Genomic DNA, 115,343 nt, shown 5'->3' with positions numbered 1-115,343 from the left:
GGCGGTACATCAGCGCGGTCAGCAGCGCCAGTTCGCGCGGAGTCAGGGCAAGGCGGGCATCGGCCAGCAGAAAATAGCCGTCGGGGTGCAGGGTCAGACGACCCAGCCGCAGCTCGGCACCGCCACTTTCGCTGCGCCGCAACAGGGCTCGCAGCCGGGCATCCAGCTCCCCCAGATCGAACGGCTTGGCCAGATAGTCATCGGCCCCGGCATTGAGGCCGCAGATCCGCTCCTCCACCGCGCCGCGGGCGGTGAGCAGCAGTACCGGCACCCCCTGCCCCCGGCTGCGCAACCGGCCGAGTACCGCCAGTCCGTCGAGCTTGGGCATCTCGATATCGAGCACCGCCAGCGCGTACTGTTCGTGGCGCAGCAGGTGGTCAGCCTGAGCCCCGTCAGCCACCCAATCCACCGCGAAACCGGCGCTGGTGAGTGCCCGCGACAGCCAGTGGGCCAGTTCGTGATTATCTTCTGCCAACAGCAAGCGCATCCCTATCCCCTTGTTCTTAACGACGGCGTGCAACCACAGTGCTGCAACTGCATCCATTCACTCTGCCTGAGCGGAACAAGGTGCGATCACGGTCACACTCCCGCCAATTGGTCAGTGATTGAAAGGTGAATGAAAGGTTGTTGTTTTAACAATTTCGCATCACTTCGTCTATCGACGGAGTCACACCCAGGAAAAACAACGACAAGATGGAGCACACAACCATGAAGCAACGCACACGTCATGCCCTCGCCCTGCTGACCCTGCTCGGCGCCCTGCCACTGCAGGCAGCCGAGAGTGCCACGACCCCGAGCCGTACCGAATGTATCGCACCGGCCAAACCGGGCGGTGGTTTCGATCTCACCTGCAAGTTGCTGCAGGTGAGCCTGCAGGAGACCGGCACCATCGACAAGCCGATGCGGGTCACCTATATGCCGGGCGGGGTCGGCGCCGTGGCCTACAACGCCATCGTGGCCCAGCGCCCCGCCGAGGCGGGGACTGTGGTCGCCTTCTCCGGTGGCTCCCTGCTCAACCTCTCACAGGGCAAATTTGGCCGTTACGGGGTGGACGATGTGCGCTGGCTGGCGGCAGTGGGTACTGATTACGGCATGATCGCGGTGCGCCACGATGCCCCCTATCAAAATCTCAAGGAGCTGGTGAGCGCCATGGAACGCGATCCCAACAGCGTGGTGATCGGCGCGGGTGCCTCCATCGGCAGTCAGGACTGGATGAAGACGGCGCTGCTGGCCAAACAGGCCGGGGTTGACCCTCACAAGATGCGCTACGTCGCCTTTGAAGGGGGTGGCGAGCCGGTCACCGCGCTACTGGGCAACCATGTGCAGGCGGTCTCCGGCGATTTGAGCGAGATGGTGCCCTATATCGGCGGCGACAAGCTGCGGGTGCTGGCAGTGTTCTCTGCCGAGCGGCTGCCCGGCAAGCTGGCCACCATCCCCACCGCCAAGGAGCAGGGTTATGATCTGGTGTGGCCGGTGATCCGCGGCTTCTATGTCGGCCCCAAGGTAAGCGACAGCGAATATCAGTGGTGGAAGCAGACCTTCGATCAGCTGGTGAAGACCGACACCTTCAAGGCGCAGCGGGATCTGCGCGGCCTGTTCGAGTTTGACCTCACCGGCGAGGCGCTCGACAGCTACGTCAAGGAGCAGGTGGCGCAATATCGCGAGCAGGCCAAAGCCTTCGGTCTGGCCAAATAGGAGCCGCAGCCATGAGCGATCGCATCTTCGCCGCCATCTGGCTGCTGCTCTGTCTGGCAGGCGCCGCTATCGCCTGGCAGATCCAGAGCGAATACAGCTATGAGCCGCTGGGGCCGCGCCCCTTCCCGCTCGGCATCATCGGCCTGATGGCGCTCTGCGCCCTGTTGCTGCTGCGCCGCCAGCCGGACACCGTCAGCTGGCCGCCGCTGCGTACCCTGCGCCACCTCGCCATCATGGTGGTGGCGCTGGCCGGGTACGGTGCCAGCTTCGAGTGGCTGGGCTTTCCGCTGGCCACCACCCTGCTCACCTTTGTTCTGGGGCGCCTGTTTGGCGCCTCTGCCAAAGCCGCCCTGCTCTCCGGCGTCGTCGGCGGTCTGGTGCTCTATCTCGCCTTCGACCGGCTGCTGGATGTCACCCTGCCCCTCGGCGTCTGGTTCTCTTAAGGAGTCAATATGGATACCTGGATGTACCTATCCCAGGGCTTTGCGGTGGCACTCACCCCGGAGAATCTGGTGATTGCCCTGATCGGCTGCTTTGTCGGCACCGTAGTCGGCCTGCTGCCGGGCCTTGGCCCCATCAACGGGGTCGCCATCCTGTTGCCGCTGGCTTTTGCCCTGAAACTGCCCCCCGAATCGGCGCTCATTCTGCTCGCCACCGTCTATATCGGTTGCGAGTATGGCGGGCGGATCTCCTCGATCCTGCTCAACGTGCCGGGGGATGCCGCCGCCATCATGACCGCGCTGGATGGCTACCCCATGGCCCAGCAGGGCAAGGCGGGAGTGGCCCTCTCCATCTCGGCGGTCAGCTCCTTTGTCGGCTCCATGCTCGCCATCGGGGGCATCATCCTGTTCGCCCCGGCGCTGGCGCGCTGGTCCCTCGCCTTCGGCCCGGCGGAGTATTTCGCCCTGATGGTGTTCGCCATCGCCTGCCTCGGCAGCATGATGAGCCAGAACCCGCTCAAATCCTTTATGGCGGCGCTGATTGGGCTGGGGCTCGCCACCGTCGGGGTGGATGCCAACACTGGCGTCTATCGCTTCACCTTCGACAGCGTTCACCTCTCGGACGGGGTGCAGTTTATCGTGGTGGTGATCGGCCTCTTCTCGGTGAGCGAGATCCTGCTGATGCTGGAGCACACCAGTGGCGGCGGCAAGCTGGTGCGCACCACCGGGCGGATGCTGTTCAACTTCAAGGAGCTGGTCCATTGCACCGGCACCATGTTGCGCTCATCCACCATCGGCTTCTTCGTCGGCATTCTGCCCGGCGCCGGTGCCACCATCGCCAGTGCCATCACCTACATGACCGAGAAGCGACTGGCGGGGCCCAATGCCAAATTCGGCGAGGGGGACATTCGCGGCGTGGCCGCGCCGGAGGCGGCCAACAACGCATCGGCCTGCGGCTCCTTTATCCCCATGCTGACCCTGGGAGTGCCGGGTTCGGGCACCACAGCGGTGATGATGGGGGCGCTGACCCTCTATAACATCACTCCGGGCCCCACCATGTTCACCGAACAGCCCGATGTGGTGTGGGGATTGATCGCCGCCCTCTTGCTGGCCAACGTCATGCTGCTGGTGATGAACATCCCCATGGTGGGGCTCTTTACCCGCATGCTCTCCATCCCGCTCTGGTTTTTGGTGCCCGCCATCGCCAGCGTCTCGGCAGTGGGAGTCTATGCGGTGCACAGCACCACCTTCGACCTGTTGCTGATGGTGGCCCTCGGGGTCTTTGGCTACCTGCTGCGCAAGATGCACTTCCCCATGTCACCGCTCATTCTGGGCTTCGTGCTGGGTGAAATGCTGGAGCAGAACCTGCGCCGCGCCCTCTCCATCAGCAATGGCGACACCGCCATCCTGTGGAGCAGCGGCATCAGCCAGACCCTGCTGGTACTGGCCATCGTAGTGATCACCCTGCCCCCGCTGGTACGCCTGCTGCGCCGCCGCAAAGCCGATCCGCTGATCCCGGACGCCCGCCCGGAGCAGGGAGCCTGATCCCCTCTGAACAGAAAGAGGGTCGCCAGCAAACTGGAGTGCCGTTAACGAACAAGGGCCCCACACAGTGGGGCCCTTGTTTATGAATGACGTGTTGATGCCATCCCGCGATTCAAGTCAGTAGGTCACTGCGCGTCCGGCTGGTTGGCTGGTGCCGCCTTGATAAAGGCTTGCAACTGTTCACAGTTGGCGACGATGCGGCGGATGGTGGGGTAATCGTCAAGGGTCATGTCGTAGCGGCGGGCGTTGTAGACCTGGGGCACCAGCATGCAGTCGGCCAGGGTCACTTCGTTGCCGACGCAGTAGACACCGGCGGTGGTCATCAACAGCTGTTCGAGGGCGGTGAAGGTCTCGTCAATCCAGTGGCGATACCAGCGAGCCTCCTGCTCGTTGTTAGCCCTGAAGTGCTCTTCCAGATAGTTGAGCACCCGCAGATTGTTGAGCGGGTGAATATCGCAGGCGATCATGTTGACGATCTGGCGCACTCGGGCCCGCGCGTCGGGGGAAGAGGGCATCAGGGAGTAGGCGGGATAGGTCTCGTCAAGGTACTCCATGATGGCGACCGACTGACCGATCTGCACATCGCCATCCACCAGAAACGGCACCAGCCCTTGGGGGTTTATCCGGCGATAGGCCTTCTCGCTCTGCTCGCCTTGCCGCAAATTGATGGGATGCTGCTCGTAGGCGAGTCCCTTAAGCTGCAACACGATCCGTACCCGAAAACTTGCCGACGAACGCCAATAGCCAAACAACTGCAACATAATCTGTCCCTGCATCTTATCTGGGCCCGAAGCCCGGCAGGTGCTCACCACCTGCCTCCTTGTGTATCCGGCACCGGTTGAGGGCTCGTCGTGATCCGGACATATCCCGAATATCCTGCCGCCAACCGGCGCTGGTCATCAACCTCCCTGACCGCTCGCTGGCACCACCTGTTGAGAGATGGTGCCAAACAGGTTTTGGCCAGAGCGATCTTCCATCGCGATCGACACTCTATCACCAAACTGCAAATAGGGGGTTATAGCTTGATCACAATCAAGAATTTCCAGCATGCGGCGCTCGGCGATGCAGGATGAACCGGCGCTGCGATCGTAGTTGGAGACAGTGCCCGAGCCGATGATGCAGCCAGCGCCAAGGGGACGGGTCTTGGCGGCATGGGCAATCAGATCGAAGAAGCTGAAGGTCATGTCCACCCCGGCATCAGGTGCGCCAAACAGGGCACCATTCAGATGGGTGTGCAGGGGCAGCAGCACCTTGCCATCGCGCCAGTCATCGCCCAGCTCGTCCGGGGTGATGGCCACCGGCGAGAAGGCGCTGGACGGTTTGGACTGGAAGAAACCAAAGCCCTTGGCGAGCTCCCCCGGAATGAGGTTACGCAGGCTCACATCGTTAACCAGCATCAGCAGCTTGACGTGACTGACAGCCCCCTGCGGGCTTACTCCCATCGGCACGTCGTCGGTGATGATGGCTACCTCCGACTCGAAATCGATCCCCCACTCCTCAGAACCCATCACAATCGGCCCGCGGGGGGCGAGAAAACTGTCGGAGCCCCCCTGATAGATCAACGGATCGTGCCAGAAGCTCTCCGGCATCTCGGCGCCGCGGGCCTTGCGCACCAGCTCCACATGGTTGACGTAGGCGCTGCCATCGGCCCACTGGTAGGCGCGCGGCAGCGGAGAGAGGCAAGACGCTTCGTCAAAGGGGAACGCCTCGGTCACACGGCCCTCGTTAAGCTGCTGATAGACAGCCTCCAGCCTGGGAGCAACCTCGGCCCACTCATCGAGGGCGGCCTGCAGGGTGGAAGCAATCTCGCTCACCCGCACCGCCCGGGCCAGATCCCGGCTCACCACCACCAAAGCGCCATCGCGCTTACCATTGTTCAATGTTGCCAATTTCATAAGCGATTCCTTATTTGCCGGCAGCAGCGTCCGGGCGCTGCCAGCTGGAGACATACCGGGTGTTCTCGATCCCTTCGCACAGACTGCCGACGTTCAGCGCATCGCGGGTGTCGAGCATGACCGCTACCTCGTCGGTGAACTTCTTGGCATAGGCCTGCCCCGCCGCAAACGCCTTGGGATGGGGGCCGTGGGTGAATCCGGCAGGGTGGAAGGTGACCATGCCCCGCTCGATATTGTCCCGGCTGAAGAAGTCCCCGGCGTGGTAGAAGAGCACTTCATCGTAATCGTCATTGCTGTGATAAAAGGGCACCTTGAGGGCCCCGGGATCGCTTTCGATGGGGCGCGGCACAAAGGTGCAGATGACAAAGCGGCTTGCCACAAAGGTCGAATGAGCCGACGGCGGCAGATGGTAGCGGTGGCTCATCAGCGGGCGGATATCCCGCCAGTTGAGGCGCACCACGCACAAATCCCCGTGCCACCCTTGTGCATCCAGCGGGTTGAAGGGCCAGGTGATGACGCTAATCTCGTCGTGGCGCTTCACCTGCAGCGACCAGGGATTCTCATCCTGCTGGGCCAAAAAGCGCTCGTTGATGGCGGGCACATCCAGCGCCGCCGGGTCGAAGATGGCGTGATTGCCCACCAGCCCCTTGTCCGGCAGCTGATAGCTGTCGTTGGTCGCCTCGATCATCAGGATGAACATGGGCGCCGTCGGCTCGATGCGCCACATGGTGCCGCGGGGGATCACCACGTAGTCGCCGTCCCGCAGGCTCAGGTGGCCGTAGTCGCAGAAGAACTCGCCGCTCCCCTCGTGGATAAAGAGCAGCTCGTCGCCGTCGGCGTTACGCACCAGAAACGGCATCGCCTCGGATAGCCGCCAGATGCGATAGCGGCAGTGGGGGTTGCTGAGAATGTCGGGAGCCCCCCAAGGGGAGAGGGAACTCACCTCATCCTGCAGGGCATTGAGGTCAAACAGCCGTGGCCGCAGCGGTCCCTCCCAACTGCTCCAGTCGGTGGGGGCATGCTTGTGATGCATGTGGGTAGCCGGGCCGAAAAAGCCGCTGCGCCCCAGTTCGCGCTCATAGATGGCCTGCTCCGGCAGGTCGGCATGGGCCTGCCGGGAGTGGGTCCCCTCCCGATGGGGGAAGTTAATCCAGTTACGCATCGCTCGCTCCCTCTTTGCGGGCACCCTTCTCATCCTCGCCGCCATCCAGCACGCCGCGGCGGATCTGGTCCAGCTCTATCGATTCAAACAGCGCCTTGAAATTGCCCTCGCCAAACCCTTCGTTGCCCTTGCGCTGGATGATCTCGAAGAAGACCGGGCCTATCACGGTATCGGTGAAGATCTGCAACAGGATGCCATCCTTGGTGGGGGAGCCGTCGATGAGGATGCGCAACTCTTTGAGGGCCGCCAGATCCTCCTGATGCCCCTCGACCCGGTTGTTCACCTTCTCGTAGTAGGTATCCGGGGTCGGCATAAAGCCGGTGCCGCGGCTGCGCAGGGTGCGGATGGTGTGGTAGATATCGCTGGAGGCCATGGCGATGTGCTGGATCCCCTCCCCCTTGTACTGACGCAGGTACTCCTCAATCTGGGACTTGTCATCAGCCGACTCGTTGATGGGGATACGGATCTTGCCGCAGGGGGCAGTCATGGCGCGAGAGTGCAGCCCGGTCAGCTTGCCCTCGATATCGAAGTAGCGAATTTCACGGAAGTTGCCGATCCGCTCGTAGAAGTTGGACCAGACATCCATATTGCCGCGATGGACGTTGTGAGTCAGGTGATCGATCTCCATAAGACCGGCATCTACCTCTGCCATCCGGGACTGCCAGTCGGGGTAGAAGACAAAATCCACGTCATAGATGGAGCCCTTGTCGCCGTAGCGGTCGACAAAGGAGAGCGTGCTCTCGCCGATACCGTAGATGGCGGGAATATTGAGCTCCATCGGGCCAATCTTGCCGATAAAGGGCTTGGCCCCCTTGGCGATGGCGAACTGCTGGGCCTTGCCCGCATCACTCACCCGAAACGCCATGCCGCAAACGCTCGGCCCGTGCAGGCTGGCAAACTGCTCCGCCTGGGAGTGAGGCTCGGCATTGACCACAAAGTTGATATCCCCCTGCCGGTAGAGCCAGCACTGCTTGTGTTTGTGCTTGGCGACCTCGGCAAACCCGAGCGAAACAAACAGGCTCTTGAGGGCGGCAATCCCCTTGGCATCGGGGGCCGTGTACTCGACAAACTCGAAACCGTCTGTGCCTAACGGATTGATGGTATGGGTGGCGGAAGAGGTGGCATTCATCGGGCGCTCCTTGCTCTTGATTCGGTTAAAACGGATTGCGGCACCCAGCGGCGCGGCAAGTGTTAACAACTTGTTTCATTAGAAGCAGGGCGTAGCAGGAAGAGAAGAGGCGGGTTGCAGATAGTTTTTCGCAGCTGGCAGCAAAAGATGTAAATGAATTGTGACATTCAAGCTGCAGCCCTGCGGATCAAACGGTGACGACCAGTATGGCTGTCAGCTTTGCATTACAGTTGCCAGTTTTTGACCAGCAGATGGGGCAAGCAGGCCCGGGCCTTTTGCAGTCGCACAGGCGTCGGATTGATCAACCACGCCTCTTTCCCCAACCCCAGCAGCGGCAGATCGTGCAGGCTGTCGCTCAAGGCCAGCTCGGCATCGAGGGCGCAAATCTCCGGCAGCAGCTTGTGATGGCCGTGGCAATAGAAGCGCGGCATCAGGCCGCCAAAACGGTAGTGCATCTGCGAGCCAATGATCCGGTGGGGCAACTGGCCGGGCAGTTGCTGATAGAGCTGGGCTCGCACCAGCGCGCAGGGACTGGCGGAGATCACCCAGCAGCGCGCCCCCTCGCTTTGCAGCAATTCGCGAGCCTGACGATACAACCCCGGCCTGGTGCGGCAGTAGGCACGCACCAGCTTGCGCCAGCCCAAAGGGGAAAGCCCCAACGTGATGGCCCACCAGATAAGGGAGATACCGCGCCGCCGCTGGCTGGGCAGCAAATAGACCACCCCACCCAGCGCAATCACCGGCAACAGCAGCAGCGGCCAGATCCGGCGGCGCAGGATATAGCGCAGCAGACCGGCGTGGCTGTCGCCGGGAGCCAGGGTGTCGTCAAAGTCGGCCAGGATCCAGCGCGGTGCACGTCCGTCAGGATCACGCGCTTTCGCTGAATGGATCATGGTGTCAGGTGCTGGGCGCATAAGCATCAGGGCGCAAGGGCTGCGATGGCTGCCGTGAGCTCGGGGGTGACAAATTCACTCCCCACATCGGGCGGGCAGACAAAGTCGAACGGCTCGCCCGCCAGCTTAAAACTCAGTCGCCAGGCGTGCAGATAGCCGCGATCGGCTGGCGTACCGCCATAGCGCTCATCCCCGAGAATGGGGGCGCCAATACTTTTGAGGGCAACCCGGATCTGGTGGGTCTTGCCGGTCTGGGGCTTGATGCGATAGAGCCGCAGCCCCTCGCGCACCGACACTGAATCGAACCAGCTGATGGCAGGATTATCCAGAGTACGCACTAGCATCCAGCTACCACCGCGCCCCTTTTGCATATCCCCTTTCACCCAGCCCTGCTTCTTCTTGGGTTTGCGATCGGAGAGCGCCAGATATTGTTTGCTCACCTCGCGGGCCGCAAAGGCCATACTCAGCTCGCGGTTCGCCTCTGTGGTGCGGGCTAGCAGCACCAGCCCGGAGGTCATCTTGTCGAGCCGGTGCACCGGATAGAGGGTGAGCCCGGTATCGGCCTTCACGCGATTGACCAGCCCCGGATTGACCGACTCCCCGTCGCCCTTCTCGTCGTGCATGCCGATGCCGGGCTGCTTGTCGATAACCAGGAAAGCGGGATGCTCAAACAATATCCGGTACATAAAACCTCGGGACTCGGGAACTGGGAGATAAGGCACGCAGCCAACGGCTGGCGGCGCTCGGGAGTGCTGCATTCTCCCTGCTCGTCCGCCATTTGGCAAACCGGACAGGCGGAGGATAAAGATAAAAAATGGCCCCGCCTGCAACAGGCGGGGCCATTTTCGCTCATCTTGGCAGATCACACCTTACACATTGCGCGGGCGCAGGTGGGCGTGCCAGCGCGCTTCCCACTTCTTGAACAGCCAGACGATGACAAAGGTGAGCAGCATATAGAGCAGCCCTGCGGTCAAAAACGCCTCGAACGGACTGTAGTAGCGAGAGTTGATGATCCGCGCCGCGCCGGTCAGATCGACGATGGTGATGATGCCCGCCACCGCCGAGCCTTGCAGCATGAAGATCACCTCGTTGCTGTAAGCCGGCAGTGCCCGACGAAACGAGTTGGGCAAAATGATCCGGGTCAGAGTCTGCCAGCGGGTCATGCCAAAGGCGTTGGCTGCCTCAATCTGGCCACGCGGCATATTGTGTACCGCCCCGCGCACGATCTCGGCGGTATAGGCGGCGGTATTGAGGGTGAAGGCCAGCAGCGCACAGAACCAAGCTTCGGAGAAGAGCGACCAGGCGGCACTGTTCTTCAGCCACTCCCACTGGGCGGCGCCGTAGTAGATGATAAAGAGCTGCACCAGCAGCGGGGTGCCGCGAAAGAAGTAGATATAGGCCCAGATCGGCCCCTTGATCAGCCAGTTGCGGCTATTGCGCAGGATGCCCATGGGCACAGCCAGCATCAACCCAAGGATCAGAGAGAGAGCCACCAGCCAGACGGTGGTATAGAGCCCCTCCCAATAGGTGGGCCACTCTTTGATAATGATTGAGAAATCCATGGCTTACCTCGTCTTGATGGCATAGTGACGCTCGGCCCACTTGAGCGCCGAGGTGGAGACTGCGGTGAAGATCAGGAAGATCAGCGCCACCGCCATGTAGAAGGTGAAGGGTTGCTGGGTCGAGCCCGCCGCCAACGAGGCTTTGCGCACCATGTCATCGAGGCCGATGATGGAGACCAGCGCGGTGGTTTTCAGCAGCACCAGCCAGTTGTTGCCAAACCCCGGCAGAGCGTGGCGCATCATCTGGGGGAAGAGGATCCGCACAAACACCTGGGTTGCCCGCATGCCAAAGGCCCGTGCTGCCTCCAGCTCGCCTTTGTCCACCGCCAGAATGGCGCCACGAAAGGTCTCGGTCATGTAGGCGCCGAAGATAAAACCGATGGTCGCGACACCGGCCACAAAGGGGCTGATGTCGATATAGTCTGGGAGCAGGGAGACCCACTCCTGATTGGGATTACTCTCCAGTAACCAGCTGTTGTAAGTCTCGTTGACCCAGGTGCAGATGCCGTTGATCAGCACCTGGCCGCCAAAGAAGAGCAGCATCATCAGCACCAGATCGGGGATGCCGCGAATGATGGTGGTGTAGCCAGTGGCGATGGCCCTGGCCCACTTGTAGGGAGAGAGTTTGGCCAGCGCCCCCAGCATCCCCAGCAGCAACGCCAGCAGCAGGGAGGCCAGCGCCACTTCCAGGGTGACCCAGGCGCCCTCCAGCAGCGAGGCTTCGTATCCTTTCAAATCAAACATATGCAGCTCCATCGCCACTGAATCTTCACGCACCTGCTAACCAGAAGGCTCCATAGCAGTCCGAATGAAATATGTGCAGCTCCATTGCAATCAATGCGGGCCCGTAAACTCCCTCAGGGAGGTGACGGGCCCGATGACTACTGACGGGATCAACCTGTCGTTACTTGCCGTAGACGTCTTTGGACTTACTCGCCGTAAACGTCTCTTTGTTTTACTCTCCGTAAACGTCGAACTCGAAGTACTTGTCGTTGATTTCCTTGTACTTGCCGTTGGCACGCAGCGCCAGAATGGCGGCGTTGAATTTCTCTTTCAGATCCTTGTCAGCCTTGCGCACCGCAATACCGGCACCCTCGCCAAACCACTTGGGATCGGTCAGTTTCGGGCCGACGAATTCGAAGGCATCACCGCCCTCTTTCTTCAGCAGACCGTCGGTGATGGCGGCAGAGTCGGCCAGCACATAGTCCACACGACCGGATTTCAGATCGAGATAGGCTTCATCGGCGGTGCCGTAACGCTTGATGGTGGCATTGGGGAAGTTGTCGGTAATAAAGGTATCCATGGAGGTCGCACGCTGCACCGCGACGGACTTGCCTTCCATAAAGGCTTTGTCGAGCTGCACGTCAGTGCCCTTCTTGGCGGCGAAGCGGGCCGGAATGTGCTGGTACTTCTGGGTGAAGTCCACCTTCTTCTTGCGCTCTTCTGTGATGTCCATGGTGGCGATGATGGCGTCAAACTTGCGCGACAACAGCGCCGGAATGATGCCGTCCCAGTCCTGCTTGACCAGGGTGCACTTCACTTTCATCTCTTCGCACAGGGCGTTGGCGATGTCGATATCAAAACCTTTCACCTCGCCACTGGGCTCGGTCCAGGAGAAGGGGGGATAGGCACCCTCAACCCCGATCCGGACCTCTTTCCACTCCTTGGCCATCAGGCTACCGGACGCGAGGGCAGTAACTACGGCTGTCGCCAGCATCAGCTTGTTCATGTATCTCTCCTTGATAAAACAGTTGATTGGGTAACCAGGCATCCCGCCATCAGTAGATGGAGGAGATGAATTGCTTGAACCGCTCGGATTTGGGATGGGCGAAAATCTCCTTGGGGTTGCCCTCCTCTTCCACCCGCCCCTGATGCAGAAACATCACCTTGTTAGATACATCCCGGGCAAACGACATCTCGTGGGTCACCACCAGCATGGTGCGCCCCTCTTCAGCCAGCTCGCGCATCAGGCCGAGCACCTCCCCCACCAGCTCGGGATCCAGCGCCGAGGTGGGTTCGTCAAACAGCATCACCTCGGGCTCTACCGCCAGCGCACGGGCAATGGCGGCCCGCTGCTGCTGACCACCGGAGAGGTGGCCAGGATAGTAGTCACGCCGCTCCCAGAGTCCAACCCGGTTGAGCAGTTGCTCTGCCTTGGCCAGAGCTTCGGCGCGAGGCACCTTGAGCACCTGGATCGGCACTTCGATGATGTTCTGCATGATGGTCATGTGTGACCAGAGATTGAAACTTTGAAACACCATGGCCAGCCGGCTGCGGATCCGCTCCACCTGACGCATATCCTCGGGCAACCGCTCGCCAGCGCGGCTGGTTTTCATCCGGATCAGCTCGCCATGGAGCGAGACGGTGCCGGATGAGGGGGTTTCGAGCAGATTGATACAGCGAAGAAAGGTCGACTTCCCCGAGCCGGAGGAGCCGATAAGGGAGATCACATCCCCCTTGTGGGCGGTCATGTCGATGCCCTTGAGCACTTCGTGGGTGCCAAAATATTTGTGCAGATCACGTACTTCCAGTGCGGCAACGTCGCTCATCCATTACAACCTTGTCTGTCCCTAGACGCCGCAGGGGCGTGACTCAACCATCGTCCATTTAACAAAAAGTTAACCGATGGCAACCTTCAGCGAAAATATCACCCGGATAGTGAAAAAACAATACAGAACGAGGGTCTTCAGGGGATTCGCTCTATTTTTATTCGCTCTTTGCGTATTTTTCAGCACTTTGTTTGCATAAACAGCCGTTTCAATGGCTATTCCGATACCGCCTTTTTATACCCCAATCATATCAGTGGCAAGAGAAAAGCGTGATGTGTGCCAAACCGGCACCAAAATGGCTTTATGCACCCCCTTGCCGAGCGAAATATCGGCCCTCCGATCGGATCGACTTGATTTCATTGGTGCACTCGGGCTCGCACAGAACCTTATCAAACCGAGAGGTTGTGGCAAAAAAGTAACAATCTGCCCCCAAAAGGGCTGTTTTCGGCCATGAAAGCGATAGATATGTGACACAGAGCCAATAAGTAATGATAAGGTGGTATTTTTATCAGTTTTTGTGATCGAGGCCTCGATGCTGTTCAATGTGTTGCTGATCCTGTTGCCACTGGCAATCGGCTATCTGATTCCCCTCTCCTCTGCCCGGCTGATCAAGCTGGTCAACCAGAGTCTGGGCAAGATGGTCTACCTCATTCTGTTTCTGATGGGGCTCGGGCTTGCCTATGTGGAAAACCTGGGCAGCAATCTGGCGGTGATCTTCAAAGTCGCCGGGGTGATGCTGACCGCGATCACGATCTGCAACCTGCTGGCCCTCTGGTGGCTCGACAAGCGCACGCCGCCGACCCACGAGGCGAGCGATAGCAAAATGCCGAGCAAGCTGCACCTGTTGTGGGAATCCCTGCAGCTCTGCTTTGTGGTGCTCGGCGGTGTGCTGCTCGGGTTGCTGGTGGATCTGCGCGCCCTGCCCATCGACAAGTGGAGCGAGTGGGCCCTGATGCTGCTGCTGTTTCTCATCGGGGTGCAGATGCGCAACTCCGGCATGCGGCTGCGCCAGATCCTGCTCAACCCCTGGGGAATGAAAATCGCCGCCACCGTCATCCTCAGCAGCTGGCTGGGCAGCCTGCTGGCGGCCCAGTTGCTGGGCATGCCCTTTGCCCATGGTCTGGCGATGAGCTCGAGCTTCGGCTGGTATTCGCTCTCCGGCATTCTGGTGGCCGACAAACTGGGGCCGGTGCTCGGTTCTGCTGCCTTTATCAACGATCTTGGGCGTGAGCTTATCGCCATTCTGATCATCCCGGTCCTGATGCGACGCCACCCCTCGGCGGCCATCGGTTACGGCGGCGCCACGGCGCTGGACTTCACCCTGCCGGTTATCCAGAAATCAGGGGGCATTCAGGTGGTGCCGGTGGCCATTGTCTCCGGCTTTATCCTGAGCCTGCTCGGCCCCATCCTGATCCTCGGGTTTCTGGCGATCTAAGCCTTATTCCCACATTGCAGATAAAAAAGCCCGACCTTGTTGTCGGGCTTTTGCTGTTTGGAGCAACCACGCACTCGCACTGGCTGCGATATTGCCCGCAGCCTTATTCGCGCCACTGGCCGCCACTCATCACTCGCTCGATAGCAAACGTCCGGTCGTGCACCAGCAGCAGATCCGCATCCTGCCCGACCCCGATACGCCCCTTGCTGCCAAGCCCCAGCGCCTGTGCCGGATTGCTCGTCACCGCGGCCAACGCCCTCTCCAGCGAGACACCGAGCCGGGTCGCGCGCACACACTGCAGCCACAGGCTGGCAATCTGACCACAGCGCATCTCGATTAGCCGCCCTTCGCCATCAAAGCGCGGCAGGCTGGCGTTGGCATCCGAGCTGAAGGTGATGCGATCGGCAGGCACGTTGGCAGCCAGCAGCTCGAGGAGCGCATCGGCGGCCAGCCGCTCGCCATCCTCCAGCAGATCGGGAAAGCTCGAGGTGGTGAGGTCGACCCAACCTCCCGCCTTGCCCCACTCGATGACCTCGGCAAAGAGCCAGGGATTGCGATTGCAGTGGGTGGGATAGAGCTGGCGCAGCGGAATGTCGGTCTTATCGCGCAGGGCCCGCAGGGGCGCCAATGCCCCCTTGCCATCCCCGACATGGAAGAAGCTGATCCCGCTCTTGCCCGCAAGCAGCCCGGCCACTCGCGCCTCGCTGGCAAGCCTGGCCAGCTCATCGTGGGTCGGCGCACTGGATCTGTGGTCACTGATGGCCACCTCCCCCACCCCCAATACCTCGGGGATCAGGATGATGTCCGACTCCACCGTGCCGGTCAGGGTCTTGACCGGCAGATGGTAGGAGCCGGTATACATAAAGGCGCTCACCCCGGCGGCGCGAAACTCGCGCACCTTGCCGAGCACCTGCGCGGGAGTGCGGGTCAGGCTGTCGGTGCCAAGCGCCGCCACCAGGGTAGTGACGCCGGCCTTGAGCGCCTCGCTCGCCGCCAGTTCCGGGGTGCGAAAGGCAAAGCCCCCCTCCCCGCCGCCGCCGGTGATATGGGCCAGCGGATCCACCAGCCCGGGCACCAGATAGCGGCCACGACCATCGACCCGATGCAGCGGCCAGTTTGTGGGCACCGTCAACCCCTTGCCCATCCAGGCGATACGGCCATCGGCCACCAGCAGATCCTGCTGGCCAAGGTGGGTGGGGCTGAAGATCTCGGCCCCCTCGATCAGGGTCAACATGGCGATCCTCCTTGCACGATTGTCGCTTACCCAATGAAAAGAGAGGGAGCAAGCTCCCTCCCCCGTCAACCACCATATATATCGTACTTGAAGTACTTCTGGTTGATCTGCTGATAGGTGCCGTTGGCACGCAAGGCCTTGATCGCCTCGTCCAGCTTGCCCTTGAGCTCCTTATCGCTCTTGCGCACGGCGATCCCCATACCATCACCAAACCACTGGCGATCGGTCAGGGCGGGCCCCACATAGTCGAACTTGTCGCCCCCCTCTTTGCCAAGCAGTCCCTGCTCGATGGCAGAGGCATCGGCCAACAGGGCCAGCACCCGACCCGCCTTCAGATCGAGATAAGCCTCATCGGCATTGCCGTAGCGGACTATGGTGACATTCGAGCCAAAATTGTCGGTCAGGTACTTGTCGTGGGTGGTGGCCCGCTGCACCCCGATGCGCTTGCCCGCCATGCCTTCCGGGGTCAGCGTCAGCTCGGTCCCCTTGGCCGCCACAAAGCGATTGGGAATATGTGCATATTTCTCGGTGAAGTCGACCTTCTGGCGCCGCTCGTCGGTGATCGACATGGCAGCGATGATGGCGTCGTATTTGCGCGACAGCAGGGCCGGGATCATGCCGTCCCAATCCTGTGCCACCAGCTCGCACTTGACCGCCATCTGCTGACACAGGGCGTTGGCGAGATCGATATCAAACCCCTTGATCTCGCCCGACGCATCGGTCCAGGAGAAGGGCGGGTAGGCCCCCTCCACCCCGAAACGCACGGTTTTCCACTCCTTGGCCATGGCGGGGGTGGCCAGCAGGCTGGCAACAAACAGGGCTGAGAGGGTCAGTCTGATCTTCATCATGAGTACTCCATTACATAAAAAGCGCACAGGCGCGGACAAGGCATCGCAGGCGAATACATGCGATGACCAAAAGCGGCAAAATCTGGATGAGCGAGATCACGCCCGAGCGGGCGTCAGTGAACTGCTCCAGGGGTTCGATCTATTCGTCGAACCACTCGGAGAGATAGAAAGGCTTGAAGTAGAAGGCCAGAAAAAAGCCTCTGGCTTTGCGCATCATGGTGGTTTGTCGCGTCCTGTGACAAAGATGGCAATCACCTTAGCACGCCCGAATTTTGCCCGGCAAGAGGCAGCCGCCAGGCAGTAGCAAAATCCCGATCATGGTCAAGGCAGGCGGGATCCGTTAGGCTCGAAGCACCTTGCCATCCCATAACAGACACACAGCGACCGATGAATTTTCTGGCCCATCTCCATCTGGCTGCCCACACCCGAAGCTCCCTCACCGGCAATCTGCTTGGCGATTTCGTCAAAGGCACGCTGCCCACGGGGCTTGCCGCCCACTTCGATGAGGGGATCTGGCTGCACCGCAAAATTGATGCCTTCACCGACAGCCACCCCGAGCACAAGGCGGCCGTCGCCTGTTTCGAGGCCCCCTGGCGCCGCTTTGGCGGCATAGTGGTGGATATGATCTACGACCACTGGCTGAGCCTGCACTGGGGACTGTTCAGCACCGAGCCCCTGCCCCGCTTCCTGCAACGCAGTTATGAGCGGCTATTGGCGGATCACCCACGCCTGCCGGATGGACTGCCACTCCCCCTCAAACGGATGGCCGAGCAGAACTGGCTCGCCTCCTACCGCCACAGGGAGGGGCTGGGGCAAGCGCTGAATGGCATCGGCCGCCGACTGCGCCGCCCGGTACAACTGGGAGAGGCGCTGCTGACCCTCGATGAATCTCAGTGGCAAACATGCGAGGCGGGATTTCTGCGCTTCTATCCCGCGCTGATGGACTTTAGCCAGCAGCAACTTGCCCAATATCGGGCAGCCCAAGGGGCACAGTGATCCCTCTGGATAGAGCCGCTTCCCCATAAAAAACGCCCCTTGCGGGGCGTTTGTCATCAGTTGGCTTCATCTTTCTTTTTGCGAATGCTTAAGCCAAGTTCCCGACCACGCAGTCGGGCGTAATAGATGGTGCCGACAAAGGCGATAGTGGTGAAGACCAGCTCCACCACCGCCAGCCACCGCTCCCCCTCATCCGTGGTGATCAGGGTGAGGGCGTGGAGGAAATAGGGCATCAACACGAAGTTGCCCCAGGCGTGGGTGTAGGGGTTGCCCTGCACTATCCCCTTGAGAGGGAAGAGCAGCGGCACCGTCCAGATCACCGGCAGCAGCCAGGGGTTGAGGTCCGGATGGGGCGACAGCCACAGATGCCAGAGGATGACCCAGCCCAGCAGACCAAAGAAGCCGACCAGAGTCAGCCAACGTGCGAAGCGGGTGCTCACTTGAGGATCTCCAGCACCTGCTCCGGCGGGCGACCAATACGGGCCTGACCATTCTTGATGACGATGGGGCGGTCGATCAGCTTGGGATGCTGGTGCATGGCGCGGATGAGGGCATCACCGCTGACATCGGCCAATCCCAGCTCCTTGTAGAGATCCTCCTTGGTGCGCATCAGCTGGCGGGGATCGTTAAAACCAAGCAGAGAGAGCAGGTTGCGGATCTCATCTTCGCTCGGGGCCTGCTCCAGATAGAGCACCACATCAGGGGCGATCCCGTGCTGTTCCAGCAGGGCCAGGGTTTCGCGACTCTTGGAGCAGCGCGGATTGTGGTAGATTTGGGTCTCGCTCATGGTAACTCCCTGATTAATCGCAAGATGGGATTAGAAACGGCGCTATTGTAGGGGAAAGTGATGGTCAGGGTAAGCAGCAGTGGAAAGGAATTGAAACGAATTTGTTGGCTGATTGTGGTGGGCCTGCTGGGCGCCTGCACACCCGCCCCCGAATTTACCGATGCAACAGGGCAGCCGGTTAGCCTGCGCCACTTTGCCGGCAAGCCGCTGCTGATCAACTACTTCGCCCCCTGGTGCGCCCCCTGCCTGCGGGAGATGCCGCACCTCAACGCGCTGGCGGCAGAAGGCCAGATCACAGTGGTGGCCATCAACTACGACCCGACCACGCCAGCAGAGCTGGACAAGCTGGCTGCGCAGTACCACATCAAGGTGCCGCTCCTTATTGCCAATGAAGATGCCAGGCTCCCCTTCCCTCGCCCAAGCGGCCTGCCCACCAGCTACCTGCTCGATAGCGAGGGCAAGCTCAAGCAGACGCTGGTCGGCGAGCTCGACCAGCAGCAGATCGAGATGCTCAAGGCGACCGCCAGCGGCATGAGTCACTAGCCCATCGCTGCTATCACCGTCCCCCACATCAACGCCACCGCCATAAACAACAAGGGCGCACCATAGTGCGCCCTTGTTTGATAGGTTTCGTTAGCCCTTGAGGCTGTCGAGATCCTTCTTGGCCCGCTCCAGCTCGGTGATGCGCGCCTCCAGACGAGCCAGGGTCATCCGGTCGCTGGTGGTACCGCGCGCCACGATCAGCTCGTCGATGGCCGCCTGATAATCCCCGCGCAGCGCGAGCATTTCGGCCCGCGCCATATGCAGCTCGGTCATTCTACCCGCCTTGCGATAGGCATCGGCCAGCAGGTTCCAGGCCAGATTGTTCTCCTCATGGGCACGGGCATAGGGGTCAAGGATGGCGATGGACTTCTTGTAGTTGCCGCTCTCGAGATAGGCGTTGCCGAGGTTGACCACCACCACTTCGTTGTCCGGCATCCGGCTGCGGAACTTCTCGAGGCGCGCGATGGCCTGGGCACTGCGCCCCTTGGCCAGATCGATGTCGGTCTGGGCATCGACGATAAAGAGATCTTCCGGATGACGGGCCGCCAGCTCCTGCATCAGGGTATCAGCCTCGTCGGTGCGCTTGAGCTGGATCAGCGCCAGCGCCTTGCCATAGATGGCGGCATCCTTGAGCGGATAATCCCCCTTCTGGATCCGGCTATCGAAGTAGCTCAGCAGCCCCTGCGGGGTATCGGTACCAAAACGCACCTGAATCCGCACCTTGGCCAGCCAGAAGTCGAGACTGGGCGGCAAGTCGCGGCGACCATAGCTACCCGCCCGAGCGCGGGCCTCGCTGATCCGGGTCTCCGGCAGCGGGTGAGTGAGCAGCATCTCCGGCGGCTTGCTGGCGTAACGGTATTCGGCAGCCAGTTTCTGGAAGAAGTTGGCCATCCCCATGGGATCGAAACCGGCATCATAGAGGGTCTTCATGCCGATGCGATCCGCTTCATATTCGTTGTCGCGGGTGTAGTTGATGGCCGACTGCATGGAGAGACCCAGCGTGGTCTGCAACGCAGCGATACCGGCAGTCGGGTTGATCACCGCCAGCGCGATGGAGCCCACCAGACCGGCCAGGGTCACCGCCGAGCTGCTCGCCTGCGCTTCCATATAACGGGCGATATGGCGCTGGGTCACGTGAGTGATTTCGTGGGCCAGTACCGAGGCCAGCTCGCTCTCGCTGTCGGCGTAGAGGAAGAGGCCGGTGTGCACCTTGACTCGCCCGCCGAGGAAGGCGGCCGCGTTGATGCTGGGATCATTGATGAGGAAGAAGGTAAACGGGAAACGCACCCCATCGGCGTTGGTCAGCAGTCGCTGACCCAGATCGTCAATGTATTGGCTCAGCACTGGATCATCGATGATCGGCAGACCCGCACGGGCAAAGCGCATAAAAGCGTTGCCGTAACGCACTTCCTGCTCGATGGGCAGGGCAGCAACCCCGGCCGTGCCGATGTCGGGAAGCTGATTGTTGGCCTCGGCATGAAACGTGGCGCCCATCAGGGAAGCCAGCAGGGGAAGCGATGCCATCAGGGGGGAAAAACGTGCCACGTTATCTCTATCTCCATCAGAAAGGGCCTCGGCAGAATACCCTTGCCCATCAAGGGCTACAAGCGTTGTTTCATGCTCTTATCACGGCCATAATAGCGGCCACCTGCATGATGGAGCCCCCATGGAAATTCTCGACCTAACCCCCTGGCGTTGCCCCGAGCCGCTGATCCGGCTCAAGCTCTGGTTAAGGGGGGCCAAAAGCGGTCAAACCGTCACCATCCGGCTGGCCGATGCGGGCTCCCGGCAGGATATTCCGGCCTATCTGCACCGTCAGGGCCACCATGTCGAGATGCAGCAACAACCGGACAATACCCTCTCTTTGCAGTTGGTTGTCGGGGCGAAACAGCCATCTTGAGCCCCAGTGATGTAAGGATGCCGTCATGTTAGAAGTATTGAAGCGCTGGTATCAGACCCGTTTTTCCGATCCCGATGCCGTTACCCTTTTCCTGTTGCTGGTGTTCTGCTTCACCATCATCTGGCTGTTTGGCGATCTGCTGGCCCCCCTGCTGGTGGCGCTGGTAATGGCCTATCTGCTGGAGTGGCCGGTCGCCCGGCTGCAAAAAGCGGGGCTGTCGCGCACCCTGGCCACCAGCGTCATTCTGATCCTCTTTATTGCGGTAGCAGTCGCCTCCTTGCTGGGTCTTATCCCGACGCTGGTCAGTCAGGGGATCAATCTGGCCAAAGAGGCGCCGGCCATGCTGACCCACGCTCAGGATTATGTCCGCACCCTGCCTGACAAATACCCCGAGCTCATCGACGTCAGTCTGGTGGAGACCGTCATAGACAATATTCGCCAGCGCATCCTCAGTGGCGGCGAGCATCTGGTAAGCGCCTCCCTCAGTTCGCTGGTCAACGTAGTCGCCATCATGATCTACCTCATTCTGGTGCCGCTGATGGTCTTCTTTATGCTCAAGGACAAGCGGGTCTTGATGGGCAGCCTGCGCCGCTTCCTGCCGCGCAACCGCACCCTGGTCAACCGGGTGTGGGTCGAGATGAACAACCAGATCATCAACTACATCCGCGGCAAGGTGATCGAGATCCTCATCGTCGGCATCGCCACCTATGTCCCCTTCGCCCTGATGGGATTGCGCTACTCGGTGCTGCTGGCGGTCGCGGTCGGCTTCTCGGTGCTGATCCCCTATATCGGCGCTGCCGTGGTGACGGTTCCGGTCGCCATGGTGGCCCTGTTCCAGTGGGGGCTCACCCCCGAGTTCGCCTGGCTGATGGTAGCTTATCTGGTCATTCAGGCCCTCGATGGCAACCTGCTGGTGCCGGTGCTCTTCTCGGAAGCGGTCAACCTCCATCCGGTGGCCATCATCATCGCCGTGCTGGTCTTCGGCGGCTTGTGGGGATTCTGGGGAGTCTTCTTCGCCATTCCCCTCGCCACCCTGGTCAAGGCGGTGATCAATGCCTGGCCAAAACGCGAAGAGATGCCCGGTGCCGCAAAATAACCTGCTTCCCCTGCAATCGTGACAACGGAGTGTCCATGACCTTTTTTCGTCAAATCAGAGCGGCAGGGCTGACGGCCCTGCTCCTCGCTGCCGCCATGCCAGCGCGTGCCGATATCGATCTTGGCGCCATGGATCTGCTCACCAGCGACAGCCCTACCAGCCCGGTGCCACAGGGCTTTGTCGCCGGAGCGGCGCTCATCGGGGGACAGGCCCGTTATGAAGCGCAGGACAACGCCCTCTACGCCATCCCCGGCTTTATCTATTTTGGCGACCAGTTCATGTTTCTGGGGGATCGGGCCCGCTACTACTTCCACAAGGATGAGAACGTCGCCCTCTACGGCTATGGCCGGGTCCGTTTTGGCAATCTGGATCCCGAGGATTCTCCAGCCTTTACTGGCATGGAGCAGCGAAAATGGCAGCTGGAAGGCGGGATCGGTGGCAACATCATCACCCCCTACGCCCTGCTGACCGTGCGTGCCAACAGCGATGTCACCGGCCGCAGCAAGGGACAGGAGCTGCTGCTGTGGGCCGACTTCCCCATCCTGCGCGACAACCTGCTGATCATGCCGGGGATGGGGCTGATGCTGCGCAGCGACAAGATGGCCAACTACTACTTCGGCGGCATCTCCGAGAGCGAGGCGACTGCCCAGCGGCCTGCTTGGGATACCGGTACCACCCTCTCCCCGATGACGGCCCTCATCACCAGTTACCGCTTCAGCCCCAACTGGATTGGCATGTTTGCCATGAACTACGAATGGTATGATCGGGACATCAAAAACAGCCCCATCGTCCAGCACGATGGCGAACTTTATGCGGGTTTTGCGCTGGGCTATATCTGGTAACAGTTATGAGTCTTGAACCGTGAGACACGACCAAACAAAAGGGAGCCCTTGGCTCCCTTTTTCACGGCCATCATCAGGCTGGTAGTACAGCCTGCTCAGGCCACCAATTCAGGCTTACAGCGCCGCCAGAAACCCGGCCAGCTGCTGATTGACGAAGGCCGGATTTTCCAGCGATGAGATATGGCCAGCCATCGGGATCTCCTTGAACGGGCAACCCAGCACCTCGGCCATCAGATAGCCCTCCAGCACCGGACGGGCCTTGTCTTCGCAGCCGGTCATCACCAGTGCGGGAGTGGTGATCTCCTCCAGCCACTCGATACGATCTTCGCGGGTCACAAAGCTGCGGCCCACCGCCACCATGGCGGCAATCTTCTCGTTTGGCCAGGCGGCCAGACGCGCCTTGAAATCGGCCAGCAAGTCGGCATCGGGCTGGTTGGCAAAGAAGATAGGCGCCACCTGTTCGATGATGGGTGCAGGAATTGAACCAAGCTGCTCGATCGCAGCGAGCATGCCGAGGTAGCGCTCGCAGGTGATCTGCGGTTCCAGGCCGACAAAACTGTCCATCAGCACCAGACCCTTGAGGCGGTTTGGCACCATGCGCGCCAGCTCAACCCCCCACATGCCGCCGATGGAGAGGCCCACCAACACGAACTCGTCAACCCCGAGGGCATCGAGCAGAGCCAGGTGATCCCGCGCCAGAGTCGCCAGGGTGCAGCCACCTTCGGGGAGCAGGTCGGAATCACCGTGGCCCCACAGCTCGGGAACGATGCAGCGATAGCTGCCCTTGAGCGCCTCGATTTGCGGCGCCCACATGGCGCTGTCCCACAGATAGCTGTGACCAAACAGCAGTACCGGCCCTTGCCCTTCGTCCAGATAGGCCATCCGGCGGCCCGCTATCTCCATAAAATGCTTCATATTATCTCCTGTTGCCAGCGATGGGCGGGCAGTGTATCACGTCCCCCTTGGCAGGTGACGCCTCCCTGGTGCAAGCTGACAGTGACTCAAAGAAGTCACCCATGAAAGGATGCCAAAAGGAGAAGCCCATGGCGAAGGAGAAGAGCAAGAAGCGGCCACGTCTGGACAAGAAGTGCTACGAGCACCACCTTGCCCATCTGCAGGAGGAGCTGGTCAAACTGCAGGAGTGGGTCAAGCAGGAGGGGTTAAAGGTAGTGGTACTGTTCGAGGGACGGGACGCCGCCGGTAAAGGAGGCGTCATCAAGGCGATCACCGAGCCGCTCAACCCCCGGGTCTGCCGGGTCACGGCGCTGCCCGCCCCCTCCGATCGGGAGCGCTCCCAGTGGTACTTTCAGCGTTATGTGGCCCACCTGCCCGCCGCTGGCGAGATGGTGCTGTTTGACCGCTCCTGGTACAACCGGGCCGGAGTCGAGCGGGTGATGGGATTTTGCAGCGACGCCGAGTATCGCGAGTTTCTGCGCGCCTGCCCCGAGTTTGAGCGGATGCTGATCCGCTCCGGCATCACCCTGATCAAATACTGGTTCTCGGTCAGTGACGAGGAGCAGGAGAAGCGCTTTAAAGAGCGGATCAACACCCCCATCAAGCGCTGGAAATTCAGCCCGATGGATTTGCAATCCCGCTCGCGCTGGGTGGAGTACTCCCGCGCCAAGGATGACATGTTCACCTACACCGACACCGAGGATTGCCCCTGGTTCGTGGTAGAGGCGGACGACAAACGCCGTGCCCGCCTCAACTGCATCGCCCATCTGCTGAGCAAGGTGCCCTACGAGGCGATCCACTACGAGCCTATCAAGCTCCCCCCCATCAAGACCGAAGGGTATGAGCGCCCGCCGCTGGCCAGCCAGACCTTTGTGCCCGATATTACCGCCGAACTCGAGGCTTGAACCGGGTTACCTTGCCTATCTGCATGTTCAAATCGCAGGCAATAAAAAGCCGGTCTGACGACCGGCAAAAAGGCATTGATTATTAAGAAAGGAAAACCGGCACAACAAAAAATCAGGTACGGATATATTTGGCGGTACGGGGGAACGCCTGCTCCTTGGCATCGAACAGGTAGCAGGCTTCGGCCGGGATACCCACGCTGTAGGTCTGACCGGTCGCCACATCCACATCCGAGGTAGCCTTGACGGTAAAGTCGTGACCATCCACATCCATATAAACGAAAGACTCGGCGCCCAGGTGCTCGGCCACCTGCACGATCCCGCTCACCTTGCTGTGCGCATGGGGGTGATCCAGCGGCATCAGGTGCTCGGGGCGAATGCCCAGCTCCACCTTGTCACCCACAGCGCCACTGCGGGCATCGACCCGGGCACGCACGGTATCGCCAGAGGTCAACTTGACCAGGCACTCCTGCTCGCCAATCTCCAGCAACTCGCCCGCCAGGAAGTTCATCTTGGGAGAGCCGATAAAGCCCGCCACGAACTTGTTGTCCGGGTTGTGGTAGAGATCCAGCGGTGAACCGAACTGTTCCAGGTTGGTGGCAGCTTCGGCCTTGAGCGGGCTCAGCACCACAATCTTGTCGGCCAGGGTCATCGCTTCCACCTGATCGTGGGTCACGTAGATGATGGTGGAGTTAAGCTCCTTGTGCAGCTTGGCGATCTCGATCCGCATCTTGACCCGCAGCGCCGCATCCAGGTTGGAGAGCGGTTCGTCAAACAGAAACACCTGCGGCTGCTGCACGATGGAGCGACCGATGGCGACCCGCTGACGCTGACCACCGGAGAGCGCCTTGGGCTTTCTGTCCAGCAGCGGCTCAAGACCCAGGATCTCGGCGGCACGCATCACCCGCTTGTGGATGTTCTCCTTGTCCATTTTCTTGAGCTTCAGACCAAAGGCCATGTTCTCGTAGATGTTCATATGCGGATAAAGGGCGTAGGACTGGAACACCATACCGACGTTGCGCTCTACCGGCGGCACGTCGTTCATGTAGCGACCGCCGATGGTCAGCTCACCGCTGGTGATGTCTTCCAGACCCGCGATCATCCGCAGCAGGGTGGATTTACCGCAGCCGGACGGGCCGACGAAGACAATGAACTCCCCTTCCTTGATGGAGAGGTTGATGTTGCGCAGGGTGTCCTTGTGAACAGCCGGATCGTAATTTTTGCGAACGTTGTTGAGTACTACTTCAGCCATGACGAGCTCCGCTCTTGAATCTTTGCAAATCGTGATAGCGGGGGGAGTCAGCTCCCCCGGCCATAAACTTAACCTTTCACACCACCAGCAGTCAGACCGCCAACCAACCAGCGCTGTGCCAGCAGGAACACCACAGTGATGGGGAAACCGGAGAGCACTGCGGCCGCCGCGAAATCACCCCACAGATAGTTCTGCGGATAGAGGTACTGCTGGGCCCCGACCGCCAGGGTCAGATTGTTCACATCCTGCAGCAGGATGGAGGCCATGGGCACCTCGGTAATGGAACCGATAAAGGCCAGAATAAACACTACCGCCAGGATGGGCACCGACAGAGGCAACAGGATCAGACGGAATGCCTGCCACGGGGTCGCCCCGTCGATGGCCGCCGCCTCCTCCAGGGAGGAGTCGATGGTCTCGAAGTAGCCCTTGATGGTCCAGACGTGGAGGGCAATCCCCCCCATGTACGCCAGGATCAGGCCACCGTGGGTGTTGAGACCCAGCCAGGGGATGTAGTCACCAATCTTGTTAAAGAGCGCGTAGATGGCTACCAGTGCCAGCACCGCCGGGAACATCTGGAAAATCAGCATGCCCTGCAGGATGGTGGACTTGCCACGAAAACGCAGGCGGGCAAAGGCGTAAGCACAGGTGGTGGAGAGCGTCACGATCATCAGGGCAGTGATGCCGGCGATCTTGATGGAGTTCCACAACCAGGTCAGCACCGGGAACGGCGGCGGCGTGATGCTGCCGTCGGCGTTGGTGATGGACATGCCCAGCGCCAGCTTCCAGTGATCCAGCGTCGGATTGGAGGGGATGATCTCCCCTACCGCGAAGTTACCGTTACGGAACGAGATGGCGATAACCATGATCAACGGGAAGATGATCAGCGCCAGGAAGCCCCACATGACCAGGTGGGTTGCCCACACCCGGTATTTGACTGATTTGGGTTGTACGATTGCCATGTTGAAGCCTCCTTACAGCTGCTTGTCGGCTTTGGACAATTTCAGGTTGAGCAGCGCCAGCGCACCTACGATGAGGAAGATAGCTGTGGCGATGGCACTGGCCAGACCGTAGTCCTGACCACCCGATCCCTGGAACGCAATCCGGTAGGTATAACTCACCAGCAAGTCGGTGGTACCGGCCGGAGTGCTGGCGCCGATGATGTCGGGCGCACCGTTGGTCAACAACTGGATAAGCACGAAGTTGTTGAAGTTGAAGGCGAACGAGGCAATCAACAGCGGTGTCAGCGGCTTCATCAGCAGCGGCACGGTGATCTTGAAGAAGTTCTGTACCGGACCGGCACCATCCATGGCGGACGCTTCATAGAGATCTTCCGGAATGGCTTTGAGCAGGCCCATGCAGAGGATCATCATGTAGGGGTAGCCGAGCCAGGTGTTGACAATCAGGATCATCACCTTGGCCAGGAAGGGGTTGGTATACCAGTCCGGCTTGATGCCAAACGCCGCTTCCAGGAACATGTTGATCTCACCGAAGTTCTGGTTGAACAACCCCTTGAACACCAGGATGGAGATAAACGCCGGGATCGCGTAGGGCAGGATCAGCATGACCCGATAGAAACCGCGCCCCTTGAGCTCTTCCCACTGCACCAGACAGGCCAGCACCATGCCGATAGCCAGGGTGAAGGCGACAGAACAGGTTGAGAAGATCACAGTCCAGATGAAGATCTGCAGGAAGGGTGACTGGATGCCCGGATCGGTGACGATGCGCGCGAAGTTCTTCCAACCGACGCTCACCACAAAGCCCGGAGCAATCCCCTTGCCGACAAACTGACCCTGTTCGTCGATGTACTGATAGAAGCCGGTCTCGCCATTGGGCAGCATCAGCTCGCCATTCTGGGTATCACGCAGCAGGTTGCTGTCTTTGATCACCACGCCGGACTTGAGCACGGCACCATCCATCAAACGGGTGTAGTGCTGCTTCTGGGCGGCAAACTTGCGCAGGCTGCTCAGGGTCAGGTGGGTACCGCCATCCGGCAGCACCAGATCAAGGTCACTCAGGTGAGTACGATGCTCAACAATGGCGCGGATCGGTGCGACCTTGCTGTCCGCTTCGCCAGTGAAGGGCTGCAGCTCGACCACTTGCTGGGTGTTCTGCACACGGCCCTCGCGGGACGCCAGCTCACGGGCCTTATTGGTCATCAGGGAAACAGGTTGGCTGATAAAGGATTGATCATCCTGTGTCAGCAGCAGCTGGAACTGGCCGTTGTCGCCACCCAGCAGGGTAAAATCGAATTCACCGCCCGCCACCTTGTAGGTTTTCTTCAGGTGGTAGTCCCGCGCCTGCTCCACGGAGAGCAAGTTGGACCCCGAATAGTTGGTGAAGGCAATGCCAATGGTGTAGGCAAGAGGGAAGATGATAAACACAACCATGCCCGCAACACCCGGAAAGATGTAGCGATGGGCATAGGTCTTCTTGTTCATGAAGACATACAGACCGACGGAAACCACCACCAGATCCAGCAGCGCGAATACCCACTCGCCACTGGCGTACATCATCACGGCTGCGTAGCCGTTGAGGATGGCAACCAGGGCCGCTATGGTCCACTTAAGCCAGGTGTGCTTATCCTTCGGACCGGCATAGGACTCAACAGAAGGTACTACTTCCATGCCAATTAACCTTTATAACGCCAAGAGAGATTTGAGAGAGTGGGAGGCCATGACGGCCTCCCGGGTAGTGCGTGCTTACTGAACGATACGCTTGGCAGCGGTATCCAGTGCTTCGTCAACACCCTGACGACCGGAGGTCACGTTCTTGAGGGCAGTTTCGAAGGAAGACCAGAAACGGCTCATCTCGGGAACGGATGGCATCGGCTCGCCAGCCTGGGCGTTCAGCATGGTGGCCTTGATGTGCGGATCGGATTCCAGGGTCTTCTGGAAGGATTTCAGCGCAACGGCACCCAGCGGCTTGTCGGCGTTAACCGGCGCCAGACCGGCATCGGTCAGCAGGTAGTTTTCCAGGAACTCGATAGCCAGATCCTTGTTCGGGCTGGCAGCGTTGATGGTGGCACCCAGTACGCCAACGAAGGCTTTGGCTGGCTTGCCGTTCAGGGTCGGCAGCGGCGCTACGCCGTACTTGATGCCGCTCTTGTCCAGGTTGCTCCAGGCCCAGGGACCGTTGATCATCATGGCCACTTCGCCCTTGTTGAACTTGGCGTCCATCACACCGTAGTCGATGCCTTTTTCCAGGTGACCGGACTTGATCATCTCGGAGATGTAGCCCACGCCCATCTTGGCACCTGCGTTGTTCACGCCAGTATCTTTGACGTCATAACCGGTAGCGGTTTTCTTGAAGGCGTAACCACCGTTGGCAGCCACCAGCGGATAGCTGAAGTACGGGGTGTCATAAGCCCACATGATGGCGCGCTTGCCGTTTTTCTTCAGAGTCTCGTCAATCTTGGCGATCTCTTCGAAGGTTTTCGGCGGCTCGGGCAGCAGGTCTTTGTTATAGATCAGGCTGACCGCTTCCATGGCAACCGGGTAGCCATAGGTTTTGCCATCAACAGTCATGGCATCCCATGCCAGCTGTTCAAATTTGCCTTTGGTGGCAGCGTTCGGCGTTACCGGAACCAGCAAACCGGCTTTGACCCACTCACCGTAACGGTCGTGAGCCCAGAAGAAGATGTCCGGGCCGTTGCCAGTGGCGGCGGCTTGCTGGAATTTCACTTCAACCTGATCCGGGTGAGCCACAGTAACCTTGATGCCGGTTTCTGCTTCAAACTTCTTACCCACTTCAGCCAGACCGTTGTATCCCTTGTCACCGTTGATCCAGATGGTCAGCTGGCCTTCATCGATGGCAGCAGTAGCAGAGCAAGCGACGCCAAGAGTGGCCAGACCGATCAGGGATGACAGCAATTTCTTTTTCATGAGCCTTTCCTTGTATTAGTTCCGCGCTGTAAGAGCATTGTGTGCGAGATGAATATTATCCCAAGCGGCAAACGGCTCACATGACGCAACTCGCATTTTTGAAATGCAATTACGTATTTCCTTCCAGAAAGTTTTGAAAACATTTTCTTATTTCAGGGAATTACGGCCATTTATCGGCTTAATTCCAGACAACCACAGAATAATAATTACCAAAATGAAATAAAATTTCATGAATGAAAGGGTTTTCACCTCAATGAAAACCCTTTCAGGTGGTTTATTTTGTTTGATTTGTTAACAAAGTACCGCGCCAGTTTCGAGGTCTGCCCAGGCGCGATAAAAAAAGAGACCCCGCCGGGGCGGAGTCTCTTTTTGCCAGAAATGACGAGTTGATCACACTCGGGAGCATGACTACGACTGGCGCAGCAGCTGATCCTTGAGATTGGGCGGCACACCCTTGATGGTCAGGGTGTCGGTCTGAGGGTCGTAAAAGATCCGGCTGTTCAACAGCTTCTGCTCAAAGCTCAGAGTCAGACCGCCGCCGGAGCCGACAAACTTGGTCAAACCACGCAGGGTAGATCGATCCGCCGGGAAACGCTCTTCCAGCTCATACTCCTGACCGATAAAGCTGTAAAAATCGAGATCACCGTCGCCGGGCAATTCTGCAGACAGCTCCTTGATTTCGATCTCTTCACCGGCGCTCGCCTGTTCGGTGCAATATTTGAAGACCTGCTTTTTATAGTCATTGCGCTCGGTCGGTTCGAGCTGACGACTGTCGCAATAATCTTCGACCGCCTGAAGCAAGCCTTTATTTTGTACCTTGGCATCCATGCCCTCGCGGGCACCCAGCAGATCCATAAAGAAGTCGCCCAGTTTGCGACCAATGCGCCCCTTGCTGAAGGTGATATAGCGGCGCGAATCAGGTTGGGTTTTCCATTCGGTCAAATCAATGCGGGCCACCAGATTGAGTTTGCCGATATCCAGATACTGGATATGGCGTAATTCCAGCGCTTCGCTGACGGTGACGCTCTCCTTGCCCTCCAGCAGGGCAATCAGCAGATAATCGACCCCGACATAATTGTATTTGGCAAACAGCAGCACCCCTTGCTCATCGAGGGCGTGCTCCACCAGCTGCTTGACCAGCATCTGGGTCACGGTGACCGAGAAGGGAACGAATTCGGTCTGCTCGTCGAGCAGCTGTTCGAGGGCGATACGAAACGCGGGTGAAGGCTGCTTGGGAGCCTCTTCACCGTCGGCCAGCTCGGCGACGGCGGCCTCGGGGTCGGCAAAGAAGCCAAAGCCCTTGCCGCCCTTGCCGTTGTAGATCCGATGCAGTTCCGCCATCAGTCCCTGTACCGCCTCATCAGGGGGCAGGGTCTGGCTGCGGGTATCGGCGTGGGGTTGACCATCGCCGCCCTGGCGCAAGGAGTGAAGAATGATCTTGTCGATATCGAGACTCATGTCACAAAGCCATAGTGTTAGCCGAAAGGGTGAAGTATTATAAGGCGCTTTGAACCGAGATGAACTGAAGATTATGCCTATCGTATCAAAGTACAATAACGAGCAATTTGATGCCCTGATGAACGACCTGATCACCGCGCTGGAAAAGCATAAAGCGCCGGTGGATCTCAGCCTTATGGTGCTTGGCAATCTGACCACCAATATCATCAACGGTATGGCACCGGCCCAGCGCCAGGCCATCACTGAAAAGTTTGTCCAGGCCCTGACCGCATCGGTCGATAATCGCCACGACGCACACTGAGTCCCCGACTCTGTTGATTTGACGTTTCTCAACGCAGATGGATCACTATGGTCGAAACCGGTAACCCCTATCGTGATAATGTCTCTCGCCTGATCACCTGGGGGCATTGGTTCTCCTTCTTCAACATTATTCTGGCCATGCTCATCGCCACCCGTTATCTGGGTGCCATCAGCTGGCCATCGACCACGCTTGGCGTGATCTATCTCGTTGTAAGCTGGATTGGCCACTTCTCGTTTTTGAGTTTTGTCACCTACCTGTTGACGATCTTCCCGCTCAGCTTCGTGCTGCCCAAGGAGAAGTCGTTGCGGTTCATCTCGGCCATCATCGCTACCCTGGCGCTGGTGCTGCTGCTGATCGACACCCAGGTATTCCGGCTGTTCAAGTTCCACCTCAACAGTCAGGTATGGCAGTTGCTGCTGGATCAGGCGCAAACCGAAGAGGGCTCAATCTGGAGCATCATCTTCGTTGCCGTGCCCACCATCTTCCTGCTGCAACTGCTGCTGTCGGCCTATGTCTGGCGCAAGATCAACAAGCGCAAGCGCCGCCAGTACGGCAATCAGGTGGGGCTGGCCCTGCTGATCTGCTTTATTCTGACCCACGTGGTCAACAGCTGGGCGGATGCGACCCTCTATCAGCCGATCACCATGCAGAGAGCCAACTTCCCCCTCTCCTACCCCATGACGGCCCGCTCCTTCCTGGCCAAACATGGCTGGCTGGATCTGGATCAGTACGAGAAGCAGGCTGCTTCCCAGGGGGATAACAGCGACAGCCGGATGCACTATCCGCTGCGCCCGCTCAACGTCAACGCCCCCCTGACTCACAACAATCTGCTGATTGTGGTGGTCGACTCATTGCGTTTTGACATGCTCAACAACATCAACATGCCCAATCTGCAGCGCTATGCGGATCAGCATCTGACGTTCCGCAATCACCTGAGTGGTGGCAACGACGACCTGATGGGCATGTTCAGCCTCTTCTACGGGTTGCCCGGTCACTACTACAAGGACATCAGCAGCGACAAGCGTCCGCCGGTGCTGTTCGACGAGATGCTGCGCCAGGATTACCAGTTCGGGCTGTTCGGCGCGATGGAAGATGCCCAGAAGTATCGCAAGAGCATCCTCGCCGGTCTGCGCAAACAGGTGTTTGTCTCCGAACAGAGTGACGATGGCAAGCTGCTGACCGACTGGCAACAGTGGCTGGAGAAGCGCTCTCCCGAGCGTCCCTGGTTCTCGCTGGTCTATCTCTCGAGCCCCGGCGACTACCAGTTGCCCGCCACCATGAAGGGGCCGTTCCAACCGGAGCTCGCCAACTTCAATCCGGCGACCGCCTATCGGGCGGAGAACCTGCAAAAACTGGAGAACCGCTACAAGAACTCGGTCTTCTATACCGACCAGTTGCTTGAGCAGATGCTGACCAAATTGCAGTCGCAGGGGATGGACAGCAACACCATCGTCGTGATCACCTCCAACCATGGTCAGGAGTTCAACGACACCCGCAGCAACAGCTGGGGCGCAGGCAGCAACTACTCACCCTATCAGGTGCAGGTGCCGCTGGTACTGGCCTGGCCGGGGCGCGGCAGTGACGTTCGGGAACAACCAAGCAGCCATTTCGATCTGGCGCCGACCCTGATGCAGGGGATGCTGGGCGTGCGCAATCCGGCGCGCGATTACAGCGTTGGCCGCTCGCTGTTTGATACCAGCCCGCGCAACTGGCTGCTGGCCGGGGATCAGAACGACTTCGCCATCTATGAAGGGGAGACCATCACCCACTTCAACAAGCAGGGTGACTTCGAACTGCTGGAGCGCAACAGCTATCGCCCGATCAAGCACGGCACCCCGGATATGGGCGCCATGATCCAGGTGATGAACGAGCTGAACCGCTTCTATCGCAACCAGTGAAGCGCCCGTTGATGGCTTGATAGCATAAAAAACGCCCCGAATTCGGGGCGTTTTTCGTTGTATAGCCGAGCCACGTTCACAACTGTTAGCCACCCCACCCTTGCGGGTACTTGTAGCCGACGAAACGCTTGGCTGCATAGGATTTGAAAGCCGCCGAGTTGTAGGCCGCCGCCACATCGTTGGCAAAAGGCTGATCCGCATCTGCGCTTTTCACCACCACCCAGTTGATAAAATCGTAGCTGCGCTCCAGAAATAGTCCTTCACTGAACGGGATACCGCTGGAGGCGGCAAAATTACCGTTGATCACCGAGAAGTCCACATCCTCCCGCGAGCGGGGCAACTGCGCGGCTTCCAGCAGTACCAGCTTGAGATTGTGCGGATTGTTCACCACATCAAACTCGCTCGCTTTTAGCGGGTTTATCCCCTCCTTGAGAGTGAGCCAACCAAGATCCTGCAGCATCAACAACGCCCGCGCCTGATTGGTGGGATCGTTGGGGATGGCCACCGTGCTCCCCTCTTTCACCTTGTCGAGTGCTGCCAGCTTGCCGGAGTAGAGTCCCATCGGACCAGTTGGCACCTGGGTAATGGGCGCCAGCGACAAGCCGCGATCTTTGGCAAAACTCTCCAGATAGGGTTTGTGCTGGAAGCAGTTCACATCCAGTGATCCGTCAGCCAGAGCAATATTGGGGGTCACATAGTCGGTGAACTCCACCAGCTTGACCTTATACCCCTTGGCCTCCAGCTGCGGCTTGATGGAGTCGGTCACCATGTCGGCAAAATCCCCCACCGTGGTACCAATCACAATCTCCTGTTTGGTCGGCAAGGACGCATCGGCGGCAACTGCGGAAAAAGAGAGGCTCCCGACCGCCATCGCGGCAATAAAGGTACTGGCGCCAGCAGTGGCGCGCAAGGAAGCAGTCAAAGGAGAAGATAAGAAGGAACGAAACGGCATAGGGACTCCCTGTCAGGTACGCATCAAGCTATGGGACTGCGGCGGGGTGGCTCTCAGAGATTAAGCCCCTCAAACCGCAGCAATCTAGCCATCTAAATGGCTATTTCATTTACCATAACAGAGCCATCCACCGCCGCCAAGCAATAAACCGCTGGTCCCACCTCATCACCCTTGCTGTCACCCCCGAATGCATAGCTGCACTCACGTTGGCACACACAACCATGCCACTCACGTTCAAGAGCGCACGAGCTCCCCTCGGGATTGTCCCGAATCGAGATGGTTGCGGCGAAGGAGAGTCGCGAGAGGAGTGAATTACAGATAAAAAGATCAGTAGCGAGCGGTGAGAACCATTCTCAATAAAACACATAATCAGCGTCATTGGAATACCTACCATAAACCAGATCAGATTTCTTTGAACCTCATTGCGTTTTTTGAAAATGGCTCTTTTTGAACCCCTACCACCCGTGTATAGATTTCCGTCGCACTCAGGATGGTGCGATCCAAGATGGAGTTAAAAAAATAATGAAGCAAACATCGTTAGCACTGGCGATCACAGCACTGCTGTCGACCCTGCCCAGTGCGCTCGTTCAGGCAAATGAAGGTTGTGCGCCGCTCACCGGCAAGGAGAGCGGCATGGATATCGGACGCAGCAGCACCGAGCGCTGCCTGCCAGGTGCCAATCCCCTGCAGGATCAGCAGTGGTATCTGCTCAACAGCGGCCAGGATGGATTCAGTGCCCGTGGCGGTATAGCGGGCAATGATCTCAACCTCTGGTGGGCTCATCGCACCGGCGTGCTGGGCCAGGGAGTCAATGTGGCCGTGGTGGATGATGGTCTGGCCATCGCCCATCCGGATCTGGCGGACAACGTGCGTCCGGGTTCGAAAAACGTGGTAACCGGCAGCGATGACCCGACACCGACCGATCCGGATACGGCCCACGGCACGTCGGTCTCCGGCATCATTGCGGCGGTAGACAACGCCATCGGCACCAAGGGTATTGCCCCGCGAGCCCAGCTGCAGGGGTTCAACCTGCTGGATGACAACAGCCAGCAGTTGCAGAAAGATTGGCTCTACGCCCTTGGCGACAGCGATGCCAGCCGCGACAACCGGGTGTTCAACCAGAGCTACGGCATGAGTGTGGTGGATCCCCGCTCTGCCAACTCTCTGGATCAATCCCAACTTGATCGTCTGTTTGAACAGCAGACCCTCAAGGTGCAGGGCGCGGCCTATATCAAGGCCGCCGGCAACGGCTTCAACAAGATAGCGGCGGGCGGCTATGTGCTTAACCGCACCGGCAATGGTCCCAAATTGCCGTTTGAAAACAGCAACCTCGATCCCTCCAACAGCAACTTCTGGAACCTGGTGGTAAGCGCGCTCAACGCCGATGGCGTCAGATCCTCCTACTCCAGCGTCGGTAGCAACATCTTCCTGAGCGCAACCGGCGGCGAGTACGGTACCGACTCTCCGGCGATGGTGACCACGGATCTGCCCGGCTGCGACATGGGTTACAACCGCACCGATGATACCAGCACCAACCGGCTGCACGGCAACCCGCAACTGGATGCCAGCTGCGACTACAACGGCGTGATGAACGGCACCTCCTCCGCCACCCCCAGCACCTCCGGCGCCATGGCGCTGCTGATGTCCGCCTATCCGGATCTGTCGGTACGTGACCTGCGGGATCTGCTGGCGCGCAGCGCAACCGGGTCGATGCCACACAGAAACCTGTGATGGTCAGCTACACCAGCAGCACCGGCAAGGTGCGTGATGTGAAAGGGCTGGAAGGGTGGGAGCGCAATGCCGCCGGCATGTGGTTCAGCCCGACTTACGGTTTTGGTCTGATCGACGTCAACAAGGCCCTTGAGCTGGCAGCCAATCACCAGCCCCTCCCCCCGCTGGTGCTGCTGCCGTGGCAGAAGATCAATGTCACCGGCAGTACCGCTGCCATCCCGGATGTGGGCAACAGCCCGACCAGCTCGACAACCCGCATTGCCACACCGTTGACGGTAGAAGCGGTTCAGGTGATGGTGAGCCTGGATCACCAGCGTCTGCCCGATCTGCTGATCGAACTGGTCTCCCCCGCCGGCACCCGCAGCATCCTGCTGAGCCCCTTCAACAGCCTGGTCGGCCAATCTCTCGACCAGCAGCAACTGGGCTTTGTGCGAACCAAGGGATTGCGCGACATGCGGATGCTGTCCAACAAGTTTTACGGTGAATCGGCCGAAGGCCAGTGGCGACTGGAAGTAACCGATGTTGCCAACGGTACCCGTCAGGTCTCTCTGCTCAATCGCGAGACCCGTGAGCGTACCACCCTGACCGAGCGCAACAATCGCCAACCGGGCAAGCTGATCTCATGGTCCCTGCGGATCCTGGGTCACGATGCCAACCGCAGCTAACACGCTAGGAGTATTACCATGAACAAACCTGTTACCTTGCTGCTGGCAACCCTGCTGGCACCCCTCTCGGGGCAGCTCTGCGCCGAGGAGTCCGTCACCATGGATGGCAAACAGTACAGCACCATAGAGGTGAACGGCCAGACCTACCTCATTCCCGACAACGGCAACAAGAGACGGGTCGCCCGCAGTCTTGACAGCAAGGCCCCGCAGCAGACCCTGCGCCGCGGCGACGTGCTGATGCAAGGGGCCGCCAGCCCGGAGCTCACCGTCAGCGGCACCCTGCTGGTGGAAGCTGACGATGCCAGCGCCACCGCACTGGCAAGCCGCCACGGCCTGAGCTTCAAACAGAGCAGTGGCGGTATCGCCCTGTTGGAGGCCAAACCGGGCACCGATCTCAACGCCATCGCCAGCAAGCTCAAGAGCGAAGGGGTGAAGGTACAGATCGAGCTGTCGGGGGCCGAACAGCAGCCGAAATAGGCCGCACCACACAGATAACAAAGGGGGCCATCATGGCCCCCTTTCTGTGCTGTTCATTGTGACAGTGGCTTACTTGCCGCCATGCTGCTCCGCCAGATAGAGCCAGGTATCAACCACGGTATCGGGGTTCAGCGACACCGAATCGATCCCCTGCTCCACCAGCCAGGCGGCGAAGTCCGGGTGATCGGATGGCCCCTGACCACAGATCCCCACGTACTTGCCCGCCTTGCGCGCAGCCTGAATAGCCATCGCCAGCAGCGCCTTGACCGCCTCGTTGCGCTCGTCGAACAGGTGGGCAATCAGCCCCGAGTCCCGATCCAGCCCAAGGGTGAGCTGGGTCATGTCATTGGAGCCGATGGAGAAGCCGTCAACGTGCTCGAGGAACTTGTCTGCCAACAGGGCGTTGCTCGGGATCTCGCACATCATGATCACCTTGAGCCCCCGCTCGCCGCGGCGCAGACCGTTCTCGGCCAGGATGTCGATCACCTGCTCCGCCTCGCCCACGGTACGCACGAAGGGGATCATCACCTCGACGTTGGTCAACCCCATCACATCGCGCACCCGCTTGATCGCCTCGCACTCGAGGGCAAAGCAGGGGCGGAAGCTGTCGGCAATGTAGCGGGATGCGCCACGAAAACCGATCATCGGGTTCTCCTCGTGGGGCTCGTAGCCACGACCGCCCACCAGATTGGCGTACTCGTTGGACTTGAAGTCCGACATCCGCACGATCACCCGCTCCGGCCAGAACGCAGCGCCCAGAGTGGCGATCCCCTCGGTCAGCTTGGCCACGTAGAACTCACGCGGGCTGTCGTAACCGGCGATCATCTTGCCGATGGTGGCCTTGAGCTCTGGCGTTTGCTGGTCAAACTCCAGCAGCGCCTTGGGGTGCACCCCGATCATCCGGTTGATGATGAACTCAAGGCGCGCCAGCCCTACCCCAGCATTGGGCAACTGGGCAAAGTCGAAAGCGCGGTCCGGGTTGCCGACGTTCATCATGATCTTGATGGGCAGGCGCGGCATATTGCCCACCTCGGTCACCGCCACGTCGAAGTCCAGCTCGCCGTCATAGATAAAACCGGTATCCCCTTCCGCGCAGGAGACGGTGATCCGCTGGCCCGGCTGAATATGATCCGTAGCGTTGCCACAGCCCACCACTGCCGGAATGCCCAGCTCGCGGGCGATAATGGCGGCGTGACAGGTGCGCCCCCCCCGGTTGGTGACGATGGCGGAGGCCCGCTTCATGATGGGCTCCCAGTCCGGGTCGGTCATGTCGGTGACCAGCACGTCGCCGGGTTGCACTTCGTCCATCTGGCTGATGGAGGAGATGACCCGCGCCGGACCCGCGCCAATCTTGTGGCCGATGGCCCGCCCCTCGATCAACACCTTGCCCGCTTGCTTGAGGGCAAAACGCTCGAGGGTATTGGCCTCCTGGCGGCTGCGCACAGTTTCCGGGCGCGCCTGCACGATATAGAGCTGGCCATCCTGACCATCCTTGGCCCACTCGATATCCATCGGGCGGCCATAGTGCTGCTCAATGATGAGGGCCTGCTTGGCCAGCGCCATCACCTCCTCATCGGTGATGCAGAAGCGGCTACGCTCGGCCTCGTTGGTGTCGACAATCTTCACCTGACGGCCGTGACCAGCATCGTCCGAATAGGTCATCTTGATAAGCTTGGAGCCGAGGGTCTTGCGCACCACCGCCGGGCGGCCCCCCTTGAGAGTCGGTTTGTGCACATAGAATTCATCCGGGTTGACCGCGCCCTGCACCACCATCTCGCCAAGACCATGGGCCCCGGTAATAAAGACCACATCGTTGAAGCCGGACTCGGTATCCAGAGTAAACATGACGCCGGAGGCGGCGAGATCCGAGCGCACCATCCGCTGTACCCCGGCCGAGAGGGCAACACCCTTGTGGTCATAGCCCTGATGCACCCGATAGGAGATGGCGCGATCGTTGAACAGGGAAGCAAACACATGCTTGACCGCCGTCATGACGGCATCGATGCCACGTACGTTGAGGAAGGTCTCCTGCTGACCGGCAAAGGAGGCGTCCGGCATATCCTCGGCGGTGGCGGAGGAGCGCACCGCAAACGAGGCCTCAACACCGGCACTCAACTTTTCATAGGCAACCCGGATCGCCTGCTCCAGCTCGGGCTGGAACGGGGCTTCGATCACCCAGTCGCGGATCTGCTGACCGGCCCGGTTAAGGGCGGCGATATCGTCCACGTCGAGATTGTCGAGCAAATGGTGGATCTTGCCGTTGAGGCCGCTTGACTCCAGAAACTCGTTAAACGCAAAGGCGGTGGTGGCAAAGCCCCCCGGCACTGATACGCCGGCGCCAGAGAGGTTGCTGATCATCTCGCCAAGGGATGCGTTCTTGCCGCCAACTCGTTCTACGTCCTGCATTCCGAGTTGTTCGTACCAGAGCACGTACTGTTGCACTTGGATGTCTCCAGGTTGGTGGGCACCGATGCCATAGCACCTCGTGCGCCCGGTTTAATCGATGAGGTTATGGGTAAGTCAGGTGCGTTATTGTCTGTTTCTTTTGTTGCCAACGACCATGAAAACGTTTTCCACTGGTTTTCAAAAAAATCCCTGAGCAAGCGTTGGGGATAGTCGAATGACCGGAACATTCTACAATGGCGACACAAAAAGATAACGATTCAGGTTTGCAAGCCACTTCACAACTTGGGCACAGCAGACCGGTTGACAAAACTGGTATGGTTTCGGGAGATACTTCTCACCCCTTACCCTATGCGACCCCACCCGCGGTATCACAGGAGCCCTACGTGCACACCGTATTTTATGTTTCAGACGGAACCGCCATCACCGCCGAAGTGTTCGGTCACGCGGTACTGAGCCAGTTTCCGCTGGCCTTCGAGCAGATCACTATCCCCTTTGTGGAGACACTGGAGAAAGCCCGTCAGGTACGGATGCGGATCGACGAGCAGTTTCGCCAGACCGGGGTACGCCCCATTCTGTTTCACACCATCGTCGACCCGCTGGTACGGGAAGAGGTACTGAAATCGGAGGCGTGCGGCCACGACTTTCTCAACACCTTCGTCAGCCCGCTGGAGCAGGAGCTGGGGGTAAAAGCCGAGCCCCGCCTCCACCGCACCCACGGTATGGAGAATCGCAAGCTCTATGACGATCGCATCGAGGCGGTCAACTTTGCGCTGGCCAACGACGATGGCATCACCACCAAAGAGTACGATGAGGCGGACATCATCCTGATCGGGGTCTCCCGCTGCGGCAAGACCCCCACCAGCCTCTATCTGGCGCTGCAGTTCGGCATTCGTGCCGCCAACTACCCCTTTATCGAGCAGGACATGGGCATGCTGGAGCTGCCCGCCCCCCTCAAGGCCAACCGTCACAAGCTGTTTGGCCTCACCATAGCGCCGCAGCGGCTGCACGAGATCCGTAACCAGCGCCGTGCCAACAGCCGCTACTCCTCCATCGAACAATGCGAGCAGGAGCTGGCCTGCGTGGAGCGACTGTTTCGCCAGGAGGCGATCCGCTTCCTCGATACCAGCTCCCACTCGGTGGAGGAGATCAGCGCCAAGGTCCTCGAGGCAACCGGTCTGCGCCGCCAGCTCTGTTAAGCCAGCTTGACAGCTATCGGCATCAACAAAAGATAAAAATTACAGTGTCGCGGCGAAAGTCAGCTGTGGCGAACTGCAATTCACATAGATGACAGTGAAAAGCGTGGATAAAAAAGGGATAAGCACCACAAATGCTTATCCCTCTTCTTGTCGACCTTAGCGTTGTGCCCTTGTCACCTGCTGCCAGTTAGCCGCTATTCGATTCCGTTCTACTGCGCTCGGCAAACAGCCAGCGTTCACTAACGATTGAGCTCAGGGTTGTTCATCAACCGGGCATAGAAGGCCAGCAAACCGTGGCGCAGGCGAACCCGCTCCGCCAGCCAGCCGCCAACGAGCGCCCCCGTTACCCCACCAACCAGCAACAGCGGCTGCCAGTAGTGCAGCAACTCCTGATCACCGAGTAACAGCCAACCCAGCAACATAATCGCGGCCACCAGCAACAACAGCGGACTGGCGGCAATCCCTAACCAGAGCGCCACCAGCACACTCCGGGCAACCCCTTGTTGCAGCACGCTTTCGCGTTCCCTGTGCTCCAACGCCCTGCACTCTTCCTTGCACTCCCGCTTGTTTGGCATCATTTGCATCCATCTATGACTCAGCACCACAAAAGCTCACCGATAGCGTCAAATGTCAACAAAACAGAATTCGATTGCGCAAACATCAACCAAAAACTACCAATAAGCCTCTTCAGGTCATGAAAAAGCTGCCATCGGTACAAAATACGGCCATTAGAGATGGAAAATAGGTGCATTCATGGCGGATTATCACTATTCTGCTTCGGTTGCCAGCCAACGCTAAAAATTGAAAACGGCATATCGTAACGAAATAAATACAACTTTCGTCAGGTTTTGGCTACGCACTGCGGCCTGCTCAGGATGAGCCCAACACCGACCAGAGACAACAGAGACGTAAGGACAGACCCATGGATTTGAAACAAGACGGTGAGGAGCTGAAGCGCGGCCTTAAAAACCGCCACATTCAGTTGATTGCTTTGGGCGGCGCCATCGGCACCGGCCTCTTTCTGGGCATTGCCCAAACCATCAAGATGGCAGGCCCCTCAGTCCTGCTGGGTTATGCCATCGGCGGCTTTATCGCCTTCCTGATCATGCGCCAGCTCGGTGAAATGGTGGTGGAAGAGCCGGTAGCCGGCTCCTTCAGCCACTTTGCCTACAAATACTGGGGTGAGTTTGCCGGTTTTGCGTCCGGCTGGAACTACTGGGTGCTCTACGTGCTGGTGAGCATGGCCGAGCTGACCGCGGTGGGCATCTATGTCCAGTACTGGTGGCCCGAGATCCCGACCTGGATGTCGGCAGCCTTCTTCTTCGTGCTGATCAACGCCATCAACCTCTCCAACGTCAAAGCGTTTGGCGAAATGGAGTTCTGGTTCGCCATCATCAAGGTAGTCGCCATCATCGGCATGATTGGCTTTGGCGGCTATCTGCTCCTCTCCGGTGCCGGTGGACCCGAGGCAAGCGTCACCAACCTGTGGGCTCAGGGCGGTTTCTTCCCCAACGGCATCAGCGGTCTGGTGATGGCAATGGCGGTGATCATGTTCTCCTTTGGCGGTCTGGAGCTGGTGGGCATTACCGCCGCGGAAGCGGACAACCCCGAGAAGAGCATTCCCAAGGCCACCAATCAGGTGATCTACCGCATCCTCATCTTCTACATCGGTGCTCTGGCTATCCTGATGTCCCTCTACCCTTGGGGTAAAGTGGTGGAAGGCGGCAGCCCGTTCGTGATGATCTTCCATGCACTGGACAGCAATCTGGTCGCCACCGTACTCAACATCGTGGTGCTGACGGCGGCACTGTCGGTCTACAACAGCTGCGTCTACTGCAACAGCCGGATGCTGTTCGGTCTGGCCAAACAGGGCAACGGCCCGAAAGCCCTGCTCAAGACCAACAAGAGCGGCGTGCCGCTGGTTGCCCTCTCGGTCTCGGCCATCGCCACTCTGCTCTGCGTGCTGATCAACTACCTGATGCCGGGCAAGGCGTTCGGCCTGCTGATGGCGCTGGTGGTCTCCGCACTGGTGATCAACTGGGCGATGATCAGCCTCGCGCACCTCAAGTTCCGCAAGGCCAAGGTCGCAGAAGGCGTCCAGCCCAAGTTCAAGGCGTTCTGGTACCCCTTCGGCAACTATCTCTGCCTCGCGTTCATGGCTGGCATCCTGGTGATCATGTATATGACCCCGGATTTCCGTATCTCGGTCGAACTGATCCCAGCCTGGCTGGTGGTACTAGGCATTGGCTTTGTCATCAAGCGCAAAGGACAAGCTCAAAGCAAGGTCGCAGCCAATCTGGGTTAATGCCCGAATCTAGCGACATCAATGCAAAACGCCGATCACATGATCGGCGTTTTTTATTGCGCGCAGCACTACTAGCAGCCGTAGCCCTCAGGAAGGCAGCTCTTGCCTTTGATCTTGCCGATGCTCCGGGCTGTTGACGCAACACTCATCGCGGAAAAAGGCGATGATCTCCTCCAACACCGCGTATTGAGAGACGCAAAGCAGGGTGCGACTCTCCCGGTTTTGCTTCACCAGCCCCACCGAGACCAGCGCCGCGATATGGTGGCTGAGGGTGGAAGCGGGGATCGCCAGCTGCTTTTGCAGCTCACCCACCGGCAGCCCCTGCTCTCCCGCCTTGACCAGATGCTTGAAGATAAACAGCCGGGTCGGATGACCCAGCTCTTTCAATGCCTTGGCGACCTCTTCCAGTTGCATCTCTGCTCCCTCCACGAATTTGATATTTCGATAATACCAGAAATATCTTGACCGGCCATTCATTTCGATTATTTTGGAAATATAGAAACCAAGTGAGGATACGACAATGAATGAGTGGTTAACCATGCTGACCGATGCAGCCCAGATGTTCCTGTTTCTGGCTGTCGAGCTGTCGGTGCTGTTTCTGGTCATTAGCGCCGGGGTCAGTCTGATCCGTCAGAAGATCCCCGACGAGAAGATCCAGCGGATGCTGGGGGCGCGCCATGGCAAGGGCTATCTGCTCTCGGCCCTGCTCGGCGCCGTCACCCCCTTTTGCAGCTGCTCCACCATCCCCATGCTGAGAGGGCTGCTCTCGGCCAAGGCTGGCTTTGGCCCCACCCTCACCTTCCTGTTTATTTCGCCACTGCTGAACCCCATCATCGTCGGCTTGATGTGGGCCACCTTCGGCTGGAAAGTGACCCTGCTCTACGCCGTGATCGCCGCCAGCGTCTCCGTCATGGCGAGCATGCTGCTCGACAGATTGGGGTTCGAGCGCCATGTCATCGACCCCAAAGAGGCCACCCCCTCTTGCGGTAGCGGCTGTGGCCCGGCGATCCGCGCCACCACTCAAGCACATTGCAGTGACAACCAACGCAGTGCCATTCGCGCAATCAAACCCCTCAACGGGGCAGCGTGCTGCCCGGCTCCGCAACCAGAGATGGCAGAGCAGGCCACCCTCTCCTGCTGCGGCGATGGCACGGCAACCCTGACCCGTGCACCACAGCTCCCCACCGCATGGGTCCAGGCTCGCCTCGATGCCTGGCAGCAGTTCAAAGCGGTATTGCCCTTCCTGCTGCTGGGGGTGCTTATCGGCTCATTTATCTACGGCTTTATTCCGGCCGAGTGGATCGCCGCCCATGGCGGCGCCGATAACCCGCTGGCCATCCCCTTCAGCGCCATCGTCGGGATCCCGCTCTACATCCGCGCCGAAGCCGTGATCCCGCTGGCGTCGGTACTACTGGGTAAAGGGATGGGAATGGGCGCCGTCATGGCGCTGATCATCGGCAGTGCCGGTGCCAGCCTGACCGAGGTGATCCTGCTCAAATCGATGTTCAGAACCCCGATGATTGCGGCCTTCCTTACCGTGATACTCGGCATGGCGATCCTGATGGGCTACCTGACGCAACTGCTGTTTTAAGTCGCCCATCTTTAAACAGGCAAAATGCCAAAGCAGCCGAGTGTGAAACCATCCGGCACCTCATAGACAAACGCCGGTCAACTGATCGGCGTTTGTCTATTCCGTACGGCAATCAATTTGAGACAGCCAAAGGATGAGGGGTTTGCTGCTCTCCGGGCCATGTGACTTGGCCTGCCTCCCCTCGCCGAACTGTGCTGTAAAAATGTGAGACCCATCCCGTCCCCACGCAGTAGCACAAGAGTTAATGTGCAACAACACAATAAATGAACATCCTCTGCCATACTCAAACGAAGTATTCCGTTACGCCGAAACCGGAGCCTGATCATGGTAACCAGCTCGCTTCACACCACAGATACCGAGGTTGAATTTGCCGACGATATCCAGTTGGTATCGACGACCGATCTCAAAGGGGACATCACCTACGCCAATCCGGCGTTTTGTCAGGTGGCAGGCTATCGCCTGGAAGAGATGTTGGGGCAGCATCACAATCTGGTGCGCCACCCCGACATGCCCAAGGCAGCGTTTGCCGATCTCTGGGCCCACCTGCAGGCAGGCAAACCATGGCGAGGCATGGTAAAAAACCGCTGCAAAGATGGTCGTTATTATTGGGTTGATGCCTATGTCACCCCGATTTATGAAGATGGCAAGATGGTGGGTTACCAATCCGTCCGCTGCCGTCCCGCAGCAGAGCACAAAGCGCGTGCCAGCAAGATGTACAAAACCCTTAAAGCCCGTGAAACCGGCTCTGCCATTCACATGGGCCTGCGTCAACTCACACCGGCCATGATGACCATCCCCCTGCTGCTCGTCAGCGTGATCAGCGCGCTCTGGCTGCTCTCACCGCTGCAGGCGCTCTGGGTCATCATTCCCCTCTTGGCAGCCATCTGGTTCAATCGCCACCCTCTCTTCCTCACACCGCGATTCTTGCAGCAGCTCGAACAGGATTACGACAGCATCAGCCGCCTTATCTTCTCGGGGGATGCCCCCCACAGCATTGCCGATTTCCATATCAAGCTCGGGCAAGCGAAGATCCGTACCGTACTCGGCCGGGTGGATGACACCACCGCTTCGCTCAATGCCATGGCCAATGACCTGCGCGGCTCCGCCTCGCTGGCCAGCCAGGATATCTCTTCGCAAGACACGCAGATCCAGCAGATTGCCACCGCCGTCACCCAGATGGCCTCGGCCGCCGAGGAGATTAACCGCAATATTCAAGACAGCAACAGCCAGATCGAAGAGGCCCGCCGCCACTGCATCACCACCAGCGCCCAGCTTTCGGAAGCAGGAGAAGAGATGTCGGCGCTGGCCACCCAGGCGGAGCAAGCCTTCCAGTCAGCTGTCGAGCTGGCGAGCGAATCCGAGCGGATCGGCACCATCATGAGCGAAATTCGCGGGATTGCGGATCAAACCAACCTGCTGGCGCTCAATGCCTCCATCGAAGCCGCACGGGCCGGCGATCAGGGGCGTGGCTTTGCGGTGGTGGCGGACGAGGTTCGCAGCCTGTCGACCAGAACCCACAAGGCGACAGAGCAGATCCAGAACAGCATTGGCCATATCCAGCAAACCCTGGGGGGATGGAAAGAGATGATGCATCTCAATGTGACCAGAACCAACGCCTGCCTCGCCACCACCCGGGCAAGCACCGGCAACCTGAATCAGGTTGTGGTCGAGATAGACAAGGTCTCTGATTTTTCCAACCAGATCACCGCCGCGGCCACCGAGCAACAAGCGGTCATCGAGGAGATCAGTCGCAATATCAACCAGATATCCTCGCTCTCTCACGATAACAGTCTCAAAATCGATCAGGTGAGTGAAACCAGTGCCAATTTGCAGAGCAAAGCGAGCCAGCTCAAGGACTTAAGCCGGACGTTTGGGTAACATTTATAAAAATATCGAAACTTGCCGATATTACGCCGACATAATGTCGGCGTAATATCATGAATTATCAGCTCAGTTTTTTCTTTTCTCGGTAGGTAATCGTGGGAAAAGAGTCAATATATGAACAACTATCGACACAGAGCCGCCCATATTCGCCTCAACACGCTTGGCTTCTTCTACTAATAATTCGTACAACTCGTTGATATCTATCGTTGCCCCTGAATCTGGATGTCGCCAAGTTCGATCCTCTTTCAGGGTTATTAGCAAGGCTCCTGAGCGACGAGTTTCTATTGATAGATATTTTGTGACAAGTTGATGTTCAATCGTGTTAAGAAAATCACGTACTGGACGGTTATCGCCAAGCTTTAGCTCAATTACGCTCTCGTAATGAGAGGCTGTGGATCGAAGACGAATATCCGTCTCCTTTTCTTCAGCAGTGACCGCTTCTTGGTCTACGTTATATAGTCCATTGGCTGAATACTTTAACTCTTTGGCTATTGCACGCCGCATGATCCGCTCCTGATCGATTCTTGCCCATGCCTCCCTTGGTGAATCATCACTATTCAATAATTCATCCAAATCAGCCAAGCGATCACAAAGCAAGGTGAACATAGCCGCATTCGTTGTCAGTGGTGCTTCACCTTTATCTTCAAGTTCACGACATTGCTGTTCATCCAAGAGTGCCGAATCAATTTCTTTGGCCCATGCTTCCTGAGCTAATGCCAGAACCCGATCTTTAAAATGAGAAAATAAGGGGTCAATGGCCATATCATGTTTAACTTGCCATCCCTCCTCTCCTTGTGACTCCAATAATGCAGTCAGAATTGCATTGCGTGCATATTCGGCATTGTCACGCATATCAGGAGTGTAACCTCCTTCATGCTCAGCATCATCCTGACGCCTTATATGCCGATAAGCCAGGCGGACAAGCCTGAGCAATAACACAGGAGTAAAATCATTATTTCTGACATTAATGCCATCATGGCGTTCATTAAATAATTTTGTAAACCATATCACGGCTTTGCTTAATGGCTCAGGTTCAATATCTCGTAATTTTTCTTCAAGTACATCAATCCCTGACTCAGGACTTAAACGAATCAAGGTTGATAACCAGATCAACATAACCGGCTCCGCCAGATCTTTACTTACATATTCCTTAGCCATGAAACATAACTTGGCTTGGTGGTCAACATCACCGTGGATTAAAATTAATTCAACCACTCGAGAATAACGAGACATAAAATCGGATGATTGCAGTTCATCATCGATCAGAGGCTCAATTTCACTCAACCATGTAACAAGGCGAGGAACAAAAAGCATAGTCACTGAGTTGGAGGCATGATGAAGGCGTTGCAACAGCATGGAGTAATGAAGTTCATGTGTAGAGGTAGATAGTATCCACTCAAGTTCTTTCCCAAAAACTTCACTGACAGCAGATGGGTTATGCCTAACCAAGTCATTAATCCAGTCTGGTAATTTATTCAGTTCAAGTAATGAATAACGGGCGGCTAGCATTGCCTCCTCCTGAGTCAGCGGGCTCGCCCAGTCATTATCCTCTGCTTCTGCATAGAGTCAAGCCGAGTCGCCATATCTCCATATATGTGCTTCGCTGGTCTTCTGGTCTCTCACAAATCAGCGTCGGGCAATGTTCTCGCCAAGATGCCATAAAAAGCATTCGCAGCCAATCAGTGACTACCGCTCCAAAATGAGATTCAAGGAAGGGACGATTCCAACCAGATAAATTGCTATCACCTGAGCTACTGATCATTACTCTGAATAGATTCCAGACCAAATTTTTGCATCGTTCATCTGAGAATACCGTGTCAGGATATTCTGAGAGCTCACGATGCAACATCACCCAAGAAGCAAGGTTCTTTGCTCTTTTTCGCTCTCTACTTTTATTACTAATAGCCTCCTCACGCCGGGCTTTTTCCTGCTTTATATCAAAGACAGAGGGCTTCATCATCTCATTGATATATAAAATCAAATCCGAACAATCTATTACCAAGGGGCGCAAGTCTATTGGCGAGATACGCAATAGATAAAGCGCCACATGCATAAGTATCTGACGCTCAAGAAATGGCTTGTTTTTATCTTGAAGGTCATTGACTACCCAAGACTGATCAAACTGTACCGTGAGCTTAATAAGCGAATCATAAGGAATAATCTCAACCACACGTTTCCATATATCATCAATTGGACATAAAGATTGCACCAAAGCATCTATTCCCCAAAAAACAAGCTTCCTATTTTTGCTATCAAGTTCATTTATCCGCTGTGCTAACGCCTGATGAATTTTATCGTCATCGTATTCATGCTGCCGCAGGCGTAGTGAAAGTACGCTGGCATGGATCCATTGACCGGAGCACTGGAAATCAAGCCCTCGAATACAGGTCGCCGCCAGAGCACTACTCAGATACTGGTGGGAAGAGATCATATGTGGCCATTGATCTTGACGCCAGTGCAACCCATCCGAGATGAGGGTTACTAATTTGTCCCGCAGCTCATCCAGTTGTGACATGACTAGTGGTGCATTTTTTATTAGCGATGGCAGTCGCCAACTCAAGTTGCTAACTGACCGTTTTTTCCATTGCAGCCAGCCTAATGCCTGGCAGAGCTGCGCCACAGAAAGATGACTTGGAAACAGATCCAAAATCGCTTCACGCACTATTTTATCAGGCCAGTCAGGATGTTGAGAAACCATAAGTGCAGCTATTTCACCCAATCTTGGAGCGTTCAGCGCTTTCAGTGCATGAATTGCATAAATACGTTCCACCTCAACAAGCACTGAATCCGTGGCAACTGAATATACAAGGTCAGAACAGCCACAAATCACTCCTCGCTCAATGAGCTCCAGCAAAACACACCGTACTTCATGATTATCGATACCTTGCTGCCACAGCAGATTAATCTCATCAGCCAACTCAGGAGTTGCAAATCGTTTAATTTGGATAGATGGAGTGTGTAAACCTCGCCAACCTCCTTTTCCATAACGCTGAACATATGCACCAAGAGCTTGTTTACGCTGAGCAAGAGTCAATGATGCAGGATCACCTTCATCCAGTAGCAGCGTCGGCTCATGATCACGAATTGCTTGAAAAATATCGTCATTCAATGCTGCCAACCAGCCCGCTATCGCCCGTTTGGAAGGAAGGACTATGGTATTACCCTTGGTCTCAATAAAGAGCAGCCGCTTGAGGGCACGAAGCGACATACCTTTATCCCTCATCTCCTGCAATCTTTTTGCGGCAAGAAATTCTGATACTGACCGATGGTGAAAACGAACTCGCCCATAGGAGGCAAACCCAAACAGGGGGCGCTCCAATAACGTTTGTCGTTCCTCTTGTGTCCAGTCTGACAGGATTATCGACGGATCAAGCGCAACCTCACCCTGTTGATCATTATCCGATTTGGCACTGTGTCTGATTGTCAAACGACGGGTCAGCCACATGGCCAGAGCCAGCCTGCTCGCCCCCGCAATAGCTTTATCTATCGAAAGTTCAGCAAGCTCATGCCTATCTTCTCTATTTCGGGGCTTAAGTTTGATACGAATACTGGCTTCGACTTGCTGGCGATGGGTTCGAAGCTGAAGTCCCGCCCGCCAATCAACGCATAGCTCAATAAGATCTTGAGGACGCCTAGCAAACTCAAAGGCATTTTTCCTCTCAATGTCACTAAGCAATTCGGCTGTATTTTTGACACCTGTCTGCTCAGCAAACTCGACAATCTGGGTATTAGATAGCGGCATCAGAGCAACGGTGCGCCACTCTGGAATGGGATCTTCATTCGATTGGCCAGAGGAGATGGGTATATGCTCGCCCAATGCCATGCTGGCAAATTCTCTTTCCTTTTCTTCAGTCGACTGGAGTTTAATCTGTGGTGGTATCGGCAGTTTGCTGCGAACAAGTTGCCCATCAAAAGGGATCGGGCGGGTCGTTATTACCACTCTCACTCTTCCTAAATGACCTTGAACACCTTTTACAAAGCGATCCAGTGCTTGTCGAAAGGAACCTCTGGTCAACTGCAGTTCGTCATAGGAATCCAGGAAAAAGGTGGCAACTTCAGCCTGCGAGGCAAGCCATAGATCAAAACGCGCTTCCTCCTCATAACTCAGCAGATCCCGCAAATGGGTGGATGCCAGACTGGCCAACTCAACAAAGAATGCGGCTTCGCCCTTTGCAGCCAAAAGACGGGCCTGCTCGCGACACTCATGGGTCTTGCCTGACCCCGCCTCGGAAATAAGCAGGATACGTTTCGAGCGTAACAACGCTTCCCATGTGAGACCGTCAGACCAACCTAGCTGAGTCAGAAAAGACTGCTTATCAGCATCAAATATTTGTTGTTCATCAATATCTTTGAAAGTGCGTTCGATCATGACTACTCGCTGAGTGCTGCTAGATAGATGACAGTGATAACCAGAGAAAAGAACTTCAAATTGCCACTGGCGGTACCAAGCGTATCTTACGAAAGATGAGGGCAATAAATCTCGAATAACCGATAGCTAAATCAATAACCTATTGATTTAAAGCAAAAACGTAAGCAATGAGTTATTTACATGAAAAAAGGGCCACCCGTCTGGGTGGCCCTGTTGTTTATTGGTTTACCTCGTGCACGCCCTTACTTGGCGTAATCCTCGGTCGGAATGCAGGAGCAAAACAGGTTGCGATCGCCGTAGACGTCGTCGATGCGGTTCACAGAGGGCCACAGTTTGGCGGCGCGCACGGCGTCGGACGGGAAGACCGCCTCAGCGCGGCTGTAGCCACGGGACCACTCTGCATCCATCACGTCGTCCTGAGTGTGCGGCGCATGGACCAGCGGGTTGTCGGTCAGGCTCCACTGCCCCTCCTGCACCTTGGCAATCTCGGCGCGGATGGAAGTCATGGCCTCGACGAAGCGATCCAGCTCGCGCTTGGATTCCGACTCAGTCGGCTCGACCATCAGGGTGCCCGCTACCGGGAAACTCATGGTCGGTGCGTGGAAGCCGTAGTCCATTAGCCGCTTGGCCACGTCCATCTCGCTGATGCCGGAGGCTTCTTTAAGCGGACGGATATCCAGAATGCACTCGTGGGCCACCCGACCGTTGCGGCCGGAATAGAGCACCGGGAAGGATTCACCCAGCTTCTTGGCCAGATAGTTGGCGTTTAGGATAGCTACCTGAGTGGATTTCTTCAGCCCCTCGTCACCCAGCATGGCGATATACATCCAGCTGATGGGCAGGATGCTGGCCGAACCGAACGGTGCCGCCGACACGGCGCCATTGTCACGGCTCTCCTTGTCGGTCTTGACCACGGCGTGACCGGCCACGAACGGTGCCAGATGTTTCTTCACGCCAATGGGGCCCATGCCCGGGCCGCCACCGCCATGAGGAATGGCGAAGGTCTTGTGCAGGTTGAGGTGAGAGACGTCCGCCCCGATAAAGCCCGGTGCCGTCAATCCAACTTGCGCGTTCATGTTGGCGCCATCCAGATAGACCTGGCCACCGTGCTGGTGAACGATGTCGCACACCTCCTTGATGGTCTCCTCATACACCCCGTGGGTGGAGGGGTAAGTCACCATCAGGCAGGAGAGTTGATCCCCCGCCTCGGCCGCCTTGGCACGCAGGTCGTCGAGATCCACGTTGCCGGACTTGTCACAGGCGGTGACGATCACCTTGAGCCCCGCCATCTGGGCAGAGGCCGGGTTGGTGCCGTGGGCAGAAGCCGGAATGAGACAGATGTCGCGATGCCCCTCGCCTCGGGATTCGTGGTACTTCTTGATGGCCAAGAGACCAGCGTACTCACCCTGAGCCCCGGAGTTGGGCTGCATGCAGACCGCATCGTAACCGGTCACCTTCACCAGCCAATTTTCGAGGTCGGCCAGCAGCAGCTGATAGCCCTTGGCCTGCGCCAGAGGGGCAAACGGGTGCAGTTTGCCGAACTCGGGCCAGGTCACCGGGATCATCTCGGCTGTGGCGTTGAGCTTCATGGTGCAGGAGCCCAAGGAGATCATGGCGTAGTTGAGCGCCAGATCTTTCGCTTCGAGACGGTGGATATAACGCAGCATCTCGGTTTCGGAGTGGTACTTGTTGAACACCTCGTGGGTCAGCACGGCGTCGGTGCGCAGCAGATCCTGCGGGATGGCATGATGGGCCTGAGCCGCCTTGTCGAGTGCCTCAATGTCGAGGCCATGGCCTTGACCGAGGAAAAGATCGAACAGCTCCGCCACATCGCCGCGAGTGGTGGTTTCAGAGAGGGAGATCCCTACCGCACCGTCGAGGTCTGCACGCAGGTTGATGCCATTAGCTTCAGCCTTGGCAATAAGTGCTGCTTTATCTGCCGTCAGCACGGTCAGGGTATCGAACCAGCTGGCATGCTTGAGGGCAACCCCCTTAGCCTTGAGGCCAAGCGCCAGAATGGTAGTGAGACGGTGCACGCGGGAGGCGATGGTTTTCAGTCCTACCGGGCCGTGATAGACGGCGTAGAAGCTCGCCATGTTGGCCAGCAGCACCTGAGCGGTACAGATGTTGGAGTTGGCCTTCTCGCGGCGGATATGCTGCTCGCGGGTCTGCATCGCCATACGCAGCGCGGCCTTGCCACGGGCATCCTTGGAGACGCCGATAATGCGGCCCGGCATCGAACGCTTGTAGGCATCGCGGGTGGCGAAGAAGGCGGCGTGGGGGCCACCGTAACCCATGGGCACACCAAAGCGCTGGGCGGAGCCCAACACCACGTCGGCACCCAGCTCGCCCGGGGATTTGAGCAGCAGCAGGGAGAGCAGATCGGCGCTGACGCAGGCCAGCCCTTTCTGGGCCTGTACCGCGGCAATCAGGGCACGCAGATCTTTCACCTCACCTGTGGTAGTGGGGTACTGGAACAGGGCCCCGAACACCTCTTCGCTCACTGCATCGCTCGCAGCGCCAACCGCCACGTCGAAACCGAAGTGAACCGCGCGCTCCTTGACCACGTCGATCACCTGAGGGTGCACGTCATCGGCAACAAAGAAGAGGTTGGATTTGGACTTGGCCATCCGTTTGGCCAGCGCCATCGCCTCGGCGGCGGCGGTCGCTTCATCCAGCAGGGAGGCGCTTGCCAGATCCATGCCTGTGAGATCCAGCGTCAGCTGCTGGAAGTTGAGCAGGGCTTCGAGACGGCCCTGCGCCAGCTCGGGCTGGTACGGGGTGTAGGCGGTATACCAGCCCGGATTTTCCAGCACATTGCGCAAAATAACGTGGGGCACATGGGTATCGTGATAACCCATGCCGATGTAGCTCTTGGCAATCTTGTTCTGGGCGGCATAGCCCTTGAGCTTGGCCAGCGCCTCCACTTCGGTCATGCCGGCACCGATCCCCAGCGGACCCGGCAGGCGAATGGCGGCGGGCACGGTCTGGGCAATCAGATCGTCCAGGCTTTCGGCCCCTACGGTCGCCAGCAGCTGGCGCAGCTCTTCCTCGCCCGGGCCGATATGGCGGCGGACAAAATCGGTTTTTTGCTCAAGTTCAAACAGTGACTGGGTCATTTCCCTATTTCCTGATAAATAAGTCCTGGCATGACATCCTGATAACCAAGACCTGATGTTCCTGATCGTCGGCTGGTACCGACTCCACTCATGTTCTGGGTCCCGCAGACAGGGTACGGCACCGGATGCTGCGGCAGCATCGAGAGGGGATCGCCTTGTTGCGAACCGGCCCGTTTGCCTTGGCAAAAGCAGGCAAGAAAACGGCAGGCGCGGACGACTTCACCCTTCCACCGGCCGGTGCTTGCCCGGCTGGCGGTCATACAAAGGGGCCCTGCTGTGTTGGCAGGGCCCGGAGGCATTACTCTTCGTCCACCACGTTCTGGTAGCCTTCGGCATCCAACAGGTTGGCCAGCTCGCTCTCGTCATCAAGCTTGATGCGGAACAGCCAGCCAGCGCTGTAGGGGTCGGAGTTGACCAGCTCGGGGCTCCCTTCCAGCTCTTCGTTGACGGCAATGATCTCGCCGCTCACCGGGCTGTAGATGTCGGAGGCCGCCTTGACCGACTCGGCCACGGCGCAGTCGTCACCGGCACTGACCTGCTTGCCCACTTCCGGCAGCTCGACAAACACCATGTCACCCAGCAGCTCCTGGGCGTGCTCGGTGATACCGACCACGGCCTCGCCGTTGGCTTCAACACGGATCCACTCGTGGGAAGTGGCATATTTCAGTTCGCTCGGGATATGGCTCATTTGTGCTTCCTTTGATCTTTGAGTCGCGTTTAAAAACGAATATGAAAAGGGATGAGGGAGGCACTGCCCTCCCCCAAGACGGTATTAAACCAGCTTCTGGCCGTTACGGACGAAAGCGGGCTTGGTGACCTTCACGGTGACCAGCTTCTTGCGGATCTCCACCTCGGCCAGCTCACCGATATCGCGGGGCACCCGCGCCAGGGCAATACTGTAGCCCAGGGTGGGGGAGAAAGAGCCGGAGGTGATCACACCTTCCCGCTTCTCACCGTTTGCCGCGGTGAAGGTGACCGGCATACCGGCACGCAGCACCCCTTTCTCTTCCATCACCAGACCCACCAGCTTGGGCTGATTGCCCGCCGCTTTCTGCGCTTCCAGCACGTCGCGGCCGATAAAGTTGCGCTCGCTCGGCTCCCAAGCGATGGTCCAGGCCATGTTGGCGGCCAGCGGAGAGACTGACTCGTCCATATCCTGACCATAGAGGTTCATCCCCGCTTCGAGGCGCAGGGTATCGCGGGCACCGAGGCCGCACGGGGCCACGCCGTTATCCAGCAGCGCTTGCCACAGCTCGCAGGCTTTCTCTTGCGGCACTACGATTTCATAACCATCTTCGCCGGTGTAGCCGGTAGTGGCGATAAAGAGATCGCCAGCCTGCACGCCGAAGAAGGGTTTCATCCCCACCACGGCGGTACGCTGGGCGGCGCTCAGTACAGCAGCAGCCTTGACCTTGGCGTTGGGGCCCTGCACCGCAATCATCGCAAGCTCGGGACGCTCGGTCACTGTGATGTCGAAATCGATGGCGTGATGGCGGATCCAGGCCAGATCCTTCTCGCGGGTAGCGGAGTTGACCACCAGCCGGTAGAAGGTATCGGTCAGGAAATAGGTGATGAGGTCATCGATCACGCCGCCTTCCGGATTGAGCATGCCGCTGTAGAGGGCCTTGCCGGGGACAGTGAGTTTGGCCACGTCGTTGGCCAGCAGGTGTTGCAGAAAGGCTTTAACCCGTTCGCCGGTCAAATCGACGATGGTCATGTGGGAGACATCGAACATGCCAGCATCGCTGCGCACCGCGTGGTGCTCTTCCAGCTGGGAGCCGTAGTTGATGGGCATTTCCCAACCGTGGAAGTCCACCATCTTGGCGCCGGCTTCCAGGTGTTTGGGATGCAGTACAGTAGTCTGGATCATCGCATTCTTTCCTTAGCAAAAAGCCTTTTCGCTTTGGCGACCACCCTTGCGACCCGCGCCACCGCTCTGACTGCAATACGTACAGCAAAAAGCGACCGGATCCAAAAGTGTGTGCTCGCTCCTGCCCTTGCCAGGCAAGAGGGATTCCTTGAACGGAGCGGATTATATGACAAGCAGGCGAGCGTGCCGCTCAAAAAAAACTAATCCCCTCCCGTAAAACTGACTCCAGACACTAAGATAAATGCAGTGATAAAAACAGCCATAAGCCGACTCAGGCGAGATTAAATTTTGATTTTTACCGTTTCGTCACAATTTGCAGAAAAACGTTTCGCTCCAGAGCAAAATTAAAGGCTGACACCCAAAACGGGTCGTCAGCCTTGTCGGATTACTTTTGTTGTCAAAAACGGCGAGTAATATTAGTTTTTTTCACCCTTGGCCTGCATGGCACTGCCCTTGGTCGCAGCAACAGCCCAGTCAGGACGGGCCAATGCGGGCAACTCTCCCTCCAGCCCCATGGCGGCGCGGATCACCCCCTCCTTGAAGGGCGTCAGCAGATTGGCCGCGCGCAATCCCACGCCCCGCACCAGCTTCTTGAGCGGGTTGGCCCCGCTGAACAGCCGCTTGAGCCCTTCCATCGCCGCCAGCATGCGAGCCGCTTCGCTCTTGCGCCAGCGCTCGTAGCTGCGCAGGTTGGCGAGCAGGCCGATATCCTCGCCCGCGGCATGATTTTGCAAGATCTGCTCCGCCAGCGCGGCAGCATCCAGCAGGCCAAGGTTGACCCCCTGCCCCGCCAGAGGGTGGATGGTATGGGCGGCATCTCCCACCAGCACCAACCGCTCGCGAGCAAAATCGCGGGCATAGCGGGCGGTAAGAGGAATCGCGCTGCGCGGCCCCTCCACCTTGCACAGACCGAGCCGGGCATCGAAGGCGGTGGTGAGCTGGCGGTTGAACTGCTCGTCGTCACAGGCGCAGAGCACCTCGGCACGAGCCGCAGGCAGCGACCAGACGATGGAGCAGAGGTTCTCCTGCCACAGCGGCAAAAAGGCGAGCGGGCCATCCGGGGTGAAGATCTGGCGAGCAACAGCTTCATGGGGTTCGGCGCAGCGCACCGTCGCCACCAGCGCGTGGTGGCCATAATCCCAGCTGGTGAGCGGGATATCAGCCTGACGGCGCACCCAGGAGTGGGCGCCATCGGCGGCCACCACCAGTTTGGCAGAGATGGCCTGACCATCTTCAAGGAGCAGCAGGGCGCCCGCCGGGCCGCTCTGCAGGCTCTTGGCTCTGGTGGGGGTCAGCAACTGGATATTGCTGGCACCTTCAATCGCCTCAAGCAGCGCCAGCTGGATCACCCGATTCTCGACGATGTGGCCGAGGTTGGCCTGACGCAGGCTGGCGGCATCGAAGTCGATATGGCCAAAACTGTCCTGCTCCCACACCGCCATCTTGTCGTAGGCCTGCAGGCGGCGCGCTTCAATGCCGTCCCAGGCGCCAACATGGCGCAGGATCTGCTGGCTGGCCAGACTCAGGGCGCTGACCCGGTTATCGGCTACCTCCCCCAGCTGCCGGTCGGGCAGTTGTCCCTCCACCACCAGCACCTTGAGGGCGCTATGTTTCAGGGCCGCAGCGAGCCCCAGCCCCACCATGCCGCCACCGACAATCACCACATCCACATTTTGCATCTGCATCATCTCATCCTTTCAGGGCTGACCGGCTGGCCAGCGAGGGGACGCCCGCAGGCATCACCTCTTTATTCAATAGGTTTTGATCAACGAATGGCGGTCACCATCTTCCGGTCAACAGGTTCCACTCAACAAGTGCTGGCTAGTTACCGCACACATCAGCGACAAAGCCCAGGGTGCGCGAGGCAAGCGGCGCCTTGAGGCACGGGAATCGCCCCATCAGGGTGAGCGCCAGATTGCGCCCCACCACCAGCGGATCGTGACCATTGGAGAAGAGCTGGGCCAGCGAAGAGGTGAGCCAGACGGTCTGCTCCTGATCGCGCTGACGCTGCTGCCAGTAGCCGCTCAGTACCTTGAAGCTGCCGATATCCTCCCCCTCTGCCAACGCCTTGGCTACGGCGCAGGTAAGCAGGTCGAGATCCCGCATCCCGAGGTTAAAGCCCTGTCCGGCAATCGGGTGCAGGGCGTGGGCGGCATTACCGACCAGCACGGTGCGCTGGGCCAGCGGGTAGTCGCAGGCGGTCAGAACGAGCGGATAGACGTGACGCACGCCGCATCGCTCGAAGCGGCCGAGTCGCCAGCCAAAGGCCTGCTGCAAGCGGGCAAGGAAGGCGGCATCATCGAGGGCCATCAGCTCATCCACCTCATGCTGCCCGACGCTCCATACCAGCGAGGAGAGCCCCTCCTGCATCGGCAGCAGGGCCAGCGGCCCCCCTTCGGTAAAACGCTCGAAGGCGCGTCCCTCAGGGTCTTGCACCGTTTTGACCGTGGCGATGATGGCGTGCTGCTCAAAGTCGTGGCGGGTCACCGGCAACTTGAAGTGCTGACGCACAAAGGAGTTGCCGCCGTCTGCCGCCACCAGCAGGCGGGTCTCAATCTGTTCACCGCTCTCGAGGGTGAGGGTCACCTTCTCCTCATCGGGCGCAATCTCGCTCACCCGGGCCGGACAACAGACCCGGATATTGGGAGAGGCCGCCATCGCCCGTTGCAGCTCATGACCGGCAGCGGCAAGCTCGATCACCTGGCCCAGCGCGGGCAGACCGTATTCGGCAGCCGACAGGCGAGCCTGACCGAAGTGGCCCCGATCCGAGACATGGATCTGGGTAATGGGGGCGCAATGGGGGGCAAACAGCGGCCAGAGTCCGCGTCGCAACAGCGCATCACAGGTACCGGCCGAGAGCGCAATGGCGCGGGCGTCGAACCCTGAATGGGTGTGCTGTTCGGGGACGCTTGCCTCCAGCAGCAGGATCTCGAGGGGGGAGCCATCGGATCGAAGCAGGGCTGCCAGCGAGAGGGCCAGAACGGCACCGCTCATTCCACCGCCGACCAGGGTGACATCGACCTGTCGCACATCAGATTGAGACATAAGCAGAGAGGAAGAAGTGAAAAAGGTGGCCTCATGCTATCACAAAGCCGCTGGCCGAATGCGAGGTCACCGGCAAAAAACCGGTTGCGCCTCACAGGGTTAGCCACCACAAGGAAATAAAAAAGAGCGCCATCAGGCGCTCTTGCTGATTCAGTAAGGGTCTCGTTGACCCGCACCTCAATGAAGGGTCGGCGGCGCACTCGGGGTATCGGGGCGCTTGCCAAACTCTTCGAAGGCCATCATGACACCCAGCTTGACGTGTTCGTAGAGCACCAGGAAAGAGGCTTCGTTCTCGTCATCTTCCTGATCGAACTCGGCGGAGACCTGAGTGATGCTGGCGATATCCTGGATCATCTCCTGCAGCTCTTCCGACGCGCGCGACAGCTCCTGCTGCACTACACCAAAACCGGCCAGAAACGCCTGTGACCAGTCCACCAGCGCATCGATCCGCTCATCGAGGGGTGCGTCATCGCTTGGTAACAGCAGTTCAACCCCTTTTTGAGCCATCAGGCTCTCGACCACATTGTGATAAAGATCGGTCATCACCTGGCGCACCGGGGCCGGCAGACCGAAACCGTCGTTCACTAAATCGTTGAAATGGGGGACCCAGCTCTTCTCATCCAGTGCTACACCACCACACACCAGACCGCAGATCACACCATGGGCCTCGACTGCACTGGCCATCAGCTCATGCTGCTCCATGATGTCGGCCACAGCCGCATATTTAAGGGGGTTTGTTTTGCTCATAGAGGATCCGCTCAAAGTTCAGGCAAATTTGCAGAATTAATGGTCAGGATCCTAGCATTCTCCCTCTTGCAGAGCCAGCAAGGCCTTGAAACTTATGCATCTGCGCTATATAGTCCCGCCCAGTTGTCCACGTGGATAAAGGCGGAAATCAGCTCCGCCGTATTGAGGAAGGCATGAGCACAGAGGCCGTAGAAATCGTCATTTTGGGACGTCCCTACAAGGTATCCTGTCCCTTGGGACAGCAGGATGCCCTGCGCCAGGCCGCCGAGCAGCTGACCGACAAGTTGATCGACCTGCGTCAACGCTCCAAAGTCTCCAGCAACGAGCAATTGGCTATCATGGCTGCGCTTAATTTCTGTCATGAGCTCTGCCTTGAAAAAGAGAAGAACCACCAATACTCTGAGACCATGGACAAGCGGATCAAGATGCTGCAGCGCACCATCGAAGCGGCCCTGATCGAGCACGGACAATATGGTGATTCCAGCGAAGAGGGGCAACAGCCCTAATCGCAAACCGTTTTAAAATTCCCTGGGATGTTTGTCAGCCGGTTCAAGTCCCCGAGCCGATATTCATACCAAACAGGGGATCTGCCTTCTGGCTATTGCGCATGCTCGGCACGACCGAGAAGCCTGCGGTCAGATCCGATCCCCGCCTTGAACCGACGGTTCAAGGGCCCAAACCGGCAACGGCATCTCGGGGTACCAACAGCAAAAGCCCGTCACCAGCGTGACGGGCTTTTTCTTTGCCTGATGATCAACGAACTGTCCCGTCCTGAATATGGTTTACACCTTTCCCCCCCAATAAATGGAGAACCCGATGGGACAAGGTGTGAAACGGACACAGCCATAACGACAAAGCCCGCCAAAAGGCGGGCTTTGTTTTGCAACTGGCAAGCAAATTTAGATGGCCATCTGCTCGTGAGGAGAACCGTGGTGGCGTAACCAGACAAAGCTCAGCGCCACGATCAGCACCATCAGGGTCATGATGGCCCCCAGGGTCACCTGTCCAGTCATCGGGAAACCGGCGGCCAGCAGGGTCACCACACCCGCCCCCAGATTCTGCATCCCGCCGAGAATGGCCCCCGCGGTGCCGGCCTGACCCGGGAAGGGCTCGATGGCACAGGAAGTGGCGGTCGGGTAGAGAATACCGCTACCGATGAAGTAGACAGCCGCACCACCAACCAGCGAGGCGGCACTCACCACCCCGAACAGCCCCGGCACCAGAATGATGAGGGAGCCGAGCGCCAGAAAGGCGATCCCCAGACGCATCAGCTTGCCCTGGCTCAGGCGAAAGCTCAGCTTGGCAGAGAGCCAGGCCCCGAACAGATAACCTGGCAGCGGCAGCACGAACAGCACGCTCACGGTACGGGCGCTCAGTTTCAGCACATCGCCGAGCAACACACCGGCCGCAGCCTCGAACACTGCCAAACCGGCAAAGGTCGCCATCAGGCAAAGCAGGTTGCCCTGAAACTTGGGGTTGCCCAGCACATGACGATAGGCTGCACCGACGCGCAGTGGCTGACGGGCAGCAGCAGGCAGGGTCTCGCCAAACCAGGCCATGATCGCCAGGGTTGCTACGGCACCAAAACCGAACAGGAACCAGTAACCGGCGCGCCAGTTGAACAGCTCGGTCAGCCATCCCCCCAGCACCGGTGCCAGCAGCGGGGAGAAGATCACCCCCATACTCACCAGACTGTTGGCGCGGTTGAGCTCGGCGCCATTGTAGCGATCGCGCATCACGGTGCGGCTCATGGCGCCACCGGCACCGGTACCCAACCCCTGAACAAAGCTGCCCACCAGCAGGGCGGCAAAATGGGGGATGACCTGAATGATCAGGGTACCCACCAGAAACACCATCATGCCGACGATCAGCACCGGGCGACGGCCGATGCGATCCGACAACGGCCCGTAGACAAACTGGGAGAGGCCATAGGGGATCAGGTAACAGGCCATCACCGCCTGCAACTGGCCCGAGGCCACATTGAAGTCCCCCGCCATCATGGGAATGGAGGGAACATAAAGGGTCTGGGTCATCTGGCCCACAGCGACCATCAGAATGGTCAGTAAAAACAACGGATAAAAACTGTGCCGATCCATATCAGTCCCAAAAAATCGAAAAAAAGCTGCCGCCCTCTGGCACAAAATGGCCCAGAGGAATCTGATCACAGAGGCTGTGATGCAATCAAAAACAGTGTTGGAAACAGTAGGCGGGGAGCCCGCCAAGCCACCGCACAGGACGCTTGGTGGTATGGGGGCATCATAGTGATTCAGCTCACAAAAAACGAACGAATCTTTATAATCGGCTTGCCTTAGTTTTTCTAATATCACGGGGCGTTTCGCCCCGTCCGCAGTTAAAAATCAACGTGTTACCATCTGCTGCGCCTGCTTGATCAGCTCATCCGGCTGCTCCTTGCGCGGCGGTATGGTGATCCCCTTCTGGCAGGCAGGTTTCTCGGCCATCCGATCCATCCAGGCTTGTAGATGGGGTAACCCCTCGATGGAGATGCCGCTCCAGTCATAAATCCGCACCCAGGGCCAGGTGGCGATATCGGCGATGCTGTACTCGTCCGCCAGATATTCGTGATGAGCCAGATGGCTGTCGAGCACCTCGAACAGGCGGCGCCCCTCCTTCTGGTAACGTTCGATGGCGGCGGGGATCTTCTCGGGGAAGTAGCGGTAGAAGACGTTGGCCTGCCCCATCATGGGCCCTACCCCGCCCATCTGGAACATCAACCACTGAATGGCCTGAGAGCGGCGTTTGGGGTCCGCCGGCAACAATTTGCCCGTTTTCTCCGCCAGATAGATGAGGATGGCACCCGACTCGAATACGGCGAAGTCGTCGTTATCCCGATCGACGATGGCCGGAATGCGACCGTTGGGGTTGATGGCCAGAAACTCGGGCTTCTTCTGATCCAGTGCCGAGAGATCGAGAGGAATGACCCGATAGGGCAATCCCAGCTCTTCCAGTGCAATAGCCACCTTGAAGCCATTGGGGGTCGCGGCGGTGTAAAAATCGATCATGATTCACTCCTTGTTGGTCATAGCCAGATTGCACGGTTGGAACAGGGTGCAACACCATAGCCGCCTCATCTTGCAACAAGTGACCGGCTCCAGACCATTAAAAAGCGGCGCACCATAGGCCAAACAAGGCCACGGTGCGCCGCTGGTGCGCTCTGGCAATAGTAGATATTAGTTAATCACGGCGACCGGCTTGCGCTGGCGCAGCATGATCAGGCGGGAAAGCAGCGGGAAGTAGGACTCCAGCTTGCGCAACAGCACCCGGCTGCAGGCAGGCTCGGCCAGCTCCGACTCATCCAGCACGATGCCGTTTGAGACAAAATAGAAACGGGGGTCACGCACATCCGGCCCGCAGACCGTCAGCTCCTTGTCCCCCTTGCGGATCAGCAGCGGCAAGACCGGCAAACCGATCGTCTCATCCTCTCCCCGAGCAAATCCGGCATCCTGCTAGGGCGCATCGCCGTCGATCAGCAGGATCGCCGCCTCCGTCTTGGCCGGTTGCCACTGGGCCAGGGGGGTCACGGTGATGTGGGCAAAGTGATCACCATACTCGGGTGATGACCGCAAGATGGCCAACAGTCCCTCGCTGGCCGCTGACACGTTCTGACTCACTAATGACAAATTCATGGTTCACATCCCTATGCTCATGACAGCCTGTATCCGGCTGCTGGGATAAGACTAGCGCAGATCTGGTCTATATTGGAGCCGTCAAATCTGGCAGTGGTAATCAATTGGTCGTAGGGGGATAACAGTTGCCATCGTACAAAATACTGGTATCATACCGCGTCCTTTTATCCCCCGTTCTTTAACATCCAGTGGTGAACCTATGCATCCGATGCTGAATATCGCCGTGCGCGCTGCGCGCAACGCCGGTCAAGTTGTAGTAAAAGCCTTCTCCCAGCCCGAGAACATTGAGGCTATCCAAAAAGGCAGCAATGACTTCGTGACCAACGTTGACCGTGAAGCCGAAGCGGCCATCATTCACACCATCAAAAAATCTTACCCTGAGCACAGCATTGTTGCTGAAGAGTCTGGTGAGATTGCCGGTACCAATCCGGACTACCAATGGATCATTGACCCACTGGATGGCACGACCAACCTTGTCAAAGGCATTCCGCACTTTGCCGTTTCCATCGCCCTGCGCGTGAAAGGCAAAACCGAACAAGCCGTTGTTTACGATCCCATCCGTGACGAGCTGTTTACTGCTACCCGTGGTAGCGGCGCACAGCTGAACGGCTACCGTATCCGTGTCGGCAAAGCCAAAGAGCTGGCTGGCACCGTACTGGCTACCGGTTTCCCCTACAAACAAAAGCACCACATCGAGTCCTACCTGAAAATGTTCCAGAGCATGTTCATCGAATGTGCCGACATCCGTCGCTCCGGCTCTGCCGCACTGGATCTGGCCTACGTGGCTGCCGGTCGCGTCGACGGTTTCTGGGAAATCGGCCTCAAGCCCTGGGACACCGCTGCCGGTGAACTGCTGGCCAAAGAAGCTGGCGCCATCGTCACCGACTTCGTAGGTGGTCACAACTACGAAAACTCCGGCAACATCGTGGTTGCCAACCCGCGCGTCCTGAAAGAGATGCTCGGCAAGATCCGTGAAGAGCTGCCGGAGTCCCTGGCGAAATAAGCCAGCTTCCCTGCATTCACCAATATAAAAAAACCGGCGCAAGCCGGTTTTTTTGTTTCTGTTATCCGAACACCAAGGCAGACATCTGCAGCTGATTTAAAAGAGTTAGCGATGCATCCCCACTTGCCACTCAACATCCACTTCAGTCATTTGCAAACAACCCCTCTTGCCCCCCCGCCTTTGGCTACCGATAAGATTCCCATGTGGTTGCTTGGATAAACTCTTTCCAGATTTTCAGATAGCGGCAATCGCCTTGCAGGCATGGACAAGGGGCGGCCAAGTGGATGTAATGCCACCATCCACTTTGCACACCTTGAGGTCATGCCATGGACCATCTCTCAGCTCTTCCTCCGTTATCCTGGTCACAGCAACTGCGCAGCCAGATGCAAAGCCGCCCGCTCACTGCCCTCGGTCTCTTTATCGCGCTGGCTGCCGTCTTGTTACTGCTGTTGCAAAGTCTCATCATGCTTGCTACCGGTGAGGTGACCAGCGGCGTGCGCTACGGCCTTGTCGGTGGTGCTGCCGGGTTTGCCGCCACCGCCATCGGCGCCCTGCCCGCTCTGTTTCTGCGCTCGGTACCACAAAAGGTAGAGGACACCATGCTGGGCTTTGCCGCCGGCATGATGCTGGCGGCCAGTGCCTTCTCCCTGCTGCTGCCGGGGCTGGAGGCCGCCGAGGGGATCACTGGCAACGGCTTCAGTGCCGCCGCCGTGGTGGTGGTCGGCATGACCCTCGGGGTGCTGTTGATGCTGGGACTGGATCAGTTCACCCCCCACGAGCATGACAAGACCGGCCCCTGCGGCCCCGGCCATGAGAGCTGCTCCCGGGTCTGGCTGTTCGTCTTTGCCATCGCCCTGCACAACCTGCCGGAGGGGATGGCCATCGGGGTCAGCTTCTCGCAGGGGGATATGTCGGTGGGGCTGCCGCTTACCACTGCCATCGCACTGCAAGATATTCCGGAAGGATTGGCGGTGGCGCTGGCCATGTGCGCCGCCGGTTTTCGCCCCTCGGTGGCGGTGCTGGTCGCCATCGCCAGCGGCCTGCTCGAACCGGTTGGCGCCCTGCTCGGGGTGGGGCTCTCCAGCGGCCTTGCCATCGCCTACCCCATCGGACTTGGGCTCGCCGCCGGCGCCATGCTGTTTGTGGTCTCGCACGAGGTAATTCCGGAGACTCACCGCAACGGTCACCAGACCTATGCCACCCTCGGCCTGATGGCAGGCTTTGCCCTGATGATGACCCTCGATACCGCGCTCGGCTAAAGGCCCTCGCCGTGCCTCATCAATGCTTTTTGTCACCCGCGGCGCTCCCATATGGAGCGCCGCGTTTCATCTCTCCTTTCGCTTGCGCCTCTCGGCGCCGACGCCATCTTTTGTTATGATCTACAGCAACTTAAATTCAGCCACACGGCTATCAAGACGAGGTCAGTAATGAAAGTAGGTATTATCGGCGCCATGGAGCAAGAAGTGGCCCTGCTGCGCAGCCAGATGAGCAACCCCACCACCCTGCAACTGGGCGGCTGCGAGTTCTATCAAGGGGAGCTGGCAGGCAAAGAGGTGATCCTGACCCGCTCCGGTATCGGTAAGGTCGCCGCCAGCGTGGCCACCAGCCTGCTGCTGGAAAAATTTGCCCCCGACTGCGTCATCAATACCGGCTCTGCGGGCGGCTTTGCCCAAGACCTGCATATCGGTGATGTGGTGATCGCCAGCGAGATGCGTTTCCACGATGTGGACGTGACCGCCTTTGGTTACGAGATGGGCCAGATGGCGCAGCAACCCGCCGCCTTCCCCTGCGACGAGAAACTCATCGCGGTCGCTCAGGATTGCATCGCCGAGCAGGGCAAGCACCAGACCAAGGTCGGCCTTATCTGCACCGGCGATCAGTTCATGTGCAAACCGGACGCCATCGCCAAGGCTCGCGCCGACTTCCCGCAGATGCTGGCGGTCGAGATGGAAGGTGCAGCGATCGGTCAGGTGTGCCACATGTTCAAGGTGCCCTATCTGGTGGTACGCGCCATGTCCGATATCGCTGGCAAGGAACAGGTTGAATCCTTCGATGCCTTCATCGAAGTGGCCGGCAAGCACTCCGCCGAAGTGATCATCAAGATGCTCGGCAAGCTGTGATCGAGACCGGCTCGCTTGATTTGATGGCCGACGCCCTCCTTTCTACGATGGCGGCCATTCTGGTGGGGGCAGCCCTGCTGGAGGCGGTGATCCCGTGGCCATCCCATCTGCGTCTTTCGGCCGTCACGCCCTTGCTGACCCGGCTGGGGCACAAGGTGCACAGACCCGATGGTTCACCCGGCCAGCAAATGCAGGCAGGCCTGCTGGCAATGCTGGTAGTCTGGCTCCCCTGCGCTGCCGGGCTCTGGTCGCTGCGCAATCTGGCCCTGAGCGAGCCGCTGTTTGACCTGCTGTTTCTGCTGTTGATGATCGAATCTCGTCCACTACGGGAACTCGCCCATGCCACCCGCTCGCTCGCTACGCAGGAGACGCTGCCGCTGGCGAGATTGCAGTACGCCCCCTGGCTCAAACGGGAAACCGGCAAACTCTCGGCCATGGGGCTCGCCAAAGCGGTGACGGAGAGCTGCGCCCTGCGTCTGATCGGCCAATGGGCTGGCCCGCTGCTGGGATTTGCCCTGGCTGGCGTACAGGGCGCCCTGCTCTGGCGACTGGTGCAGCTGATGAATCAGAGTTGGAGCCGCAAAGATCCCGCCTTCGACCACTTTGGTCGCGCCGCCAGCGCCCTCTATCAGGGGCTCAATGTCTCCGTCATTTTGCTGCTTGGGCTGCCACTGCTGGCAAGCCGTATCAAACAGGCAGCACAGCTGCTGCGAAGTGGGGCGCTCTGGCCCTATCCCGCCATGGGGATGCTGCTCACTCTGCTAGTAGATAAGTGCCGGACCCGCCTTGGCGGCCCTCGCTACTATCAGGGAACCTTGCAACGCTGGCCGATACTTGGTAGAGGTGATGACCCCGATGGTGAGTCACCGCGCAAGGTGCTCAATATTCTGCAAGGAATTGGCTGGGGCTGGTTGATGCTGGCGCTGCTTGTCACTGTGGCGGGGTTATTTCATGGTTAGATGGTTGCGATTGCCTATCTGGCTGCCCTGCGTGCTGCTTGCCTGGTTGCCCGGTGTCCTGCAGGCCGCGACCCCGAACCGGGTGGTGAGCGTGGTGCCCCATCTTACCGAGCTGCTTTATGACATCGGCGCCGGTGACAAGCTGGTGGCCATCGACGATGCCTCAGACTATCCCCCCGAGGTCAAAACCAAGCCAAAGGTGGCGAATTATCGCAGCATCAACGTCGAGGCAGTACTGGCGCAAAAGCCGGACCTCATTCTCGGCTGGCGCTCGGCTCAGTCACGGATGCTGGCCCCACTGGAGCAGCTGGGTGTCCCGATGTTCTACTCTGAGCCTACCGATTTTGCCTCGCTGGCGACCGAGATGCGGGCGCTGGGCAAATTGCTGGGGGTGGAAAAAAGTGCCAACGAAGCTGCCGATCGCTATCTGGCACGTCTGCATTCCCTGCAACAGCGCTATGGCAGGCCAACCGGCGTCAAGGTGTTCTACCAGCTCTGGTATCCGCCGCTCACCAGCGTGAGCGGCAACGCCTGGCCCGCCCAAGCCATCGAGCTCTGCGGCGGGATCAACATCATGGCGAATGCCAAGACCCCTTACCCTCAAGTGGACATGGAACAGGTGATCAGGGCCAACCCATCGCTGATCCTGGCGGGGAGTCAAGATCCTGACGCTCTGCGTCACTGGCAGAAGTGGCCTAATCTCGACGCTGTACAGCATCAGCGACTCGATTTAATCAACTCGGATGAGCTGCACCGTTTCACTCCGAGAGCCCTCAATGCGGTGGCGGATATATGCAGAGCAATCAGAAAGTAACAAAAGCCAAAGAGATCAAGACCTGAGTGATGCCCTTGGCTTTAAAACCGTTTTTATGAATTGATCACACTCTTTACAGAAAAAGCTGGTACTTTATTTGCTAGCATATGATTCATCTACTGTTTTTGAGACGAGATGCCCACAATGTTCAACGATAAAACGCTACTGATCACAGGTGGCACTGGCTCGTTTGGCCAGCGATTGGTCAAGACAGTACTGGAACGTTATAAACCCAAACGCCTTATCATCTATTCTCGCGACGAGCTAAAGCAGTTCGAGATGCAGCAAGAGTTCAACGACCCCTGCATGCGTTATTTCATTGGGGATATCAGAGACGCCAACCGCCTCACCATGGCAATGCGTGGAGTGGATTACGTGGTTCATGCTGCCGCACTCAAGCAAGTGCCCGCCGCTGAATACAACCCCATGGAGTGTATTAAAACCAATATCCATGGTGCAGAGAACGTCATCCAGGCCGCTTTGCTCAATCAAGTCAAAAAAGTTATTGCCCTCTCCACTGACAAAGCCGCCAATCCAATCAATCTCTACGGTGCCACCAAACTGGCATCAGACAAGCTCTTCGTGGCAGCAAACAACATCGCGGGGCAAGATCCCACCCGTTTTGCCGTAGTCCGCTACGGCAACGTGGTCGGTTCTCGCGGCTCTGTCGTCCCCTTCTTCCAAAAGCTGATTGATCAGGGTATTGATGCCTTGCCCATTACCCATGAGGAGATGACGAGATTCTGGATCACCTTACAGCAAGGGGTGGATTTCGTGCTGGACAATTTTGGCCGCATGAAAGGGGGGGAGATATTCGTTCCCAAATTGCCATCTGTTCGCATCACCGATTTGGCAAGTGCCATGGCTCCAAGCCTGCCACACAAGATCATCGGTATCCGCCCTGGAGAAAAGCTTCACGAAGTGATGTGTCCTGCCGATGACTCTTACCACACCTTTGAATTTGATGACTTCTTCGTGATCGGCCCAACAATCAACTTCAATAATCGCAACAACGACTTCTCCAAGACAGCTGCGGGCGAAAAAGGAAAGATGGTCGAGCAGGGATTTGAATACAACTCTCGAAGCAACCCTGACTTTTTCTCCATTGAACAGCTGCAGAAGATGAACCAGAGCAAGATAGCAGAATGATCCCCTACGGCCGTCAATCTATCAGCCAGGCAGATATCGATGCTGTCGTGGAAGTTCTCAAGTCCGACTTCCTGACCCAAGGGCCGGTCGTTCCACGCTTCGAGCAAGCGGTTGCCGACTACTGTGGAGCTAAATTCGGGGTGGCGGTCAATTCAGGTACTGCTGCACTCCATATCGCCTGTATGGCGCTGGGCGTCGGCCACGGGGATTGGGTCTGGACATCGCCCATCAGCTTCGTTGCATCCGCCAACTGTGCTCTCTATTGCGGTGCACAAGTCGACTTCGTCGACATTGAGCCCGATACAGGGAACATGTGCGCAGTGGAGCTGGAGAGGAAACTGATTGCCGCCCAGGCGGAAGGAAAACTACCCAAAGTAGTAATACCGGTACACTTCGCCGGCCTCCCCTGCGACATGCAGGAGATCCACCGCCTGGGGCAAGAGTACGGTTTCCGGATCATCGAGGATGCCTGCCACGCCCTCGGTGCCCGTTATCATGGTGAGTCTACCGGCAATGGCCGCTATAGCGACATCACCATCTTCAGCTTCCACCCGGTGAAGATCATCACCACCGGCGAGGGTGGCATGGCGATGACCAACGACCCTGCGCTCGCCAAAACCATGCGCATGCTACGCAGCCACGGCATCACCCGCGAACCGGAAGACTTCATCAATGAACCGGACGGCCCCTGGTACTACGAGCAGCAGATGCTGGGCTTCAACTACCGCATGACGGATATTCAGGCAGCACTGGGATTGAGCCAAATGCAGAATCTGGAAAGCTGGATCGCCAAGCGAGGCGAGATTGCCCGTCGTTACTTTGAAACTTTGTCTCCTGAGCGTCTGCGCCGTTACTTCGGCGAAGAACGACGCAGCGCATTTCACCTGTATGTACATCATGTGGCACCCGAACAACGCTTTAACCTATTCCAGCTACTACGCGATCATGGGATTGGGGCCAACGTGCACTATATGCCAATCTACAAGCAGTCTTGGTATCAGCACAAACAGCAAACATCATTGCCGCAGGCTGAACAGTTCTATGCCAGTGCCATCACCTTGCCGCTTTTTCCAAGCTTGAGCTCTGCCCAGCAAGACCTCATTCACGCCCATTTGTTGTCAATGATCTGATCTCGATCCGCGGAGCGCCTTATGCAAATTCTGATCTACGGGACTTCGACCCAAGCACTTCATTTCTTACCGGCATTGGCATTGAACCATACGCTGCAGGGCTTTGTTGACAGTGATCCGGCCAAACAGGGCTCGCACTGGATGAACAAGCCGGTATATCACCCCAGTCAGCTTTCAGGCGTCCAATTCGACAAAATCTTGATCGCCAGCTCTTTTGTCAGCGAGATCAACCAGACGCTGGTAAGTTATGGAATCGAGCCGGGCACCCCCGTCGTAGAGTGTGACGAGATACTGCAGACCAGTCGCGAATATGAGAATGCCCTGCAAGCAGAGCGTTCCAAACGCGAGGATATGCTGCCGAAGATCCCCCTGCTGCAGCAGCATATCGAGGGCACAACCTTGTTGACCAATCGATTGGCTCTGCTCGAGAAGTTACCCACCCAGGGCGTCGTAGCCGAACTGGGCGTGGCGGCGGGTGATTTTAGTCGCCAGATCATGGATATCTGTGCTCCGGCGCAGCTACATCTGGTGGACATATGGGGTTCGGATCGCTACGGCGAAGAGTTGTACCTGAGTGTGAACAACCATTTTCAGCAGCAACGACAGCGCGGAGAGGTGACCATTCACCGCAAACCTTCGCTGGAGGCACTGGAGAGTTTCCCGGATCAGACCTTCGATTGGGTATATATCGATACCACCCACAGTTATGAATTAACCCGAGATGAGCTCCGAGCCTGTGCCAGAAAAGTAAAATCAACCGGCATTATTGCCGGACATGACTATATGCAGGGCAATTGGCGCACTCAATATCGCTATGGCGTCATCGAAGCGGTGCATGAGTTTTGCGTGGAATATAACTACCGAGTGCTTTATTTGACGATGGATATCGCTGAGTGCCTGAGTTTTGCATTGATTAAGAATAACGATGACGGATTAGCACAATAATACCTGTCCGGGCAGTCGTATTCTGCCTGACGTGTCGTTTAGTGATTGTTGAACGCATCAGGCTCGATAACCTCACAGGATCGTGCGAGCCTACGAACCACAGCCAAGGGTATTTCAGGGATGCTTTTTAAAAAGCAGACGTAACGGAATCAGGCGGAAATCATATGTGTGGAATTTACTGCAAACTCTATAAATCAGAAGATGTTCAGCCAAATACGCGTTATGAAGATAAAACGACGTTATTAAAGCACCGAGGCCCGGATTGCCAGCAAGTCGTCTATCGAAAAAATGTCGTAATGGGACACACCAGACTCGCCATCCTCGATACACGTAACGCCGCGGCACAACCCTATAAAAATGACCGCGCCATGCTGGTTTTTAATGGCGAAATTTATAATTACAGGGAATTAGCCACACAATATCTTACAGATATCGAATTGCAAACCACCTCTGATACCGAGGTGTTGTTTGAGCTGCTAAATAGAATGGGAACCAGCGCGATTGCCAAACTGGATGGTATGTTTGCGTTTGCATATATGAATTTTGTAACGCAAGAACTGATTGTCGCTCGCGATATCAGTGGAATTAAACCGCTGTATTATATCGAAACCGACGATGCCATCGAAATTGCTTCCGAAATCAAAAGCCTTGATTATGTAATCTCGCGGGAAAAATTAAAGGATCAAATCCGGGTAGGAGCGTTTCAAGATAGCAACCTGCCGTATCAGAATGTCACGATCCTCGAGGGCGGTACCCAGCTCACTTATTCGCGCCACCAAGCCAAGTCTCAATTAAGTACCTTTGCCAATCCATTATTTTTTATCGATAACAGTGTCTTTCAACGGTGCAAAACGCAATCCCTTTCCAGCCTTGTGGATGAGCTGGAAATGCTGGTGGTCAACAATGTGAAGTCCCATCTGGTCAGCGATGCGCCGCTGGCTACCCTCTGTAGCGGCGGAGTGGACTCTAGCCTGATCTCCGCCATTGCATCCAAAGCGGTGCCACTCGACCTCTATCATGCCGGCGTGGATGGCGGCGGCGGGGAAGAAGAATATGCCGAGATGGTATCCAAACATCTGGGCAAGAATATTATTTACGAAAAAATGACGGCCGAAAAATATTGGTCTGCTTTTCCATACCTAACCTATATTTCTGATTTACCCATTTATCATCCCAACGATGTCAGCCTGCACTGCATAGCCAGCAAAGCTCACTGCAATGGCATAAAGGTCATGTTATCGGGTGAAGGCGCAGATGAATTATTTGGCGGTTATTCGTGGCATCAACGCCAGATGAAGCAATATCGACTGGCCAGAATATTTGCTAGCAAAAAACCGCTGCTAACGCGGCTTTCAGGTGATTACGCGAAAACATTGCGCAATGGTTTCGAACAGTTCACGGTAGAGGACATAGCTAATTACATGCCGCTTGGCTTGGGATATTTTGATATGTCGAATGATCTGATGATGCGATCATTCTTATTCGAGAGCCAGGACTTTGCTAATTGGAAGCGGCTATCAGCAATACAGGAACAGTTCGACACATTGGCAACCACTGCGTTCGAAAAGCATATGTTGAGTGCGATCCATTTTAATTTTTATGGCCATCTCGGCAGTATATTACACCGCACAGATAGAATATTGATGGCTAACTCGATTGAAGGGCGCGTGCCGTTTTTAACGAAAGAGATCATCGATTTTTCAATGAATTTACCACTCAACCTGAAAATAAATCGACGTATCCGCAAGGACGGCAAATACCTGTTAAAGAAACTGGCTGAGCGCTATCTGCCAGAGAAGGTAATTTACCGACCTAAGGCCGGCTTCCCGGTACCGATGCAAGAATATGTGCAGCCCATCGAACGAATTTTTGAAAATGGCTATGTCATGGAGTTCACCGGCATGTCACTGCGCATGCTCAAAGAGTTCTATAGCGCCAATCCCTATTTGAAATTCAGAATGCTGGCTCTTGAGGTCTATGGGCGGATCTTTATTCGGCATGAAGATTATCGCAATATCCATATAGAGTAGACATATGACGTAGTTATCACGGTTTAACTGATTGTGTTTAGCCGTGATAACCAGCCTGAGTGTATTAACATGCTAGCCATGGCTCGACAGGAAATTCACAATGCGTTCGCAGATGAAATCAACCTCATCATTCGATAAGTCAAAATACATGGGTAGTCGCACAATTGAATCAGTGAAGTTATCGGCATGCGGTAACGACCGGCCGTCGTGTTTATCTTGAAAATAGGGACTGCAGTGTAAAGATTGATAATGAAAAACTGCTTTAATTTCCGCGAGGTCCAAATATTTAATTAACTGGCTGCGCTGTTGCAGGCTGGCACAATCCAGATAAAACATATGGGCATTATTGGTGGCATAAGCAGGAATCAATGGCAATCTGATACCGTATGCAGCGACCACAGGTGTCAGCGCCTGCCAATAGCGCTGCCATATTTCCAAGCGGCGTTTTTGAATCACATCCAACTGCTCTAATTGTGCATACAAGTAAGCTGCTATAATATCGGACGGCAGGAACGAAGAGCCAATATCAACCCAGCCGTACTTATCAACCTCGCCACGAAAGAATGAACTGCGGTTTGTTCCTTTCTCGCGGATTATTTCAGCGCGATGTGCATATTGTTTATCGTTGATAACCAACAAGCCACCTTCGCCGGAAATAATGTTCTTGGTCTCGTGGAACGAGAATGTTGATAAACAGCCGACACTGCCTAATGGCCGTGATTTATAAAATGAATTGATGGCTTGTGCCGCATCTTCAACTACGGGAATATTATATTTTTCGGCGATCTGCATGATGGCATCCATATCACATGCCACTCCTGCATAATGCACGACTATGATGGCTCGTGTGCGCGGAGTAATAAGGGCTTCAATTTGCGCCGGATCAATATTTGGGTGATCGGCATAAGAATCAGCAAACACGATATTGGCACCGCGCAGGACAAATGCATTCACAGTAGAAACAAAGGTATAGCTGGGCGCTATCACCTCATCGCCAGGCTGGATGTTGAGCAGAATAGCTGCCATTTCCAAGGCATCGGTACAGGATGTCGTCAGCAACACCTTATCAAAGTGATAGCGTGACTCCAGATAATGGTGACATTTGTGCGTAAACACACCATCGCCGGAAATTTTACCACTGGCCACCGACTCGGCAATATAGACCAGCTCCCGACCATGTAGATAAGGCTTATTAAAAGGAATCATAGTGACCTGCCTTTGATGATGCATTTCTGCCGCTATCACAAGCCTAGCAAGCAAACGCCAAAATAACCTCGATAGACATCAATAATAATATCTAATCCGTGATCATTAAGTGATAACCGCACAATGCCCTATCAATATGAAATGGAAATGAGTTGTATAAATTTAAAACACCAACATTCGCAGCCGAGATCAGGGTGGTTATTTTCTGGATATCTCTGTGCTGGGCCAATTTAAAGGCCGCCTGCCACAGTGGAACCGATAGCATCGAATATTCTGCACAGGTGCCCGTCAATATCCAATCGAGATCATGACCATTCAGCGATGGCCGCTGAGCATGAAAGCCCACCGCTTTATCGCCATGTTTAGCCAAGAAAAGTTCGAATGGCGAGCAGGCTAATGCATCGATCCAGTTCGCCGTCCGCTGCTGAGCAGCCGTATAATCAACGCGCAAGTCTTCAAGCATTCTGCCGTGTTTGAAATCATCGCGCGCCATGGTTTTGATAAGTGCAATATCTTGCTGTGATTGCACTGGCACAAGGAGCAAACGGCTGCTTAGATCACGTGCAAATAAATGACGCTTTGGATTACGAAAAGATAATTCGTAGCTTAGCTCTGCATAATAAAAACCGGCGAGCTCAAGCAGGTGGCGCTTTTCTCGTACATGCTCCACTCTGGCCTGCACATATTCAAAACCTGCTTGCTTTATGAAGTCGATAGCTGAAGGTAGCAAAGCATTAAAGCCAGAACAGTCCGGGCAACCGTCCACTATTTCACATGTTTTTTTAGCCAACACGGCATCATTCCAGGGAGTAGGTCTCACTTCAATAAAGTGCGACGGCTGACCCGGCATAATAAAGCACTGCGACCCCATCGCTGGCGACTTATTCCCCATAGACGGCCCAAGCACAATGGGATTGCAGAGGCGTTCTATACAAGCGCAAATTATTGAGTCCTAATACTTCGTCCAATGCGCGTGTTTCGCCAGGGAAAAACTCGCAATTCAATTCATCAAAGACCAGTAATGAACCACGTGTGAGACGAGGAATAATTTTTTCCAATACATCTCTAGTCGGCTTATAAAGATCCATATCGAAAATGGCCATGGAAATAATGGCATGCGGGTTATCTGCCAACCATTTATCAATGGTCACCGAGGCATCACCCTTAATCAGCCGATGTTTTACCAGATCATTCATCGGTGCAAAGCTTTCATGCAGTTTTAACAGCTGTGCTAGTTTATCTTCATATTCATCAGTCGATTTATAATCGCCAGCATTCGCATAGGCACCATCTTTTACATCTACCGATGGAAACCCTTCGAACGTATCGAACCCATGAATGACACGGCTTTGATTAAACGGCTCAAAGATGCTGCGCATATTAATCAGCAATGACATGCCGGCGCCCCAGTGCACACCAAATTCACAAATAACGCCTGGAACATCGACTATTTTTTTATACAACTCGGCATAATAAAGAACGCGCGCCACAGAATCGACCCGTAACGAGACCAGATTATGGCGATGCCACGCCTCACCAAATAATGGGGATAGTTCATGGACCAAGGTTTTCAATTGCTGAGTGTTGTTTGATTTTTCATTGGATGTATAAACCAACTCACCATCACGTGATTGCAGCGATAATTTATCATCATTGCGCATAGACACCTCTACTAACGATTAAAAATAGTGCGCCAGTCATTAATCAGCTGGGTATGGCTAAAATAGCGTTGAATGATTTTAGCATTCGGCGTGTTATAGCCTATATTTGCCAGCGCCACATCTATTTGATCGGTTGAAAAAAGTTCGACACCCAGCTCTTGCAAGAATTTTCTTGATGTCGTCTCGGAATGCATCGCCACCGGAATGCCGCGCCCCAATAGCGAAATCAAATTGCCCATTCCATGCTGACGCCATGAGGGCATAATCGCCAAATCAATATTGTTCAAAAATAACTCGTAATGCTCTCGTGTCGAAAACTCAAGCAGTGGATTAAAGCGTTCATTTAATTTAGCATGACCGACGGCAACGACTTTATTGATATAATCCGGGTTGGGAGGGTAAGCTAACGGCGAAAAAATTGCGGCATTTTCAATATTTGAAAAGTATTCAATCCAGTAAATATGATCATTTTCTACCGCGCTGGAATGGCCAAGCAAGATATTTACAGTTTGAGGACTCTCCGCACGCTCACCACGCGGGTCACACTCCGGTCCGCCGTAAATATTACTTGGATAACAGAAACAAGAAAAAGACTGCCCCCTGGCCTCATACTTCTTCCTGACCCATTCAACATCACCAGGAATAAAAGAAATTAAACCTGCGACCGCAGCGATCACTTTTTTATGATTATATGAATATTGATCATAATAGTAAAAATCCCCCCCCCACATGGTCCAAAAAGATTTGTCTAGCCAATCTTTCTTTTGCACTAACAGACCATTCACTTTATCACGCCACAGGCCATGTAATATTATTTTGTCCGCGGCATCGAAATAGGAAGCCAGGGTAACAAAGTCTTCATCTCGGTATAAAAACTCCACAGGATGGTGCGGTTGCAAACCAAACTGATACTTGGGGCTGGTAATAAAAACAAAGCGATGCTGACTCACATCAAAATTCGCCATCATAAAATCAAGGAACGATGGCATAAACTTCTCGATGACCATGACATGCAGAATCATAGAGCCTCTATCTATTTGCCAACAACAATGTACATGTTTTCACATTGATAAAATGATTTTATCCATCTCTGCAACTGCAACATGATGCTCAGCAACCCGATTGGCAGATGATATTTTTCGGATAGCAATTTTAATTTTTTAGCCTTCCGGCTTTCACCAACATTAACAATCGACAAGTGAGGGTATGTGTCTTTAATATAATTAACTACTCTGTCACTAGTTATCCAATTCAAGGTATCGATGCCACTAGTTGGTCGATTAAGTGCTCTCAGCAGCTTCTTGGCCCAATAATTGTTTAGCTTTGGTAACAGCGGCAATATATAGTGCGGTTCAAAAAAACCAAAATAGTCAGGAGCCTGAATGATTATTTTGCCTCCCGTCTTGGTGACCCGAATCATTTCATCAAGACAGGCAGTGACATCCTGAACATGTTCAAGTGTCTGATATGTGGTAACGAGATCAAACTTCTCATCACAAAAATCCAACTTTTCACCCAGGCCATACTGTATTCTATCCGCGTATGTTGCATATTTTTCGTCTTCTGCAATACGCATATTGATGTACTCTAATTTCCAAGCTTCTGGCTCAACGCCATAAACATCATGCCCTCTTTTTAATCCGCGAAAAACAAAAGAGCCAACACCTGCAGCCATATCAAGAATAGTGCCATCAGCATCGCCAAAATGTTCCAGCTCATGCCAGCGGCCATTAAGATCATGGTCAAAATCCGACCAGGCCTCGATCACATCATCCAAGTAGGTTGGATTCTGTAATCCGAAATAAAATAACGACTCTTCATACACGCGCGCGCTTATAAATTGTTTGCTTTCAACTGACATGGTATGCCTCGTCTGATTTTTCGAAACAATACTGCAAAAACAGTTCTATGGTTGCGGCTCTTAGCAATTTATTGCTGCGGTTTAAGTTCTGCTCTAGATGGGGCACATAGTACATTGCATGCCAATTCTCATCGGTAAACTGTCGATAGAGTGCGGTCAGCGGATTCAATATTTTGTTCAGCTTTTCCGCAATGTCTGGCTGCCGGATCCAGCTTGGATAATCGGCATAATGATCAGTTTTACATTCAGGCATGGGCATGCCGGGGTTATTGTCGATTGTCTTGCCTGTTTTTTGCCAGGGAATTGATTTGTAAAATTTAGGAAACTGCTCCAGCAGCACGGCAGAATACAGCCGATTGCCGAGTCGATACTCATCATTAATCGAGAAGACAAACTCCAGCAATTCATTATCAAGAAATGGTTTTTTATGCTCCAACCAGGCGGATGACGCCAGGGTTCCCATATTGGTAAAGCGGCGAACCCGGTTCATAAAAAGATTTGGCTCAACATGCGGGGTATCATAAAAAGATGATTCGATGTTAGCCAGATAGGTGTGCTGGCCATAATACAACTCGGCAATCTCCGGGGTAATTCTCTTATTTGCCGTTTCCGCGCGCAAAAAACTCGGCCCCAGAATCGCATCACCACAATAACCACTGAGGGTATATCGCCCTTGCTGGATAATTTGGTCAACAAACTCACAGCCATGCATGTGCTGCATATCCAGAAAACCATCTGTTAGCCAGATAGTCGGTATTCTTTTTTCAAACCAGTTATCCGGCGTCAGCTCATGAATCACATGGGGCCAGCCAACCATTTCGGTTACCTTCTGCGCCAACACAATGTCGGCACATTGATCTGTACCAAAGGTATAACAGGCCCCTTTATATCCAGGATGCATCTGGTGTGTGGCGGCCAGTAACATTCGTGAATCCAGCCCACCACTGATGGGAAATACCAGCGATTCCGCCATATCAAGCCGCCGCTGAACGGCGTGCATAACAATTTCGCTCAACGCATCGACCGCATCATTGAACGACACGTTCTGTTGTTTGATATTTGCCCACGACCAGTAATGTTGGCTTTGTAGTCGATCGCTATCCAGGTCATAACTCAGCACTGTGGCTGGCGGTAGCAGCGTCACGCCGTCGAAATAGGTAATATCGCCGACCAGATATCCCAAGTCCATAAAACAGGAGAGTGCCTGTTGGCTGATTTTTTTTTCAAAAAAATCCAGCGATAAAAAAGCCTTTATTTCACTTCCCCAGGCAAAATAGCCGTTTCGATGATAATAGAACAGTACGCGCATACCATTTCGATCAGAGACCAGGGTGATTTTTTTACGCTGCCGATCAAACAGCACCGCACAAAACACGCCATCCAGCCTGGCCAGCAAATCATCTAACATATTTTGTTGATAGCTCCAAATAATGGCACTATTCAGATCGTGAAATATTTGCTGATAATGTTGAGCAATCTCTTGCAAATTATAGGCACACCCCTCCACCCAAATCTGCAGCAACCTAGATTCATCTTGATGTGTCTTTTTTTCATAAAATGAAAAGCATCGTACAGCAGCTACGTTGTCATCCTGATATTCGTGTTCGATTGCTACCGGGTAAAGCGCGGTTTGCTTACGAACGATCTGAGATATCAGATCCGAATGTTGCGGGTTTTTTTTTATATAACCAAATAGACCAGGCATATTGATTCGCCGTTGCAGGTTAATTTATTAAAATGTTATGTGTTTTAATCGTTCTTGTGCTATCTGCATGATGTTGGCGGTTTGCACACCCCACGAGAAATGTGACTCGGCGTAATGGTGCAGATTGCGGGCGGTCTCTGCTATCGGCAGTGAGAGATAGTTTTCATAGATGGCTACCAGATCAACAGGCTGATCATCGGCAGCCAGTTGCCATGTGCCAGATAATTGCTCGTGGCTAAAACTGTCCTCCAGGCTGTAGATAAACGGCAAACCGTAATACATAAATTCACGGTGCTTTAATGGTTCTGCGTAGCTGACGCCGGTGCGATGAAAACCCAATGACCCAAGACCAAGATGCACACCAGCATAACGATTTGCCAATGCATCAGGATCCAGCACACCAGTGAAGGTCACAAACTCGGCAACCCCCAATTCCTGGGCCTGTTGTACCAACTGTGCCGAAGCGGGCCCCTGGCCGACCAGAAACAGCCGCAGATCGACCTCAGGGTAGGCTTTTACAAATTCGGGTATCGCCGGGAACAGTCGATCATAGCCGTGCCAACGCGCCAGATAGCCAACACCCAGCAGGTGGAAGGCATGGTGAATATCAGGCCTCGGCTCCGGCACAGTCGGTGCGATCCAGGTTGCCCCGTTGCCCATCTTGTACAGTGGCCGCTCATGCAACGTCTCGCCCGGCAGCACTTGGCTGGGGGTGAAAAATCCGGCCACCAGGGGCGCCAACTGCAGGAAATAACCCAGATCGGCCTTGGCGGCTTGTGCCGGCAATTCATTTCGATATTCCAGCGTGTACATCTCGACGAACATTGGCACTGCCGCTGCGCGCAACTGCCGCGCCAATTGCAGTAACTCATCGTTATGCATCGGGTTGTAACGCACATATACCCACTCGAATGCGCGAGCCTGGGCTTGGTGCGCAGCAACCCAGGCAGCAACATGTACAAAGAAGTCCCCGGGGGCAACCGCAGTCGTGATGATTTCACGCTGGACTTCGCTCCCCGCCTCGAACACCAAGCGTACTATGTTCGAGCCATCGCCGCAGATCATATGTACCTGTTTGTGATTTAGACTAAAACCCTGCGCCTGAGCCAGCACCTTGCGCATAACGCCCAGGTGCCCACGTGTTTTAAGATTCACGTTATAGATAGCTAAAATTGATCCATACCCCGCCATTATGCCTCCGAAGCATAAAATGCATCTACTGACTGACGTGCCGACTCCAATTCAGTGGCGATCTGCAATGCCGTTACCCCGTCGATAGTCTGTGGTAGCAGATTCCAGAATAGATCGGTTAACAGCTCGTCATGTGCCACCTCAGTTGAGGTAACATCAAACAGGTGAGGAACCACGATCAGACGAATTGCAGTGGTCGACTCAGACAGAGGCACAGTGTTAACGCACTCGGGCCAGTCCCGGATACTCTTCGACAAGGTCTCATACAATGCAGGAGCCAGCACAAAACGGTGACTATTTACATTAAATTGACCACAACTGACGATAAAACGACATAAGCTATTGTGTTGTCTTGCTGTGGACATATCAGACCTTGCCACGGCGCTCATATCTAGCAGGTAAACTCCGGGTGGTACCATGACCTGCAGCAACTTTTGCTTGCCACTACCGCGCTCAGGAAAGGCTACCCCCTGATAACGCCCACCGATACCAGTGGCCGCATCTTGTAAACCTCGTTGCATGGCAACAAGCAATTCGTCCATAGCATTCAAATGCTGGAAGGTGATATTGCGTGCCAAGCTGCGCTGTACATAATGTTTGACCTGATGGGGAGGATAGCGAACAGGATGCTTTGCGAAGAAACTCAGCTTGTTACGCCAGTAGTAGTAACGAGGTAATGTATTAGTCGCATTAGCACCACCTCCCTTGTGCAAAGCCTGTAGTCTTGGCTGTGCGACTACACGCCAACCAGCATCCTTGACTCGTACACACCAATCAATGTCATCCCAATAAAGGAAAAAGTCCTCATCAAATACACCCACCCGTTCGATGATTTCAGCTTTTGTCATCAGACAACAAGCGGGCACATAATCACAATCCACCGGTTCCATCGCTATCGAGGAATAGGATTCACCCGCAAAATTAAGGTGAAAACTAAAGGTAGCATCCTTTAAAGATACGTTGGAGCCGACTTCCTGTACCACCTCCGGATTATCCATTTTACATATTGCTGGTCCGATAACACCTATATCGTTGTGGTTAGCCAGTAAATCCATCATCCCAACTAGGGTGTTTGGTAGTACGACAGCATCATTATCCAGTAGCGCAATATAACGATACCCCATTTTTTGGGCTTGGCGCATACCATGAGCAAATCCCCCAGAGCCACCAACGTTTTCTTTTAATACTTCAAGTCTAATATTAGGATAGTATTGACGGATCAATGTTACAGAGTCATCTGTTGATGCGTTATCTACAACAATAATATCCGCCAGTTCACCCGCTGTATTTTGTACTGATTCGATCGCCCCGAGCACATAATTTTGCTTATTAAAATTACAGATAACCACACAGATTGGTTTCATTTTATTTTCTCACCGGCTAACACTTATCTATCAAATACCAAAAGCTAGTATGCCGTGCATATTTTATAGAAAAAATTTAATGCATTGCTCACCGCATCATCCATATCGAAATAGCGATACTCGGCAAGGCGCCCCAAAGCAATCAGTTGCGGGAACTGGGCCAATTCATCGCGGCAAGCCTGATAGTTCTGTTTGGCCTCATCGGTAAACAGCGGGTAGTAAGGCTCCAACTCCTGCTCCGGCTGATAGTCACAGGGATATTCGTACACTATGCTGGTGCCGGGATGCACCTGCCCACTGAAATGCTTGAACTCGGTGATCCGGGTGAAGGCTTCTTCATTCGGATAATTGACGGTGGTGACAGGCTGAAATTGCTCTTGCGCCAGATGGCGATGTTCAAAACGCAGTGAGCGGTATGGCAAACAATTCCCTTCTGCCGACATCAACTGATCCAGCATACCGGTATAGATCAGTGGACCGTCGAAAGGCGCGCCATCCAACAACACCTGCTTCTGCTGCCAATCCAATCTGACACGCTGCACCATGGGGGTAGACAGCCGCACGTCAATCAGCGGGTGTGCGAGCATGCGCTCAAACATGGCGGTATAGCCTGCAGCCGGTACCGCCTGCCAGGGATCGGTGAAGTAGCGATCATCCCTGCTGACCACAACGGGTACCCGCGCCGTCACCTCGGGGGAGATCTGCTCGGGCGGTACCCCCCACTGTTTGCTGGTGTAGTTAACAAAGGCTTTCTGATAGATGAAATCAGCCAATTCACCCAGCAGGGGATGCGCCTCTTTGCGTAGCTCTAGGATCGGTACTCTGGCCCCATCACCAAACCGGGTGCGCAGGGCCTCAATCATGGCGGCTGCCTTATCGGCGGGGAAACAACGCTCGATGCTGGTCAGGTTGAACGGGATTGGCACCAACAGCCCGTCGATACGTGACAACACACGATGCTCATAAGGCAGCCACTCGGTAAACTGCGACAAGTAGTCCCACACCTCCTTGTTGTCGGTATGGAAGAGGTGTGGCCCATAGCGATGGACCAACACCCCATGCGCATCATACTCGTCAAAGCAGTTGCCACCGATATGGTCGCGCTGTTCCAGCACCAGCACCTTCCAACCAAGCTGGCTGGCCATGCGCTCAGCCATGACGGCACCGGAAAGCCCGGCGCCAATGACGATCGCCTGATAGCTCATGCCGCCTCTCCAAACAGTTGTTGCATAACCCGTGCTGGATGAGCTCGCTGCGCCCACGCCAGTTGATGTCGCTCATCGAAGAACCAGCCTGGCGCCAGCTCCTCGACCTCGGTAACTGACTGTTCGATAAGCTGCATGAAACGGGCAACGTCATCCTGCCGCAGAAAGTAGAGTGCGGCAGAGTAATAGTGATGGGCACGCCCCTGGGCAATGGCCACAGGATCTGCCCCAAACGCAGCGGCGTTATCACAGGCGCGCAGCAGATCGCGCAGCGACTGCTCACGACGTTCTGCCGATTTGCGGGTCTGTCCGCCAAAGCTCTGGGTATGGAAGCGATAGCGGCCCAATAATTCGGGGATAAAATCCAGCGTCCCCGGATTGTGGGAGAGGTTCAAGATGTGCCAGGGATAATCGAGGATGATCTTGCACCCCTCATCGATGGCATTTTCCATCCCTTCATAACGGCGGAACATTATGGAACTTGCATTGACGAACACCCCGAAGCGGATCAATGCCTCCCGTGTCATCACGGGTTCAAGATAGCGGGCATTGTAATAATCGCGGGTGAATAGCTTGATCCGTGCGCCAGTTTCATCATCAAACATCTCCGCTTCGTGGTAGCAAAGCGTGCAGCTAGTGTGCGAATCAAGATAATCGGCCTGGCTCTGCAGCTTGCCCGACAGAGCCAGATCATCCCCGTCGACATAGGCGATGTATTCACCGCTAGCCTCTCTCAGCAAGCGTTTCTGGGTCTTGGCCAACCCCATATTCTGCGAGTTCTGTAGTGCCTTGAGTTGCGGCCACTGCCGTGCCAGCCGCTGCATGATGGACCAGGAGTCATCGCTCGAGCTGTCATCAATGGCAATGACCTCAAAATCGAAATTGGTTTGCTGTTCCAGCAAACTAAGCAGACAGGGCTCGATAAAGCGCCCGAGGTTATACACCGGCACCAGTACGCTGACTTTCATAGAGAATCCAGAAGTAGAGTAAAAAAGAAGCGAATTGGAGAAAATGGACAAGGCTACCGCACGGTCTCTGTCAACCCTTCCTGCCCTTCATGGCAATTTTTACTGCAAGAGCCGTGCCTGACCAAGCTAATTCATTGATATGACTTGATTTATGTGACCTGACATCCACTATTCAATGCGAGTAAGCTGACGGCTGCAGGCCACCAGCATGTCGATGCCGTCCCAGAGCCATTCGAATGCCAGCGCCTGTCCCGGACTTGCCACCCTATCGATACGACAGCAAGGCGACAGCTGTAGCGCACACTCAAGCCGCATTTTATCTGCCCCAACCCAGACACAGGTCTGCATATCCCACGGTTGTAACAGAAACTCATCAAGGGTATCGGCAACAAATTCGGCAACTGTACCTCCTCCGATGTGTGCAAGCCGCAAAGAGGCTGTGGGAGTCAATAAGGTGACGCCAGCAAAGGTCCCCAGCTGCATCTGACCATCGAGAGCGGCATTTTGTTGACAATTGATGAGGCGTTCCATCATCAGGGCAGGGCTGTCTGCAAAGGGGGCAAAGACTGCTTCGAGCAAACGACGGCGCAACACACTATCGGAAGTGCCCAACCAGCAAATCGTGGTGGGCGAGGCGCAGGCTTGCTGATTGAAGCGAGTAAAGTCTTGTTGCAAAGCCACGACCACTTGCCGCCACGCTGCAGCATCCAGGCTGGCGAGCCATTGGCTATCAAATACCGCCATGGAGCGGCGATCCGGAAACACGATTTCCTGAGCGCGGGGTGAAAGCGGAATAGCCCGTACCCGACCGATGGTTTCATCACCGCCCCAAATGATGCGAAGGCGGCACCGGGCCGACAGCCAGGCGGTGACGCGCTCGTCATGGTCATACCGGATGAAACGGGTACGCGAGGCAATCTCTTGCCACTCGGGCAGAGAGAATAGCTCGTTCAGGATGGTCAACATGGCCTCTTGCACCGGGTCGATGCGCGATGAGAGACGAACCACGGACCCATTGCCCATCAGCATCGCCATGATCCAGGAGTAGAACGCGACGGTCGGCACGTTGGAGGGAACCAGATGAAAAACTATCCCCAAGGGTGCACGCCCTGCCATGCGTTTGCGCTGCACCTCAATTTGGCGAGGCCGCAACCAAAAACCAAAAGCGGCCAGATCCGGGTTCTCTCGCCCCTCCTTCAGCAGACGAGCAGAGAGCGCAGCCACAAAGTCACAGATGACGGGCGCAAAACTTGGTAACGGGCAAGTGACAAAACCTTGCCAGCCGCTGACGGGAGCCACGAAAGCGACCTCTGGCCCCGCTTGCCAGATGGCATCTTCTTCATCTGACCGGCTCACTGGAAAGTGTCGCTGCATCCCCTCACCTCGGCGCCTTGCTGACGCCCTGATACATGAAAATAACGGCCGAGACGTCCGCAGGGGCAATCATCCTCACCCAGCAGCACACCGAGATCCTCGCTGAGCAAACTGTGGCCTGGATAACTTTGGGGAATGGCAGAGATCACCTGCAACAAGCCTGGCTGGCCGTTCCCGAGCGGTCGATGGGTCAGCGGATCCCGCACCAGTAGATCGGCAAAGAGGGGAGCATGAAGATGGCCATGTTCGCACTCGACAAATACCGACCCCACCTGCTCCACCATGCCATAGAAGTTGTGCACCCGACTCAGCCCCAGCTGTTCGCGGCAGCGGGCCTTGAAGGCAGGATTGTCCACCGCTAGGTGCTGCAGCTTCTTCCAGCCACCGCTGTGAAAAAGCGTGCCCTGCGTCAACGGCAGTTGCAGACCGCGCTCACGCAGCGGCTCCAGCAGACATTGCCACACCATGAAGGTGAAGCCGAACAACAGGACTGGCTGGCCCGCATATTTGTCACAAAATGCCTCGATGACAGGCCAGTTGGGCCGCATCTGCTCATCGAGGGCATAAGTATGGTCACGGCCAAGGAAGGAGAGCCCCAGCGCACCGGCTCCGCGGGCTGAAAAGCCGCTGCGGTTTTGAATAAGGGCAGGTTGCTCCACCAGCAGCATGGGCAGCCGCTGCTTGCCGACGAACTCTTGCAGGATCTTCACCAGCACCTTGCTCTGCAACGCGGCTGTATCCCGATCCAGCACGATCCGTGACGGCGTTCCGGTAGTGCCAGAGGAGGTGAGCACCTTGAATACCTCTTCTTGCGGCACGCTCTGCCATTGGGCCAATTTGAACAGGCGGGCGGCCAGATAAGGAAGCTCTTGATAGGTCGAGGCCTGACCCCAGCCAAACGCCGACAGAATATTGGCAAAAGCTGGACACCCCTGCGCATGGCGCTGCGTCAATTCATTCAGGCGAGCAAGGAGCAACCAACTTTTTTCATGTTGAGACAGCCCGAAAACCGGCGCATCAAACAGCCTGTTCATAGCTGCTCCAATTGTGTTAACAGGGCCGGATAATCGATCTTCATATTGCTGCGTCGTGGCAAATGATGCCGATAAATGCGAACGCTTGATGGCGGCACCATCAGCCAGCGGGCCAGCTCCAGCTGCAGTGCGTCACTGGGGCACGCGTCTGCCTCGATAGCCACCAGCAGGCAATCATCACGGCCGGTCGCAGCGCAGGAATAGCCCCTCCCCTGCAACCAGGTTTCCACTTCAGCCAAGCTCACCCGTTTGCCAAACAGCTTCAGGAAACGGTTGAGTCGTCCGGTCAGATAGAATCGGCCCGACTCATCACAACGAGCCAGATCGCCGGTAAAGAGCGCATCCATATCACGCCCCCGAGCCAGATCTTCAGGGCGCTCCGCATAGCCCAACATCACATTTGGCCCTTGGTAAACCAGCTCTCCCTCCCCGTCGGGAAAGCCGGACTCATGACGAAGAGAGAGGCACCCGCCCGGTACGGCACGGCCGATCGCATCCGGAGCAACAATCACTTCATCGTGAGCCAACCAGGCGATGCGCGGCGCCGCTTCGGTCTGACCATACATCACGAAAAAACGGCGTCCCAGCGCAGCTGCCTGTTCGGCAAATTGCTTTGCCAGTGCCGGCTCAAGCCGTCCTCCGGCCTGGGTCAGCGTCATCAGGCTGGGATAGCGGGTCCAGTCAAAACGCAAGCGGTTAAGCATCTGAAAGGTAAACGGGACCCCCGCCACGCTAGTGACCTGATGACGATTTACCTCATCCCAGAATTGGCGCTCAAGGGGACTGGCAGTGCATGAAACCAGAGAGGCGCCAACCAAAAGATGGCTGTTAAGTACCGACATCCCGAAGGAGTAAAAAAGTGGCAACGAGGTGATGGCTCGCTCACCCCCGTTCAGCGCCAGATATTCGGCGATGGCCGCGGCATTGGCATCAAGATTGGTTCGCGACAATCGCACCCATTTGCAGGAGCCGGTACTGCCCGATGTCGGCAGCAGCAAGGCCAACTCAGGGTGAAACAAGGGCGCATCGCCAAGATGCGCAACTGCCCCATCCTCCAACACCCGCAGACTGACACCAAAGCGCTGGCACTGCTCATGGTGCAACTGGGCATCCTGTGCAGGATCGGCCAACATGATGGCGTGGCCATCACGCAGGGCCAGCAAGTAGTGAAGCAGATGCAGGGTGGACGTCACAAATGGCAGGTAGACCAAATGACGACCGACGGGATAGGTGGTAGCCAACTGCGCCACACGCCGAGCCAGCTCACCATAACTGAGCCATCCCTCTTGCGGGTCTCGCCAGGCGGGCTCGTCATTACTTTCAACCAGATGCGTCAACAAATCAGGCTGGCTCAAATCACCATCCCCCCATCGACCCCAATCACCTGCCCGGTCACATAGCTCGACAAGTCGGATGCGAGAAACAGGGCCACCTTGGCCACTTCTTCTGGCGTACCAATCCGCCCCATTGCGATGCTGGCCACCCGCTCGGCAAACTTATCTTGCGGGATGGCGTGGGCCATATCGGTATCGATAAAACCGGGAGCAATCGCATTGACCCGGATCTGTCTGGCGGCCAGCTCCTTGGCCAGTGACTGGGTAATGCCAATCACCGCCGCCTTGCTGCCGGCATAGCAGCTGAGCCCAGCCGTCCCCACTTGCCCCATCAGGGAGGCGAGATTGATGATGCTGCCGCCACCACTGCGCGGCATCAGGCGGGCGGCATACTGGCTGCAATAGATCACACTAAAGGTATTGTTGCTGAATGTCTTTTGCAGATGGGTCTGGTTCGCCATCCCCAATAACGCCTCTTCCAGCATGCCGGCATTGTTGACCAGCACGTCCAGCTGGCGAGTCTGAGCAAACAGCTGCTGAAAGGCCTGCTTGACCGCAGACGGATCAGCCACATCAAAGCAGAGAGGCTGGCAAGGCACGCCAAACTCGGAACCAATCGCGGTCGCCAGCAGGCTCATCGTTACCTCATCACGGCCTCCCAGCCACAGTTCAGCCCCCTGATAGGCAAACTGGCGGGCGATGGCAAGCCCGATGCCACGCCCGGCACCGGTGATCAACACCCGCTTGCCCTGCAACAGTCCCTGCATCAGAAAGCGACCCCGTATTTGGCCAGGATCTCCCGCGCCTTGACGACCGAACTCATGTCGATAATGTCATCGGTGTCGAGCAATACACCGTAGTTATCCTCCAACTGGGCAATCAGCCCCATGTGGGCGACGGAATCCCACTGCGGGATGCTGTTGTAAGCCAGCCCATCGCTGACGCTGCCGATATCAATACCCAAAGCCTCGGCAAAAACCTGTTCCAATGCGATTGTCATCTGAAAAATCTCCGTAGCCGCTCACGGGCGGTATAGTAATTCGCCGGCAGCAGTTCCAATGCAAAAAATCCGTTATCTTGTCCTATCTGGCGGTAACCCAGTTGTTCATTCAAGCGCAGGGCCGAGCGATTGTTCTCCCGAACCAGGGTGCGGATACAACCGATGTGCAGCTCATCAAAACCCTGATCAAGCTGGGTTAAAGCAGCAGCAACGGCCAACATGGGATGCCGCACGCCTGAGTTGCCCAGATAGAGTCCCGCATCGGCAATCACCTGACCCTGCAGCTTGCCCTGGCACTCACCTTTCAGATTGACGTAACCCGCTCGCACGCCCTTGCACCAGAGCACCCAGTGCTGCTGATCCTGTCGTTCACGGGTGGCGACAAACCATTGGCGCTGTTGCCGCGGCGAAATACGCGTCTGGGATACCATCTGCATTCGCACCTCATCCTTATTGCGCCAACGTCGCAAGGCAGGAAGATCCCACGGCTCTATCGGGCGTAACTCAACGCCATAACTCATCTTCAACGTCATCCACTTTTCATTACCTGTCTCTCTTATCGACCACACTGCTGCCATTCCGTAGCAAAAATCGATAATACAAGCAGAAAAAACAGTATAATATCAAAAATAATCAAAGAGTTGTCATCGATTATCCTGGCTTTGGCCAGTCATTGATCCAGCAGAGAGAGCCCATCATGGCCATCGCCATTATCCCAGCCCGGGGTGGCAGCAAACGCATTCCACGCAAGAATATCCGCCCCTTCTGTGGTCAGCCCATGCTCGCCTATGCCATCCAGGCGGCGCAGAAATCTGGCTGTTTCAGCAAGGTGGTGGTCTCCACCGATGATGAGGAGATCGCCGAAGTTGCTCGTCAACTGGGCGCGGAAGTGCCATTTCTGCGGCCAGCCAACCTCGCCGATGATCACACCGGTACCACCCATGTGGTTATCGACGCCATCCAGCGGCTCGACCAGCTCGGCATCCAGGCAGAGCACTACTGCTGCATCTATGCCACAGTGCCGCTGATCCAAGCGGCCGACCTGCGCGCCGCCCACGATCGCCTGCTCGCCAGCAAGGCCCCCTTCGTCTACATGGTGGCTGAATTCGGCTTTCCTATCCAGCGCGCCGTGCGCATGGATGAGCAGGGCCGGGTCACTCCCTTCTGGCCGGAGCAGATGGCGAAACGCTCTCAGGATCTGGAGCCTGCCTATCAGGATGCCGGCCAGTTCTATTGGGGTACGCGGGCTGCCTGGTTGGGCGGGATCAGCCCCGTCGGTGGAGAGGGGATCGGCCATATTCTGCCAAGACACAGGGTGGTCGATATCGATACGCCGGAAGATTGGCATCTGGCTGAACTGCTTTATCAGGTGCTGGGTCAAGATGGTGTTTAAGGTTGCCTTCCGGCTCGATGCCGGGGCCGAGATCGGGTTGGGCCATCTGATGCGCTGTCTGGCCATTGCCGATCGGCTGAAAACGGCTGGCGCCGAGTGCCACTTTCTCTGCCATCAGCTACCGGCCCACCTGTTGCCACTGCTGCAATCCCACCAGCATTACCCTCTTTGCGCTCTGGACGACGCAGACCCCTTGCCCATCTTGCGTCCGGAGTGGCTGGTGTGTGATCACTACCAGATTGATCGACAGATCGAGCAGACACTGGCAATGCACTGTGGTCAGTTGCTGGTGATCGACGATCTGGCCGATCGCCCTCATCATGGTCAGTTGCTGCTGGATCAGGGGCCACTGCGCAGCGCCGCCGATTACCAGTCACTCGTCCCTGCCGACTGTCGGCTGCTGCTGGGCACCGACTATGCCCTGCTGCGCCCCGCCTATCGCCAGCTTGCACGCCAAAAGGTCAGCCGGTGGCAACGTGGCCTCATCTGCTTTGGCGGCGCTGATCCGGCCGGAGCCTGTCTCACGACCCTCAACAGCCTGACGCGGCTGCCCTGGGCCCGCACCATCCGCTGGACCTTGGTGGCGGGCGGCGCCAATCCGTTCTGGCCCGAGCTGGAGCAGAGAGTGGCCGAACTGACCGACCTCGACCTAGTGCTGCTGCGCCAGAGCGACCAGATGGCGCAACTGATGCAACAACACGACTTCGCCATTGGCGCTGCGGGCGGCATGACCTGGGAGCGAGCCTGTCTCGGCCTGCCGACCCTGGCGGTGCCCATCGTCGACAATCAGCAGTTCAACGACCAGGTGATCGCCCGCTTCCAGTTGGCCGAGCGGCTGACTCTGAGCGAGCTGGCCGAGCCAGAGCTGCTGCTGCAAGCCCTGCAACGACTTGAATGGCAAGCAGATGACTATCGACGCCGCGGCCAGCAACAGGTGGATGGGCTGGGGCTGGATCGGCTCACCGCCTGGTTGCTGCAACAATCGGATTATCAACTGTTGCCATATGGCCATCAGTGGCAACTACGCCATGACGACCAACTGCTACTCACCCTGACGCTGAACGGCCAGCGGCTGACATGGCAGGCCACCCGGTCACTTCAGCCCACGGAGTGGCAAGAGCTGGCACATCGCTTGCAGACAATTTTCTCCCAATTTCCCCTCTATCTTGCCGAGCCACCGCAGATAGCGCCCCCTGCCCCTTGGCAACCGGCGCCGCAAGGCTGGCAACTTGGCATAGGAATCTGAACACAGATGCAGATCGATCATCGCTCCATCAACCAGGAACAGGCTCCCTATGTGATTGCCGAACTGTCGGCCAACCACAATGGCAATCTGGACCGCGCCCTGGCCATTATGACCGCCGCCAAAGCAGCGGGTGCCAGCGCCGTCAAGCTGCAAACCTACCGCCCGGATACCATCACCCTCAAAAGTGATCGACCGGAATTTCAGATCCACGGCGGTTTGTGGGATGGCCACAGCCTCTATGACCTTTATGAGTGGGCGCACACTCCCTGGGAGTGGCACCAGGCGCTGTTTGCCAAAGGGCGCGAGCTGGGGCTGACGGTCTTTAGCAGCCCGTTCGATTTCAGTGCGGTGGACTTGCTTGAATCACTGGACTGCCCGGCCTACAAAATCGCCTCCTTCGAGCTGGTGGATCTGCCCCTCATTCGCTACACCGCCCAGACCGGCAAGCCGCTTATCATGTCCACCGGCATGGCGGACGAGGCCGAGATCGCCGCCGCGGTCGAGATGGCACTCAAGCACGGCAACGGCCAGCTGGCGCTGCTGCACTGCGTCAGCGGCTATCCGGCGCCGGCGGCCGAATATAACCTGCGTACCATCCCCATGTTGCGCCAGCGCTTCGGGGTCGAGGTGGGGCTCTCCGATCACACCCTGGGGTCGGCCACAGCCATCGCCGCTACCGCGCTCGGGGCCACCCTTATCGAGAAACACTTCACCCTGGCCCGCGCCGACGGCGGGCCGGATTGCGCCTTCTCAATGGAACCGGCCGAACTCACCGAGCTGGTAACCTCGGTCAATACCGCCCATGCCGCCCTCGGAGTGGCCGATTACCATCTCACAGCCAGTGAACAGGGTAACCGCGCTTTTCGCCGCTCCCTCTATCTGGTCAAGGAGATGGCAGCTGGCGAGGTGCTCACCGCAGAGCACATCAAATCGGTGCGCCCCGCCCTCGGCCTGCCCCCGGCCGATTACGATCGGCTCATCGGCAAGCAGGTCAACCGCGACATGGCAGCCAATCAGCCTCTCAACTGGGATTGGATTGCACAAGATGAATGAAGATCTGCTGCGCCATCATCTGGCGATAATCGAACAGCGTTGGCCACAGCTTGCTGCCCACCTCACGGTGACACAGCTGGGCGATCTGCAGGTGGAGTTGTGTGAAGGCCTCAGCAGCACACTGCTGGTCAATGGCATCCAGCTCACCAGCCGGCACGATCGGGTGAAGGAGGCCGAACTGCAAGCGGCAACTCTTCCCGATGTACCCGTGCTGCACCTTTATGGCACCGGACTCGGCGATCTGCAGAAGGTGTTGCTGACACGCCCCCGGTTAGAAACCCTCCATGTCCATATCATGCACCACAATCTCTTCACTCTGGTGCTGGCCTTGCTCGAGCACGACGAGTGGCTGCAAGACCCCCGGGTAGAGCTGAGCCTCGCGGCCGATGAACAGGAGATTGTCCTCCCCTTCTTCGCCCTCCCCAGCGAACTGGAGCTGGCCGAAGATGCGGCCTGCCGCATTCGTGGTCGACTGGTGAGCGAAGTGATGGCGACTTACACCAAGCAACGCTTCGTCCCGGACTTGCCGCGCATTACCGGGCGACTGACCGAGAATCTTCCACTTGTGGGTGAAGATGGCGATGTTGCCACGCTTTTTGGCTCACACTCGGATGCTACTGCACTGGTCATCGCCAGCGGTCCCAGCCTGCAACACCACCTCCCTCGCCTTGCAGGCTTGTTGCAGCAACATCCCGAGTGGAAGGTACTCTGTGTCGATACTGCGCTCGCCCCTCTGCGACAATACGGCATCAGTGTGGATCTGGTCGTAACTATCGACGACGCTCTGACTCCGGATCGACTGGCAAGCCAAGGGCTCACTTCGGTTCCTCTGGTATATGCCCCCATGGTGCCCCATGAGACGCTTGCAAGTTGGCAAGGGCCGCGTTTTACCGCCTACTCCATCAGCCCCGTGTATGAGCAACTTCGTCACACTCATCCCAAAGGGTTACTCCATCAAGGAGGCAGCGTGATCCATCCCACCGTCGATCTCGCCGTCAAGATGGGTTGTAGAGAGATCATTCTGCTCGGCTGTGACTTCGCCTTCCCCGGTGGCCAGACCCATACCGGCTGGGATGATGGTGCTTTGGGTCCTGTTGCCAGCCAGGCCCTCAGCTGGGTACTGGATGGCCATGGTCAGCGCGTCAGCACCAACCCCAATTTCACCACCTATCAGATCGAGCTTGAGCGCTATATGGCAAGCCACCCGGAAGTCAAATTCTGGAACAGCAGCCGCGACGGTGCGGCCCTGCTCGGTTGTGACTATCATCCGGAGCTGATGCCATGACCATCACAGAGCAGTGCATTGCACTGGCACACCATTTTCGCCTTGGCCTTCATGTTGAAAGTGCGCTGCTGCTACCGGCTCTGGTAGAGCAGGCATTGCATGCTCTACCTCCGGAGCACCAAGGCGATGCCGTGACCATAGTGAGTGCCCTGCTGGCTTGCCAGGAGCGCCATGACTGGTTGGGATTGGCAGACTGGCTTGAAGTTGAGTTCGCGACTCTTCTTACAACGCCAGAGAAATAATAATGCTGAGCGGGTGAAACGAAAGGAATTTCATATGCGAGCATGATAAAAAACTTGCTCGCAGTAACACCCCAAACGCATGTCACGTTTGGGGCCACAGTTTCTAAATGATAGCTGATAAGTGATTTAGAACACCACATGTATAACGTGACAATAGATACACGTTATAACACACCACTACTTAAATATATTGAGACCTATAAAATAGGCTGTATCATGTCGTTCCAATGCTCCAGCATAAATATGTTTGGCATCAGTAAAAAACCGCTCCAATATAGTGATTGTAGAGTTTAACTTTTCTGTCAGCACATCATCAGAGTCATTGATATGAGCCATCATCAAACTGATGATATTGGCATAAAAATAATTTATTGATCCTATCAACACACGGTAAAGATGACTATCACGACTCATGAACAAATACAGCAGATAATCATGATGGCGTTGCATCATCGATTGAATTGCGTTGTGTTCACGAGGAACTGCTTTCCAATCATCAAGCAGTTTATTAACTACATCATTAAAAAACGGCACGTTAATGGCAGATTGGAAATCAATACTGGCTACATTAAATGGTTTGAAACAACGTGACAGCAAATCATCAATGAAGGCTCGCTTATTAAAATCTGGCCAAGTGGGGTTGATATGCTCAACCCGACGAGGTTCGGCACCAGCAACATAAGCACCATCACTACTATTGACACAACGTATTTCAGGATTATTTTCCAAAACCTGAGCCATATTGTGAATAGAGAGACCAAATAAATGATTGATACGGACTTCACCACCAAAGTTACCACGAGCTGGAAATGTCTCGTTCAGATCCTGATGGTATTTTGCCTCCTGCTTTTCATTATAATACAGGCTCAAACTAGAATGATGCTTATCAGCAAACTTATACCCATTGTCGATCCCAAACAGATAGATATCCTTAAAGCCAAGCAACGCTGCGTAATTAAGACCGGTATTCCCAACAAATGGATTAGAGTATTCAATTGAATCAAATTCAAACTGCTTACCAAAGTGAGTGGTCAGCAGTTTATACATGGGCTCATTGGGTTTAAATGCCAACCCGGTTTTGCGGAAAAATGTCTTGCACTCAGGATGAATCACATCCACGCTTAAAAAAACACTATCCTTGAGAAACTCCCCTGCATCCAAAATATGCAAAAAATCTGCTGAACTTTTGGTACGCTCAACAGCAACATAAATATCTGGCTTGATTCCAGCTTTATAAAGTGCACTGACTGCAGTGCCACAGGCAATGATAATAGCCTGACGTTGATGATCTCGAATAAAATCAATGCTCTGATCTAACGATGGCCCGTTTCCAACAACAAATACAGGTATAGCCTCAGATGAGGACGTATCACGTTGGCGCAGAAGAAATGGTGTGCCATCTTGCAGATGACTATGGCTATGAGCTAGAGCAAAGACATTATCATCAAAAAAACCCCAACCCGTACGCAGCAGATAGAACTCATTTTCAACCTGGTTAATAAGCGAATGCAACTTTGGCGAATGATAATGGCAGAATGAGAAATATGCTGCAGACCAGAATGCCCCTTTACGATGAAGCGCTTCCATCATATCGGCTGCTAATAATTTCTCGTCAACTCCTATAAATAAATGCAAGCTTAATGACTCTTGCTCCATATAATCCAGCAAAGAGCACCAGTCAAAACAATATAAAGATGCATAAAACATATCAAGATCTGGTTCAAAGGCGAACAAATTCTTGACTTTGCATCGCTCGTATAAATAGCCCAGTTGATAACCCAAACCTATTCCATACATCAAGGATAATGGGATATCCATTGATAGTGCACTCTTGAGTGATAACCCTTCGAGCGTTGATTGTTGTTTAAGCTTGGATATTTCATTGTTATATTTTATATGTATTTGGTCATCAAAATACCATTGTGGTGCAAAATCAATACATTGCAAAATACTTTGTTCAATTACGTCATCAATTTGTGATTCAGCATCTGCGAATGGATCGTCACCGTATAACGAAACTTGCTCATCAAGCCACAATATATTAGGGATGCCATTTTCATTGCAAAAAAAACGGAATGGCCGTACTGGTTGATATGATTCAAAAAAATCATATATACTTGGCATGAATTCTTTAAAGGCATCCATGTTCATTGCAAAACGAACAGGCAATACCTCCAACATAGCAATTTCCTGTTGCTTTTGCCTCTCAAGGCGAACAAGTTCACTCTCGATATTTGTAATTTCTTGTTTAATATCCATGTATGCCTAACCTGCGTTCAGCTTGTACATATCAGATGCTCGACCTGCTTTTGAAAATTTCCACAAAGCTGCTTCTGTCTGATTCTTTGCATGTTCTATCAGCTCATGTAGGGTTTGAAACTGCACCAATGCTTGTTGGTGATCCATGTCAAGAACCACATGTGGAGGGATATTCTGGAAAACAGCATCAAGGAGAATGAGATAATGGTCGATCAACTGTTCAGCCGTTTGCACATCCTCCTGTTCGAACAAGGTCAGTAACTCTTGACCTGCTGCGATTAATTCTGGCAAACGGTTATTGCTCATTCGGTTCCGCCCACTTTTTGTTGAGCCAAGGCCTTATCTCGCTCCTCGACAGGAATAGCATCCCAACCGCTTTTAACTGTCAGCATCAGATTCATAACCTCATCGACAGCTGTGATATCCATATCACGGCTGGCATCCATCATCCTAGCTTTCATGTAGTCATAAAGCGCAGAAAGGTCTTCGGGAACCTTACCATAAGAGAGATCAAGTGAATCTTGCAGCCCGTTGATAATGGCCATTGCTTTAGAGATAGACTGGGATTTTTGCTCAAAATCTCGACGTTCGATAGCACCACGAGCCTGAGCCAAGCGCTCCAGGCAACCTTGCATCAAAAGTTGAATCACGCGGTAAGGATCGGCTACTGCCAATTCGGATTGCAGATTCTGGGTGGTATAGGCCTTTATATTTTTATGATACATATGAAACACCACTCATGACTTCACATTAACTATTGTTTGTATTTAGCATACTTAAATATGAGGCAGATTTATTCATCTTGGCCAACATAGCATCCAGACTTCCGTAACGGGCCCGCAAGGTCTCTTCATACTTGGTCAGCTGAGTGGCAACATCGGACTCCTTACGACCCACTTCGCGCAGATCTGAATTCAAAGAGTCTTCCCGTTTCGCCAACAAACCACCGGTCTTGGAATAGGTTTCCAGCTGGTTGGCCAGCTGACCGGCGATCCCATCCTTACCGCCAAAAACTGCCACTACCTGATCGAAATTCTTGTCGATGGCCTCGTTTAACTTGGTATCGTCGATAGACAATACCCCCTTGTTATCCATCTTTATGCCCATCTGAAAAATCGTTTTATAAGTAGAGGAGTTTTTCGAAGGCTCGGTGATGATGCCATTCATCATATTGACTACGGCACGCGTCGTTGCATCGCCCGCCAGAGCCCCACCATCATTCTTGCTCTTCCCTTCAACGATCGTATTACGCTTGCCGAGCTCATTGCTCTTCTTCACCAGCGCGTTGTAACCGTCGACAAAGCTTTTGACCATGTCCTTGATGCCAGCCTTGTCGGTGGTCACGTCAACCTTGTTAGAGCTGTAGGTCTTGACCGAATTACCGCTGGCATCGGTAGAGGTTGTGCTATCCGACTCCCGCAACACGGTCAGTTTAAGTCCGACAATGGTGCCATCGAAGGTATTGGATGAACTGGTCAGAGTATTTCCATCAACGGTGATCTTGGCATCTTGAGCATCTTGGCGCTTGGTCAGTTTGGATACGAGATTATCGGTCAGGTCGGTAGTACTGCCAGTGATCTGCAGGTCCTTGCCGCTGCCGCTTACCCCGGAATCGATCATCAGCTTGGATTTACCATCGGAGGTATTGACTATATTGACGCTCAAACCGAAATTGTCGGCGTCATTGTTGATGCGTTTACGGATGGACTGTAGTGAATCCCCTGCTTTCACATCGACATCGAAGGTCTTGTCACCAGCCTTGAAGGTCAGCTTCCCATCCTCAGTGATAAGGGGAGTCGTCGATGAGTCGAAAGTACCGTCAAATTTACTGGTCTTCGCCAATTGTTCGACGCTGATATCATATTGCCCGTTGGAAGCCCCCGCCTTGCTCTCCACCTTGAGAACGGGTTTGTCCTTGTCCTGGGTAATATTAATCGAGCGTTTGTTGAACGCATCATCTTTGGACATGGCCTGAAGTGTCGTCACAAAAGAGGCGATGGCCGACTTCAACTGTCCAACCCCGGAGAGAGTGATCTGGGCATTGGTCTTTTTGGTGGTGATGGGCTGCATCAGTTGCGCCTTCTTGGCATTGACGCTCGCGGCAATGACAGACTCCAAGTCCAACTGTGAACCCGCACCAGCAGACGTAATCGTGGCCATTCTCACTCTCCTCGTAAAACTTGCGTATTAAATCTCTTTATCAAGCAATAATCCGACTCTTGAGCCACCACCGATAACATCAACTTCACGCAGATCCTTGAGCCGCTTGCTGATAGCCAGCAACTCTTCACTTGGGATCTGACGGATCATTGACTTGGTATTGGCGTCCATCACCTTGATAACAACTTGCTCGAGATCCTTTTCGACGCTGAAGTTGACGGTCCATCCCTGCAACTTGCTGAACTCCTGCAAGTTTTGTACCTCTTTTTCAATATCCTTATCTGAGACATCGGATTTGCGAACCTTCTCTTTGGCTTGCTCCTCTTGTTGTTTTTCCACATCCTGTGTCATCACCCGCTGCTCTTCCGCCATGCCAGATAGCACTTGAGCGGCCGATTGGCCGCTCTTGCTACTTGACTGAAGAGAAGAAGGAGTGACCGATGAGGGAATTCCAATGTCATTGGCCATATCGTCGCTCCTTTTCTATCTCATCACTACCCGTTAACCCAACAGGGACAGCGCAGATTGCGGTCTTTGGTTAGCTTGCGCCAGGATACTTGAAGCAGCCTGCTGCAGGATGTTCTGCTTGGTCAGGTTGGCGGTTTCTGTCGCAAAGTCCGCATCACGGATACGCGAACGTGCTGCACTCAAGTTCTCGGACACGTTGGACTGGTTGCGAATGGTCGAGTCGAAACGGTTTTGGACCGCACCAAGCTCTGCACGTTTGCTATCAACCGCCTTGATCATGTAGTCGAGGTTGGCCATAGCAGATTGGGCGCCACTGGCTGTTTTGATACTGTTCATGTTGGCAACAGTTACAGCAGTTGTCGCAGCGGTTACCTTGTACGGCTCTTTACTACCAGTAGAACCGGCGGCGATGGTGGCACTGCCTTTTGATGCGCCAGCAATACCGCTAATGGTAAAGGCACTGGTCATCTTGAAGGTAATGGTCTGGGTAGCATCCGCACCGACCTGGAATGAGCCTTTATATTTACCGTCCAGCAATTTCTGACCACCGAACGTGGTATCACTGGAGATGCGATCAATCTCGGTTGTCAGTTGATCGTACTCTTGCTGCAATGCAACGCGGTCATCCGTATTGTTGGAACCGTTGGCTGATTGCTGCGCCAGAGTCCGCATCCGCTGCAACATGGAGGTTATTTCATCCATGGCCCCTTCTGCGGTCTGGGCTACAGAAATACCATCGTTTGCGTTGCGGTTACCCTGGTTCAAGCCGTTAACCTGTGAAGTCAAACGGTTGGAGATCTGCAAGCCAGCAGCATCGTCTTTGGCGGTGTTGATGCGAAGACCGGATGCCAATCTGGTATAGGAGGTATCCAGAGACTTGTTGGTATTCATCAAGTTACGCTGGGCGTTCAATGATGAAATGTTGGTGTTGATATACATGGCCATAAAATATTCTCCCGAAGAACATGCGACTGCAGGTTGCGTCGTCTAAACAAAACGACGTCCCACCGTTTGAAGAGCAGGTTGAACATTCCTGTCTCTTCTGGCGGGTGTCTGTTTGAACGAACAGGTCACCCGCAGTAGTGCAAACGTTGGATTCCGAACACCCCTCGATTGCTTCACTTTATTTAACGGCAGCGCAGATACAAGCTTTAGGAAAATTGTTGCCTAAAGCGGCAAGTTTTCTCCGGCAAGCGGCAACAGAACATCAATTGAGCAGCATCACCATGCAAATCACCGCTGATGATGACCTCGTTTACGGGATAAGATGCGTTGGCACGGTTCATGCTTTGAACTGACAGAGTGACGTCAATTTGGCGACACAATAAAAAGAGGCCGGTAAACCGGCCTAAAGATGAGCATATGCTCAGGAGAATATGACCAAGCGTGACAGAACTGAACAGCTGGACAACACTTGGCATTACTAGTAGAGATTATATCTCTCCCGATAGAACAGAGTGCGACCCGAACACCCCTTTGTTCCATCTCTTGACCAGGGCGGCCTGAACAACCGCCCTGTTTTCTTTTGTTAGCCTTGCAACAGTGACAGTGCAGACTGCGGGCGCTGGTTTGCCTGAGACAGAATGGTCGATGCGGCTTGCTGCAGAATGTTCTGCTTGGTCAAGTTGGCGGTCTCGGTCGCGAAATCTGCATCGCGGATCCGTGAACGCGCGGCACTGACGTTTTCTGAGACGTTCGCCTGGTTGCGAATGGTTGAATCAAACCGGTTCTGCACTGCACCCAATTCAGCTCGCTTGCTGTCTACAACTTTAATCATGTAGTCGAGGTTGGCCATAGCAGACTGGGCCGAACTCGCCAACTTGATGCTATTCATGTTTGCCACAGTCACTGCGCTGGTTGAGGCCGTTACTTTGAAAGGCTCTTTGCTACCAGTTGAACCGGCAGAGATTGTTGCATTGCCCTTGGCTGCCGAAGCCATACCTGCAATGGTAAACGCAGTGGTCATTCTGAAAGTAATGGTTTGAGCAGCATCAGCACCAACCTGGAAAGAGCCGACATAACCACCGTTAAGCAATTGCTTACCACCGAATGTGGTATCTTTTGCAACACGATCAATTTCGGTCATCAGCTGGTCATACTCTTGCTGCAACGCGGTACGGTCATCAGTGTTGTTGGAGCCGTTGGCTGATTGCTGAGCCAGGGTACGCATACGCTGCAGCATGGAGGTCACCTCATCCATTGCACCTTCCGCAGTTTGCGCTACCGAAATACCATCGTTGGCGTTGCGGTTACCCTGATTCAAACCGTTCACCTGAGACGTCAAACGGTTGGCGATTTGCAGACCCGCAGCATCATCTTTAGCGCTGTTGATACGCAAGCCAGATGCCAGTCGAGTGTAGGAAGTATCCAGTGATTTGGTCGTATTCATCAGGTTACGCTGCGCGTTGAGTGATGAAACGTTAGTGTTGATATAAAGGCCCATGACTATTCTCCTAAGCTATTAAATTTACTCTTCTATTTGCTCAGGCTTTATTATTTTCCGTGCCCGATGCGTCTTATTTAACGGCCCGTTTTTGGATGTCTTTAGCATTTTTTTCAACGCTTCATCGCATTAACGCCGCTTACCTTATATATCGGCGGGTCGGGGGGATACTTAAGGAAAAAATCGGGCCAAAACCAGTGACAGACTCAACCTTCTGAAGCTCGCCAACGGCAGGGAGCAAACGAGACACTACCGTTCGTGCTGCGAGAAAAAATCCGTCCCGACTCTCAATTTTGTCGAGCACTGTTGGCGATTGGGCTCACCAGCCCCTAAAATCGCGGCCCCATCAACAATTTGGCGTGAGTTGTTCTCCATGCAGACACTGGTTGAGCAGATTGTTTACATCAGCGACATGTTTGGTACTGCGGTATTCGCGTTTTCAGGGGTATTGGTGGCTGGCCGACTCAGAATGGACGGGTTTGGCGTCATGGTTTTGGCGGCGGTCACTGCCATCGGCGGCGGCACCATCCGTGACATGATCCTGGGAGCCACCCCCGTGTTCTGGGTGCGCGATCCCCTCTATATCTGGGTCGTTATTGCGACGGCGTTGATCGGTATGTGGATGGTCAAACTGCCCCGCAGAATGCCCTGGTATGTGCTGCCGGTGGCGGATGCCTTCGGACTGGCCCTCTTTACCGTGATCGGTGCCCAGAAGGCCCTCAACTTCGGCACCCCGGGGCTGATTGCCGTGATCATGGGTACCATGACCGGGGTAGCCGGTGGCATGATCCGCGATGTACTGGCGCGGGAGGTGCCCATGGTGCTGCAAAAAGAGATCTATGCCACCGCCTGTATCCTCGGCGGCATTCTCTATACCCTGGCGCTGGAGGCGAACATGGACAGGGTAACGGCCATGCTCATCTGCATGACGGCCGTGTTTGGCCTGCGAGTAGCTGCTATCTACTGGCATCTGTCGCTGCCCACCTTCTCGCTGCAACGCAATTGAGAGCAGGCCCACAGCGTCATCATGTCGCTGTGGGCCGCGCGTTGAACCAAATAGGCTTTTCTGTTGTCATAGAAGCAGTCGTTGTTAGCCGGAACTTCTCATGCGCAAAATCGGTATGCTTACCACCCTCCTCCTGGCGAACGTGACGGCAGCCCACGCCGAAGCACAAGTGGTATTTGGACGACTGGCCTCGGCACCGGTGCAGCAGTTCAACCAGCAGATACGCCAGGCAAGCCATCAACAGCAAAACTGGGTTAATGACTACCGTGAGGTAGCTCTGCGATTCGTCGGTCATGGTGACACACCCAGCCGCATCCATGCCCAGCAGCTGGACAATGATCTGGTGCTCTCGGTCGCCCTCGACGGCAGCAAGAGCGACATGATCTACATCCTGACCCTCTATCGCAGCAACAACCTGTGGCAGATGCGGGAGGCGGAAATGGGCTGGCGTTGTCAGGGGCAAGACTCCTTCACTCCGGTTCCCTGTCCCTGATAGTCAGGGCTCACTCTGTGAAATAAAAAAATCCGGCACATTGGCCGGATTTTTTGATTGAAGGTAAAAACACGCTTACGGGCGGTACACCTTGACGTTGTCAAAGCCCTTCTCTTTCAGATAGAGCGCCTGCAGCTTGCTCATCACGCCGCGATCACAGTAGAGCAGGTAGGTCTTCTCTTTGGGCAGATCGCCAAAGGCGGTGGCCAGCTTGAAGAAGGGGATATGCAGTACTTCACGATCTTCCACCACCAGCGGCTTCTCGTCGTGTTCATCGGCAGAGCGGATATCCAGGATCACCTCGTCAGCGCCCAGCACCTGGGTGGTTTCCACCTCTTGCACTTCAGCGGCAGTCTCTTCACCGATACGGCGGATATCGAGGTAACGGGCCTCGGAGACCACCTTGTCCAGAATGGAGAAGTCAAAATTGGCCTCTTCCTCTTCAATGCGGGAGAGCTCGGCCTTCACGGTCGGCTTTTTGGAGATGACGCCACAGTACTCCGGCATGGTCTCGGCAAACTCCAAAGTGCCGATGCGGCGGGCTTCACTGATGATATCCGGCTTGTCCCAAGTAATGAGCGGGCGCAGGATCACCTTGTCGGTCACCCGGTCGATCACGTTCAGGTTGGTGAGAGTCTGGCTGGAGACCTGACCCACACACTCGCCGGTCACCAGCGCCGGGATCTGGAATTCATCGGCCACCTTGGCGGCAGCACGCATCATCATCCGCTTGAGCACCACGCCCATCTGACCGTTGTCGATCTTCTCGAGGATCTCGGCGACCACCGGCTCGAAGTCCACAGCAGTGAAACGTACCCGGTGGGATGAACCGAAGCGGTTCCACAGGTGATAGGCCACCTGCTTGACGCCGATCTCGTGGGCCGCACCGCCCAGATTGAAGAAGCAGTAGTGCACCCGGCAGCCGCGCTTGATGAACTGGAACGAAGCCACACCGGAGTCAAAACCGCCGGAGAGCAGACTCAGCACATCTTCCTGGGTCGCGATGGGCATACCGCTCAGACCCTGATGAATAGCACTGACGATAAAGAGCTCCTCGCCGTCGATCTCGAGGTTGATCTTCACGTCCGGGTTCTTGAGGCGCACACCATTGCTTTCGCAGTGCTGGTTCAGACCGCCCCCCACATAGCGCTCAACCTCGAGGGAGGAGAACTCATGCTTGCCGTGGCGCTTGGCGCGCACGCAGAAGGTTTTGCCCTTGAGCTGGTCGCCCCAAACGGCTTTCACCTGCTCGAAGATGTCGTGCAGATCGGTAAACTTGCTGGCTTGTACCTCGAGGAAGGCCTGAATGCCCGGAATACAGGCCAAAGCTTCGATAGCCTGCTCGCGGAACTGGTCATTGCGGGAGCTCACGATCAGCTTGTCCCAATCCATCCGTACGCGGGCATCGTCGTCGAAGCGGCGCAGGACATTGCGGATATTGCCCTGCAGGATCTTGATAAAGCGCTGGCGAACCGACTTGCTCTTGATGGTGATTTCCGGGAACAGCTTGATAATGAACTTCATGGTAATGACTCGGGTGACCTTGATTTAAGGGCGCGAATTATATCAGAACTTTGTGGCCAGCGCCTACTGGATGAGCGTTTGCTCACATTACCCCACGCAGTGTTTGCCGTGCAGCGCCAATCTTGCGTATATTCCCGACCCTGCGCCTCGCCAGATTTTTGACAACAGACTGATCCGATGAAGACCTATATCTACTACCCCGGCATGGAGGTACGCGACGAGCTCTGGCTCAAATTTGCCTTGCTCTATCTGGAGCGGCTTGCCTTTGTCTTCACCGTCAGCGAAAAGAGCGGTCTCACCGCCCTGCTCGATACCCTTCAACAGCAGAGCGATCTGCTAGCCGAGCGGCCCGATGCCGCCTTTTTTGCCGCCATTACCCCGCAATTGGAGAGCCAGATAAGCGGCCTGGTGGCCCCCGATTTCGTCCGCCACAAGGTGTTTGGCAACAAGGAGCTGATTGGTCGCTGGCGTCAGGAGGCCAACCACGACTGCTTCTGCCCGGATCAGGTAGGGCTGGAGCGGCTGCACGGCTTTTGCCTTACTCACGGCTTTGCGACCCGGGATGAAGGGGGGATCAGAATGGCGCGACGCTTTGCCAACCTGCTCTCCATGCGTCTTGCCCGTGAGTGGGCACTCGCCAATGACGGGGCGCTTATTACCGATCACGACTATCTGGATCGACTGCTCCATCTGCTCGAATCCCGCTACCACAATCGCGGCGGTCAGGATTGCTTCCTCCTCGAGATCCCGTTGCAAGTGCCCACTCACCTGGCCGACATTCCGTTTGCAGAGCTGATTGCCCTGCGCGGGCGCAGCGGCTTTCGCCAGCAGTTGGCCGAATTTCATCTGGCCCTCGACAACCTGCTCACCATGCTGGGTAGCGGCTATGCCGACCCGGCGACCCTGACCCGCTTTGAGCAGGCTCAACAAGGGCTCAATCAACTGCTCGGGCCCGAGACCCTCAGCATGCCACTCACCACCCTGGTCAGCACCAGCCTGCCCGCCGTAGCCATGCTCCACCAGTTAAAGGCGAGCCACCCCGAAAGCACCCTCATCTTCCATCCCATCAAGAAGAGCCACTTTCACCAACGCAAGAGCCAGCACTTCTTCACCCGGCTCGGTCATCTGCGCCAACAGGGCTGAATTGGCGGAATGAAAAAGGGGTTGGCATCTGCCAACCCCTCTCGTTTTCTGCGGCCTACCAATCATCACCCCGGTGATTGGCCCGCTCTTGCGCCTGCCTTCGCGCTTCCATCGCCCTGTCACGGCGGATATTGGCAGGGGTACAGGCAAACTGTTTCTGATAGCAACGCGCAAAACTCTCGGAAGCAGGTTCGAAAGGTGAATAGAACCCGGTACGTTCAGGAGAAACATGGTGATCACCATGATTGGTTGTGGCACAACCCGAACTCATCAGCACCAGCAAGGGACACAGAACACGCAGCACAAGAGAACTCCCGATTGGATTTGAATGAATTCGTAATTATTCACAAATTAATTCATCCAATCAAATATTGATGCATTTCAAAAAGTTAATTACATTCACCTCAATGGCTGTCGGCAAAACGCTCAACGGGTGATGGTGCCGGCATCACCGTCAGGATGCACCACGCGAAACTCGATACGATCGCTGTTTCCTGCTTCATCGACCACCACCAACTGGTAGCGCCCCGCCACGCTCAGCACCTGATCCCCGTCCCAGCGCAGCCGCTGGCCGTTGAGAAACCAGGCTGGCTTGCCAACACCGCCGAGCACCTTGGGCTGCAACCGGTAACGCTGACTGCGGATAAGGTTGCCCTCCCCCAGCGCCATGATGCGAATTGGAGCTTGCTGCTCGGCGCTCTGCCCTTCCCCAGCACAACCACTTGCCAACAGCGCCTGTCGTCGCTCGCCGGGCGTTCGCCACGGCTCCAGTGACAATGGCCAGAGCGCCCGAAAACCGGATTGCGCCGCATCCTGGCAGCGGGCCAGGGTCGGCTTGCCCTCGGCGGTCAGCGCCACTTGGCGCAGCGGCGAGGGCCAGTCCATGGGATCCGGCAATGTGGGGGGATCGCGCCCTTCCAGCAACCAGGCGCTCTGACGCTGCAAACAAACCTCAGGCAAGGTCGCGCTCGCCTTGCGCCCCAGCGGCCAGCAGACCTCAGCCTCGCTCACCGTGTTGGGCTGGGCCGGCAGAGGGCTGTTGTCAGCCAGCCGCGAGTAGACCGAAAGCAGCAACGGCACCGCCGCGCTCTGACCGTAGAAACCGGGCATGGGGGTACCGTCGGGGCGCCCAAGCCAGACGCCTATGGTCCAGCGACCGGAGACCCCCATCGCCCAGCTGTCGCGATAGCCATAGCTGGTGCCGGTCTTCCAGGCCAGTCGGTTGACCCGGCCGGTCGCCTCGCTGGCAAAGGGCTGATCCGCGCGCCCCTGCGCGCTCAATATTTGCCAGATGATCCAGGCTGCCCCCGGGCTCAGCAAGGGGCGCGACACCACCTGCTGCCCCGCCAACCAGACCGGCATCGCCACCTGCCCCTGCCGGGTCAGCGCGCTGTAGAGCGCCACCAGCTGCTCGAGTCGAATGCCCGCCGCCCCCAGCGCGATGGCTGGGTTGGGCTTGTCGGAGAGCGCCAGCCGCACTCCGGCGTTGTCGAGGCGACTGACCAGTTTGTCCGGCCCAAGCGCCTCCAGCACTTGCACCGCCGGCACGTTGAGGGATTGCTGCAGCGCCTGCGCAAGGGTCACCGGCCCCTGAAAGGCGCCGGAGAAATTGGCGGGGCGATAATCAGACCCCAGTCTCGGCGCATCGGAGAGCAGGGAGGCCGAATGCACCAACCCTTCATCCATGGCCAGACCGTAGATAAAGGGCTTGAGGGTGGAGCCGGGAGAGCGGATCGCCTGCACCATGTCGAGGTAACCGTGGCGGCGCAAATTGCCATACTCGGCGCTGCCCACGTAGGCGCGCACCGCCATGGTTTTGTTATCTACCAAGAGCAACGCCGCTGAGGTCTGCTCGGGGAAGCGGCGAATGTAGCTCGCCACCCGCCCCTCCAACCAACGCTGCAGATCACCGTCGATGGTGGTGTGCACTAGCGCCCCGGCCTGATTGTCAGCGGCAAGGCGGGCAAAGAGCGGCGCCTCCATCGGCGTGAAGTGACCTCGGGCCAGCACCGGCTCGATACGTCCCTCCAACCACACCTGTTCGGGCCAGACACCCTGAGCCACCAGCCGCTGCATTACCTTGTCACGGGCGGCGCGGGCCCGCTCGGGATGCCGGTCCGGCCGGTTGCGGCTAGGGGCCTGCGGCAGCACCGCCAGCAGCGCCGCTTCGGCATGGGTCAGCTTGGCGGCGCTCTTACCGAGATAGGCAAAACTTGCCGCCTGCACCCCCTCCAGATTACCGCCAAACGGCGCCCGGTTGAGGTAGACGGTGAGCAGGGTGCGCTTGTCGTAGTGCCACTCCAGCTGCAGCGCACGCACCATCTGGCGCAGCTTGCCGGGCACGCTCCTGTGGTAGGGCTCGATAAGACGCGCCACCTGCATGGTGAGAGTCGAGCCGCCTGACACGGCGCGCCCGTAGCGCAGCCACTGCCAGACCCCGCGCACCATGGCCACCGGATTGACCCCGGGATGACGCCAGAAGTAGCGATCCTCGTAGCCGAGCAGCGCCTCGATATAGCGGGGGGAGACCTGCGCCAGGGTCACGGGGTAACGCCACACGCCGCTGGTATCGGCAAAGGCGCGCAGCGGTCGCCCCTTCATGTCGAGCACCACCCGTGCGTAGGCAGGGTCGAGTGGCGGCGGCGGGAAGAGTCGATCCAGCGCCAGCAATGACAGGAGCAGTGCTACAACGCCCAGCACCGAGCAACGCAGCCAGCGTGGCAGACGGCCCAGCCAACGCCGACAGGCGCGGCCACTGCGGCGAAGCCTCAGCCAACCGCGCTGCCATAAAGTGAGCTGGTGGCCCCGCTCGAGGGAGGGGGCGTTGCTCAGCGGTCGTCTGCGACCCATCAAGCGCCAGCTACTCAGAGATAACGACCTCGTGAATATCCTCCCCCACGGCCCGCAGCTCGGGTCGATACATATCCTCCACCTGAGTCGGTGGCACTTGATAGCGACCCGGCGTCACCGCCCGCATCAGGTAGACCAGCTGCTGGTTGCTCCCCTCACTCAGATCCAGCGCCGCCGTATAGCGGTCGTCGCGAAACTCCTGATGCTTGAGATAGTCGTTCCACTCACTCTGCCACGCCGGTTTCCCCTCGATGGAGAGCTCTTCGAGCTTGATGCTGTTGCCAAGGGCCGGGTTCTCCAGCTCGAAGCCAGCGGGCACCATCTCTACCAGCAGGGCATCGGGCACCGCCGACTCACTGCTGACGTTGAGCCGCACCACCACCAGATCGCCTACCTTCACCTTGGCCAGATCGAACGGCTGACCGTCGCTATTGAACCAGCTGCGGGTCACGCTTATCCCCTGACTCAACCGGGTAGGAGCCTGCTCGGGATAGCCGATGAGAGTACGCTGCACATAGAGGGATCCCTTGCCCTCATTGGTAACCACACTGGCCGCCAGTGCCTCGGGGGCCCCCAGTTGCAACGGGGCCGAACCGCTCAAGGCTTCGATGCCAGAGGATGAGGCGACCTTGGCCTGCCAGTCGACGGCCGGATCGAAGCGGGCGATTCGCAACAAGGCGAGCCGCTCTTGGGTGCTGAGCCACTGACGGTGAGCCAGGGTATCGGCCACCTTGGCGCTGAGATCAGGCCAGCGCTCCGCAGCCAGCTTGTGCTGGCGCAGCAAGGAGAGCTCAAGGGCCTGATCGCGCAGCGGTGAGCCGTAATCCCCCAGATAGTCATCCCCGCGTTCGGTCGCCAATGCCCGGCTGAGGGCCTTGGCGGCGTTCTGCTCATCCCCCATGGCCGAGAGCGCCAGCGAGAGGTGGAGCAGCGGCAAACCGGAGCGAGCGTGATCGGCCTGCTGCTCCCAGATAAGTCGCAGGGTAGCGAGCGGCGCCTTGCCCACCCGGGCCAGCACATAGGCGCTGTAAGCCTGATAGGCCAACCGGCTGTGCTCGGGGGCACTGCTCCAGCGCTCACCATACTGACTGTCGGTGAGATAGCTTTGCAGCCGGTTCAAAGCCTGATTGAGCATGGCCTCCGGCACTGCATCGCCTGCCTCCTTGCGCGCCAGCAGATAGTCAGCGGCATAGGCGGTGAGCCACTGCTCCTCGTCGGAGCGACCATCCCACAGGCCAAAGCCACCGCTTGGCAGTTGCAACCGCTGCAGCCGCTGTAGCAGGGCGCGTTGCACATCCGCCTCGCTCGCTGCTTTCTTGCCCTCTGCGGGTTTGCTCCAAGCGATGCGCTCATCTGCCGTGGTCAGCAGATAGGGCCAGGCACGGGACAAGGTCTGCTCCAGACAGGCGTAGGGGTAATCGGCCAGCGCCTGCCACTGGGCTGCCGGATCCCAGGGGGGAGTGCCGGAGAGGCTGAGCAGCCCCTGCAGGTTGGCGCGATCCAGACCGGCCAGCTCAGCTGGCGCAAAGCTCATCTGTTGGCCGGGGGCCAGCATCTGGTAACGCTGGCGAGTCTCGGCTGGCCAAGGGGAGCGCAGCGGCAGAGACCAGTCGCGGCTGATGGCAAAATCCTTGCCGCTAGCCGCCAACTGCAGGCTTGCCACACCCCTCGCCCCGGTCACGGTGAGCGGCAGGGTCAACCACTGCTCTTCGCCATTTTTAAGGGACAGGGTGCCGGGCAGCTCGCCATTTGCCTTGAGCCCGCCATTGAGGGTCCAGGCAAGGGATAGGGTCTGATCCTCGCCGCTCATGTTGCGCAGCTGCACCAGCGCCCGGGTCTCATCCCCTCTGGCGCCAAAGCGCGGCCAGCCAATCTCGGCCACCAAGGGCGCCACCACCTTGACGGCGCGCTCGGCCTCCCCGACTTGCTGTTCGTTCCAGGCCAGCGCCATCAGAGCCAGTTCGCCGTTGAAGTTGGGCAAATCGAGCGGGATCACCGCCTTGCCCTGCTGGTCAAAACTCACCTCGCCACTCCAGAGCGCGGCGATCTCGACCCGGCTCTCCAGCGCACCACCCTTTTTCAGCGGCGCACGGTCGCCCCCATAGTTGAGGCGGGCCAGCTTGCCATCCTGCGGCGGGATCACTTGCCCGTAGTTGTCGAACAAATCTAGGGAGAAGCGCTTGCGGCCAAAGAAGATCTCGAACGGGTCGAGAGGCTGGTAATCGCTGATGTTTAGCACGCCCCGATCCACCGCCGCCAGCACCACCCGCCCTTGGCTATTGGGGATGGAGGTGGCGGTCACTTCCAGCCGGGTAAGCGGCACGGCTTTGTCCGGCGCGCTCAGGGTGAGCGGCAGACGGCGCGCTTCCCGATCCAGCGTGAGCGGCACCAGCCCGACCGAGCGCAGGCTCTGCCCCTGCTGCTTGCCAGCCGGTTTGGAGGCGCTGTCTGGCGCGGCGATCTGGGCCGAAATGTGCAGATCATGGCGCTGCCACTCGGGGCTGACCGGGATCTCGAACTCGCCGCGGGCATCCTTGGCATCGCCACTGGCCCCCTTGAGCTCGATACGCTGCCACCAGCGCAGGCCGTCGCCATCTTCCACCAGCAGCAACCCCTTGCCGGGGCGCGGGGCCACCAGGGTCACCTTGGCCTTGTCACCCGCCTGATAGGCGCGCTTGTCGAGGGTGATGGCAATCTTGTCGGGCCGCGCCTGCTCGCCACCGCCGCCCCAGGCGTAACTGCCGATCTCCACCCGCAGGCTCGATTGATGGCCCTGACTGTTCTCCACCTCCAATCGATACCAGCCCGCCGCCAGTTGCAGCGTGAGCGGGGTCGGCCCCTTGCCATCCAGCTGCAGGGTCTGCTCCTGCTCCAGATAGGGCTGGCTGTTGAACTCGTACTTCCACCCCTCGCCATCGGCGTAGTGCCAGTAGTAGTCGCGGTACTCGTTGATAAGGCGCACCTTCACCGCCCCCGCCACCGGCTGGCCTCGCTCATCGAGGTTGAGTATCTGGAAGGGGAGCGGCTTGCCCCCCTCTACCCGCTCCGCCACAAAATCGGCCTTGAGCGCCGGCCACTGGCTGCCCGCGGGCCAGCCATACTGGGTGCGGCTGCGATTGACGGCGCGGCCACCAGGCTCGGCGAGCGACACCCGATAGGCCACCTCCAGCGGCCCGAGGGCGCGCACCCCATCGAGCTCATCAGCAAGCGAAAAAGTCCCCTGCCCCTGCGCATCGAGGGTGAGACTCCGCGCCTCGAGATCCTTGGCCTGCTCGGCGAGCAGTACGTCACCCAGCGTGAACTCCTGCCATTGGGTGAAAGGCATGGTAGCGCGGCTGATTTTTACCTCCGCCTTAGCCTTGGTTGCGCTCGCAGGGGCGCCATAGAGATAGTCCCCTTGCAGCGGCAGTATGAGAGCGGCGTCCAAATCCGTCACTTCACCATCCGGCCCCTTGCCAAGCTGCAGTTTCAACCGCTCCGGCAGAAACTCCTCCACCAAAAAGGGCCACTCGAAACGACTGCCAGCGGCGGTCTTGAGGTTAATGGTCCAGCGCCCGAGCGGCGCATCGTCCGGCAGACGCAAGCCGTAATGGGCCGCGCCCAAATTGTCCGGCAGCAGCCGCTTCTGTTCGAGCAATTGACCATCCGGCTGTTTCACCTCCAGCTCCACCGCCATACCGGGCAGCAGCTGGCCATCCTGCCCCTTGAGCAAGATCTCGCTGTCGAGCCGCTCGCCGGGGCGATAAAGGTCGCGCCCGCTAAAGAGATACAACTGCTGGGCCTGCCAGGGCTGGGTGCCGAGATCGAAGGTGGAGAGATCGAGCGCAGCCCCGTCGAGGCGCAGCACCGCCAGATGGTTGCCCTGTTCGGCCAGTAGCAGGCGAGCCCCCTGCACCTGGTCAAAGCGCCGGTGACCACGGTTGTCAGTCTGTTGCACCTGGAGCCGGTTGCCCTTCTCGTCGAGCAGGGAGAGCTGCACATCCTTGAGGGGGTCGGCACTGGCCAGGGAGCTCACGAACACCTCCAGCTGATCGCGGTAACGACGGGCACTGAGCCCCATATCGCTCACCGCGAAATAGGTGGTCTCCTTGCGCCAGTCGTAGTTGCCAAGGGGCGACATCACCGCAAAGTAGACGCCAGCCTCCGCCAGCTGCGGCTCCTTCACATTGATGAGGCGGGTCTCGCGCCGGTTGGCATCAAGCTCCAGCGCATAGCGGCCACTGAATACCCGCTTGGCCCGCTGGGTGATCTGCTCAAGCTCCCAGTTACCCATGCCGGCACCGGGGCGATACTCCGCCAGAAAACGGGGCAGATATTCCGCATCGACCCGAAAGAAATCGATATTGACCTCGTCCACGTTGACCGCGCTGATGGGCAAGCGAAGTTCCTGACGCAGCGGCAATACCATGCCACTGGCGGTAAAGGAGGCTCCCGCCTCCAGCGGGCGGGTCTTGAGGGTCCAGCTCTGGGGGGATGGGCCCAGCCCCGCCTTGAGGCTCACTTCATAGCTCTTGTCGGGCTGAACGTTCGGGAAATAGAGGGTGCGACCATCGTCGGCGAGGATCCACTCCCCCTGCACCTGCTTGCCCCCCTCACTGACCGCAAGCCAGCTCTGCCAATTGGCCTTGGGCGACAGGGGGCCGGAGAAGACCAGCGCCAGCGCCGGGGCATCGCGATATTGGCGGGCATTGGCCTGCACTACAGAAGTTGGCGCCCCGGCCTCCTGCTGGGCAGTCGATTCTGTGGTCGGTACTTGGCTGGTGGGTTTGTCAGGGCCGCAGCCAGACAGCAAACCGACTACCCCGCAAAGCAGCAGGGTTGACCAGCGGCGGCGCAAAGCGTCGGTTCCAGCAGTAGAGCGGTGAGAAGCAGAGGGAGAGTCGAAGAGGCGCATAGGTTCCATCCCGAGTTGGAGCGCTGCAAACGCAGCGTGGCTGGAAACAGGATAAGGCATCCTGCTCACCCGACACAAAGCTCATTACCCGAATGGACACAATTCCGCCCCCCAGCAGCACGAGAACCCCCTTGCCCACCGATCCAGTGCGGCAAGGGTTGTCATCTAGTCGTGGCTGGTCTCGTTTTTTGCTCCGCCTTTGAACCAGCGAAACAGGATGGCCATGACGGCCGCCAGAAACAGCACCAGCGAGGTAATCAGCAGGGCCCGGGTCAACAGTTCGCTGTGGTGGAGGAAGAAGGGTGTATTCATCGCCAGTTTGCCCACCAAACTGAGGCAGAGCGCCCACATAAAGGCACTGGCAAAGCTGGCTACGCACATCCGCAGCACGCTCAGGCGGCCAATCCCCATCAGCATGGGGGTCAGCACCCGCACAAACGGGATAAAACGGGAGGAGAACATCGCCAGAAAACCGTACTTTTTCAGCAGCCGGGTCGCCTTGGGCAGGCTGTCGGGAGGCAACATCCGTTCGATATGATCCATAAAGCGGGTGCGCTGCAGTGCCCGTCCCTGCCAGTAGGCGAGCACGGAACCTATGCCAGCAGCCAACGGCAGATAGACAAGGGTCACTTCGGGGCCAAACACCCCCATGCCCACCAACCCACCGGCCAGCAGTACCAGGCTGTCCCCCGGCAGGGGCAGGAAGACGAATGCGGACTCCAGCAGCAGTACCAGCATCAGGCAACTGATCAGCAGGGGTACCGCCTGCATCTGAACCAGGGCGTCAAAATCCTGATGCCAAATGGCCATCAGCATATCCAGCATGTCACTCTCCCTACTACACGGTTCATCATGAACGAGGCAGGGGTTATAGCACCCATCCCCTGAACAAAACGTTAATTTTGTCCGGCACAGGAAATAAAGTGTGTCGAAATATTGCTGCAATTAGGGAATGCAAGGAGGGCGAAAAGCAGAAACAAAAAGCCCCTCATCTTGCACGCACAAGGGAGAGGGGCAAACAGGCACAGAAATAAAACGGTTACTCGGCGATGGCCATCTGCCAGGTTTTGAAGCCGCCGGAGAGATTCTTCACTTTAAAGCCGTGTTGGCTCAGCAGGCGACAGGCGACATGGCCGCGCAGCCCGACCTGACAGCTGATCAGCAGCTCTTTCTCTTTGGGCAACTCATGGAGGCGACCACGCAACTCGTCGAGGGGGATATGCAGCGCCCCCGGAATCTGCCCCAGCTTGTCGAGCTCCGGGCCATTGCGCACGTCCACCACCAGCTGATGGGGGTTACGAGCCTGCACCTCGGCCACGTGGCAGAGCAGGGTGTCCCCTTTCAGATGGTTGCTCGCCACAAAGCCCGCCATGTTGATCACATCCTTGGCCGATCCAAAGGGCGGCGCATAGGTGAGCTCCAGATCCTGCAGGTCAAACACGGTGAGACCGGCGCGCTGGGCCACCGCCAGCACGTCGATGCGCTTGTCGATGCCATCCTTGCCGATGGCCTGGGCACCGTAAATCTTGCCATCCGGGGCAAACAGCAGCTTGAGGCTGACCGGATGGGCACCCGGGTAGTAACCGGCGTGGCTGCCCGGATGGACATAGACCTTCTCGAACGGCAATCCCAG

The 115,343-nt window shown here is 56.7% G+C and carries 100 protein-coding genes, 1 other RNA gene and 2 pseudogenes (2 of these 103 running past the window's edge); 38 read left to right on the top strand and 65 right to left on the bottom strand.

The genetic code is table 11. From position 1 onward, the window contains the following. Window positions 1-544, bottom strand: partial view of a transcriptional regulator TctD gene (tctD, locus tag WBR25_RS07770; protein ID WP_234898302.1) — the 5' portion only. Its footprint begins 188 nt before the window's first position; only the first 544 of its 732 coding nucleotides appear in the window; the start codon lies at window positions 542-544; its stop codon lies beyond the left edge, outside the window. 164 nt (window positions 545-708) lie between these two features. On the opposite strand from tctD, the gene WBR25_RS07765 reads away from it, so the two are divergent. Genes WBR25_RS07765 through WBR25_RS07755 form a run of 3 tightly spaced genes read left to right on the top strand, consistent with a single transcriptional unit; the run spans window position 709 to window position 3,680 of the window. Beyond that, window positions 709-1,695 carry a Bug family tripartite tricarboxylate transporter substrate binding protein gene (locus WBR25_RS07765; protein ID WP_005350924.1) on the top strand — a complete coding sequence of 329 codons (987 nt, stop codon included), beginning with the start codon at window positions 709-711 and terminating at the stop codon, window positions 1,693-1,695. 11 nt (window positions 1,696-1,706) lie between these two features. Further along, window positions 1,707-2,138, top strand: a complete 432-nt coding sequence (locus tag WBR25_RS07760; RefSeq protein ID WP_005350923.1) for a tripartite tricarboxylate transporter TctB family protein — start codon at window positions 1,707-1,709, stop codon at window positions 2,136-2,138. 9 nt (window positions 2,139-2,147) lie between these two features. After that, entirely contained in the window at window positions 2,148-3,680 is a 1,533-nt protein-coding gene (locus WBR25_RS07755; RefSeq protein ID WP_088869256.1) for a tripartite tricarboxylate transporter permease, read from the top strand. A gap of 125 nt (window positions 3,681-3,805) precedes the next feature. Here the strand turns inward: WBR25_RS07755 and maiA are convergent, their stop codons facing one another. The 10 genes from maiA to WBR25_RS07705 form a co-directional block, all read right to left on the bottom strand. Beyond that, window positions 3,806-4,441: a maleylacetoacetate isomerase gene (maiA, locus tag WBR25_RS07750; RefSeq protein WP_005361400.1), complete on the bottom strand. Its 636-nt coding sequence runs from the start codon at window positions 4,439-4,441 to the stop codon at window positions 3,806-3,808. A gap of 138 nt (window positions 4,442-4,579) precedes the next feature. Then, window positions 4,580-5,575 carry a fumarylacetoacetate hydrolase family protein gene (locus WBR25_RS07745; RefSeq protein ID WP_479749659.1) on the bottom strand — a complete coding sequence of 332 codons (996 nt, stop codon included), beginning with the start codon at window positions 5,573-5,575 and terminating at the stop codon, window positions 4,580-4,582. Window positions 5,576-5,585: 10 nt separating this feature from the next. Further along, window positions 5,586-6,737 carry a homogentisate 1,2-dioxygenase gene (locus WBR25_RS07740; protein ID WP_479749658.1) on the bottom strand — a complete coding sequence of 384 codons (1,152 nt, stop codon included), beginning with the start codon at window positions 6,735-6,737 and terminating at the stop codon, window positions 5,586-5,588. Then, window positions 6,730-7,866, bottom strand: a complete 1,137-nt coding sequence (hppD, locus tag WBR25_RS07735) for a 4-hydroxyphenylpyruvate dioxygenase (protein WP_479749657.1) — start codon at window positions 7,864-7,866, stop codon at window positions 6,730-6,732. Before hppD ends, WBR25_RS07740 begins: the two co-directional genes overlap by 8 nt. A 224-nt stretch (window positions 7,867-8,090) precedes the next feature. After that, window positions 8,091-8,759 (bottom strand): HAD family hydrolase, encoded by a 669-nt coding sequence (locus WBR25_RS07730; RefSeq protein WP_279486937.1) that lies wholly within the window; start codon window positions 8,757-8,759, stop codon window positions 8,091-8,093. 26 nt (window positions 8,760-8,785) lie between these two features. Continuing rightward, window positions 8,786-9,445 (bottom strand): TIGR01621 family pseudouridine synthase, encoded by a 660-nt coding sequence (locus tag WBR25_RS07725; protein ID WP_479749656.1) that lies wholly within the window; start codon window positions 9,443-9,445, stop codon window positions 8,786-8,788. 183 nt (window positions 9,446-9,628) lie between these two features. After that, window positions 9,629-10,321: an ABC transporter permease gene (locus WBR25_RS07720; protein WP_043819275.1), complete on the bottom strand. Its 693-nt coding sequence runs from the start codon at window positions 10,319-10,321 to the stop codon at window positions 9,629-9,631. Between the two features lie 3 nt (window positions 10,322-10,324). Beyond that, complete coding sequence (locus tag WBR25_RS07715) at window positions 10,325-11,065, bottom strand: ABC transporter permease (RefSeq protein WP_005352911.1); 741 nt, start codon at window positions 11,063-11,065, stop codon at window positions 10,325-10,327. A 211-nt stretch (window positions 11,066-11,276) separates the two neighbouring features. Beyond that, complete coding sequence (locus tag WBR25_RS07710) at window positions 11,277-12,050, bottom strand: ABC transporter substrate-binding protein (protein ID WP_005337307.1); 774 nt, start codon at window positions 12,048-12,050, stop codon at window positions 11,277-11,279. Between the two features lie 49 nt (window positions 12,051-12,099). Then, window positions 12,100-12,870, bottom strand: coding sequence for an ABC transporter ATP-binding protein (locus WBR25_RS07705; RefSeq protein WP_005337310.1), 771 nt, complete (start codon window positions 12,868-12,870; stop codon window positions 12,100-12,102). A 532-nt stretch (window positions 12,871-13,402) separates the two neighbouring features. Between WBR25_RS07705 and WBR25_RS07700 the strand changes: the two genes are divergently transcribed. Further along, window positions 13,403-14,305 carry a LysO family transporter gene (locus tag WBR25_RS07700; protein ID WP_167573063.1) on the top strand — a complete coding sequence of 301 codons (903 nt, stop codon included), beginning with the start codon at window positions 13,403-13,405 and terminating at the stop codon, window positions 14,303-14,305. Window positions 14,306-14,408: 103 nt separating this feature from the next. Here the strand turns inward: WBR25_RS07700 and iadA are convergent, their stop codons facing one another. After that, window positions 14,409-15,539 (bottom strand): beta-aspartyl-peptidase, encoded by a 1,131-nt coding sequence (gene iadA / locus WBR25_RS07695; protein ID WP_479749655.1) that lies wholly within the window; start codon window positions 15,537-15,539, stop codon window positions 14,409-14,411. Between the two features lie 65 nt (window positions 15,540-15,604). Continuing rightward, window positions 15,605-16,387: an ABC transporter substrate-binding protein gene (locus WBR25_RS07690; protein ID WP_019445361.1), complete on the bottom strand. Its 783-nt coding sequence runs from the start codon at window positions 16,385-16,387 to the stop codon at window positions 15,605-15,607. Here WBR25_RS07690 and WBR25_RS07685 point away from each other — a divergent pair. Together WBR25_RS07685 and WBR25_RS07680 are read left to right on the top strand one after the other, a co-directional pair. Next, window positions 16,386-16,691, top strand: coding sequence for a hypothetical protein (locus tag WBR25_RS07685; protein ID WP_136501249.1), 306 nt, complete (start codon window positions 16,386-16,388; stop codon window positions 16,689-16,691). The two genes, WBR25_RS07690 and WBR25_RS07685, sit on opposite strands and share 2 nt — an antisense overlap. Before the next feature lie 83 nt (window positions 16,692-16,774). Beyond that, window positions 16,775-17,383: an acyl carrier protein phosphodiesterase gene (locus tag WBR25_RS07680; RefSeq protein ID WP_279486933.1), complete on the top strand. Its 609-nt coding sequence runs from the start codon at window positions 16,775-16,777 to the stop codon at window positions 17,381-17,383. A 56-nt stretch (window positions 17,384-17,439) separates the two neighbouring features. Here the strand turns inward: WBR25_RS07680 and WBR25_RS07675 are convergent, their stop codons facing one another. Together WBR25_RS07675 and arsC are read right to left on the bottom strand one after the other, a co-directional pair. After that, window positions 17,440-17,823, bottom strand: a complete 384-nt coding sequence (locus tag WBR25_RS07675) for a DUF2069 domain-containing protein (protein WP_005344724.1) — start codon at window positions 17,821-17,823, stop codon at window positions 17,440-17,442. Next, window positions 17,820-18,170: an arsenate reductase (glutaredoxin) gene (gene arsC / locus WBR25_RS07670; RefSeq protein WP_479749654.1), complete on the bottom strand. Its 351-nt coding sequence runs from the start codon at window positions 18,168-18,170 to the stop codon at window positions 17,820-17,822. The genes WBR25_RS07675 and arsC overlap by 4 nt, the downstream gene beginning before the upstream one ends. 60 nt (window positions 18,171-18,230) lie before the next feature. Between arsC and WBR25_RS07665 the strand changes: the two genes are divergently transcribed. After that, window positions 18,231-18,713 carry a TlpA family protein disulfide reductase gene (locus WBR25_RS07665; protein WP_279486932.1) on the top strand — a complete coding sequence of 161 codons (483 nt, stop codon included), beginning with the start codon at window positions 18,231-18,233 and terminating at the stop codon, window positions 18,711-18,713. 90 nt (window positions 18,714-18,803) lie between these two features. On the opposite strand, the gene bepA is transcribed toward WBR25_RS07665, so the two are convergent. Then, on the bottom strand, window positions 18,804-20,258 hold the full coding sequence (bepA, locus tag WBR25_RS07660) for a beta-barrel assembly-enhancing protease (protein ID WP_005333848.1): 1,455 nt from the start codon (window positions 20,256-20,258) through the stop codon (window positions 18,804-18,806). A gap of 121 nt (window positions 20,259-20,379) precedes the next feature. On the opposite strand from bepA, the gene WBR25_RS07655 reads away from it, so the two are divergent. The 3 genes from WBR25_RS07655 to WBR25_RS07645 are packed head-to-tail and all read left to right on the top strand — an operon-like array spanning window position 20,380 to window position 22,551. Then, complete coding sequence (locus WBR25_RS07655) at window positions 20,380-20,613, top strand: sulfurtransferase TusA family protein (protein WP_005361432.1); 234 nt, start codon at window positions 20,380-20,382, stop codon at window positions 20,611-20,613. A 25-nt stretch (window positions 20,614-20,638) separates the two neighbouring features. After that, a complete protein-coding gene (locus tag WBR25_RS07650) occupies window positions 20,639-21,709 on the top strand; it encodes an AI-2E family transporter (protein WP_005333851.1) in 1,071 nt (356 codons plus the stop codon). 35 nt (window positions 21,710-21,744) lie between these two features. After that, on the top strand, window positions 21,745-22,551 hold the full coding sequence (locus tag WBR25_RS07645) for a MipA/OmpV family protein (RefSeq protein ID WP_019445368.1): 807 nt from the start codon (window positions 21,745-21,747) through the stop codon (window positions 22,549-22,551). Between the two features lie 114 nt (window positions 22,552-22,665). Here WBR25_RS07645 and WBR25_RS07640 read toward each other — a convergent pair whose 3' ends face one another. Further along, on the bottom strand, window positions 22,666-23,466 hold the full coding sequence (locus WBR25_RS07640; protein WP_274160390.1) for an alpha/beta fold hydrolase: 801 nt from the start codon (window positions 23,464-23,466) through the stop codon (window positions 22,666-22,668). A gap of 128 nt (window positions 23,467-23,594) precedes the next feature. Here WBR25_RS07640 and ppk2 point away from each other — a divergent pair, with 128 nt between their 5' ends. Next, window positions 23,595-24,410 (top strand): polyphosphate kinase 2, encoded by an 816-nt coding sequence (ppk2, locus tag WBR25_RS07635; protein WP_005361444.1) that lies wholly within the window; start codon window positions 23,595-23,597, stop codon window positions 24,408-24,410. A gap of 112 nt (window positions 24,411-24,522) precedes the next feature. On the opposite strand, the gene WBR25_RS07630 is transcribed toward ppk2, so the two are convergent. The 5 genes from WBR25_RS07630 to yejK all read right to left on the bottom strand — a co-directional run bounded on the left by WBR25_RS07630 (window position 24,523) and on the right by yejK (window position 30,998). Continuing rightward, window positions 24,523-25,659 (bottom strand): ABC transporter ATP-binding protein, encoded by a 1,137-nt coding sequence (locus tag WBR25_RS07630; protein WP_005333867.1) that lies wholly within the window; start codon window positions 25,657-25,659, stop codon window positions 24,523-24,525. A 68-nt stretch (window positions 25,660-25,727) separates the two neighbouring features. Then, window positions 25,728-26,618 carry a maltose ABC transporter permease MalG gene (gene malG, locus WBR25_RS07625; RefSeq protein ID WP_005333868.1) on the bottom strand — a complete coding sequence of 297 codons (891 nt, stop codon included), beginning with the start codon at window positions 26,616-26,618 and terminating at the stop codon, window positions 25,728-25,730. Window positions 26,619-26,630: 12 nt separating this feature from the next. Next, window positions 26,631-28,283 carry a maltose ABC transporter permease MalF gene (gene malF, locus WBR25_RS07620; protein WP_279486928.1) on the bottom strand — a complete coding sequence of 551 codons (1,653 nt, stop codon included), beginning with the start codon at window positions 28,281-28,283 and terminating at the stop codon, window positions 26,631-26,633. 75 nt (window positions 28,284-28,358) lie between these two features. Beyond that, window positions 28,359-29,540 carry a maltose/maltodextrin ABC transporter substrate-binding protein MalE gene (malE, locus tag WBR25_RS07615; protein WP_005333871.1) on the bottom strand — a complete coding sequence of 394 codons (1,182 nt, stop codon included), beginning with the start codon at window positions 29,538-29,540 and terminating at the stop codon, window positions 28,359-28,361. 408 nt (window positions 29,541-29,948) lie between these two features. Further along, a complete protein-coding gene (gene yejK, locus WBR25_RS07610) occupies window positions 29,949-30,998 on the bottom strand; it encodes a nucleoid-associated protein YejK (protein ID WP_005333872.1) in 1,050 nt (349 codons plus the stop codon). Between the two features lie 73 nt (window positions 30,999-31,071). Between yejK and WBR25_RS07605 the strand changes: the two genes are divergently transcribed. Both WBR25_RS07605 and WBR25_RS07600 read left to right on the top strand, forming a co-directional pair. Beyond that, window positions 31,072-31,299, top strand: coding sequence for a YejL family protein (locus WBR25_RS07605; RefSeq protein ID WP_005333874.1), 228 nt, complete (start codon window positions 31,072-31,074; stop codon window positions 31,297-31,299). Window positions 31,300-31,346: 47 nt separating this feature from the next. Continuing rightward, complete coding sequence (locus tag WBR25_RS07600) at window positions 31,347-33,197, top strand: DUF3413 domain-containing protein (RefSeq protein ID WP_042053125.1); 1,851 nt, start codon at window positions 31,347-31,349, stop codon at window positions 33,195-33,197. An 85-nt stretch (window positions 33,198-33,282) separates the two neighbouring features. On the opposite strand, the gene WBR25_RS07595 is transcribed toward WBR25_RS07600, so the two are convergent. Further along, entirely contained in the window at window positions 33,283-34,068 is a 786-nt protein-coding gene (locus WBR25_RS07595) for a MetQ/NlpA family ABC transporter substrate-binding protein (protein WP_479749892.1), read from the bottom strand. Between the two features lie 603 nt (window positions 34,069-34,671). Between WBR25_RS07595 and asp the strand changes: the two are divergent. Continuing rightward, window positions 34,672-36,545, top strand: a pseudogene (asp, locus tag WBR25_RS07590) (serine protease Asp). An 18-nt stretch (window positions 36,546-36,563) separates the two neighbouring features. Then, on the top strand, window positions 36,564-37,022 hold the full coding sequence (locus tag WBR25_RS07585; protein ID WP_279486924.1) for a serine protease chaperone: 459 nt from the start codon (window positions 36,564-36,566) through the stop codon (window positions 37,020-37,022). Between the two features lie 69 nt (window positions 37,023-37,091). On the opposite strand, the gene ppsA is transcribed toward WBR25_RS07585, so the two are convergent. Then, window positions 37,092-39,464, bottom strand: coding sequence for a phosphoenolpyruvate synthase (ppsA, locus tag WBR25_RS07580; RefSeq protein ID WP_479749653.1), 2,373 nt, complete (start codon window positions 39,462-39,464; stop codon window positions 37,092-37,094). Between the two features lie 347 nt (window positions 39,465-39,811). Between ppsA and ppsR the strand changes: the two genes are divergently transcribed. Beyond that, window positions 39,812-40,624 (top strand): posphoenolpyruvate synthetase regulatory kinase/phosphorylase PpsR, encoded by an 813-nt coding sequence (ppsR, locus tag WBR25_RS07575; protein WP_005344832.1) that lies wholly within the window; start codon window positions 39,812-39,814, stop codon window positions 40,622-40,624. A 239-nt stretch (window positions 40,625-40,863) separates the two neighbouring features. Here ppsR and WBR25_RS07570 read toward each other — a convergent pair whose 3' ends face one another. After that, window positions 40,864-41,202, bottom strand: a complete 339-nt coding sequence (locus WBR25_RS07570) for a hypothetical protein (protein WP_479749652.1) — start codon at window positions 41,200-41,202, stop codon at window positions 40,864-40,866. 344 nt (window positions 41,203-41,546) lie between these two features. On the opposite strand from WBR25_RS07570, the gene WBR25_RS07565 reads away from it, so the two are divergent. Next, the gene (locus tag WBR25_RS07565) at window positions 41,547-42,929 is read left to right on the top strand and encodes an amino acid permease (RefSeq protein ID WP_005352966.1); all 1,383 of its coding nucleotides are present in this window, start codon (window positions 41,547-41,549) and stop codon (window positions 42,927-42,929) included. 87 nt (window positions 42,930-43,016) lie between these two features. Here WBR25_RS07565 and WBR25_RS07560 read toward each other — a convergent pair whose 3' ends face one another. Further along, window positions 43,017-43,343, bottom strand: a complete 327-nt coding sequence (locus WBR25_RS07560) for an ArsR/SmtB family transcription factor (RefSeq protein WP_005344826.1) — start codon at window positions 43,341-43,343, stop codon at window positions 43,017-43,019. Between the two features lie 106 nt (window positions 43,344-43,449). Between WBR25_RS07560 and WBR25_RS07555 the strand changes: the two genes are divergently transcribed. Together WBR25_RS07555 and WBR25_RS07550 are read left to right on the top strand one after the other, a co-directional pair. After that, window positions 43,450-44,520 (top strand): permease, encoded by a 1,071-nt coding sequence (locus WBR25_RS07555; RefSeq protein WP_479749651.1) that lies wholly within the window; start codon window positions 43,450-43,452, stop codon window positions 44,518-44,520. A 324-nt stretch (window positions 44,521-44,844) separates the two neighbouring features. Then, window positions 44,845-46,398 carry a methyl-accepting chemotaxis protein gene (locus WBR25_RS07550; protein ID WP_323968571.1) on the top strand — a complete coding sequence of 518 codons (1,554 nt, stop codon included), beginning with the start codon at window positions 44,845-44,847 and terminating at the stop codon, window positions 46,396-46,398. Between the two features lie 72 nt (window positions 46,399-46,470). Here WBR25_RS07550 and WBR25_RS07545 read toward each other — a convergent pair whose 3' ends face one another. The 8 genes from WBR25_RS07545 to WBR25_RS07510 form a co-directional block, all read right to left on the bottom strand. Next, window positions 46,471-47,913 (bottom strand): hypothetical protein, encoded by a 1,443-nt coding sequence (locus tag WBR25_RS07545; protein ID WP_479749650.1) that lies wholly within the window; start codon window positions 47,911-47,913, stop codon window positions 46,471-46,473. A gap of 34 nt (window positions 47,914-47,947) precedes the next feature. Further along, on the bottom strand, window positions 47,948-50,773 hold the full coding sequence (locus tag WBR25_RS07540; protein ID WP_479749649.1) for an NACHT domain-containing protein: 2,826 nt from the start codon (window positions 50,771-50,773) through the stop codon (window positions 47,948-47,950). A gap of 242 nt (window positions 50,774-51,015) precedes the next feature. Continuing rightward, window positions 51,016-53,892, bottom strand: coding sequence for an aminomethyl-transferring glycine dehydrogenase (gcvP, locus tag WBR25_RS07535; protein ID WP_479749648.1), 2,877 nt, complete (start codon window positions 53,890-53,892; stop codon window positions 51,016-51,018). A gap of 298 nt (window positions 53,893-54,190) precedes the next feature. Beyond that, complete coding sequence (gene gcvH / locus WBR25_RS07530) at window positions 54,191-54,580, bottom strand: glycine cleavage system protein GcvH (protein ID WP_005333898.1); 390 nt, start codon at window positions 54,578-54,580, stop codon at window positions 54,191-54,193. 84 nt (window positions 54,581-54,664) lie between these two features. Continuing rightward, window positions 54,665-55,762, bottom strand: coding sequence for a glycine cleavage system aminomethyltransferase GcvT (gcvT, locus tag WBR25_RS07525; protein ID WP_479749647.1), 1,098 nt, complete (start codon window positions 55,760-55,762; stop codon window positions 54,665-54,667). A 416-nt stretch (window positions 55,763-56,178) separates the two neighbouring features. Beyond that, window positions 56,179-57,447, bottom strand: coding sequence for an FAD-dependent 2-octaprenylphenol hydroxylase (locus WBR25_RS07520; RefSeq protein ID WP_479749890.1), 1,269 nt, complete (start codon window positions 57,445-57,447; stop codon window positions 56,179-56,181). Between the two features lie 136 nt (window positions 57,448-57,583). After that, entirely contained in the window at window positions 57,584-58,807 is a 1,224-nt protein-coding gene (gene ubiH / locus WBR25_RS07515) for a 2-octaprenyl-6-methoxyphenyl hydroxylase (protein ID WP_479749646.1), read from the bottom strand. A gap of 177 nt (window positions 58,808-58,984) precedes the next feature. Next, entirely contained in the window at window positions 58,985-59,554 is a 570-nt protein-coding gene (locus tag WBR25_RS07510; protein WP_033116025.1) for a UPF0149 family protein, read from the bottom strand. Between the two features lie 173 nt (window positions 59,555-59,727). Here WBR25_RS07510 and zapA point away from each other — a divergent pair, with 173 nt between their 5' ends. Next, window positions 59,728-60,060 (top strand): cell division protein ZapA, encoded by a 333-nt coding sequence (gene zapA, locus WBR25_RS07505; protein ID WP_005333910.1) that lies wholly within the window; start codon window positions 59,728-59,730, stop codon window positions 60,058-60,060. A gap of 16 nt (window positions 60,061-60,076) precedes the next feature. Next, window positions 60,077-60,258: non-coding RNA, 6S RNA (ssrS, locus tag WBR25_RS07500), on the top strand. Between the two features lie 195 nt (window positions 60,259-60,453). On the opposite strand, the gene emrD is transcribed toward ssrS, so the two are convergent. From emrD to WBR25_RS07485, 3 genes and pseudogenes are all read right to left on the bottom strand, one after another. After that, window positions 60,454-61,650, bottom strand: coding sequence for a multidrug efflux MFS transporter EmrD (gene emrD / locus WBR25_RS07495; RefSeq protein WP_158109291.1), 1,197 nt, complete (start codon window positions 61,648-61,650; stop codon window positions 60,454-60,456). A 261-nt stretch (window positions 61,651-61,911) separates the two neighbouring features. Then, window positions 61,912-62,574 (bottom strand): glutathione S-transferase family protein, encoded by a 663-nt coding sequence (locus tag WBR25_RS07490; RefSeq protein ID WP_043819510.1) that lies wholly within the window; start codon window positions 62,572-62,574, stop codon window positions 61,912-61,914. Between the two features lie 168 nt (window positions 62,575-62,742). Further along, window positions 62,743-63,198, bottom strand: a pseudogene (locus WBR25_RS07485) (hypothetical protein). A gap of 199 nt (window positions 63,199-63,397) precedes the next feature. On the opposite strand from WBR25_RS07485, the gene suhB reads away from it, so the two are divergent. The 9 genes from suhB to asnB all read left to right on the top strand — a co-directional run bounded on the left by suhB (window position 63,398) and on the right by asnB (window position 73,348). Beyond that, window positions 63,398-64,201, top strand: a complete 804-nt coding sequence (gene suhB, locus WBR25_RS07480) for an inositol-1-monophosphatase (RefSeq protein WP_005352992.1) — start codon at window positions 63,398-63,400, stop codon at window positions 64,199-64,201. Between the two features lie 326 nt (window positions 64,202-64,527). Beyond that, window positions 64,528-65,460: a ZIP family metal transporter gene (locus tag WBR25_RS07475; RefSeq protein WP_047440409.1), complete on the top strand. Its 933-nt coding sequence runs from the start codon at window positions 64,528-64,530 to the stop codon at window positions 65,458-65,460. A gap of 168 nt (window positions 65,461-65,628) precedes the next feature. Next, on the top strand, window positions 65,629-66,321 hold the full coding sequence (gene mtnN / locus WBR25_RS07470) for a 5'-methylthioadenosine/S-adenosylhomocysteine nucleosidase (protein ID WP_021230869.1): 693 nt from the start codon (window positions 65,629-65,631) through the stop codon (window positions 66,319-66,321). After that, a complete protein-coding gene (locus WBR25_RS07465) occupies window positions 66,318-67,280 on the top strand; it encodes a cobalamin biosynthesis protein CobD/CbiB (RefSeq protein ID WP_120414000.1) in 963 nt (320 codons plus the stop codon). Before mtnN ends, WBR25_RS07465 begins: the two co-directional genes overlap by 4 nt. Beyond that, window positions 67,273-68,094: a cobalamin-binding protein gene (locus tag WBR25_RS07460; RefSeq protein ID WP_479749645.1), complete on the top strand. Its 822-nt coding sequence runs from the start codon at window positions 67,273-67,275 to the stop codon at window positions 68,092-68,094. The genes WBR25_RS07465 and WBR25_RS07460 overlap by 8 nt, the downstream gene beginning before the upstream one ends. 144 nt (window positions 68,095-68,238) lie before the next feature. Continuing rightward, window positions 68,239-69,243 (top strand): UDP-N-acetylglucosamine 4,6-dehydratase (inverting), encoded by a 1,005-nt coding sequence (pseB, locus tag WBR25_RS07455; protein WP_120413998.1) that lies wholly within the window; start codon window positions 68,239-68,241, stop codon window positions 69,241-69,243. Next, a complete protein-coding gene (gene pseC, locus WBR25_RS07450; protein WP_120413997.1) occupies window positions 69,240-70,373 on the top strand; it encodes a UDP-4-amino-4,6-dideoxy-N-acetyl-beta-L-altrosamine transaminase in 1,134 nt (377 codons plus the stop codon). Before pseB ends, pseC begins: the two co-directional genes overlap by 4 nt. A gap of 21 nt (window positions 70,374-70,394) precedes the next feature. Beyond that, entirely contained in the window at window positions 70,395-71,318 is a 924-nt protein-coding gene (locus WBR25_RS07445) for a class I SAM-dependent methyltransferase (RefSeq protein WP_216950540.1), read from the top strand. Between the two features lie 164 nt (window positions 71,319-71,482). Continuing rightward, complete coding sequence (asnB, locus tag WBR25_RS07440) at window positions 71,483-73,348, top strand: asparagine synthase (glutamine-hydrolyzing) (protein WP_479749644.1); 1,866 nt, start codon at window positions 71,483-71,485, stop codon at window positions 73,346-73,348. Window positions 73,349-73,420: 72 nt separating this feature from the next. On the opposite strand, the gene rffA is transcribed toward asnB, so the two are convergent. The 16 genes from rffA to WBR25_RS07360 form a co-directional block, all read right to left on the bottom strand. Next, window positions 73,421-74,554, bottom strand: coding sequence for a dTDP-4-amino-4,6-dideoxygalactose transaminase (gene rffA, locus WBR25_RS07435; RefSeq protein WP_279486897.1), 1,134 nt, complete (start codon window positions 74,552-74,554; stop codon window positions 73,421-73,423). A 91-nt stretch (window positions 74,555-74,645) separates the two neighbouring features. Continuing rightward, complete coding sequence (locus WBR25_RS07430) at window positions 74,646-75,347, bottom strand: hypothetical protein (protein ID WP_147402449.1); 702 nt, start codon at window positions 75,345-75,347, stop codon at window positions 74,646-74,648. Window positions 75,348-75,435: 88 nt separating this feature from the next. Next, on the bottom strand, window positions 75,436-76,215 hold the full coding sequence (locus tag WBR25_RS07425) for a TylF/MycF/NovP-related O-methyltransferase (protein WP_080630533.1): 780 nt from the start codon (window positions 76,213-76,215) through the stop codon (window positions 75,436-75,438). A gap of 11 nt (window positions 76,216-76,226) precedes the next feature. Beyond that, window positions 76,227-77,237 (bottom strand): TDP-N-acetylfucosamine:lipid II N-acetylfucosaminyltransferase family protein, encoded by a 1,011-nt coding sequence (locus WBR25_RS07420; protein WP_120413993.1) that lies wholly within the window; start codon window positions 77,235-77,237, stop codon window positions 76,227-76,229. A gap of 11 nt (window positions 77,238-77,248) precedes the next feature. Continuing rightward, window positions 77,249-78,076 carry a class I SAM-dependent methyltransferase gene (locus WBR25_RS07415; RefSeq protein ID WP_120413992.1) on the bottom strand — a complete coding sequence of 276 codons (828 nt, stop codon included), beginning with the start codon at window positions 78,074-78,076 and terminating at the stop codon, window positions 77,249-77,251. Next, entirely contained in the window at window positions 78,066-79,781 is a 1,716-nt protein-coding gene (locus WBR25_RS07410) for an asparagine synthase-related protein (RefSeq protein ID WP_323891259.1), read from the bottom strand. The genes WBR25_RS07415 and WBR25_RS07410 overlap by 11 nt, the downstream gene beginning before the upstream one ends. Before the next feature lie 27 nt (window positions 79,782-79,808). Next, window positions 79,809-80,972 carry a glycosyltransferase gene (locus tag WBR25_RS07405; RefSeq protein ID WP_429207611.1) on the bottom strand — a complete coding sequence of 388 codons (1,164 nt, stop codon included), beginning with the start codon at window positions 80,970-80,972 and terminating at the stop codon, window positions 79,809-79,811. After that, entirely contained in the window at window positions 80,972-82,336 is a 1,365-nt protein-coding gene (locus tag WBR25_RS07400; protein ID WP_120413989.1) for a glycosyltransferase family 2 protein, read from the bottom strand. The genes WBR25_RS07405 and WBR25_RS07400 overlap by 1 nt, the downstream gene beginning before the upstream one ends. Before the next feature lie 44 nt (window positions 82,337-82,380). Beyond that, window positions 82,381-83,541, bottom strand: coding sequence for a UDP-galactopyranose mutase (glf, locus tag WBR25_RS07395; protein WP_429207610.1), 1,161 nt, complete (start codon window positions 83,539-83,541; stop codon window positions 82,381-82,383). Beyond that, window positions 83,538-84,509, bottom strand: a complete 972-nt coding sequence (locus tag WBR25_RS07390) for a glycosyltransferase family 2 protein (protein ID WP_279486886.1) — start codon at window positions 84,507-84,509, stop codon at window positions 83,538-83,540. Before WBR25_RS07390 ends, glf begins: the two co-directional genes overlap by 4 nt. A 168-nt stretch (window positions 84,510-84,677) precedes the next feature. Further along, window positions 84,678-85,883 carry an acyl-CoA reductase gene (locus tag WBR25_RS07385; protein WP_236561937.1) on the bottom strand — a complete coding sequence of 402 codons (1,206 nt, stop codon included), beginning with the start codon at window positions 85,881-85,883 and terminating at the stop codon, window positions 84,678-84,680. Beyond that, complete coding sequence (locus WBR25_RS07380; RefSeq protein ID WP_429207609.1) at window positions 85,862-86,917, bottom strand: LuxE/PaaK family acyltransferase; 1,056 nt, start codon at window positions 86,915-86,917, stop codon at window positions 85,862-85,864. The genes WBR25_RS07385 and WBR25_RS07380 overlap by 22 nt, the downstream gene beginning before the upstream one ends. Further along, entirely contained in the window at window positions 86,914-88,272 is a 1,359-nt protein-coding gene (locus WBR25_RS07375) for an AMP-binding protein (RefSeq protein ID WP_429207608.1), read from the bottom strand. The genes WBR25_RS07380 and WBR25_RS07375 overlap by 4 nt, the downstream gene beginning before the upstream one ends. Beyond that, on the bottom strand, window positions 88,269-89,018 hold the full coding sequence (locus WBR25_RS07370; protein WP_479749643.1) for an SDR family NAD(P)-dependent oxidoreductase: 750 nt from the start codon (window positions 89,016-89,018) through the stop codon (window positions 88,269-88,271). Before WBR25_RS07370 ends, WBR25_RS07375 begins: the two co-directional genes overlap by 4 nt. After that, window positions 89,018-89,251, bottom strand: coding sequence for an acyl carrier protein (locus WBR25_RS07365; RefSeq protein ID WP_120413983.1), 234 nt, complete (start codon window positions 89,249-89,251; stop codon window positions 89,018-89,020). The genes WBR25_RS07370 and WBR25_RS07365 overlap by 1 nt, the downstream gene beginning before the upstream one ends. Next, complete coding sequence (locus tag WBR25_RS07360; protein WP_120413982.1) at window positions 89,248-89,784, bottom strand: GNAT family N-acetyltransferase; 537 nt, start codon at window positions 89,782-89,784, stop codon at window positions 89,248-89,250. Before WBR25_RS07360 ends, WBR25_RS07365 begins: the two co-directional genes overlap by 4 nt. A 164-nt stretch (window positions 89,785-89,948) precedes the next feature. Here WBR25_RS07360 and pseF point away from each other — a divergent pair, with 164 nt between their 5' ends. Genes pseF through WBR25_RS07335 form a run of 5 tightly spaced genes read left to right on the top strand, consistent with a single transcriptional unit; the run spans window position 89,949 to window position 94,470 of the window. Next, complete coding sequence (pseF, locus tag WBR25_RS07355) at window positions 89,949-90,644, top strand: pseudaminic acid cytidylyltransferase (protein ID WP_120414613.1); 696 nt, start codon at window positions 89,949-89,951, stop codon at window positions 90,642-90,644. Then, window positions 90,634-91,890, top strand: a complete 1,257-nt coding sequence (pseG, locus tag WBR25_RS07350; protein ID WP_479749642.1) for a UDP-2,4-diacetamido-2,4,6-trideoxy-beta-L-altropyranose hydrolase — start codon at window positions 90,634-90,636, stop codon at window positions 91,888-91,890. The genes pseF and pseG overlap by 11 nt, the downstream gene beginning before the upstream one ends. A gap of 6 nt (window positions 91,891-91,896) precedes the next feature. Beyond that, a complete protein-coding gene (gene pseI, locus WBR25_RS07345) occupies window positions 91,897-92,943 on the top strand; it encodes a pseudaminic acid synthase (RefSeq protein ID WP_120413980.1) in 1,047 nt (348 codons plus the stop codon). Then, the gene (locus WBR25_RS07340) at window positions 92,936-94,228 is read left to right on the top strand and encodes a motility associated factor glycosyltransferase family protein (protein ID WP_120413979.1); all 1,293 of its coding nucleotides are present in this window, start codon (window positions 92,936-92,938) and stop codon (window positions 94,226-94,228) included. The genes pseI and WBR25_RS07340 overlap by 8 nt, the downstream gene beginning before the upstream one ends. Continuing rightward, the gene (locus WBR25_RS07335; RefSeq protein ID WP_120413978.1) at window positions 94,225-94,470 is read left to right on the top strand and encodes a hypothetical protein; all 246 of its coding nucleotides are present in this window, start codon (window positions 94,225-94,227) and stop codon (window positions 94,468-94,470) included. The genes WBR25_RS07340 and WBR25_RS07335 overlap by 4 nt, the downstream gene beginning before the upstream one ends. 177 nt (window positions 94,471-94,647) lie before the next feature. Here WBR25_RS07335 and WBR25_RS07330 read toward each other — a convergent pair whose 3' ends face one another. From WBR25_RS07330 to flaA, 7 genes are all read right to left on the bottom strand, one after another. After that, window positions 94,648-96,729 carry a motility associated factor glycosyltransferase family protein gene (locus tag WBR25_RS07330; protein WP_120413977.1) on the bottom strand — a complete coding sequence of 694 codons (2,082 nt, stop codon included), beginning with the start codon at window positions 96,727-96,729 and terminating at the stop codon, window positions 94,648-94,650. 6 nt (window positions 96,730-96,735) lie between these two features. After that, window positions 96,736-97,035, bottom strand: coding sequence for a hypothetical protein (locus WBR25_RS07325; RefSeq protein ID WP_019446038.1), 300 nt, complete (start codon window positions 97,033-97,035; stop codon window positions 96,736-96,738). After that, window positions 97,032-97,454 carry a flagellar export chaperone FliS gene (gene fliS, locus WBR25_RS07320; RefSeq protein ID WP_019446039.1) on the bottom strand — a complete coding sequence of 141 codons (423 nt, stop codon included), beginning with the start codon at window positions 97,452-97,454 and terminating at the stop codon, window positions 97,032-97,034. The genes WBR25_RS07325 and fliS overlap by 4 nt, the downstream gene beginning before the upstream one ends. Before the next feature lie 25 nt (window positions 97,455-97,479). After that, the gene (fliD, locus tag WBR25_RS07315) at window positions 97,480-98,889 is read right to left on the bottom strand and encodes a flagellar filament capping protein FliD (RefSeq protein WP_120413976.1); all 1,410 of its coding nucleotides are present in this window, start codon (window positions 98,887-98,889) and stop codon (window positions 97,480-97,482) included. Between the two features lie 27 nt (window positions 98,890-98,916). Continuing rightward, entirely contained in the window at window positions 98,917-99,357 is a 441-nt protein-coding gene (locus WBR25_RS07310; protein ID WP_120413975.1) for a flagellar protein FlaG, read from the bottom strand. Between the two features lie 33 nt (window positions 99,358-99,390). After that, window positions 99,391-100,302 carry a flagellin B gene (flaB, locus tag WBR25_RS07305; RefSeq protein ID WP_019446042.1) on the bottom strand — a complete coding sequence of 304 codons (912 nt, stop codon included), beginning with the start codon at window positions 100,300-100,302 and terminating at the stop codon, window positions 99,391-99,393. Between the two features lie 583 nt (window positions 100,303-100,885). Further along, window positions 100,886-101,800, bottom strand: coding sequence for a flagellin A (gene flaA, locus WBR25_RS07300; protein WP_019446043.1), 915 nt, complete (start codon window positions 101,798-101,800; stop codon window positions 100,886-100,888). 373 nt (window positions 101,801-102,173) lie between these two features. On the opposite strand from flaA, the gene WBR25_RS07295 reads away from it, so the two are divergent. Beyond that, a complete protein-coding gene (locus tag WBR25_RS07295; RefSeq protein WP_005333975.1) occupies window positions 102,174-102,806 on the top strand; it encodes a trimeric intracellular cation channel family protein in 633 nt (210 codons plus the stop codon). A gap of 100 nt (window positions 102,807-102,906) precedes the next feature. Then, a complete protein-coding gene (locus WBR25_RS07290) occupies window positions 102,907-103,299 on the top strand; it encodes a hypothetical protein (protein WP_005333978.1) in 393 nt (130 codons plus the stop codon). A 75-nt stretch (window positions 103,300-103,374) separates the two neighbouring features. On the opposite strand, the gene thiI is transcribed toward WBR25_RS07290, so the two are convergent. Next, window positions 103,375-104,823, bottom strand: a complete 1,449-nt coding sequence (gene thiI, locus WBR25_RS07285) for a tRNA uracil 4-sulfurtransferase ThiI (protein WP_139463962.1) — start codon at window positions 104,821-104,823, stop codon at window positions 103,375-103,377. A gap of 177 nt (window positions 104,824-105,000) precedes the next feature. On the opposite strand from thiI, the gene WBR25_RS07280 reads away from it, so the two are divergent. Further along, window positions 105,001-105,966, top strand: a complete 966-nt coding sequence (locus WBR25_RS07280) for a hypothetical protein (protein ID WP_279486878.1) — start codon at window positions 105,001-105,003, stop codon at window positions 105,964-105,966. 426 nt (window positions 105,967-106,392) lie between these two features. Here WBR25_RS07280 and pbpC read toward each other — a convergent pair whose 3' ends face one another. The 4 genes from pbpC to WBR25_RS07260 all read right to left on the bottom strand — a co-directional run. Then, complete coding sequence (gene pbpC, locus WBR25_RS07275; protein ID WP_427244615.1) at window positions 106,393-108,816, bottom strand: penicillin-binding protein 1C; 2,424 nt, start codon at window positions 108,814-108,816, stop codon at window positions 106,393-106,395. Window positions 108,817-108,826: 10 nt separating this feature from the next. Beyond that, entirely contained in the window at window positions 108,827-113,710 is a 4,884-nt protein-coding gene (locus WBR25_RS07270; protein WP_479749641.1) for an alpha-2-macroglobulin family protein, read from the bottom strand. Window positions 113,711-113,875: 165 nt separating this feature from the next. After that, window positions 113,876-114,535 carry a DedA family protein gene (locus WBR25_RS07265; RefSeq protein WP_005353037.1) on the bottom strand — a complete coding sequence of 220 codons (660 nt, stop codon included), beginning with the start codon at window positions 114,533-114,535 and terminating at the stop codon, window positions 113,876-113,878. A gap of 214 nt (window positions 114,536-114,749) precedes the next feature. Further along, a protein-coding gene (locus WBR25_RS07260) for an FAD-dependent oxidoreductase (RefSeq protein WP_100653433.1) crosses the window boundary here: on the bottom strand, window positions 114,750-115,343 show its end. 1,095 nt of this gene lie beyond the right edge of the window; 594 of the gene's 1,689 nt are visible here — the last part of the coding sequence; its start codon lies off the right edge, out of view; its stop codon occupies window positions 114,750-114,752.

The sequence above is a fragment of the Aeromonas sp. MTB genome, from assembly GCF_056632455.1.
The sequence above is the reverse complement of the archived record's forward strand: the minus strand, read 5'-3'. Positions and strand labels throughout refer to the sequence as shown.

Excerpts from the sequence above, each read along its gene's own strand:
- WBR25_RS07765 (WP_005350924.1), top strand. The coding sequence starts at position 709 with ATGAAGCAACGCACACGTCATGCCCTCGCCCTGCTGACCCTGCTCGGC.
- WBR25_RS07760 (WP_005350923.1), top strand. The coding sequence starts at position 1,707 with ATGAGCGATCGCATCTTCGCCGCCATCTGGCTGCTGCTCTGTCTGGCA.
- WBR25_RS07755 (WP_088869256.1), top strand. The coding sequence starts at position 2,148 with ATGGATACCTGGATGTACCTATCCCAGGGCTTTGCGGTGGCACTCACC.
- maiA (WP_005361400.1), bottom strand. The coding sequence starts at position 4,441 with ATGTTGCAGTTGTTTGGCTATTGGCGTTCGTCGGCAAGTTTTCGGGTA.
- WBR25_RS07745 (WP_479749659.1), bottom strand. The coding sequence starts at position 5,575 with ATGAAATTGGCAACATTGAACAATGGTAAGCGCGATGGCGCTTTGGTG.
- WBR25_RS07740 (WP_479749658.1), bottom strand. The coding sequence starts at position 6,737 with ATGCGTAACTGGATTAACTTCCCCCATCGGGAGGGGACCCACTCCCGG.
- hppD (WP_479749657.1), bottom strand. The coding sequence starts at position 7,866 with ATGAATGCCACCTCTTCCGCCACCCATACCATCAATCCGTTAGGCACA.
- WBR25_RS07730 (WP_279486937.1), bottom strand. The coding sequence starts at position 8,759 with ATGATCCATTCAGCGAAAGCGCGTGATCCTGACGGACGTGCACCGCGC.
- WBR25_RS07725 (WP_479749656.1), bottom strand. The coding sequence starts at position 9,445 with ATGTACCGGATATTGTTTGAGCATCCCGCTTTCCTGGTTATCGACAAG.
- WBR25_RS07720 (WP_043819275.1), bottom strand. The coding sequence starts at position 10,321 with ATGGATTTCTCAATCATTATCAAAGAGTGGCCCACCTATTGGGAGGGG.
- WBR25_RS07715 (WP_005352911.1), bottom strand. The coding sequence starts at position 11,065 with ATGTTTGATTTGAAAGGATACGAAGCCTCGCTGCTGGAGGGCGCCTGG.
- WBR25_RS07710 (WP_005337307.1), bottom strand. The coding sequence starts at position 12,050 with ATGAACAAGCTGATGCTGGCGACAGCCGTAGTTACTGCCCTCGCGTCC.
- WBR25_RS07705 (WP_005337310.1), bottom strand. The coding sequence starts at position 12,870 with ATGAGCGACGTTGCCGCACTGGAAGTACGTGATCTGCACAAATATTTT.
- WBR25_RS07700 (WP_167573063.1), top strand. The coding sequence starts at position 13,403 with ATGCTGTTCAATGTGTTGCTGATCCTGTTGCCACTGGCAATCGGCTAT.
- iadA (WP_479749655.1), bottom strand. The coding sequence starts at position 15,539 with ATGTTGACCCTGATCGAGGGGGCCGAGATCTTCAGCCCCACCCACCTT.
- WBR25_RS07685 (WP_136501249.1), top strand. The coding sequence starts at position 16,386 with ATGAGTACTCCATTACATAAAAAGCGCACAGGCGCGGACAAGGCATCG.
- WBR25_RS07690 (WP_019445361.1), bottom strand. The coding sequence starts at position 16,387 with ATGATGAAGATCAGACTGACCCTCTCAGCCCTGTTTGTTGCCAGCCTG.
- WBR25_RS07680 (WP_279486933.1), top strand. The coding sequence starts at position 16,775 with ATGAATTTTCTGGCCCATCTCCATCTGGCTGCCCACACCCGAAGCTCC.
- arsC (WP_479749654.1), bottom strand. The coding sequence starts at position 18,170 with ATGAGCGAGACCCAAATCTACCACAATCCGCGCTGCTCCAAGAGTCGC.
- WBR25_RS07665 (WP_279486932.1), top strand. The coding sequence starts at position 18,231 with ATGGTCAGGGTAAGCAGCAGTGGAAAGGAATTGAAACGAATTTGTTGG.
- WBR25_RS07655 (WP_005361432.1), top strand. The coding sequence starts at position 20,380 with ATGGAAATTCTCGACCTAACCCCCTGGCGTTGCCCCGAGCCGCTGATC.
- WBR25_RS07650 (WP_005333851.1), top strand. The coding sequence starts at position 20,639 with ATGTTAGAAGTATTGAAGCGCTGGTATCAGACCCGTTTTTCCGATCCC.
- WBR25_RS07645 (WP_019445368.1), top strand. The coding sequence starts at position 21,745 with ATGACCTTTTTTCGTCAAATCAGAGCGGCAGGGCTGACGGCCCTGCTC.
- WBR25_RS07640 (WP_274160390.1), bottom strand. The coding sequence starts at position 23,466 with ATGAAGCATTTTATGGAGATAGCGGGCCGCCGGATGGCCTATCTGGAC.
- ppk2 (WP_005361444.1), top strand. The coding sequence starts at position 23,595 with ATGGCGAAGGAGAAGAGCAAGAAGCGGCCACGTCTGGACAAGAAGTGC.
- WBR25_RS07630 (WP_005333867.1), bottom strand. The coding sequence starts at position 25,659 with ATGGCTGAAGTAGTACTCAACAACGTTCGCAAAAATTACGATCCGGCT.
- malG (WP_005333868.1), bottom strand. The coding sequence starts at position 26,618 with ATGGCAATCGTACAACCCAAATCAGTCAAATACCGGGTGTGGGCAACC.
- malF (WP_279486928.1), bottom strand. The coding sequence starts at position 28,283 with ATGGAAGTAGTACCTTCTGTTGAGTCCTATGCCGGTCCGAAGGATAAG.
- malE (WP_005333871.1), bottom strand. The coding sequence starts at position 29,540 with ATGAAAAAGAAATTGCTGTCATCCCTGATCGGTCTGGCCACTCTTGGC.
- yejK (WP_005333872.1), bottom strand. The coding sequence starts at position 30,998 with ATGAGTCTCGATATCGACAAGATCATTCTTCACTCCTTGCGCCAGGGC.
- WBR25_RS07605 (WP_005333874.1), top strand. The coding sequence starts at position 31,072 with ATGCCTATCGTATCAAAGTACAATAACGAGCAATTTGATGCCCTGATG.
- WBR25_RS07600 (WP_042053125.1), top strand. The coding sequence starts at position 31,347 with ATGGTCGAAACCGGTAACCCCTATCGTGATAATGTCTCTCGCCTGATC.
- WBR25_RS07595 (WP_479749892.1), bottom strand. The coding sequence starts at position 34,068 with ATGGCGGTCGGGAGCCTCTCTTTTTCCGCAGTTGCCGCCGATGCGTCC.
- WBR25_RS07585 (WP_279486924.1), top strand. The coding sequence starts at position 36,564 with ATGAACAAACCTGTTACCTTGCTGCTGGCAACCCTGCTGGCACCCCTC.
- WBR25_RS07570 (WP_479749652.1), bottom strand. The coding sequence starts at position 41,202 with ATGATGCCAAACAAGCGGGAGTGCAAGGAAGAGTGCAGGGCGTTGGAG.
- WBR25_RS07565 (WP_005352966.1), top strand. The coding sequence starts at position 41,547 with ATGGATTTGAAACAAGACGGTGAGGAGCTGAAGCGCGGCCTTAAAAAC.
- WBR25_RS07560 (WP_005344826.1), bottom strand. The coding sequence starts at position 43,343 with ATGCAACTGGAAGAGGTCGCCAAGGCATTGAAAGAGCTGGGTCATCCG.
- WBR25_RS07555 (WP_479749651.1), top strand. The coding sequence starts at position 43,450 with ATGAATGAGTGGTTAACCATGCTGACCGATGCAGCCCAGATGTTCCTG.
- WBR25_RS07550 (WP_323968571.1), top strand. The coding sequence starts at position 44,845 with ATGGTAACCAGCTCGCTTCACACCACAGATACCGAGGTTGAATTTGCC.
- WBR25_RS07545 (WP_479749650.1), bottom strand. The coding sequence starts at position 47,913 with ATGCTAGCCGCCCGTTATTCATTACTTGAACTGAATAAATTACCAGAC.
- WBR25_RS07540 (WP_479749649.1), bottom strand. The coding sequence starts at position 50,773 with ATGATCGAACGCACTTTCAAAGATATTGATGAACAACAAATATTTGAT.
- gcvP (WP_479749648.1), bottom strand. The coding sequence starts at position 53,892 with ATGACCCAGTCACTGTTTGAACTTGAGCAAAAAACCGATTTTGTCCGC.
- gcvH (WP_005333898.1), bottom strand. The coding sequence starts at position 54,580 with ATGAGCCATATCCCGAGCGAACTGAAATATGCCACTTCCCACGAGTGG.
- gcvT (WP_479749647.1), bottom strand. The coding sequence starts at position 55,762 with ATGATCCAGACTACTGTACTGCATCCCAAACACCTGGAAGCCGGCGCC.
- WBR25_RS07520 (WP_479749890.1), bottom strand. The coding sequence starts at position 57,447 with ATGCAGATGCAAAATGTGGATGTGGTGATTGTCGGTGGCGGCATGGTG.
- ubiH (WP_479749646.1), bottom strand. The coding sequence starts at position 58,807 with ATGTCTCAATCTGATGTGCGACAGGTCGATGTCACCCTGGTCGGCGGT.
- WBR25_RS07510 (WP_033116025.1), bottom strand. The coding sequence starts at position 59,554 with ATGAGCAAAACAAACCCCCTTAAATATGCGGCTGTGGCCGACATCATG.
- zapA (WP_005333910.1), top strand. The coding sequence starts at position 59,728 with ATGAGCACAGAGGCCGTAGAAATCGTCATTTTGGGACGTCCCTACAAG.
- emrD (WP_158109291.1), bottom strand. The coding sequence starts at position 61,650 with ATGGATCGGCACAGTTTTTATCCGTTGTTTTTACTGACCATTCTGATG.
- WBR25_RS07490 (WP_043819510.1), bottom strand. The coding sequence starts at position 62,574 with ATGATCGATTTTTACACCGCCGCGACCCCCAATGGCTTCAAGGTGGCT.
- suhB (WP_005352992.1), top strand. The coding sequence starts at position 63,398 with ATGCATCCGATGCTGAATATCGCCGTGCGCGCTGCGCGCAACGCCGGT.
- WBR25_RS07475 (WP_047440409.1), top strand. The coding sequence starts at position 64,528 with ATGGACCATCTCTCAGCTCTTCCTCCGTTATCCTGGTCACAGCAACTG.
- mtnN (WP_021230869.1), top strand. The coding sequence starts at position 65,629 with ATGAAAGTAGGTATTATCGGCGCCATGGAGCAAGAAGTGGCCCTGCTG.
- WBR25_RS07460 (WP_479749645.1), top strand. The coding sequence starts at position 67,273 with ATGGTTAGATGGTTGCGATTGCCTATCTGGCTGCCCTGCGTGCTGCTT.
- pseB (WP_120413998.1), top strand. The coding sequence starts at position 68,239 with ATGTTCAACGATAAAACGCTACTGATCACAGGTGGCACTGGCTCGTTT.
- pseC (WP_120413997.1), top strand. The coding sequence starts at position 69,240 with ATGATCCCCTACGGCCGTCAATCTATCAGCCAGGCAGATATCGATGCT.
- WBR25_RS07445 (WP_216950540.1), top strand. The coding sequence starts at position 70,395 with ATGCAAATTCTGATCTACGGGACTTCGACCCAAGCACTTCATTTCTTA.
- asnB (WP_479749644.1), top strand. The coding sequence starts at position 71,483 with ATGTGTGGAATTTACTGCAAACTCTATAAATCAGAAGATGTTCAGCCA.
- rffA (WP_279486897.1), bottom strand. The coding sequence starts at position 74,554 with ATGATTCCTTTTAATAAGCCTTATCTACATGGTCGGGAGCTGGTCTAT.
- WBR25_RS07425 (WP_080630533.1), bottom strand. The coding sequence starts at position 76,215 with ATGCGCAATGATGATAAATTATCGCTGCAATCACGTGATGGTGAGTTG.
- WBR25_RS07420 (WP_120413993.1), bottom strand. The coding sequence starts at position 77,237 with ATGATTCTGCATGTCATGGTCATCGAGAAGTTTATGCCATCGTTCCTT.
- WBR25_RS07415 (WP_120413992.1), bottom strand. The coding sequence starts at position 78,076 with ATGTCAGTTGAAAGCAAACAATTTATAAGCGCGCGCGTGTATGAAGAG.
- WBR25_RS07410 (WP_323891259.1), bottom strand. The coding sequence starts at position 79,781 with ATGCCTGGTCTATTTGGTTATATAAAAAAAAACCCGCAACATTCGGAT.
- WBR25_RS07405 (WP_429207611.1), bottom strand. The coding sequence starts at position 80,972 with ATGGCGGGGTATGGATCAATTTTAGCTATCTATAACGTGAATCTTAAA.
- WBR25_RS07400 (WP_120413989.1), bottom strand. The coding sequence starts at position 82,336 with ATGAAACCAATCTGTGTGGTTATCTGTAATTTTAATAAGCAAAATTAT.
- glf (WP_429207610.1), bottom strand. The coding sequence starts at position 83,541 with ATGAGCTATCAGGCGATCGTCATTGGCGCCGGGCTTTCCGGTGCCGTC.
- WBR25_RS07390 (WP_279486886.1), bottom strand. The coding sequence starts at position 84,509 with ATGAAAGTCAGCGTACTGGTGCCGGTGTATAACCTCGGGCGCTTTATC.
- WBR25_RS07385 (WP_236561937.1), bottom strand. The coding sequence starts at position 85,883 with ATGCAGCGACACTTTCCAGTGAGCCGGTCAGATGAAGAAGATGCCATC.
- WBR25_RS07380 (WP_429207609.1), bottom strand. The coding sequence starts at position 86,917 with ATGAACAGGCTGTTTGATGCGCCGGTTTTCGGGCTGTCTCAACATGAA.
- WBR25_RS07370 (WP_479749643.1), bottom strand. The coding sequence starts at position 89,018 with ATGCAGGGACTGTTGCAGGGCAAGCGGGTGTTGATCACCGGTGCCGGG.
- WBR25_RS07365 (WP_120413983.1), bottom strand. The coding sequence starts at position 89,251 with ATGACAATCGCATTGGAACAGGTTTTTGCCGAGGCTTTGGGTATTGAT.
- WBR25_RS07360 (WP_120413982.1), bottom strand. The coding sequence starts at position 89,784 with ATGACGTTGAAGATGAGTTATGGCGTTGAGTTACGCCCGATAGAGCCG.
- pseF (WP_120414613.1), top strand. The coding sequence starts at position 89,949 with ATGGCCATCGCCATTATCCCAGCCCGGGGTGGCAGCAAACGCATTCCA.
- pseG (WP_479749642.1), top strand. The coding sequence starts at position 90,634 with ATGGTGTTTAAGGTTGCCTTCCGGCTCGATGCCGGGGCCGAGATCGGG.
- pseI (WP_120413980.1), top strand. The coding sequence starts at position 91,897 with ATGCAGATCGATCATCGCTCCATCAACCAGGAACAGGCTCCCTATGTG.
- WBR25_RS07340 (WP_120413979.1), top strand. The coding sequence starts at position 92,936 with ATGAATGAAGATCTGCTGCGCCATCATCTGGCGATAATCGAACAGCGT.
- WBR25_RS07335 (WP_120413978.1), top strand. The coding sequence starts at position 94,225 with ATGACCATCACAGAGCAGTGCATTGCACTGGCACACCATTTTCGCCTT.
- WBR25_RS07330 (WP_120413977.1), bottom strand. The coding sequence starts at position 96,729 with ATGGATATTAAACAAGAAATTACAAATATCGAGAGTGAACTTGTTCGC.
- WBR25_RS07325 (WP_019446038.1), bottom strand. The coding sequence starts at position 97,035 with ATGAGCAATAACCGTTTGCCAGAATTAATCGCAGCAGGTCAAGAGTTA.
- fliS (WP_019446039.1), bottom strand. The coding sequence starts at position 97,454 with ATGTATCATAAAAATATAAAGGCCTATACCACCCAGAATCTGCAATCC.
- fliD (WP_120413976.1), bottom strand. The coding sequence starts at position 98,889 with ATGGCCACGATTACGTCTGCTGGTGCGGGTTCACAGTTGGACTTGGAG.
- WBR25_RS07310 (WP_120413975.1), bottom strand. The coding sequence starts at position 99,357 with ATGGCCAATGACATTGGAATTCCCTCATCGGTCACTCCTTCTTCTCTT.
- flaB (WP_019446042.1), bottom strand. The coding sequence starts at position 100,302 with ATGGCCATGTATATCAACACCAACATTTCATCATTGAACGCCCAGCGT.
- flaA (WP_019446043.1), bottom strand. The coding sequence starts at position 101,800 with ATGGGCCTTTATATCAACACTAACGTTTCATCACTCAACGCGCAGCGT.
- WBR25_RS07295 (WP_005333975.1), top strand. The coding sequence starts at position 102,174 with ATGCAGACACTGGTTGAGCAGATTGTTTACATCAGCGACATGTTTGGT.
- WBR25_RS07290 (WP_005333978.1), top strand. The coding sequence starts at position 102,907 with ATGCGCAAAATCGGTATGCTTACCACCCTCCTCCTGGCGAACGTGACG.
- thiI (WP_139463962.1), bottom strand. The coding sequence starts at position 104,823 with ATGAAGTTCATTATCAAGCTGTTCCCGGAAATCACCATCAAGAGCAAG.
- WBR25_RS07280 (WP_279486878.1), top strand. The coding sequence starts at position 105,001 with ATGAAGACCTATATCTACTACCCCGGCATGGAGGTACGCGACGAGCTC.
- pbpC (WP_427244615.1), bottom strand. The coding sequence starts at position 108,816 with ATGGGTCGCAGACGACCGCTGAGCAACGCCCCCTCCCTCGAGCGGGGC.
- WBR25_RS07270 (WP_479749641.1), bottom strand. The coding sequence starts at position 113,710 with ATGCGCCTCTTCGACTCTCCCTCTGCTTCTCACCGCTCTACTGCTGGA.
- WBR25_RS07265 (WP_005353037.1), bottom strand. The coding sequence starts at position 114,535 with ATGCTGGATATGCTGATGGCCATTTGGCATCAGGATTTTGACGCCCTG.